We start from the raw sequence: 115,343 nt of genomic DNA on the forward strand, positions 1-115,343 counted from the left end.
GCAGCCAGAGCTGCCGCCCGAACCAAGAATACCTATTTGTCCAGTCAGTATCACCGCCTCGCTGCCAGACGGGGTGCCAACCGAGCCGCCGTAGCAGTTGCCCATAGCATCTTAACCATAGTCTACCATATTTTAAAACGTAAGCAGCCATATATTGAGCTTGGTCCATCTTATTATGAAGAACGCAAACGCGATACTGTTATCAAACAGTCCATCAAGAAACTCGAATCGCTTGGAGTCAAGGTCATTGTTGAATCAGTAGCCTAATTTCTCTTGGTTAACATATTATCCTTCTGCTATCCGGAACCGTGTTTTTAAAAAAGGTTAGCCCGGGTTAGTTTGTTATTGCCTTTTTCATGGCCATGTTGCTTTAATTTTCAGGATAGATTGAAAGAGCCTGGAGGACTTCCTTGCAGGCTATTTCTGTTTTTGGAGTTGCACCGGCGTGTTTGAATACCCGTTTTACCTGCTGCTATTTATTTATTAGGGCGGTTTTGCCAAGTACTGCAAAACCACTCCTTGCATTATGAAACATTTAGTTAACTGACTACGTCTTAATTCTGAATATCTTTTATTTGGAAGTTGGTCCATTTTAGGAAGGGTGGTTTGGAACGTTTATTTTTTGTTTTTTGCCTAAGCACAGAAAAGAAATATTTAAACTGCATTTTTTGGCCCTGATCACCGGTTCTCTGTTATAATAGTCATGTTGCTATAGAAATACAATGTTACAGGGGTGACTTATGGAAGATATTTTAAAAGCCTTGATACTTGGTACCATCCAGGGTTTAACTGAATTTTTGCCCGTAAGCAGTACCGGGCATTTGTTGTTGGGAAGAAAACTTTTAGGTTTGTCCGAAGCCGGGTTATTCCTTGATACCATGCTCCACCTGGGAACACTGCTGGCGGTGGTGGCGGTTTTTTGGCAGGATACTGTGAATATGATGAAACGACCTTTTAGCAGGCTTAGTCTGTTGATTATTGCGGGAACCATTCCTACTGCCGTCATCGGGCTTACCTTTGAAGACTTCTTTGAAAACATTTCTAAGACCGGTGTCACGGTGGGATGGGAGTTTTTGGCCACGGGGCTTATCCTCTGGGCAGCCGATAATATGAAGAAAAAAGGCAGAAAAAATATAGAGCAAATTTCCTTCAAAGATGCCTTTATCGTGGGCGCTTTGCAAGGGGCTGCCATCCTGCCCGCTATTTCCAGATCCGGCTTAACCATTGCCGGCGCTTTATTCCAGGGCATCAATAAACAAACCGCCGCCCGGTTTTCTTTCCTGCTATCATTGCCGGCCATTCTGGGAGCGGTGGTGCTGCAAAGCGCCAAACTGGTCGGCGGACAGGCGGAGTCTATCGGGGCTGTTCCCCTGCTGGTAGGAACAGTGGCGGCCGCCGTCGCCGGTTATGTGGCCGTAAAATGGATGCTGGCAATTCTCCAGCGGGGCTCCCTCAAGATCTTCTCCGTTTATGTATGGATCTTAGGAATCGGCGTCCTTGCTGCACAAATGCTTGGAAAGTTTTAATTAAGCGACCCCGGTATTTATACCGGGGTCACGGCTTTGTTTGCTAAAATGAGTTGTTAAAGTATTGGCTATTCCTTTCTGTTTCTCTCCAGCACTCTTTGCCACTCGTGCTTCTCCAGGAAACTTCCTTCAACATTGGACTCCATCTCTAAAAACATTTTATAGGGAACCGTAAAGGACAGGATATCTTTATCAACGCACTTTCTGGCGGAGATATCAAACATTCCCAGGACGGCCCGGGGCTTCTCCAATTCATCTTCCCGGTAGGGAATAATGCCAATGGTATGGCAGCCCGCACCAAAGGGAGCAATTACATTCAGGTTGGTTTCACGGTCATAGTTCGCCAGTACCACCAGTGCGGACAACTGGTCGGGGTTCACAAGGAAAGTGACTACTTTCGGGGTTTCGTTCTCTGCAAACTTTTCCAGGGGCTTAAAAACCACATACTCTGTGGGAACATCCACCATGGGCAGGCAGGCAATAAATTTCCTCGCTATTTCGGGGCTTTTCAGATAACCTTCGCCGTGTTCAAGGGCGGGCATGTTCCGAACAATGTTTTGACCAATATCGCTGCTGCAGAACTCCTTATTACCGGTGGATAAGAAATACTCAATACCGCCCGGAAAATTAACATACAGGTTGCCAAAACCCAGCCCGGTGCCTCCTCCGATACACCCGTAGGTTTTCCGGTCAAAGACAACGGTTTTCCCTTTGGCAGCCGCACTCATCATGGCTGCCACGCAACCCCACCGGCCTTCTTTAAATTGCAGCGCTTCTTCCGGCCTTTCATTGGTTAGTTGTACGCCAACAGGGTGATACTTCATTTCAATGGCCTTTGCAATTTTACTTTCCATGGTAACCCTCCCTTTCACTCTATTAGGACCTATTGTTTTGTCAAAATATTTCTACAACAAACAAATTATCCCTGCCTCCTTCTCTTTCACCACCCTTTTTTGTGACCCCTGGATGTGGAAATTATTTCACCGGATATCTGCTTTGACAGTGAGAAAAATACAAACTGCAGAAAAATACGAGAGGTGAGAAGATATGGTCATGCAGATGCGTTCACTGTTAAAACATATCATGGACGACCGGGGATTATCCCTTCAACAGGTGGCGAAGGATATTGATTATGACGTCAACGCTGTAGAAGAACTGTACTACGATGAGATGGAATGCTACCCCAGGGAATTGGTGGCCAAGTTATGCACGTACCTTGGCGTGACGGTTGCTGATTTGTTTGGGCTGGAAGGCGAGTAAAGGCTGGCGGTTGTCCCGCCAGCCTTTACAAATTTTGCATGTTTTATAGCCTTTCATTTTATGCCTCGGCCTTCTTGGCCTGTTTGCTCATGGTAATCCCCAGACCCTGGCACAGGTAGTAGATGGCGAAGCCGTACCACAATGTGTAGAGTAAATAGAATACCAGCATAAAGGTCATAACACCTTTGTTGTTCTTCACATACTCGATCTCGACACCGTAATAATTATAGGAAGGTTCGATAACCTTTTTCTGCAGTCCCTGGATAGCTGCAGATTCCTTGAAATTCTCCTGCTTGTCCAGCGCTTTGGTGATTTGTTTGGTAGAATTGTACCAGTTATAAATAGCTTCCCTGGCTTCCAGGCCGTATCTCTCTTTTACAATGTCCCCCCGGTTGTTGAACAGGTCCATGCTGTCTCTGGAAATAACGGCCATAATCTTCCCCAGGTCTCCTTTTACTGTGAGAGCCTCTTTATCCACTTTCACCTGAACACCATCAATCTTTTCATACTGGGAAGCCCAGTTGGCTGCCTCTTCCCCGCTCTTTGCCTTTATGACCACATCAATCACGGTCCCCTGCCACTTTTCGGTTTTTTTGACTTCCCCCTCAACAATGGCCATGGCGGAACCCTTGGAGATGGAGTTAAACATATCATCGGCAAATTCAAGGCCGTTTCTGCCATTACCAAAGGATGGGCTCATCATATAAAAATAAATACCGAGAAAAGAAATCATCATAATAATTCCCAAGTAAAAGGCTTTACGATCTCTTATCATTAATGACTCACTCCTTTTGAAGCCGTAGGAGAGGCTGTTTCAGCACGCAAGGTAGGAATTCCCCTGATGAATGCGATGATAATCCAACCTGCAAAGATGAATACCAATCCAAAAAAGATCCATGTGCCGATGGTAGCCAGCAGGGTCGAAATGCTGGAACTCATGGAGATATAACCCATTTGTACCATCTTCTCAGGCAGTGCAAACAGTCTGTTTACAAAACCCGCCAAAATGGCCACGGCGTAAAAACCGCGGATGTAGATGCCGGGAACCACTTTGGTGGTGGCTGCACCGATTTGAATGCCCAACAGGGAGCCCACCAACATGCCCATGGCCAGGGTGTAGAAGATGTAACCGTAAATGGCATACTGGGCAATAGAGCTGTATCCGGCAGTAAAGATAATCTGCAGAATATCAGTCCCTACGGTAGTAAAGGAAGAGACACCCAGACCGTAAACAAACATCGGGAAGGTCAGGAAGCCGCCTCCTACCCCCATGATAGCGGCGGCAAAACCTACAATCATACCACAAAAGGCCACAAACCAGCCGGAAATTTTACGGCCACCGGGAGTAACGTCCTCGTCAAATTTAATCATAGGAGCAAGATTTACACTTTGCAATTTTTGTGCCAGGGGAGTCAAACCGACAGGTCCCCCGTGAGCATCTCCACTTTTGGCGCTCCCTCTGGTTTTAATAAAGTCATACATGGAGTAAAAGCCAAGAAAGCCCAGCATAAAAACGTAGACTGCGCTGATCACGAAATCACTCAACACAGGATTGGCATTAAACAAGGCTCTGTTCAGGCTGCCGCCGGCGGTTACGCCAACGCCGGAACCTACCAAAAAGGCGATGGCCAGGGGAACATTCACGTTACCAAGTTTTTTGTGTATTACCGTTCCCATAATGGCTTTAGCAAATATGTGAAACTGGTCAGTTCCTACTGCCAGGATCCCTTTCACACCAAGGCTCATCAGTGCAGGGGTAATAATAAAACCACCGCCGGCACCAATGCATCCGGTTATCAAACCTGCGCATATACCAACAAACATTGAACCGTAAAACATGGTGGGTGAATAGTGGGATGGCCCAAAGGCATTTTTGCCGCCGATAAAACCTGGTAAATCTGCAGCATGTCCGATAGCCGGTATAATTAAAGGAAGCATCATAATGGCCAAAATGAATAAATGTTTTCTATTACGAATAATGTTGTTGGACATCTCCAGTTCCCATTTTGCGTGCGCCCTGGATGCGCTCATCAGGGCTTCATAAATTCCCCTCATTCGGGTAACCCCCTTCTCTAACTGTTTTTTAATAAGGTGCTTCAGGTCAAATAAAATGATTCTACCCTATTTTTGATCTAAAAGTAAAAGGCGCTTGTCATTTATATCTCTCATATACACAACTGTAAGTATTCCCCGCTTTTCACCTCCTGCGCAGACTTGTTTTTATCCTCCTGAAGCTCTTTTGCTTTATTTTGATTTTGGGATTGCACCTGGACCACTTCAAAATACCCTGTATCCTGCCGGTTCTTCACACCATCTTGCATCTTTCTGGCGATTAAATAGGTTGTGACCAAAAGCGTAAATAAAAACGCTTTTTATCTTTTCAAAGGTACTGTATCAAAGACACTCTTTTATTACAAACATTTTTTCAATACAATGGTCTATGAAATAATTGTCTTGTGCGGTTGTATTTGTGAAAACCCATAAAAGCATAGGAAATATAGTTCTTCGACAATGTTTTTTGTCACTCAGCTTTGCCACCGCCTGGCCTCTCAAATCCCTTAATTTTTTCACAATTGAACCTTTTGGTTCATTTTTATGGCAAAGTATTGACAACATTTCATTTATCGCTTTGGTGTTACCTTTGATTACAATGAAAAATAAAACGGTATGAATGGCCTCTACCGGAACCAGGCTGCACTCTAAAAAAGTAGCCCCTGCCCGGCAACCGGGTAGGGGCCTGCACTGGATTTTTTGTAATATTCCTTGCCATTCCTCTGACTGAACCATTCATAGGAACCGGTGAACAAGCAGCTAGCCTTGTACTTTCTCTATGATATCCCGTGCCACGGCCACCCCGCAGGCGCCTGCCTGGGCCAGCCCCCGGGTAATCCCCGCCCCGTCGCCACCGGCATATAAACCTGCTATTTCGGTTTCGAACTTATTCGTTAGCTTCGGTCGGGCCGAGTAAAATTTGGCCTCTACCCCGTAGAGCAGGGTGTGTTCCGAGGCAATACCCGGCGTGACTTTATCCAGGGCTTCAATCATCTCCATGATACTTTTCATGGTGTTGTAGGGAAGCACCAGACTCAGATCTCCCGGTTCGGCCTCTTTCAGGGTGGGTTCAACAAAGCCCACCCGAATGCGCTTGTGGGTAGACCGGCATCCCTTCTTAAGATCGCCGTATCGCTGGACCAGTACACTGCCGTTGGACAAATCGTTGGCCAACCGGGAGATGGATTTGGCATATTCAATGGGCTTATTAAAGGGATAAGAGAACTTGTGCGACACCAGCAGGGCAAAATTGGTATTGTTGCTACCAAGATTTTTGTCCTTGTAGGCGTGGCCGTTGGCCAGCATGACACCGCTGTGATTTTCAATAACCACATACCCGGACGGGTTGCTGCAGAAGGTCCTTACCGTAGTGCCAACGGATGTCCGGAAAATGAATTTGCCTTCGTACAAATGCTCGTTGATCTCTTCCATAATGGCATTGAGGGTCTCAACCCGCACTCCGACATCCACCTGGTTGGAATCCATCTCCAACCCGCGCTTTTTCAGCACGCCGGAGAGCCATTCGGAGCCGTCCCGGCCGGGAACAACGACAACCTTTTTGGCAAAATATTCTTCTCCCGTCTTTGTAACAATACCGTTAATAAAGTGTCTGCCACCCTCTGTGGTGGTAAGCAGGTCTTCCACCTCTGTTTCAAACAACATATCAACGCGATTTTTTAAGAACTCGTAGATGCTTTTGAGAATTTCAAGGTTTTGTTCGGTTCCCAGATGCCGCACCTGTGCCCGCAATAACTTCAGGCCTGCACCCAGACCGCGCCTTTCAATGTCTTTAACGGCCGGTGTGGAGGGGTCGGTGGCTGCCGAAACAGCACCGTGCTTGATATTAATACCGTCAACATATTTGATTAACTCCAGCACCTCGGAAGGAGGCAGGTAATCGGTGAGCCATCCCCCGAATTCCGTGGTTATATTAAACTTTCCGTCTGAATAAGCCCCTGCCCCGCCAAAGCCGTTGGTGATGGAGCAGGCAGGCAGGCAGCCGGCATATTCCTTCTTTTGTGTGGGGGGCGGGCATTTGACAATGGTCTTTTGCAAAATGGGACAAACGCGCTTGTAAATATTTCTTCCCTTTTCTATTAATAAAACTTTTATGTGAGGCGCTTTGTCTGCCAGTTCGTAGCAGGTGAATATACCTGCCGGCCCGGCGCCCACCACAATAACATCATAATGTTTCATGCCTTGCACCTCCTGGCAATTATGCAAACAGATTTATTATGAACCATACAGACATTTTTTTCAATGGAAAATAGTTGGGTTTGGGTCAGAATGTCTTTTCCCTTTAAAAAATATTGTTGTAGTGACAACATTTGTGCTACAATATAGAAAATTAATATTTTGTTCTCGGGTTGAAACGATGGGTCGTTGTCAACGGACTTTTGACTATCAGGGGGGGTAGTCAGCTTTAAGGCTGACTACCCCCTTTCGCTTTATCGCTTTTTTCCTCCTCCGCCAAGTTGAAAATAATTGAACTTCACTGGTTAAATTCGAGTTGCCAGCTGGAATTTTATTAGTGAGATAAAAGCATGGGTGGGCTAAATACGAAGTTTCCCTTGGTATTTAATTGACTGGCGTATGTTAGACATTTGTGTGTCTTGGGGCGCTGGTTTATTTTATCTGGTTGAAAACGGGGGTGGTTTCATACAGTTGTTATTTTCCCTGCATGTTCGCACCTTTTTATAAACCTCTGATAATATTAAAGGAGGGATGTCCTCTGGGTGTATCAAAAGTACTCAAGACCCCGGAAAAACGCAGGAAAAAAAATCATGCTGCGAATTTACGGCTTATTGTAAAAATGCTTAAAAAACATAGCCCGCAGGGTGGCGTTACCCTCCAACAAATGGCAGAAGCCTGTGGTGTCAGTGAGCGAAACATTTATCGTTATCTCCAGGAATTAAAGCAATTGGGTATAGAGATCGAACGCCATAAACCTTCCCAGCCCGGTAAACCGGGGTGTTGCTATTATAAAATCAAGATGCAGCAGGAAAATGAATTTGCGTCTGAAATATTGCAGCTGGTATTTTTATCCCAAGCCTTGCAGGACTGCTATAAACTCCAAAAGAACATTTTATCGGTGAAACAGTTTGTCCTGTGCTGCCTGGCCAACCGCTACGGCCTTAATCTGCCTGTAACATGCTTGAAGAACATCTATATGGGGCAAGCCGCAGATTAAAGCAAACCCGTCAGAACCCGGCCCATAAGGGAGAAATTGCCAGCCAGGAAAAGTAAATATCATCAGTTGGATAAAAAAACCGGAAACTATACTGAAGCGGGAAGAAGCAAAAGAAGTCTCTTAAATAGATTATATCCGGCAAGAGCACCCTGGAGGCAGGGTGCTCTTGCATTTCTTCATAAATGCTCCTACAATAAGTTTATTCATTAAAGTTGAGGTAGTGGGTATGAAGACAGATCAACACACTGAAATCATAAAAGGAATTGCCTTTGCCACCGGCGCCTATATAATGTGGGGGATTTTGCCGATCTACTGGAAGCTTGTGCAGAGCGTGCCGTCCCCGGAGGTGCTGGCGCACCGAATTGTTTGGTCTTTTCTATTGATGATTGTCATTTTGCTTGTCACAGGTAAATTGAGGACTTTTGGCGGCGAACTCTGTGAAATTATGGCCACACCCAAAAAGTCTTTTGGCGTTCTCATGGCTTCCTCCTTGATTACCATCAACTGGTTTATTTATATCTGGGCCGTTAACAGCAATCGCGTCATCGAAACCAGTCTGGGGTATTATATTAATCCTTTGGTAAGTATCTTGTTAGGCATCCTTGTATTAAAGGAAAAGTTGTCCTTTTGGCAGATGATTTCCTTTTTACTTGCCATGCTCGGTGTGTTAAACATGACCCTCCACTTTGGCGCTGTCCCTTGGGCTGCCCTGGCATTGGCAGTAAGCTTTGGTTTATACGGTTTGTTTAAGAAAATGGTGGGGCTGGGAGCCATCACAAGCATTACAATCGAGACCCTGATCATTTCTCCCTTTGCCCTATTGTATTTAATCTATCTTGAGAAATCCGGCAACAGCGCCTTTGGCTCCGGCTCCCCTGGCATTGCAGTACTTTTAATAGGAGCCGGTATTGTTACGGCCGTGCCGCTAATTTTATTTTCTGAGGGCGCCAACCGCTTGCCGTTGACGATTATCGGGTTCTTACAATATATCGCCCCGACCATGGCGCTGCTGCTGGGGGTTTTCCTGTACCATGAACCCTTTACAAAGGTTCATCTGGTCTCCTTCGCTTTTATCTGGGCGGCTTTATTGATTTTTTCGCTGGCCAAAACCAGGTCTTTTGCCCAACTGGAATCCCTGTTACTAAAAAAAGCAGCTCTGAAGAAAAGAGAACCCGCCTAGGTTTCTCTTATTTGATACAGTCACAAAAAAACCGCCCGGTGGCGGCTTCGAAGCAATTTGTTTATTCTTGTATCATCAAACATTTACTCCGGCTGGTTTCTGTCGACAGCCATGATCAAAAACGGCATGCCAAGAATATAAAGACACATTACTAATCCTGCGTCCATGTCATCACCTCCTTGCCGACAGGCCTAAGGTTTCCGGGACTTTCGTTGTATTCTACTTCGCGAATTAAACGACTTTCCCTTCCGGTTTAAGCTTGGGAACAAAAATAACTAACCAGCAAATTGTATTTTAAACGGAGGGCAAAAGCCCGGGAAGATATCTAAATTGATATCGTTCCGGGCTTACTTTCTTATTGGTGCCCGACATGGTAAAAGGAGCGGCTTGGCGATAAAAGTCACAGGGAAAGAGTGACATATGTTACAGTCCGCTACCCCAAGATTATTTATAATACGAATTAATCAATACAAAATATACAGAATATAAGGAGGTCTACCATGAAACGCAAAGTTATTCAAATAGATCAGGACAAATGCATCGGCTGCGGTCTTTGTGCCAATGCCTGCATGCAGGGAGCCATTCAGGTCATTAACGGCAAAGCAACACTGGTATCTGAGTCCTACTGTGACGGTCTAGGCATGTGCCTGCCCCAGTGCCCCATGGATGCAATCCAATTGGTCGAAAAGGAAGCAGCCGCCTTTAATACGGCAAGATCCAACATCAAACTTAAATCTGCTGTTTCAACCGGACCGGCCTGCGGCTGCCCGTCGGCACAAACCAGAGTGATTGAGCAAAAGGACGAAGGACAAGCGCCCCTAGGCAGCCAGCCTTCTAATCTGCGCCAGTGGCCCATTCAACTGCACTTGCTGAATCCTGCTGCCCCTTACTTCCAGAATGCCAATTTGCTGCTCTGTGCCGATTGTGTCATGGCGGCCTATGGAGATTTTCAGGAGAAATTGCTGAAAAACCGTACCATTGCCATCGCCTGCCCCAAGCTGGATAACATTCAAGGATATGTAGAGAAACTGGCACAAATTTTATCGCTGAATAATATAAAAACCATTGTGGTGGCTCGCATGGAAGTGCCCTGCTGCGGCGGCATCACCGGTATCTTAAAGCAAGCCCTGCAGATGTCCGGCAAAGAGATCCCCGTTCGGGAAGTCATTATTTCCGTAGACGGTAAAGTAAAATAGGATCCTGAATAAGAAGAGGCTGTCTCAAACATTTGAGGCGGCCTCCCTTTTTGTAATCACCGGGTTGATTATTTAAGCGTAAAATTTTTCCTAATGGGAGTATCCTTCCGGCCGGAACGTTAATATCATACTGTAAAGTAAAATAGGTGCAATCATGCCCGGCAGAAACCCAGCCCATTGCCCGCTAACGGCAGCAGCACGCCAAAGAACCTAATATTTGACGTTTGTGAATCTGTTATAGAAAGGATTAAAAGGACCGGACGGCCTGTGCCCGGTCCTTTCCGTTTATATAGCTGACATACGCCAAACTGCCCTGGCTTCCCACAATTTCACATAATTTCTTGATAATTGTACCGCATTCTTACTGTAGATTATAAGCGTGGTCAATTAAAAAGTTTAGGGGGTATGTATCGTGAATAATTGGAAGACAAAAGTTTTATCAACCGCCTTAGCCCTGTCCGTCCTAGTACCTGCCGCTTCCTATGCTGCTGATGAGACTACGGCATTAAAGGTCTTTTCCCAAAAGGGCTTTTCCCATCATCAGCGCATAAATTCAGAAAACCGTCAGAGTTTAGACACCAAAATGTTGGATTTAATTAGCAAGTACACGCCGGACAGCCTGCAGGACTGGAAAAACGCCTTGGCCGAACGAGAACAATTAATGGCTAAATTAAAAGATAAAGCACCCAACCACAAGCAAAAAACTCAACTGTCCGATGAGGTAAAAGCAAAAGTTAATGTTATCCGTCGGGATTTAAAGGACGGCAAAATCACTAAAGAGCAGGCTCAGGAACAGTTGAAAGCCCTGGGTTTACAAAATTTTAAGGATAAAAAGAAGGCTGCTTTTGAAAACAGCCTGATGGGTCAGTTCATGCAAGCTGTTAAAGACAACGATGAAGCTAAAATCAAAGAACTGTTGCCACAACTTTTACAACAGTTAAAAGATAAAAACCAAGAATTGTCTGCCAGAGTTTCCGAAGCAAAATAAGTATTGATGATAAACCAGACTCCCTTTTTGCAGGGAGTCTGGTTCAACTTAGTGTAAGCTTAGTTTTCTTTGGTATAATAAAACAGAACAAACTGAGAGGGGTGAAGTTATGTTTCGTATTTTTCTTGTGGAGGATGAGAAAAACCTCAATGAAATCTTAACCTCCTACTTGGAAAAGGAAGGCTGGGAAATTCGCCCCTTTACTGAGGGAAAATCTGCCCTGGAGGCAATAAAAGAGCAGCCTCACCTGTGGATACTGGACATTATGCTCCCGGATATAGACGGTTATCAACTGCTGCGCCGGATTAAAGAAGAAACCCCCGGTGTTCCGGTGATCTTTATTTCCGCCCGAGATGCTGATATTGATCGTATTATTGGTTTGGAAATGGGCAGTGATGATTATCTGGCCAAACCATTTTTGCCTCGAGAACTGGTAATTCGTGTGCAGCGTGTACTGGAACGGGTATATCCAAATGCCAAATCTAAAAATTTAATGATTGATCTGAGTCCCTATGTACTGGATGAAGCTAAGCGAGAAATTCGCAAGGGTCAGGAAATAATCAATCTGACCTCAAAGGAATATGATCTGGCCTTATTATTTGCTAAACACAAAGGACAGGCCCTGTCCCGGGATCAAATTATTAATCAGGTATGGGGCGAGGATTATGTAGGCACTGACCGCTCCGTAGATGACTTGGTTCGTCGGTTAAGAAAAAAAGTACCGGATCTTCGCATTGAAACTATTTATGGCTTTGGTTACAGGATGATCTCCCAATGAAGAATCTATCACTGACCGTAAAAATCTGGCTGGCCATGTCCCTGGTTAGTCTTTTATTATATATGGTTGTATTTCTTCTGATGCCGACCTTCTTACATAATTTCTTTACGGACACATTAATGGAACCACATGGTCCTCCACCTCCCAAAAACATTGCCAAGGAACCCTTTAACTCATCATTAAACTTCAGGGACTTATATATACGCAACTTTATTATATTGGAGGATGGTACTACTCTTCCTGCCAGCGCTCAGCAGGTATTTCCGGCATCCCTGATACAAGAAATACGGAAAAATGCGGTATCCCAGCAATCCGCCAGGCAAATGTATGAGAGCCAAAGTAACGGAATTCACATTCGTTATTCCATTCGTAAGGAACTTGCCTACGGCCACCCCCTTTATCAGGTGACCTTCTTACGAAAGTCAGAGGAAGACCGCTTTGTCAGGACTTTTTTATTTAATATACTGCCTTATACATCCATAGCCTTAATTATCAGCTGGTTTGCTTCTCTTTTATTTGTACGTTACTTAACCCGTCCCCTGGTGCAAATGCAGCAGCATGTTAAGCGCATTGCCAGCCGGAATTGGCATGAACCCCTGATTGTCAAACGAGGTGACGAAATAGGCAAATTAGCCGGTTCCATTGAAAGCATGAGGCAGCAGCTGGTTCTTCAGGATGAAGCACAGCAGTCCATGCTCCAGAATATCTCCCATGAATTAAAGACCCCGGTTATGGTTATTCGCAGTTATGCCCAGGCTATGCAGGATGGGGTGTACCCGAAGGGGGACCTGGCCGGGAGCATTCAGGTTATTAAAGAGGAAGGTGAACGTCTGGAAAAACTGGTTAAACAACTGCTGTATTTAACCCGGTTAGATTACCTGGCCACCAGAAGCCCGGTTTACAACGATGTGCCGTTAAACAAGCTAATAGAGAATATTGCTCAGCGTTTAACCCCTCAACGTCCTGAGATAAACTGGCGGTTGGAATTACAGCAGGTTTCCCTTGAAGGAGATGAAGATACCCTGAGGGTTATGATTGAAAACCTGCTGGATAACCACCTGCGTTATGCCCTCTCAAAAATTGAGGTGGCTCTTGCTATAGACCGTGAAAAAAAGAAAATCACCGTCACAATCTGGAATGACGGCTCAAAAATCGAATCCCTTGTACTAGACCAAATCCAACAACCTTTCCAAAAAGGTCGCAATGGTAAATTTGGCCTGGGATTAGCCATCGTACAGCGTATTGTAAAGCTTTATCACGGTCAATTTACGATCAACAATGAAAGAAACGGTGTAGCTTCCACTGTTCATATTCCTTTAAAGTAAAAAAAGCCTTCTACCGGATTGCTTTTACCGGCAGAAGGCTTTTTCTGTACCACTAAATATTTATCTCAGGGTTAGGCTTCAAAGCAGCCTTCGTGAGGCCTCTTCTTTTTCTCCACTTTGTTTTGTAATCGTCAAAGATGGTATATACCACCGGAATGACAAACAAAGTAAATATAGTTGATGTCAGGAGACCGCCAATCAGTACCCAGGCCATGCCACTGCGGTTTTCTGCACCTTCTGTTATGGACAGCGCTGTAGGCAGCATACCTGCTACCATGGTAATGGTTGTCATTAAAATGGGCTTTAACCTTGTACTGGCCGCTTCTATCAGGGCCTCTTTAAGGGTTCTGCCCCGCTCCATTAATGTATGGGTGTAATCAATTAACAGCGTGCCGTTTTTGGCCACCAAACCATCCAGCATGATAATCCCGATCAGGGTAAATACGTTGATATTATTTTTCGTTAGGGCCAGAGCCGTTAAGGCCCCCACAATACCCAGAGGCAGAGAGAGCATTCTGATAAAAGGTGTGCTGAAGGACTCGTATAGCATAACCAATACCATGTATACCAGAATTACCGAAAGGACTAAAGCAGAGGCCAATTCTGAGAAACTTTCTCTCATACTCTGGTCCTGACCGCTGAATTTAATAGAATAGCCGGTAGGCAACTGTAATTTGGCCAGTTCCTTTCTTATATCGCCCATAACATCACCCAGGGGACGATCTTTTACACCGGCAGTTACGGTAATCACCCTCTGTTTGTCCTCCCGCCGTATACTTTTCGGCCCGCTGCCATACTCCAGGGTTGCTACCTGCCCCAGTGCGACAGATGTACCATTGCCGGTCACCAGCAGGTTTTCCAGGTTACTGATGTCCTGGGTGTCGGAGTCCGCCATCTTGACAGTAATATCCACTTCTTTATCTCCATCTCGGAATACCCCGGCGCTTTCGCCGTTAATGGCCGCCCGGGCGGTATTAGCCACATCCTGTACAGAAACCCCGTAGTAGGCAGCCCTACTGTGGTCCACCTTAATCTGAACTTCCGGCTGTCCCAGGCTCCAGTCAGTCCTGGCGTCGGTGGCGCCCTTCACCTTTGCTACGATATCCCTCACCTGGTTGGCTAATTCGTTAGTTTTTTCCGGGTCATTACCTGCTACCAGAATGCGGACGGCTGAACCACCTCCGCCACCCCTTGAATCGGACTCTGATACAAAGACCCTGGCGTCCTTCATGGTCAAACCATACTTGCGTATTTCATCTGCTATCTCAGAAGTGGCTTTTTGCCGTTGATCCTTGGGGCGTAATTGTACCTCAATCCGCCCGGTATTGGCTCCATTGGCGGAATCCCTGCCGCCGCCACCGCCAACCATTGTGTTAAAATACTGAACATCCGGCACTTGACCGATATATTGTTCTAATCGATGAAGGGTCTCATTGGTTTTCTCCAGGGGAGTACCCACAGGCAGTTCCACCGACACCGTCAGCCCGCCCTCATCTGTTTTGGGCATAAATTCAGTCCCCACTAATTTCAATGGAATAAGGGAAAGACTAAGGAAAAATGCCAGGGCGGAAAATGTCAACACCTTTTTTCTATGGTTAAGGGACCAGTGCAACATAACCAGGTACTTATCTTTAACCTTCTGCCCCAGAGGAATGGTGTATTGCCAGAGTATGTTAAAGATGGATCTCCTGGTTGGCTTTGCTGCCCCTTCCTCCTCACCTTCTTTATACAAGCGGGAGGCCAGCATGGGGGTTAGAGTAAAGGAAATAAACAAAGAAAACAGAGTTGCAAAGACGATAGTTAAACCAAACTGGCGGAAAAATTGCCCTATCATACCGTTCATAAAGGCCAGGGGAGCAAATACCACCACGTCTGACAAAGTAATGGCAACGGCCGCCATACCAATTTCACGACGTCCCTCAATGGCTGCCTGCCAGGGCGTTTTGCCCATTCTCATATGGCGGTGTATATTTTCCAAAACCACAATGGAGTCATCCACCAGGATACCGATACAGAGGGCCAATCCCATGAGGGACATCATGTTAAAGGTGAAACCGCAGAAATACATCATCATAACCGTAGCCATTAAAGAGGTGGGAATGGCCAACAGGACGATAAAGGAAGCCCGCCATTGTCTTAAGAAGATAAATAAAACCAAACTGGTGGTTATGATCCCTTCAAGGATATTGCTCCGGGTACCGTTAACGGATCTTTGCACAAAGTCAGAGTTATCCCGTGAAATTTTTAAGTGCAAACCCGCCGGCAGCTGCTGTTGGATGGATGCCAACTCTTGTTTTACGGCATTACCCACTGCCACCATACTGGCATCACTTTGTTTGTAAACCTGGATACCAACCGCGTTTTGACCGTTTACTCTGCTGTGAACCCGCACCTCTTGATAGCCGTCGGTAACGGCAGCAATGGCCTTAAGGGGAACTGAATAGCCGCCGGCAGTGGGTATTTGAATTTCTTCAATCTCTTGGACACTGCGGAATTCCCCCAGCACCCGTACATTGTACTCCGCTTCCGGCCGATCCATTCGTCCACTGGGATCGTTCAGGTTTTCCGCCCTTAACCGGTTGACTACCTGGTTAATGGAAAGGCCATAGCCTTCCAGCTTACTCCTGTCTATCTCGATCCTGATTTCCCGCTGCTGCCCGCCAAAAATGCTGACCTCCGACACCCCGGCAACCCTTTGCAGGCGCTCTTTGATGACATCATTGGCCAGATCATAAAGCTCTGTCCGGGAATCATCGCCACTTAAAGCCAACATCATGACCGGTGAAGCATTCATGTCCCGTTTGATCACAACCGGGTCATCCGCTCCGTCCGGCAAACGCCGCCGCAGAGCGTCCATCTTTTTCTGCACATCTATAGCCGCCTGGTCAGCATCGGCAGACAATTCAAACTCCAGGTTAATATTGGCCGATCCTGCAGACGAGGTTGAGGTAATGGTCTTCAGCTGACTCAGGGAGGAAACAGCATCCTCTATCGGCTTAACAATCTGGGTTTCAATCTCTTCCGCCCCCGCCCCCGGGTAGGATACCGAAATGGAAACAAAGGGCGTATTAATGGCGGGATAAAGTTCCACTCCAATATGCCGGTAGGTATATAAACCCAGTATCACAAAGACAAGGATCACCATTGTCATCATCTTGGGCCGCTTAACAGATAGTTCTGTTATGTGCATCGCTATTGCTCCTCCCCTTTACCCCGAGGATTCTTCTGCGATCCCCCCTGGTTTGACTGGGGATTTACCTTCATACCGTCTTTCAAGTTGTCCAGGTTGTCAATAATTACTTGTTCGCCCTTACTGAGACCAGAAATGACAGCTATATTTTGACCATCGGCAGCTCCTGTTTGCACCTGTCTTTCTTTAACCACTCCGTGATCAAGGACAAAGACCTTACTCTTGCCATCCTGGCTTACAACTGCCTGCCGGGGAATTAAAAGAGATTTTTCTAATTCACGCTCCCAAAGCACTTCGGCAAACATGCCGGGTTTTAGTTTATGGTCCTTGTTGTCTAACTCTATTTTTATCGGATAGGCCTTAAGCTTGGGGTCCGCTGCCAGAGCAATATTGGTAACAACCCCTGTAAAGGGATTTTGTGATACGGCACTTACTTTGACAGCCACCTTTTGCCCTTCAGCAAACTTATTGACCTGCTGTTCATTGACGTTAACCAACACCACCACTTTGTCCAGGTTACTGATTGAAAAAATGGGGCCGGAGGAACCGGCCAGTTCTCCAACATTAATATTTCTGGCTGTTACAACACCGCTGATAGGAGATTTAATAATTGTGTCGTTATAGCGGGCCTGGCTTTGTGCTAGGGCAGCTTGAGCGGACTTAAGTGCCGCTGCTGCCTTTCTGTAGGCGCCCTCATAATTCTCCTCGAAATCCCACTGGGATATTGCTTCCGATTGCTTTAGTTCTTTGCCACGCTGATATTTACTTAAACTTAAATCATATGTAACCTTTGCGGTTTCCAGGTTTGCCTCGGCAGCAGCCACTGCTGCCTTCAGGTCCTCTGCCTCCAGGGTCATGAGAGTTTGTCCGGCACTTACACGACTGCCCACATCAACTAACAAACTGGCAACCTTAGCGGAGGTCTTGGCCACAACATCTGCAGAGTTTAATGCCTCCAGAGTTCCTGATAGAGTCATTTTTTCTCTTAAGTTTCCCTCCACAACCTGGGCCACCTTGACAGCCCCGGCTCCTCTGCCGCCCCTAACACCTTGGGCTTTGTCTTGTTCCTGTGGATTTTTCGAGCAACCGGCCATAGCAATTGATAAAATAACCATCAATGCGGTCACTAAGATAATGTGTTTTTTCATTTGAAAGCCCTCTCCCTAAACATAAATAATGTTTATGGATTAATTTTAAAATAAAAAATATATTTCATGGTAAAAAAGATTATGTAAAATTGTGAAAGGCTTTGGACTCCATCATATATTTGATGAAAGCAAGGATCAATGAAAAAACACCCCGCCAATTGTGGGGTGCCTTTACACTATTTTTCGTCTGCGCCTTCAAAGGTGTTTATCACTTCGCTGGCCTGTTTTTTGAGAATTTGATTTGCTATTTCGATGAGTTCGATAATTTCCGGGTGTTTGATACTGTAGATGACCCGCAGACCTTCCTTTCTACTCTGGAGGATACCCTGCTTTTTCATCACCGACAGGTGCTGAGAGGTATTGGCCTGCTCCACATTAAGCTGTGCAAAGATATCACACACACAATGCTCTCCATCACTTAGTAAATCCAAAATACGGATGCGGGTGGGATGGGAAAGGGCTTTAAATAAATCAGCTTTTAGTTGGGCAATTTTTTCTTGCATCACTTCACCGCCTATTTGATTCTAATATTATTATATAACATTTGCTGCTTTAATACCAGTCGGCAGTTCGATGGAAAGAAAAATCCGGGTCATAAAAAAGACACCGGTTGTTACGCCAAAACAACCGGTACATAAGCGTTACTGTAATAAAGACCAGTGGCTTTCCGGTTTTGGGGAAAACTTTTGCTTTGCCATGAAGTACAGGCTTAAATTGTTCCTTCTTAGAACACTAGGCGTTCCAATTTAGATTATTGAACTAAAAGACGCATATGTTATAATATTCTTAACTTTTTATGCAAGTCTGGTTAGGAGCGTGCGCAGATGAAGAAAATCAATGTCCATTCCAAAACCAACCTCACCGGCGGAACCAAAATCCGGCTGGCTGAATACCGCAGCCTTTTTCCGGCGGAGAAGGCCGACGAGGCGCTGTTATTGTCCACCAAGGATGGTTATAAAATTATTCCCCTGCGACGGGATATAAAAAAACTGTATATTGAAGTTACTACCCTGTGCAATTTTGACTGCACCACCTGTATCCGCAACTCTTGGCAGGATGACATGGGGAAAATGGAGTGGACTACCTTTGAACGACTGCTGGCCCAGATGAAGGAACTGCCTGAACTGGAGACAGTGCATTTCGGCGGCTTTGGCGAACCCATGAGCCACCCCCGCATTTTTGATATGCTCCGGGCGGTGAAGGATCTTGGTCTGCGGGTGGAGATGATTACCAACGGTTCCTTTTTAACCGCAGAAAATATTGACCGCTTGATTAACTTGCCGCTGGATACAGTCTTTGTCTCGCTGGACGGGCCCGATGAAGAGGCGTATCATCAAATCCGCCAGGCAGACTTTGTGCCGGTGTTGGACAACATTAAAGCCCTGAACGCCGCCAAAAAGGCTGCTAAGAGCAAACTGCCGGAGCTGGGCATTGAGTTTGTGGCCATGAAGAAAAACTTCCACAAACTGCCCAAGCTGATCCGCCTATCATTGGAATTAGAGGCGCGCCAGGTGATCGTTACCAACATATTACCTTATAATGAAGAAATGAAAGATGAAATTCTCTACGACTTGGATGATACCCGGTTAGACCACGGCAAGGACACCATCTTGGTAAATGTGCTGGCCAAGATGCCCTATATGAAAATCCGCACCGATCGCCAGTGCAAATTTGTGGAAGACAATGCCGCCACCGTTACCTACCGGGGCGAGGTGGCCCCCTGTTATGCCCTGATGCACGCCTACCATTGTTACATTTATGGCCGCAAAAAGGAAATTTATCCCTTTTACCTGGGCAATGTAAACGAAAGCACCCTAGGCGAGATTTGGACAGACCCGGCCTACGTCAATTTCCGCAGCAAGCTGAAAGATTTTAAATTCCCCTCCTGCACCGACTGCAAATATGTAGACGGCTGCTCCTATACCGATACCAACGAATCGGATTGCTGGGGCAACAACCCCTCCTGCGCCGAGTGTCTGTGGTCGAGGCGGCTGATTGCTTGCCCTTAACAGATCGTCAGCAGCAAAAAAGGAACACCTTTCTGTGAAAAGGGTTCCTTTTTTTGCCGTTATAGCAGGATGTTAAACAAATAGCCAATAATAATGATACCAATGCCGGTAACCACCACAAAAGCGGCAATTAAGCGAAGTTTAATCACCCTGCGCAGAATAATCTATTTTTCTTCTTCAATCATCTTTTTAATATCGGCTTTGTTCGGCAGCCGACCAGACACTTTGACCTTACCATTAATCACGAGGCCAGGCGTAAGCATCACGCCATACTGCACGATCTGTGCAATGTCCTCCACCTTCTCTACATTGGCGGATACATTCATTTCTGCCAACACTTCACGCACCAGCTTATCCAGTTCTTTGCACTTCTGACAGCCGGTTCCCAACACTTTAATTTCCAATGATTTCAGCCCCCTTTAAATTATACACCTTAACATTAATTGATAATATAAATATTTAGTAATATAATAACATTTTGTTCTTATATTTGGCAATCATTATTCTTTCCTTTTTCTAAATTATAACCATCTGGTTAGGATGCAAGAGAAAGAACCGGTGATAATTGGTGGTGTTGAACATGCAAGCACGAAATTAACTTTATTTAAAATTATTATCTCAGGTTATCATGAAGACAATTAATATAAAAATTATTCATAGAAAATATAAAGGACAATCATTTAAAAATAGATAATCTTACCAAGAAATCGGGCAGGAGTCCGGCTTAATATCGACTTCTTTCCTCCCTGTCCAAGAAGTGAGGTGATTTATTGAAAGAGGATCGTTTTACGGTTTATTGATAGCGTTACAAAGGAGGTTAGAAGCAGCTACTAAATAACTATTTAAATCTGCTAAAAAAGCAATAAAACAGGAGGTGAAAAAACCTGTTTCTTGCGGTTTCACAGTTGTAATTAATCATAAAGACTGCTAGAGTAATGATGTAAATATTTCCATGTCGCAAAGACACGCTGTGAAAGTCGGGCATGGAATACTATCAATCCAGGTGAAGGTAACACCTTCTCCGGGCAGTACGTTTGCTTTAGGCAGCGGCGGGGAACCCTGCGGGGTGATCCACCCGGAACATAAGCGAGAGCTTATGGCCTAGCAGTTGAATCCTGTGATGCTGCCTCTCGTTAGTCGGCGGGAGAGAAAGCTAAATAAATCTGGATTACCCTGTATAAATCAGATATGTTTAGTTTTCAGAAACCAGGAGATCCCTATGCAAAAACACGCGTTAATCATTCTAAGCGGGCTAACCTTGGGGGCGTTGGCCGTTTTTCTTGTCCTAATGGGCAATCCGGGGAATTACGGCGTTTGTATTGCCTGTATGTTGCGGGATATCACCGGCGCCCTGGGACTACACCGGGCACCGGTTGTCCAATACCTGCGACCGGAAATAATCGGCCTTAGTCTTGGCGCCACCCTTACGGCCCTGGCAACCAGAGAATTTCGGACCACCGGCGGCTCCAGCCCCCTGATTAGATTTTCGCTGGGTTTTGTAGGAATGATTGGTATGCTGGTGTTTCTTGGTTGTCCCGTACGTACCGTTTTACGCCTGGCAGGTGGCGATTTGAATGCCGGTGTCGGCTTGGTTGGCCTGATTATCGGTATAGTTACAGGCACCATGTTCCTAAAGAAAGGTTTTTCTCTGGGCCGGGCCACGAAAATATCGCCGGCCAACGGTATTATTTTTCCTCTTTTCATACTTGGTTTGTTGGCAGCAGCCCTAATAACTCCTTCCTTCATTTTTGCCAGTAAAACCGGCCCCGGTTCTCTGCATGCACCCCTGTTCCTGTCCCTGGGGGCAGGCGCAGTCATCGGGGTATTGGCACAGCGTTCCAGACTGTGCATGGCCGGCGGCATCCGGGATGCCATCTTCTTTAAAGACTATCACTTATTGTATGGCTTTCTGGCTGTTTTCATCGCTGCCCTGGCTGGCAACTTGCTGGTTGGCACCTTTAAACTTGGCTTTGTCGGCCAGCCACTGGCACATACGGACGGCCTGTGGAATTTTCTTGGAATGTTACTGGCGGGTCTGACAGCGGTTCTTTTGGGGGGATGCCCCTTGCGGCAATTGGTGGCTGCCTCCGAAGGCAACACTGATGCAGCTGTTACGGTGCTTGGTTTAATTGCCGGTGCAGCCTTTGCCCACAACTTTGGTCTGGCAGCAGGTCCGAAGGGCGTTCCTCCGGCAGGCCAGGTTGCAGTTATCCTCGGTCTTTTATTTACCCTAGGCATGGGGATTGCTGTCTGTAAGTTTAAGGTTGGGGGTGAAGTGAAAAATGAAAAGAGTCGTGGATGCCAGGGGACTGTCGTGTCCTGAACCGGTGCTCCTGACCAGGCAGGCTCTGCAGGAACAGGGTATTAAGGAGATTACGGTACTGGTGGATAACAAAGTGGCTGTGGAAAATGTGACCCGGACAGCAGAAAGCCTGGGCTGCCAGGTTCTGGTGACTGAACAGAACAGCGACTTCATCCTGACACTGAGAATGAACTAATTAAAAGCCCGGTTGCCCGGGCTTTAAGTTTTAATAAGGAATCAGTCCGCAGTCCTCCAGGAGTTGCCGCCCTCTATGGCTTAACATCAAATCCAGGAAATCCTTTGCCACAGCCGGGTTTTCAGCGTTTTTCGGGATCGCGATGGCAAATTCTATGGGCGCGCCGGAAATAGTTATCATCTCCCCGGAATTTTTACCCTGCAAACTCACGGTGGCCTGGCTGTAATAGTCCTCATAGGTGGGGTTGGACAGGTTGATTTTTTCCGGCAGGGTCAGGTATCTCAGGCCAAACTGATTGGCCACGCAGAGATATACAAAGGCATAGTTCAGCTTACCCACCAGCACATCAGAGGCCAGGTCGTAGGATTTGGGATAAATCAAATCCCCCCGGCACCTTTGGTCCAACTGTCCAAAGAGACCGGGCCGACCGTAATACTGCTCGGCCAGTTGCCACACCATCAGGGTACGGTAACCGCAGGGGTCCAGGTTTTCATTGGAACGGCCAAAGGTAACCTCATCCTTCAGTAAAATATCAAACCAATTCTGAGCCGTAATTTCCCCGCTACCCCTGGAAAACTCATGATAGGCCAGCACGATTTGGTCGTTGGCGAATATGAAGTATCTGTCCACATACTCTGGCCCCAGCAGTTCCTCAAAGAGCATGGGGTCGGCCAAGGCCAGAATATCCACCACCTTACCCTCCCGCACCTGTCTGGCACAGGCCCGTGAGCCGTGGGATTCCAGCTGAATGTCCAGCTCCGGCCGGGCTTCCTGCAACAGTTTGGCACACTCCACCACCGGTTTGCGCAGGGCGCCGGCGTGTAAGATTTTTAATGTCAGTTGGTTACTCACTCCCCTTCACCTCCCGCTGGTACTGCTCTAAAAATGCTTGCATCCTAGCCACCTTGTCGGTAATTAACTGCACACAATAGTCCAACGCCCGGTAACCTTCCGGGCTTAGTTGGTAAGCCCGGCGGGCCGGACCGGTGTGCTCGGTTTCCCACTGGGAAATGACCAGACCGTCTTCTTCCATGCGGCGCAGGTTGCGGTATATGGTGGCTGGATCTGCTTCAATTTCCGAGAAGCCCGATCCGTTAACCTTTTGGATTAATTCGTAGCCGTGAGCGGGCTTATGGGCCAGAAAGTAAAGCAGGGCCGGTACCAGCATTTTATCGATACGACCGGCAATATAGGCAAAGGCTGGGTTTTGCACTTCTTCCTTCACAGGTCTCACCTCGAATTCCTTCTACGAGAACTTCTTCCTCCGTCACATAAAACCTGCTACCCCAAAGAAAGGAAATCCCTCCCGCCAGTATACCGGCAGTTGGGATGGGGCAGCAGTTTACTATTCACTACCGGAAGAAATACTGTCCGATATAGTTAAAGGCCAGGAAAAGAATGAGACTGGTGAGGATCATCTTGATTATTTTATCCGGCAGAAACTTTTGAATACGGGCGCCCACATAAGTTCCCAACAGGCCGCCGATACCGTAGATACCGCCAATTAGACCCATCACCAAGTAAGGGGCCAGGCCATGCGGCCCTCTTTGATGTAACGGTAGAGACCGCCGGGGATGGCTACGATGTTGTAAATTAAGTTGGTAGGGCCAACCAAGGGGCTGGTGTAGTGCAGCACACTCACCTGGAAGGGAAGCAAGAGAAAAGCCCCGGACACCCCGGCAGAAGCCGTCAAAGAAGATACCAGAAATGCCACCAACGGTGGAATAAAGGGTAATACATCGACACCAGAAACGGGAAAATGCATAAACTTTCTCCTTTCAAATACCGCTCTAAAGTTAACCGGTTGGATAATAGTCGCTCCATTTATAAGTGCGCTGTGCATATAGTGTTACATTAATAATATGTATAATAAAAAAATATGTCAAGTTATAATAGTTTTGGTATAAAAAAATCCGGGTCCCTCCCTAGACCCGAAACATACTACATTTGTTTGCCGATTTATGGATAACTCCTAGCTGCCGTTTAATACCACTCCCGCTTCTGCTAACTCTAAAGAACGTTGAGCTAAGTACGGAGTCATCATAATTGTTTTCAGCGTCATCCTCACTATCTGATGCAGACGCTATTTTATTATACTGTGTTTCCATGTCTTCCTCGATTTGCTCCATTTTGGCTTTGATTGCTGCGGCCCCCTCCGAATCGCCGCTTGCAAGGAGCTATTTATTTTTTCCTTGACTGCATCTTTAACGTCCTCACCGATAAAGTAATGCCGGTAACGGTAAGGATAATCATACCGATGGCTACTATGTCAAGTAATATAGAAACATCTGTATTGCCTATTCTCCCGGCATGAAGATTCTTTACAAAGTGCATTAAACTGTTTCCCTGGTTACCTGGTTTCACATTTGGCCCTCCATTAAATTCTCCTCTGAATTCTCCTCTCTCTGAAATCTCAACCATTTTTGCTTTTGATTCCCCTTGTTGCTCCAACGGCGGCTTTTTCATACCCATAAGCCACGGTTCTGTCATTAGGAGCCCCGTAACTGCTTCTATCAATATCAGAACAGAGGTTATTAAACCGATCCACAAGTGTAATTGACGATAAATTCTCATTTTTTTACCTCCAACGTAATAAAATTTGTGATCTTCCTACTTCCCACCGGTTTAACTTTCTTTGCCATGACGGCAGTGCCAATGCCAGGCTGAGGAAATGATTTGATGGATATCCCTGAACTGAGGCTGCCAGCCCAGCTCCCGTTTAATTTTTTCAGCAGAGGCCACCAGTACTGCCGGATCACCGGCGCGGCGCGGCGCTTCCACCACCCTGATAAGCTTCCCGGTTACTTTTTGGGCAGTTTTAATAATATCTCTAACAGAAAAACCGCTGCCGTTCCCCAAATTGTATACCGTTGATTTTCCTCCGGAAACCAGACTTTGCAGGGCGAGAATATGTGCGTTGGCCAGATCGTTTACATGGATATAATCACGAATGCAAGTACCGTCAGGTGTAGGGTAGTCCGTGCCAAAAATTTTCACCTCCGGTAAAAGACCGAGAGCTGTCTTTAGTGCCAGAGGAATCAGGTGTGTTTCCGGGTTGTGATCTTCCCCGATGTCTCCGGCTTCATCCGCCCCGGCTGCATTAAAATAACGCAGGGAGATATAGTTCAGCCCGTAGGCTTGGCTAAACCACTTTAGCATTTCCTCAACTGCCAGTTTGGTTGCCCCGTACGGGTTGGTTGGCTTTGTACAATGGTCTTCGGAAATGGGAATCTCCCCTGGTTCACCATATACTGCCGCAGTAGATGAAAAGATCAGCTTGTTGACTCCGTTCTCCAGCATCGTTTGTATTAAATTCAAGGTGCCTGCTACATTGTTCCGGTAGTAAAGGTCCGGCCGCTTTACCGATTCGCCAACAATACTAAAAGCCGCAAAATGCATAACTGCATCGATTCGATTCTGATCAAACACTTGTTGTAAAGCCCTTTTGTTCATGATGTCCGCCTTTACAAAGGGAGTATTGCCAATGGCAGATAAATGGCCGTTGACCAGGTTATCAAGCACCAGCACCTCGTATCCCCTGTTTTGAAGTTGCCTCACCACATGACTGCCTATATAACCCGCCCCACCGCAAACTAAGATATTCATATGAACTGCCTTGCGAATTTTCATTGGGATCACCTTGCGTAAGAAAATTTTTCATCTTTAAACACCCAATACTTGCTGCCGATATAATTCACAACAAGGGACATTCCCGTAGCGATTGTTTTGCAGATAAACATATTTAAGCTAAAGTTATGGTTTACAACAAAAAGAGTGATGGAGGTCACCGAGAGGGCCAGAGCGTTGACCGTAACAAATTTCAAGAGCTCCGCTCTGTTCGGTACATTTTTCTTTTGAAAAGTCCAATATTTGTTAAGGAGATAACTGTTTATCATCCCACAGCAGTAAGATATCACCTGGACCGCCAGGTAATAATCAGGAAACCGGTGGTACAGCAGAAAAAACACAAGATAATCAATGAGCGTATTTGACAGACCCACCAGGGAAAAAAGAACCAGGGAGCGAGCGTTTTGTTTGATTGCATGGTCGCTGCTAGTCATGGGATTCTCCTTCCCGGCTAAAGCCGATTGTGCTGTCAATAATATAGAGCGGTCTGTCTTTGGTCTCATCGTAAATGCGGCCGATATACTCGCCGATGATCCCTAGTATGGTTAAGATGATGCCGTTAAAAAACAAACTGGTTGCCAAGATGGATGTCCAGCCAGGCACGGTATAGGGTGTAAAGAGTTTTTCAAAGACGACAAAGAGTAAATAGAGAAAGCTAAGGGACGAAAATAAAAGCCCCAGGTAGGTTGCCAGTTTGAGCGGCTTGTGAGAAAAAGCGGTCATCGCATCCAAAGATAATTTAATCATTTTGCGCAGCGGATATTTGGTCTCGCCGGCAAAACGTTCCTCCCGTACATATTCAACGGCCGTTTGGCGAAAACCGACCCAACTGACAAGCCCCCGAACAAAGCGGTTCTTCTCTTTAATATTTCTCATAACGTTGCAGACCTTGCGATCAATCAATCGGAAATCGCCGGTGTCGACCGGGATATCAACATCCGTTATGGACCTTAATAACCGGTAAAACATGGCCGCCGTCCATTTTTTAAAGAGGGTTTCTCCCTTGCGTTCTTTTCGTGTGGCGTAAACAACATCATAACCTTCCTGCCACTTCTCGATCATTTGCAAAATGATCTCGGGCGGGTCCTGCAGGTCCGCATCGATGACCACAACGGCCTGCCCCAGGGCGTTGTCCATACCTGCACTGATGGCAACCTGGTGCCCAAAGTTTCTGGAGAAATTAATAAGTTTTACATTGGTATCTTGTTGGCAAATTTGGCTGAGAATTTGAGCTGTTTTATCCTTGCTGCCGTCATTCACAAACAATAATTCGTATGGCCGGCCTGTTGTGTCCATCACTTTCTTTAATCTCTCATAAGTGACTGCAATAACTTCTTCCTCATTAAAAACCGGCACCACAATGGAATAGGCTACTTCAGAGCTCATAGAATCAACCCCTTAGCCTTTAAATAACAGGCTTATATTTGATACTTCCAAGCCTTAATAATTGATTTTGTATAAAGTCCTATCGTTCCTCATTCCCATCGGATCACTTTGGGCAGAGTTCGCTTGCCACTCTTCTTTGGGAACCTCCGTGCTGTTGGCACGAATCCACTCCAGCACTTCACTGTTGCCTCTGCCGCCTCTGCCGTCGAAACCAGATGAAGGGATCAAGAAATATTTTACTTCTTTGTTCGCCACCAACTTTTTTAATTTGTCAACCGTCAGAATAGGGTCGGAGCCCGAAAAGCCGCCCATGGCCATGACAGCTTTACCGGTTGCAATGATATAAGGCGCGGCGGTATGGGAATCGGTGGTGGCAAAAAGGTAAGTTTCCCCTGTGTTGTTCCTGGTCAGATATGCAAGTAATTTTGTATTAATACCGGAGTTCGGCCCGCCCCCCATATGCTGTCTTTGGCTGAAACCTTGTTGACTTTGGCCATCTGGTTGATTTGGTCCCCCATGTTGAACCGGTCCGGCCTGCGGCAGCATACTGTTGCCGCCATACAAAAGCGGGGTAGTGGCCCAGTATAATGGCGCCGCCAGCAATACCAGCAGGCCGGCCATGGCGGCCATCGAAGACAACTTCTGTTTCTTTGCGGCAAAGAACAATATAAGGGATAACCCGACGCCTGCTGCTCCGATGCCGATGGACCACCCCGTGCCAATTTGCTTTTGAAAGGGCTGCAGAACATACAGTTCAAAAGCTGTTGTAGCCAGCAGACCGGATGGCAGCAGCCACATTTGCCAGCCTTCTTTGTTACTGTACCGGTTCCAAAGCTCCACCCAACCGGCTCCTGCCAGCGCCGCAATGGGTGGGGCCAGCATGATCAAATAATAGTGATGGAAGAAAGCTGCTGTACTGAAGAATGCCATCGCCGGGAGCAACCAGGCCAGCCAGAATAAGGTCTCATTTTGTTTATCAGTAAGCGGCGTTCTGCGGCCAATGCCTGCCAGCAAGCCGACGCAGGCGAAGGCTACAAAGGGCAGCAACCAGCTGGCTTGCCCGGAAAGTTCGGTTTGAAACAGACGCAGCGGACCTGCCTGACCGGTACCGAACATGCCTCTGCCCCCTTGTCCTGGCGGGCCGCCGTCGCCGGGCATTGGCCCCGGTCTGCCATGACCGTCCGGACCGAAGCCTGCCGGCCTGTTGTTACCGTCCTGCGGTATTTGCGGCGGGTTCGGCATGTTGTTGCCGTCCTGCCGCATTTGCGGTTGGTTCGGCGCTGCGCCAGGACCCATGCCCTCCCTGTTCATTCCCGTAAGGCGGGATATCCCGTTATAGCCCAGGGCCAGCTCCAATACAGAGTTCCTTTGACTGCTTCCGATATAGGGTCGATTTTCCTGGGGGATCGAATCGACCACCACCGCCCAGGACAGGGACACACCGACCATGATAACGGTTGCCGCCGCCAGGACAGCCAGTTTCTTTTTCCACCCGCTCTTAAAGGCAAGCAGGTAAAATAAGCAAAAAGCCGGTACAACCATGTAAGCTTGCAGCATCTTCATGTTAAAGCCGACACCGATCATGGCAAAGGCGCCAAGAACCCAGGACAGCTTCTGATCACGAACCCCCCGGAACAACATCCAGGTGGCCAGGAGTAGCGTAAATACCAATAAGCTGTCAATATTATTGGTACGGCTCACCGCTACGGCAATGGGTGTACATGCCATAACCAGGCTGGCCAGCCGGGCAGCTGTTCTACCGAAAGTTGGCTTCACCAGGCGATACATCAGCAAAACGGAACCGACGCCGGCCAAAGCCTGCGGGAGTATTACGCTCCAGCCGTGAACTCCGAAAATATAGGCAAATATGGTCTGGATCCAAAACGCCACCGGTGGTTTATCCACCGTTACATAGCCGGCCGGATCAAAGGAAGCGAAGAAAAAATTGTGCCAGTTCTGCAGCATACTGGTTACGGCTGAAGTATAATAGGCGTTGGCATATTGATCATGCCAGATGTTGAAAATATTCAAGAAAGCAGCCAGTAAAGCAATGCATATCAGGATCATATCGAAACGTTGGCCTTGTTTTGGTCTCATGGTCAGGTTCCCCTTTCATGCAGTGTTTCATTTGTCACTGTGAACAACTCCCCGTAATGTCCGATCCTTTTACCCTTACCATAGTAACCTCTCTGGCTGAATTGTCCCTTAACGGTAACTGAACATTCATTGAGTATTTGCTGAAGATATGCTGAAAAAGGATTACATAAGCACAAAAACGGCATTCACACACAGGTAAACTGTGTACGAATGCCGTCATTAGCGACCGTACAGATTAAGATATTTAAAAAATCAGCTTATGCCGGGAGCCAGACATGAAATGTACATCCTTCTCCCTCTTTACTTTCAACGCTAATGGTTCCTCCATGGGCGTCTACAATGGATTTAGTAATGGATAAGCCTAAACCGGCCCCGCCATATCTGCGCGTCCGGGAGGTATCGATACGGTAAAAGCGATCAAAGACGCGGGGTAGATGGCTTTCGCTGATCCCTGGTCCGTTATCTTGAACGGACAATGCCACACCACTTTTCTTTTTAGATAATGAAATCCGGATATGGCCTTTTTCAGGGTCGGTATGCTGCACCGCATTATGAAACAAATTTAAAATCACCTGTTTCATTTTATCCGCATCATATTTGCATTTCATGTTTGGTTCGATCCGTAAGTCAAGCCTTCTATTGCCGGCCAAAAGACGAAGCTGCGGCTCCATTTCCCGGATAACAGCATCCAGCAGACCTTCTGTAAGCTCAAGGCGAGGTGTGCGGTCCAGTTTGGCCAGGAGAAGAAGATCATGTACCAATTTATTGAGACGCTCCGATTCACCGTACATGCTTGTTAACGCTTTATACAGTTGATCCGGTTGATTGGCCGCACCGCGGAGCAGTACTTCCAAAAATCCGTGAATGGAGGTTAACGGCGTACGAAGTTCGTGCGAGGCGTCTGCTATAAAACGACGCATCTGCTCCTTGGTCTCCCTCTCTGCCGCAAAGGAGGCTTCCAGCCTCTCCAGCATTCCGTTAAAGGATTCCGCCAAACGATCGATCTCCATCTGTCCTTGCCGGGTTGGGAAACGCTTCGTTAAATTACCTGCATCGATTTGTTCCGCAATATCTACCATATTAAATAAGGGAACCAATGTCCTTTTGATTATCGGTGAAAAGCCAAGCAAACCAATCAGCATGGCAATGAGGGAAAGGAATAAAAAAGTGAGCAACTGACGAATAAGCAGTTCCTTGAGCGGGCTTGTCAAAGTACTTACCTGAACGACGCCAAGGGCCTGTCCGTGGTCAAAAACCGGCTGCAAAACCAGTAATTGTTCCGCTCCCCCGGCGTCAATTATTTTGTAGTGCGGCCCCGGTTTTTTCTTCCATACATCCACATGCTCCGGCCTATCCAATCTCGGTGGTTCTGTGCTGCCGGTTCCATTTTCTTCAGCGCCGTCATTTCTTGGCAGTTCATGCTCGGGTTTTTTCTTTAATATATCCAAATACTCCTGGGTATCCAATCTAGGAGGCTTTATACTGCCGGGCCCGTTCGACAATACGAAATAGTTGCCCTCTACATCTATAAATGCCAAACCTGCCTCGGGAATAAAAAAACGCGGTGGGCGCACAGGGTCATTTTCCGGGCTTATGCCGGGATACTCCCAAACAAAGCGAGGAATGGACATGATCTGGCTCTGCAGGCTGGCAGCTTTATTTCGGTAAATTACCTCCTGCATAAAAACATATTGCAACAGGCCAATAAGCACAAGTAAAACGGCAAGGATTAACAGTGATCGGAATAACAGTTGAGATCGAAGGGAGTTAGGAGTAAAAAAAGATTTAATGCCGGCGCTTTTCTTTTGGTTCATGGTAAATCAACCCGGTATCCTGATCCACGCAAGGTTCGTATTAGCTGATGGTCTTTGTCATGTAATTTATCCCGCAGCGATCTTATATATACCTCAACAATATTTTCCTCTCCTGCAAAATCATAGCCCCACACTTTATCCAAAATCATGGTTTTACTTAACACCAACCCGTGATTAAGAACTAAGAATTTCAGGAGTTCATACTCTGTGGGAGACAGCTCCAAAACCCGGTTTTCATACCGGATTTCTTTGCGGCGGTCATCAATATGAAACGGCCCAATCACGACTTCGCCAAATAAGTGTGGAAATTGATTTCGGATCCTGGCATAGATCCTGGCGAGGAGTTCCTCAAAACTAAAGGGTTTTACCATGTAATCATCAGCGCCGAGATTAAGACCCTTCACCCGATCATCCACTTCGTCTCTGGCCGTCAGCATGATCACAGCCACATTATCCATTTTTTTGATCATGCGGCACACTTCAAAACCGTCCATACCGGGCATCATAACATCCAGAATAACGACATGGGGCTGGAATTGCTTCAATATTGTAATGGCTGTCATGCCGTCCTGGGCGGTCTGTACTTCAAAGCCCTCATTTTGCAGACCCAGCTCTAAAAATTGCAGTATATTCGGTTCATCGTCCACTAATAATATTTTGATTCCCTTTAATTGTTGCATTTCTCGACCTACCACCTTATTGGGGGCCCTTCCTCCGATGGAGGCGTTTCCCGTTCAATACGCTTATATTATCCGGGATATAACTGAAACAGGGCTGAATGAAAACTGAAAGTTTGTTGAATATCTCTTGTTTCTATAATATGTGACAATCTCCTCTTATAAATTGTCTCACTTGTATTATAAACAGAAAAAGCCCCGGACAAAGCCGGGACCATGACACCCCCATTATCCTTTAATAGGAGGCTGTTGAGGTTTAGGCATTTTTTGACGGAATTGCTCCATAGTCATGCCGTGTTCAGTTACAATCTGATCCAATTTTTTGCCTGATTGTAGTTCAGACTTCAGCGCGTCAGGAGTGATACCAAGGGCACCGGCAGCGTCGTTAAGGAAATTTGTGTCTTGTGTAATGTCGCCTCTACCATGCCGGGGGCCGCCCATACCAAATCCAAACCCAAACCCTTTCTGTGCGAGAATCTCATCTGCCTGGGTCTGCGTCATCTTGCCTTGCTGTACGGCTTCTTGAACCATTTGCTTTTTCGTGGCTTCAAGGGCTGCTGTCACTTGATCCTCACTAACACCCAGGTTTTTTGCGAAATCACTTATAAACTCCTGATAAAATTGATCTCTGGACTGGTCCGGCGTACTTTGTGTGTTTGCATCTGCAAACGCAACCCCGGCAACAGACCCGGCTAAGAGCATTCCACCAATGGCAAGACTAGAAATCTTTTTCCCTAATTTTAACATTCTCAACACCTCTCCTTTTTGTTAGTAAATTTAACCTCTGTAATTAATCTTAGATTAAAAAGTTGAAAATAGCCTGAAGGCTTCCTGAACGCTCCCTTAAATCCCCCTTAATATTTCCTTAATATCTTGTAGATAGGCATTCAGTAAAAACGGCATTCATACACAAAAAATGCATGAAGCTTTGCAGGATTGTTGACGGTATTATTCTGAACGGGGCAGAACACCGGAGATATAAACACAGGGATTTAGTTTCCTTAGAGAATATTCTTAAAAACTGCGGTATGTATCGTAGGAAATTGATCATTACCGATACGGTATTTAGTATGGACGGTTACCTAGCCCCCCTTAAAGAAATAGTCCAACTGAAAGAGCAATATGGAGCCCTGTTGATGGTGGATGAGGCCCATGGAGGTGGTGTTTTTGGTTCTTCAGGAAGGGATTTGGCAGAAGCAGCCGGAGTATCGGAAGCTATAGATATTAACATGGGTACCCTCAGTAAGGCCTTTGGCGGAGCCGGGGCTTATGTAGCGGGTAGTCGGGTGCTCATTGATTATTTAAGAAATATAAGCAGGACTTTGATTTATACTACGCCCTGCCCCCTGCAGTTATTGCGGCCTTCTGTAATTTTTTTGTCCGGATGGGCTTTGGGGCCGGGAGTTTGGTTTTTACAGGAAAAGTATTTTTCTGCAGATAGGGCTATCATGGTCAGCTACCACTCAGGGGTTGAGGAAGCTTCCAGGGATTGCCAAGGACCATCTTTATATGGGCTTAATGCCTTAAAAGCAATAAACCGGGAAACCGAAGACCCGGTGGTATTAACAGGATGGTCTTTGGGGGCTTTGGTTGCTACCATTCTTAAGTAAGGCAGAGGTTTTCAATGAAATAGTTAAGAGGTGGCTTGATGACCTTCATTGAAACCTGCGGATTTGCCAAGTGGACAGTTGAGGAGCAGCTTTTAAAAGATTATCACGCGTCAGCTAGGGAATTACTGGTTGGAATCAAAAAAATCGGTGCCCAAAGTCATTGTTTTAGTGCCCGGGGTTTTTGCCTAAAGGGAGGAGATATTTTTAAATTGGCTGTTTTTTTAAATTCCCGGTATCGTGAGGGAAAAGGGGTTTATATACTTATCAGGTTCTATACGAATTTGCCCAGAAGAGTCGGCAAACTAATTGAGAAGTTTACATCTAGACAACACATGCCGCTAATCAGCACCACCAGAAGGATGAAATTTGGCTAATGGTAACTTCCTTAATGGATTTACCTTCTTTACTAGTGAGCATAGAAGATGATTTTAAAAGTGAACGGGGCGGAGTTCGGCTACCGCCCCATGCTGAACGGGATAAAGTTTTAGGTTTAAGTGGGATGACATTACCATTAACGATAAGAAGAGGTTGCCCGTCTTCGAACAAGAACTTCCTACAGTCTGGCATTAGGGCTTGATGTAGGCATAACCTTGAGTTTGTTTTCTGACGATTTCCGTTATGCCAGCCGGCACAACTGTTATAAAGTCTGGGAGGTTTTCCTCGACGATAGAATGACTTTTGAGAGCGTTCCGACAGACTACAAAGTTTACTCCCGCCTCCGATAACTTTTTCATTTGGTCCAACAACGATCCATTACCTATCCCACAGCTTGCCTTCTGACCGCCATCTTCCGCCAAGAGACACCTATTCCCCAAAACAGAAACCGCCTCGCCGTTGGCCAATACTTCGATGTCGGCACTGCCTTGTCCAACATCATTCAAAAAATTAGTGATGTTCACGAGAACCATTTGCCATCTGGTAGATTCGTTAACGTGGAACAGGACTTTTAAAGTATTCATTCTAACACCTTCAATCGTTATCGTTAAATTTAATAACAAGAAGACAATTAGCAAATTGGCGTTACCTTAAAAGGACACGGATCTACTTCTGTTCTTCTTGCCACTGCAGTTGCATGTAATTATACATGTCAAGGTACTTTTTACTACTGGCGCTGCTTCCGACTGAAATAGCCTAAGCCTAAAAAATTTGGTTAAATAAGTAATTTAAAAAGGCTCCATTATTTTCCGTAAACTTATGTTATACAATTATACTGACTTAACTTGACCTGGTCAAGAGGAACCGACTCAAAAGTGTGATCTGCAAAACTCTCAGGTGTGAAACCTCTGTCTTTAAAAGTACAAAATAACAAAAATTAAAGAGTACCCCACTGTTCCCTAGCGGTTGCTTCTCAAGCAGGACATTGGCCAGGTCAAGGCAGCGGAAGAAGCGAACCGTCTTACCTTCCATACATGCCCTGATCCCCAGGGCAATGGCCAGGTGGGTCTTGCCTTTATGGAAAGCTTCGCATAATAGCAAGACTCATTTAGCCACTGCCCTTGGCCTTGCTGCCTGTCAGCAAGGCCGTAGGGTGAGATTTTATCAAACCGCCCGATGGGTGGAGGAATTGGTGACAGCCCGTGAAGAACACCGCCTTCTAAAGCTAGAAAAGGAGTGGATGCGGGACGAACTAGTAATATTAGATGAACTTGGCTATATCCCATTTAGTAAAACCGGAGCCGAATTATTATTTCAGTTTTGTTCCACCAGGCATGAACTGGGCAGTATCATTGTTACAACCAACCTGGACTTTGAAAAGTGGACAGGACTATTCTTTCTTTTGGCTTCAATAGAATCTCATTTAGTTCTCCCACCGTCTTACAAAACCCGGATTAAATTATTCTCTATGCAAACACTGTATAATAAATCTTTGACCTGACCATTTTCAAAACCAACCCGAAAGGTGCCCTTACCCCTGTTGATGGAAATAACTTTACCTACCCCAAATTTCTTGTGATCGATAAATACCCCTGCGGCAAGTTGCTTATCCCCTTGAACACCCTCTGTCTTAAGGTCTGGCTGAAGAATTTGCCTGACTTCCTTAACAAAGCGTGATTCATCTACCTTCGCCTGCTGATACTCTTCTACAGTTAATAAAGACAACTCTTGGATCGCTCTGGTCATTCCCACATAGAATAATCTTCGTTCCTCTTCCAAACTGTCCTCGTTGCCCTTTTTGAGACTTTCTGCCCCTGGGATTACCCCTTCCACCAAATCAATCAGGTATACCCTTTTAAACTCCAACCCTTTAGCGGAATGCATAGTGGTGAGCGTTACGGCGTTACTGTCTTGATTATATTTTGAGTCACCCATTAGCTTCTCCAGTTCTTTTAAACGGAAGGCAAACTCTTGGTGAGTTTCTAAACCGACGGCAATATACTCCAGCGTGGCTAATATACCTTTAACATTGTCGAAGGAGTATCCTAAATTATTGCATATCCTTTCTGCACTTTCTTCATACTTTAATTTTTTCCTAATAAAGCGGATGGCCTGGTGGGGAGAAAGTTTGTTTAACTGGTTAAAATACTTCTGTAGTCTTAAGAACCCCTGTGCTTTTTTGCTGGCGTCCCCATAAATCTTTGCCAGGTTAACAAAACTAGAGACATCCGCATCCGCCCTTTTTAAAAGCTCTAGATCATTTTTAGAGATAAAGGGGTTCAGTTTGGTGTGAATCTTCTCTAATACGGCAATATTTTTATCGTTATAGGAAAAGCGCAGATAGTTTAATACATCCTCAACCACCCAATGAGCAAAAAAACGATTCTTGAAATCCCTGAGGTAGAAGGGAATACCGTGTTTGTCCAGTTTATTAATGAGACCAATGGCCGAAGCGTTATTGCGATAGATGATGGCAACGGATGATAGATCATCTGTCCTGGCTAATTGCTGAACAAGATAATCCCATTGCTCTTGCTCAGTTTTGAACTTGCTGATTTGTATGGGCTTGTTTTTGGTATTATGGGTAAACATATCTTTTTCATAACGCTTTTTATTGGCCTTGATGAACTGGTTTGTTATCTTAACAATATCTTCTGATGACCGAAAATTTTCTGTCATGGCTATAATTTTCGCATTGGGATAGGTTTTCTTAAACTCCAGCAGATATTGCGGTGCCGCTCCACGGAACCCATAAATAGCCTGATCCTCATCGCCCACAACAAATAAATTGCACTGAGGTTTGGCTATTTTTTCAATAATTTTGTGCTGAATCAAAGATGTATCCTGGCTCTCGTCCGTCAAAATGTACCGATATTGTTTTTGATAGAAATTTAAGATTCCCGGTTCCCTTTCTAAAATATCATGGGCCAGGGTCAGCATGTCATCAAAATCTAATAGGATGGTTGGCGCATAACTTTTTCTCTTGTATTCTTCATAGGAGAGATAAATTTCTTTAAAATGATTTATTTTAAAATCTATCGTTTCCAGATTCTCCACTGGTATCATGGTATTTTTTACATAACCAATGGCATTGGCCAATTCTTCCAGCTTTTCTTCGGATACAACGGTTGCATTATGCTTTTGGTAGAGACTTTTTAAAACCGCACCTTTACTAGTGACCCCTTGTTCATTTTCAATGAGCTTATACGGCCGCCCCTGGCGCCGCAAATAATCCGTAACCACCTGAAAGGCAAAACTATGGATGGTGGAAAAGCGAACCGGCTGAGAAATCACCCGGCCAAACAGGTTTTGGAACCTGGTTTCCATATCCCTGGCTGATGCCCTACTGAAGGTAAGGGACAGAATCTGATGGGGGTTAATTTTGTGTTCTAAGATTAGATAAGCGATGTGTAAATTTAAGACAGTGGTTTTACCCGCCCCAGGTGTGGCTAAGAGAAGTAACGGGCCTTCTTTATGGAGCACGGCCTCCCGCTGGCTCCTATTTAAAACAATTCCGGTCTCTTTTTTTACCCATGCTAGAAAAGGATGCTCTGAAGCCGGGGATCGTTTTGCATAATCCACTGTCCGAAACACCTCTTACAAAATGATAAAAATCTAACACCTTTCAATATTATAGTTAAAATGCCACGATTAAAACAGTGGCATAACGACTCGCCAGGCATACTTCTTTATATTTCCACACTTTGCAGTTTCTCGTAAACTTTAGGTAGCATAAGTTCTATCAGGGCATTGGCAAATTGTTCATCATCGAGTATTTTCATAAAGAATTTTTCATTCTGGCTCATCCTATCCACCACTTTACCCATAAATGACTTTTGAAAAGCATAGCGGAAATCCATGGGGGTTTTGGCCGCAAAATCGGTGGTAACTTTTCCCGTTTCCAAAAGAAACCGGAAAAAGGCCCTCAGGGAGCAGATATTTTGTTCCACGGTTTTGTAGGTATATCCTGCCAGGGTTTTGATTTAGTTGTTGATATAGTCAATAGTCATCCCATTACAGGATGTAATGCTCTGCGCTGTTAGGTAATCCATGAACGCTGATGACTGTTTGCCATAGTGGTTTTTTGTTACCGAAAAACAAATTTCGACAAGAAATGAATCATTTTTATGTTAAGATTTTTGATAAAAATAGAATTAAGACTTTAGAGTGAGGAGTTAACTTTTGAATCAATTAATTAATCTTATTTACCAAACACAAAATGAAAACTGGGCCGGTCAGGCTAAGCATGCTTTTGAAGAGCTGTTTGGAGCCAATGGAGGACGTTATCCCGATAAGGCAAGAAAAGTTGTAACTCTTCGCGCCCCGGAATTTAAGGGGGGATCAGGTGTTCCGTTTGCAGCACTGATTCATCCTTCAAACCCCGATTCCGGTGCGTATGGTGGTATGAGTTTTGTTATTTTTCCCGTACCGGATGCCCCTAGTCTGATTGCCATGGTTATAGGAACCCAGGGGCTAAGCCCTGATGAGGAGATCCTTGGACGACCCGGTCATGGAAGAAAGGTGGCCGCCATTTGCAACTGGCTTAATAAAAAATATGGTAATGGAAAAATGGTTGCCTGGGCCAAGCAGGACCCGGTAAGGATAGATTTGGATATCCCTGACAATATTAAGAGACTGTTTCCAGAGTACCAGTCCATTTTTGAACGTTATGGTAGGGTGTTATATGGTATCTTTGTACCAAACGGTGATACTAAAGCCACAACTAGCGCACTGAAAGCGTTTATGGATTTAATGTTTGAGGAACGTGGTATCTACCCATTGAAATCTTTTGCTAGTGAATGGGAAGAGATACGTTCGGAATATTTTTCTCATTTAATGCCTGACATTTCGCTTGAAAAAGTACAGGAGATACTTCAAGAACGGCGGTTTGTTGTATTACAAGGGCCGCCAGGAACAGGCAAAACAAGATTGGCCCTACAGATTTTAAATAATACTTATAAAGGAAAGGGGAAATCCATACAATTTCATCCCAATACGACATATGAGAACTTTATTGGAGGACTTGCCCCGGAGAAAACAACCGATGGGATGGGATTTAGATTTACTCCTCAAATGGGTCACTTAATGACTGCAGCGAAGGAAGCAATAGAAAATCCAAATGAGCCCTATTTACTCCATATAGATGAAATTAACAGGGCTGATCTGGCTAAGGTTCTCGGAGAAGCAATTTTCCTCCTAGAATATCAGTCGAATGAAAAAAGACAATTAGAATTACCATATAATTTTGGAAAACCCTTTGGTAATACATTTTGGTTGCCGGATAACTTACATATCATAGGTACTATGAACAGTGCGGATCGAAGTATTGCTATTGTGGATGTGGCGGTGCGGAGGCGTTTTGCCTTCGTAAAGCTGTGGCCGCAGATGGAAGTAGTACAGCATATAGCTGGGCCATTGATGCAAAAGGCGTTTATGGAATTGGTAAGCATTTTTGTTGAACACGCAGGTGAAGACGCGTTGGCCCTTGTTCCAGGACATTCGTATTTTTTACAAAAGGACGATAATAAAGCACCGCAACAACTAAGGGTAAATCTTGCCCCCCTGTTAGAAGAATATTTGAGCCAAGGATATGTTGCTGGTTTTTCTGACCATATCCGAGCTTACCTTCAGTGGATAGAGAGTCTGTAGGAGAGTAAGTTAGATGAATCGTCGTAGAATCTTTGTCAAAGCACCTCTACTACCGATTAAACCCGGAGAATCTCCTTGCTTAGAGGTTGTTGATTCTTCTACTATCCGTCTCCCGGCTGATTTTTTATTAAAAGGCCAAAAACCTAGAGATCCTCAACCGCAGGTGGCACGTTTAGGTAATCAATTCATCCAGCAAAATCGTGGCATTTTAGGGAATTTTGGAATTACTGCAAACATTCATTATGACGGGAGTTCCGTTGATCTGATCTTAAATACGGGCACAAGGATAGGAGCATTTCCGCTTTTATCTCCCACTTCAGGGAAGCCAGATTACGGGATTATTATTAAACCACGTTTTGATTGGTCGGGTATTGGCCCTATGTTATGTAAAATGGGTTGGAAAGTAACACCTTTTCCCCTACAACTACCTTTAATCCCACATTCAGATAGAAAAATACCTCCGTGGGTGTTATCAACAACAATCCTCCTGCGCATCAAAGAAATGCTGGATAGGCTTGAAAGGAGATTTGACTTTACCGAATCAGACCTACCTGCGCCTCGTGGAAGTATTAAGTGGCCACAATATTTTACCAATCTGGCTCATGCACACTTTTTACAAGTTCCCTGTAGGTACCCCGACCTAAGGGATGATAATAATTTAAAAGCGGCGATCCATTTTACTTTACGAAAACAGCTAGCTAGTCTGGAAACTCAGAGAGCCGCAGGATATTTTGTTCTTCAACTGATTGATCTATGCCATTCTTTACTTAAACGAGTATCTAGTGTGACACCTAAAAGACCTAATTCATTGAATTTTAGTGCGTGGCAACGGGGAAACCTTCAAACAAGGGTTTTTAGGGATGGATTACAGGCAATGGAGTGGACTATAGATGATAGAGGGCTTGCAGGGCTTGGAGATTTACAAGGACTGCCCTGGATTCTGTCGATGGAAGAATTTTTTGAGGCTTGGGTAGAAACTGTTGCAGGGGAGCTTACCAAAAGAATAGGAGGTATTCTACGGGTTGGTCGCAAAAGAGAAACAGTCGCACCGCTTGTATGGAATCCTTCTTATGTTGGTTCCCAAAAATATTTATTGCCAGATTTAGTCCTCGAACGGGCAGCCTCAGATGGGAATGGAATAGAAACCATTATTTTTGACGCGAAGTATAAAGGTCACTGGGAAGATTTAAATGTAAACCGGTGGGGTAATTTGGATGAAGAATTGAGAGAGCGTCACCGAGCAGATCTACTTCAGGTATTAGCTTATTCCACACTATCAGACGCCAACAGAATCATTAGTTGCTTAGTATACCCCTGCAGGAAACAAACATGGCAATCCTTGAGAAAAAGAGGAATGGTTTATCACCATGCTTCTCTTAATGCAGGAAAAAGAAACATAATATTGGTCCTAACAGCTATCCCGATGGAAGCCAAAATGGAAGAAGTTATTGAAACTTTAGCTGCAGCCGTCGCATAGGTTAGATTCAGGATATAGCCAATTCTTCATCAAAGCAGTAAAAATCCCGGGGTTTCATCGTGCTTGGCTGAGATAAACCGCTTGGAGCGCATTGGATCCAGTGAGCGAACTAGGTGACGTACCAGAGTGGATTTTCCGCATAAACCTGTCTTCTCCATACTTCCCCCCGTAGTGACCTTTCATTGCTAGGCCTTAGAAGATAATTTACGCCCTTTTTAAAGGAGAGAATTTAGGATGAAATTTATTTTTTGTATAGAGTCCGATTGGGAAGGAACCCATGTTGCAATGTACTAAAGGTATTTATCCTACTAAGGTAAAGTACATATACAGAACTGCAAACACAGTTGCTGAATTTAAATATTGTCTTAAAAAGTTGAAACAGATAAACAAAGCTAATGATGACTTTTGTGTACTATTTTTATGTGGTCATGGTGAACCAGGTAAGATACATTTTGGTGAAGACTCATTAAGTTTGGAACAACTCGCAGAGGCTTCAATGCAAATTAAAGAAAACCTATTTTCCGGGCATCTAATTCATTTTGATTCATGCTCGGTCGTTAAAGGTACTGAGAACCGCATCAAAAAATTTATGAAGCTTACCGGTGCATCATATGTGACCGGATTTAGAGATGATGTCGATTTCATTGAATCACTTGCCTTTGAGATGATTTTTATTGATTTCTTAAGTAATCATAAGAATATTGAGGAGGCCATAAAAGATTTTTCAGCAGTACACTCTTCACTCTGTGAAAAGCTGAAATTTAGGATAATTAGCAGTCTTTAATAAAAAACGACGTTGGTTATAAAAGCCATTAGTAAATTGGCTTAGAATTGCACCCCAAGTTCGAAAATTTAACCATATAGACCCACATGCCGCTGACGCGGCACCAGCAGAAGGATGAAAAATTATATTTTCAGGATAGTTCCCAAACCAAAAAGAAGCCACCCCGTCTAATTGGGGTGACTATTTGGGGTAGCATACTATCATTTGTAAAGGGACTAACTGTCATTTGTTGTTACATATAAAAGTATTTTTTATATGTAACGTTTTATTTCTTACTCCACCGTCACACTCTTCGCCAAATTCCTCGGTTTATCAACATCACAACCACGATACACGGCCATATAATACGCCAGCAGTTGCAGCGGAATTACCGTCAGAATCGGTGCCAGGACCTGGTGGGTCTTGGGGATATACAGCACCTGGTCGGCTACTTTTTCCACTTCGGTGTGGCCTGCCATGGCCAGGGCAATGACGGAAGCGTCTCTGGCTTTGACTTCTTTGATGTTGCTGACCATTTTTTCAAACAGGCTCTGCTGGGTGGCCAGGGCAATGACCGGGATGTTTTCCACGATCAAGGCCAGGGTGCCGTGTTTGAGTTCGCCGGCGGCGTAGGCTTCGGCGTGGATATAGGAGATCTCCTTCAGTTTCAGAGAACCTTCCAAAGCTACGGCATAGTCCAGGCCGCGGCCGATAAAAAAGGTGTCTTCAGCTTTGTGGTACTGCTTGGCGAATTCTTTAATGGGCTCCACGTTGTCCAGGACTTCCTGGGCTTTGGCGTAGATGGACTTCAGTTCACCCAGGATTTCTTTGATGTTGCCGGCGGCCAGGGTGTTGCGTTCCTGGGCCAGGTAGAGGGCCAGCAGGTACATGGCCACCAGCTGGGTGGTGTAGGCCTTGGTGGAGGCCACAGAGATTTCCGGGCCGGCCCAGGTATAAATGATGTCGTCGGCTTCCCGGGCCACCGAGCTGGCGATGACGTTGGTGACGGCCACCACCCGGGCGCCGCGGCGGCGGGCTTCCCGCAGGGCTGCCAGGGTGTCGGCGGTTTCGCCGGATTGGCTGACAACCACCACCAGGGTGTCTTTATCTATAATGGGGTCGCGGTAGCGGAATTCGGAAGCAATATCCACTTCCACGGGAAGCCGCACCAGCTGCTCGATGACGTATTTACCCACCAGGCCTGCGTGATAAGCGGTGCCGCAAGCGGTAATCATGATTCTTTTGATCCCCTTGATTTGTTCGGGGGTCATTTTAATTTCATCCAAAATGACTTTGTCGCCGGCATGGGAAATGCGGCCTTTGAGGGTGTCCCGGAGGGCCCGGGGCTGCTCGTGGATTTCCTTCAGCATGAAGTGATCGTAGCCGCCCTTTTCCGCTTCTTCGGCATCCCAGGTGACTTCAAAGATTTCTTTCTCAACCACTTGGCCGGTGACATCCCGGATGATGACCTGGTCCGCTTTCAATTCCACCACATCCCCGTCATTGAGCAGGTAGCACCGGCGGGTGTGTTTGAGCAGGGCCGGGATGTCCGAGGCCAGCAGGTTTTCGCCCTGGCCCAGGCCCACCACCAGAGGCATATCCTGGCGTACGGCCACAATACGTCCCGGCTGGTCCACCGAGATGGCCATGATGGCATAGGAACCTTCCAGGTGGGAAACGGTCTTTTGCACTGCTTCAACCAAATCCCCTTTGTAGAAATACTCGATTAAATGCGGGATCACTTCGGTGTCGGTCTCGGATTTAAAGACATGGCCCATGGAAGAAAGCCATTCCCGCAGCTGCAGGTAGTTTTCGATAATCCCGTTGTGTACCACGGCGATTTTACCGTCGTTGGATGTATGGGGGTGTGCGTTGATATCACTGGGACGGCCGTGGGTGGCCCAGCGGGTATGCCCGATGCCGATGGTGGCATGCAGTTCCCTGCCGCTCAAAGCCTTTTCCAGTTCGGCCAAGCGACCCACTTTCTTTTCTACCTTTAAGCCGTCCTGGTCTAGGACCGCCACGCCGGATGAATCATACCCTCTATATTCAAGTTTCTTTAATCCTTCCAGGATGATAGGTGTTGCGGGTCTGCTGCCCACATAGCCCACTACGCCGCACATAGATGTCGACCTCCTTAAAATAGTCATGCCGCGGCCATACCGGCCACGGCTTCTTTGTTTATTGTGTAATTTGCCCCGGTAAAGGCAATACCATACCAGGGCGTGAACACTTCCAAAATGCCGCCTGTTGGTCACCTGTAGTCTTTGGCCCGGGAGTTGCCTCCCGGATTTGTTCTACGCTGCGGCCGTGACCGGGCCGGAGGGCATCCGCCGAATACATCGATACTCCCTCTCCTCGTCAACCCTGAAGGGCCAGGGTTCTGGCGCTTGTTTTTTTATTTAGTTTTCCTGCCGTTGCACGCCGGTATCACCTCCCTTGTTCGCTCGCTAGGCGTGTATGAGGGCTACTAAGTTTATATTATGTGGGCAGCAGTTAAATGCTGCCCACAATTTCTGCCATTTTGTCGACGATGGCTTGGAGTTCCTCCATGTCCTTGCCTTCCACCATGATGCGCACCAGGGGTTCGGTGCCCGAAGGGCGGACCAGAATGCGTCCCTGACCGGCCAGGTCCCGCTCAAAACGGCGGATGGCTTCGGTGATGATGGGGCTGTTCATGACAGCTGTTTTATCCTGCACCCTGACATTTTTTAGAATCTGGGGGTATTTTTCCATCTGCCCCGCCAGTTGGGCCAGGGGTTTGCCGGTTTCTTTCACCACTGAAAGCAGCTGCAATGCTGTTATTATACCATCACCGGTGGTGTTGTGTTCAAGAAAAATGATATGGCCGGATTGTTCGCCGCCAAAACGGGTGCCGGTCTCCAGCAGTTTTTCCAGCACATAGCGGTCGCCCACTTTGGTTTCCACCACGTTGATATCGCTTTTTTCCAGGGCCTTGTGCAGGCCCAGGTTGCTCATAACGGTGACCACCACGGTGTTCTTGCGCAGCTTGCCCCTGGCCTTTAAGTGCTTGGCGCAGAGTACCATGATCTGGTCACCGTCCACCAGGTTGCCAGCATGATCTACGGCCAGCACCCGGTCGGCGTCCCCGTCGTGGGCCAGGCCCAGGTCTGCGCCCTGTTTAACAACCTCTGCCATTAAGGCCTCCGGGTGGGTTGAACCGCAGTTGTCGTTAATGTTGACCCCGTCGGGCAGGTGGAAGATGGGAATGACTTCCGCTCCCAGTTCGGACAATACCCGGGGCGCTACCCGGTAGGCTGCCCCGTTGGCGCAGTCCACCACCACTTTCAGACCCTGCAGGTCGGTGGAAATGGTGCCTTTGACATACTCCACATACTGGTCCAGAGCATTTTCCACCATGTACATGCGGCCCAGGTCCCCGCCGGTGGGTTTCGGCAGGTGGGCCTCCGGATCTGTAGCCAGTTTTTCAATTTGGGCTTCCAGTTCGTCCGGCAGCTTGTAACCGCTGGGGCCGAAGAATTTAATACCGTTATCCGCAACGGGGTTGTGGGAGGCGGAAATCACCACCCCGGCTCCCGCTCCTAACTTTCTGGTTAAATAGGCAATGGCCGGCGTGGGCAACACGCCTACTTTGTAGACATCCACCCCTACGGAACAAATACCGGCCGCCAAGGCCGCTTCCAGCATATCGCCGGAAATTCGGGTATCCCGGCCAATGATAACTTTCCGGGGATGGCCCTGTCTGGTTAAGACATGAGCCCCTGCCCGCCCCAACCGGAAGGCCAGCTCGGCGGTCAGTTCTGTATTGGCCACCCCGCGCACTCCGTCGGTGCCAAATAGTTTCGCCATTATACGTTTATTTCCCCCTTATCCTACAAGGAAGCTCTTGATAAATCAAAGCTATTATATAACCGACAAGTTTTGTATGTCAATTTTTTAACATAGTATGAACCGGACCGGCCCTTTGATTTTGTCCACCCCGGCGAAAATGCACAGGCCCGGCATCGGTCTGTCGGAGCCGGAAATCGCTCTCAGGGCTGTTTATTGGGCTCCGTCGGACTGGGATTCTCCTGGGGCTTTTCCGGCGGTTCCTGGGTAGGCGGTTGTTTGGGCTTCACCTGGAACGCCAGCTCTACTTTACCCGGCACGATATCCACCACGCCTTCGGGCAGCAGCAGCCGTGCTTCCTTTAACACATCACCGGAAATTCCGTCGATGCGGATGGTTTCGGTACTGATGCTTTCCAGATTCCTTAACACTTCAACCGGCGCATAGACCTGTACCGTGGCCGGCTGGGGGATTACCCGCAGCACCTGGTAGGAATCCGCCGGGCTGCCTGTATAGCGGGGTACCACCGGTAATGTCCGGGAAGGCAGGGCGCGGGTGACAGGCACCAGCACTTTTACCCGGTCCGGGGAAGCGGTGACTCCCGCAGGCAGGGGGATCATCAGCAGCTGCTCGATATTCTGGTTGGTCCCTGTAATATCAACGGTTAGCTCCAGTTTTTTCAAATCTTTGAGAATGCGGGCCGGACCCCGGACCAGGACAGCCGTGGGCTGCACCACCGGTTCCAGTGCGGTATGGCCGCTCAACGGTTCTCCTTTCACCACTGCGGTGACCGGAAGCTGTTTTTGGATGACCCTTTCCACCGTGATAGTAACCCGGGAGGGGTTTACCTGCACCACCTGCAGACCGCTGGGGGCGGTGACTTGAACAGGCCGGGTGGTTTCACCCTCTGTGATATAACTTAAATCTACAATGGCCTGGAAATCTGCCGGCCTGATACCGGACAGCTGGGCGGTTTTCCCCTGCACCCGCACGGTGACACTTTTCGGCAGGCCATTTAAGGTTAAGCCCTGGGGCAGTTCTCCCCGGGTCTCCAAGGTTACTCTGAATTCCTGCTCCTTAACGGGGTTTTGCGCGTTATTGACATATACCCACAGCAAAACGGCCAGCAGTACCGAGAGCAGCATCATGGAGTTGTTGCTCCATTTCAGCCGGATCATTGCTCGTTCCTCCTAAATACCCCGCTCAATGAACCGTAATGTTTTTGCTCCAGGGCATCGTTTAATTTTTGTTTCAGGGTGGATTCGTCCAGCATACGGTCAATGGCCCCGTCCATGGCCAGGGAAATGGCGCCGGTTTCTTCGGAAACAATGACGGCCACCGCGTCGGAAACCTCGGAAACCCCGATGCCGGCCCGGTGCCGGGTGCCCAGTTCCTTGCTCAAGTAGGGGTTTTCCGACAGGGGCAGGAAACAGGCGGCGGCGGTTACCCGGTCGCCCCGGATGATGACGGCCCCGTCATGGAGGGGGGTGTTGGGAATGAAAATATTGACCAGAAATTCGGCGGAGACAATACCGTCAATTTTAACCCCGGAGTCGATGTATTCTTCCAGACCGGTCACTCTTTCGATGATGATGAGGGCGCCCATTTTATTCTTGGTCAGCACCTGAACCGCCCGCACCACCTCATTAATCATACGGCTCCTGTCGGCTTCTTTAAGGGTGTTGACAGTCCTGGTAAAAAATTTCCCCCGTCCCAGGGTTTCCAGCGCCCGCCGCAGTTCGGGCTGAAACACAATGGGCAGCGCCACCACCAGGGCAGTCATGACCTGTTGGAGCAGCCAGTTGATGGTATACAGGTGCAGCCAACTGCTGGCGGTGGTGGCCACCAAAAGAACCACCAGCCCCTTAATAAGCTGCACCGCCCGGGTTCCCTGAATAATTCGCATAAAGCGGTAAAAAACAAAGCTTACCAGCAAAATGTCCAAAATGCTGGTGAAATTTAATATGTCAAGGTTCAGCGCCTTGAGTTGTTCCAGCAACCGGCACTCCCCCCATTCTCAGATATTCGTAGTATTTCTCAAAAAGACGCACCAATCCACTGATGTTTTTTTCGATACCAAATTACATTTAACCTTCTAATTATTATAAGGAATATTTTCACTTTTGGCAGGGAGAAAAATAAGATTGGGTCCGAAGTCCCAATCTTATTTAGCGGGCAGATAGGCTTTTCCTTCATTATTAAACTGTGTGCCAAAGGGTTTGGACAGTGACTGCAGCCGGAGGTAAAGACAAAGTTACCCGTATATGATTGCCCGGCCGGGGCAGACTAATATTTTCCAGGCAATTTGAGCCAAAAAAGAAGAAGACCCGGAAAAAATCTTCCGGATCTTCTTTGTTCTGACATTATATCTTTTGTTCTTTCAGCAGTCCGTAGGCCATACTGTCTGCCAGGGCCTGCCAGCTGGCTTCAATGATGTTGGTGGAAACGCCCACCGTTCCCCATGTCTTTTTGCCGTTGCCGGTTTCAATTAAGACGCGGACCATGGCTTCGGTGCCGGCTTTTTCTTGCAGTACCCGAACTTTGTAATCCAGCAGCCTGAGGCCCGCCACTTCTGGAAAAAAGGTTTCCAGCGCCTTGCGCAGGGCATTGTCCAGAGCATTCACCGGGCCGTTTCCTTCGGCGGCAGTGTGTACAATTTCTTCTCCTACTTTTAATTTGATAACAGCTTCCGAGTGGATGGGCTGCTCTTCCCTCATCTCCAGGATAAGCCGCATGCTTTGCAGTTGGAAGGGTTCCCGGTAACCGTTCAGGGCTTTTCTCAGCATCAGTTCCAGGGAGCCCTCGGCCGCCTCAAACTGGTAGCCGCGGTGCTCCAAATTTTTCAGCTGTTCCAGCACCTGCCGGCCCTCGGGGCTGTTCTTGTCTAAATGAAGTTCCTTGTATTTATACAGGATGTTGGAAATCCCCGCCAGCTCGGACATCAACACCCGCCGGGTATTGCCCACCAACGCCGGGTCCAGGTGTTCATAGGTACCCGGTTCCTTTATGAGGGCGCTGACATGGATGCCTCCCTTGTGGGCAAAGGCGCTCTCTCCCACATAGGGTTGGTTGGCCACGGGGTTCAAATTGGCCAGTTCGTATACATAGCGGGAGAGCTCCGTCAGGTAGACCAGGTTTTCCCGGGGAATGGTGGGGCAGCCCAGTTTAAAGGTGAGGTTTGGGATGACGGAGCAGAGATTGGCGTTGCCGCACCGCTCTCCCAGCCCGTTGACGGTACCCTGCACCTGGGTTGCCCCGGCCTGCACGGCCATCAGGGAATTGGCCACCGCCATTTCCCCGTCATTGTGGGCATGGATACCCAGTTCCACCCCGGGCAGTTCTTCCCTTACCCGGGTTACGGCCTGAAAGACCTCCAGGGGCAGGCTCCCCCCGTTGGTATCGCAGAGGATTACTGCATCGGCGCCGCCCTGCACCGCCGCCTTCAGGACCTCCAGGGCATAACCGGCATTGGCTTTGTAGCCGTCAAAGAAATGCTCCCCGTCGAAAAACACCGTGAGGCCGTGGTCCTTGAGATAAGCCACAGATTCCCGCACCATACGCAAATTCTCTTCCAGAGTGGTGTTTAACGCCCGGGTCACATGAAAGTCCCATGCTTTGCCGAAAATGGTGGCTACTTTGACGCCTGCTTCCAGCAGGCGGTTCAGGTTGACATCCCGGGACGGTTCCACGCCGGGACGGCAGGTGCTGCCAAAGGCGGCAATCACCGCGTGTTTCAGGGTGTATTGTTGGATGCGGTTGAAGAATTCCATGTCTTTAGGATTGGAACCGGGCCAGCCCCCTTCAATATAATGGAAGCCCATTTCATCCAACCGCAGGGCAATTTTAATTTTATCCTCGGCCGAGAGGCTGACCCCCTCCCCCTGGGTGCCGTCCCGCAGGGTGGTATCGTAGATTTTGATCGTTGGTGCTAAATTCCCAATGTGAACCACCTCATTCATGCTATGGGGTTTTTCTTACGTGGTGTATATCGTGCGTTTAGTATCATAACCACATCAAAGAAACTTCAGCCCAAAGCATTAATAATCGCTTCCGTCATTTCCACCGTACCCAGGCGGTTTTTACCGGGCTGCATGATGTCGCCGGTGCGGCAGCCTTGCTGCAGCACTCTGTCCACGGCCTGCTCGATGGCAGTTGCTTCGGCTTCCAGGCCGAAGGAGATGCGCAGCATCATGGCGGCGGACAGGATGGTGGCAATGGGGTTGGCCAGGTTCTGGCCGGCGATGTCCGGCGCGGAACCATGGATGGGCTCGTAAAGGGCCACTTCGCCGCCCAGGCTGGCCGAGGGCAGCATACCGATGGAGCCGGTGAGCTGGGAAGCCAGGTCGGTTAGGATGTCGCCGAACATATTCTCGGTCACCAGCACGTCAAACTGTTTGGGATTGCGCACCAGCTGCATGGCGCAGTTATCCACGTACATGTGGCTCAGTTCCACATCCGGGTATTCTCCGGCCAGGCTTTCCACCACCTCCCGCCACAGGCGGGAGCTTTCCAATACGTTGGCTTTATCTACGGACGTCAATTTTTTGTTTCTTTTGCGGGCCATTTCAAAGCCCAGCCGGGCCACCCGTTCCACCTCGGCGGTGGTGTACTCCAGGGTCTCCACCGCTTTCTGTCCCCCGCCGGGCAGGTCTTCCCGGCGCTTTTCCCCAAAGTACAGCCCGCCGGTTAACTCCCGTATAATCAAGATATTCAGTCCGGACACCAGTTCTTCCTTCAGGGTGGAGGCATCGGCCAGGGCGGGATTTACCACCGCCGGGCGCAAGTTGGCATAGAGGCCCAGCTTTTTGCGCAGGGGCAGTAGGGCTCCCCGCTCGGGACGCAGTTCAGGCTCCAGGTTATCCCACTTGGGTCCGCCCACCGCCCCCAGCAAAATGGCATCGCTGTTGCGGCAGACCGCCAAAGTTTCTTCCGGCAGCGGGTGGCCGGTGGCGTCGTAAGCCGCTCCTCCGATCATGGCTGTCTGAAATTGAAACTCCCGATTGAATTTTTCCGCCACGGCCTGCAGGACCCTGACCGCCTGGGGGACAATTTCCGGCCCGATGCCGTCACCGGGCAATAGCGCGATTTTATACACCTTGCTTCACCCGTCCTTTTACATAGTTGATGAGTCCGCCGGCCTCAATGATTTGCCGCATGAAATCCGGGATAGGCGCCGCCTGGTACTTTTTGCCGGTGGTAAGATTGGTGATGGCGCCGGTGGCGGCGTCAACGGTGATAGTATCCCCTTCCTTCAGTTCGTCGATGATCTCGGGACATTCAAAAATGGGCAAGCCAATATTAAAGGCATTGCGGTAAAAAATACGGGCAAAGGATTTGGCCACCACGCAGGACACCCCGGCGGCCTTAATGGCAATGGGAGCATGTTCCCGGGAACTGCCGCAGCCGAAATTCTTGGCTGCCACGATGATGTCGCCGGGCTGTACCCTGGAAGCAAACCGGGGATCGGCATCCTCCATGCAGTGCCGGGCCAGTTCCGCCGGGTCGGAGCTGTTCAGATAGCGGGCGGCGATGATTAGATCGGTATCCACGTCGTTGCCGAACTTCCAGACTTTTCCCTGCAGCTTCATTTACAGCACCTCCTCGGGATGGGAAATACGGCCGGTCACGGCGCTGGCCGCGGTGACCGCCGGGTTGGCCAGGTACACTTCGCTCTCGGCATGGCCCATACGGCCCACAAAGTTACGGTTGGTGGTGGCGATGCAGCGCTCCCCTTTGGCCAGGATGCCCATGTGGCCGCCCAAGCAAGGGCCGCAGGTGGGTGTGCTGATAACCGCTCCGGCATCCAGGAAGATTTCAAATAAGCCTTCCCGCATGGCCTGGCGGTAAATTTCCTGGGTGCCGGGGATGATAATCAACCTGACTCGCTTGTTGACTTTTTTCCCTTTGAGGACCTCGGCAGCCAGGCGCAGATCTTCCATACGCCCGTTGGTGCAGGAGCCGATGACGGCCTGGTCGATGTCCACCCTGCCGGCTTCACTGACCGGACGGGCATTTTCGGGCAGATGGGGGAAGGCCACCTGGGGTTCGATCTTGGTTACGTCAAATTCGTAAACTTCCGCATAGCTGGCGTCCGGGTCGCTGGTATAGAAGGTGTAGGGACGTTTGGTCCTGCCTTCCACATACTGCCGGGTGATTTCATCGGGTTCGATAATGCCGTTTTTGCCCCCGGCTTCAATGGCCATGTTGCACATGGTAAAGCGGCCGTCCATGGAGAGCTGGCGGATGGCTTCGCCGCAGAACTCCATGGCACGGTACAGGGCGCCGTCCACACCGATTTTGCCGATGGTGTAGAGGATGAGGTCCTTGCCGCCCACCCATTTGTTTAACCGGCCGTTATAAATAAATTTCATGGATTCCGGCACTTTAAACCAGGTTTCTCCCAAGGCCATGGCAGCGGCCAGGTCGGTGCTGCCCACGCCGGTGGCAAAGGCCCCTAGGGCGCCGTAGGTGCAGGTGTGGGAGTCCGCCCCGATGACGACGTCACCGGGTCCCACCAGCCCCTGCTCGGGCAGCAGGCAGTGCTCGATACCCATGCGGCCCACTTCAAAATAGTTGGTCAGTTCCTGGCAGTGGGCGAAGTCCCGCACCAGCTTTGCCTGTTCCGCAGATTTGATGTCCTTGTTGGGGGTGAAATGGTCGGGCACCAGGGCCACTCTTTCTTTATCCCAAACCCTCTCCAGGCCGATCTTTTGAAATTCTTTGATGGCCACCGGCGCCGTAATGTCGTTGGCCAACACCAGGTCTACCCTGGCGTTGATCAGTTCCCCGGGTTTTACGCTGTCTTTCCCTGCTGCCGCAGCCAGTATCTTTTCTGTAATTGTCATTGGCACGGTACTTCACCTCTCTTAATTAGCTGTCAGCCTTCAGCCCTCGGCCGTCGGCCTGTATTGTATAAGTACAAACCTTTTACCACTTGCAAACCTACTATTTTGTTCATCACTCTGAATTAAAAGGTAACCCCAAAGGCTGATGGCCGATGGCTGACGGCTGATGGCCAAACAAACCATGCCGGCCTGCCTTTGAAGCAGATACTTCCCTACCGCCTCAACCCCTATCATAGATCAACTTATTCACCGCATTTACATAGGCCCTGGCGGAGGCTTCCAGGATATCGGTGCTGACGCCCCGGCCGGTGTAAATTTTTTCCCGCCCGTTGCACTTGAGCTTCACGGTGACGTCACCCAGGGCGTCTTTGCCGCCGGTGATGGCATTGATGGTATAGTTGACCAGGGTGCAGGAGAGGCCGGTAATTTTGTCCACAGCTTTATAGATGGCGTCCACCGGACCGTCGCCGCAGGCGGCGTCTTCTTTCCGCTCATCGCCCACCCGCAGCCCCACGGTGGCGGTGGGCACCACGGTAGTGCCGCTGGAGATGTGGAAATATTCCAGCGTATAGGTGTCCGGAATGTGCCGGATTTCGTCATCCACTATGGCCTGCAGGTCTTCATCGGTAATTTCCTTCTTTTTGTCCGCCAGGGATTTGAATCTGGCAAAGGCCAGGTTCAGTTCATCATCGGTCAAGTTGTAACCCAGCTCGGCCAGGCGGTCCCGGAAGGCATGGCGGCCGGAATGTTTGCCCAGCACCAGGTTGCTGGCGGCAATGCCAACCATCTCAGGGTTCATAATTTCGTAGGTAGTTCGCTCCTTCAGCACACCGTCCTGGTGGATGCCGGACTCGTGGGCAAAGGCGTTCTTGCCCACCACCGCCTTGTTGGGCTGCACCGGCATACCGGTTAATGAACTGACCAACCGGCTGGTCCGGTAAATTTCCCGGGTGTTAAACCCGGTGGTAAGGCCGTAACGGTCCTTGCGGGTGTACAGGCCCATGACCACCTCTTCCAGGGCGGCGTTGCCGGCCCTTTCCCCGATGCCGTTAATGGTGCCTTCCACCTGACGGGCGCCGGCGCCCACGGCGGCCAGGGAGTTGGCCACCGCCAGACCCAGGTCGTCATGGCAGTGCACGCTGACAATGACCTTTTCAATGCCGGGCGTCCTTTCCATGACCTGCTTGATAAACAGGGCGAACTCCTCGGGCATGGCATAGCCCACGGTGTCCGGTATGTTGATAACCGTGGCCCCGGCTTTAATGACTTCGCCGAAGACCCGGGCCAGATAGTCCACATCGGAGCGGGAGGCGTCCTCGGCGGAAAACTCCACATCCGAGGTGTATTTTTTAGCGTGTTTCACTGCTGCCACCGCCGCCTCCACCACCTGGTCCCGGTCCTTGCGCAATTTGTATTTCAGGTGAATGTCAGAGGTGGCTATGAAGGTATGAATACGGGCCTGCTCGGCGTCCCGCAGGGCTTCCCAGGCGCTGTCGATGTCCTTGAAGTTGGCACGGGCCAGACCTGCCACGGTGACGCCCCGCACCTCCCTGGCCACTGCCTGAACAGCGGCAAAATCGCCGGGAGAGGTAATGGGGAAACCAGCTTCAATAATGTCCACGCCCAAGCGCGTAAGTTGCCTGGCAATTTGCAGTTTCTCATTAATATTTAAACTGACGCCCGGGGACTGCTCGCCGTCCCGCAGGGTGGTATCAAAGATGTAAACCCGGTTGCTCAATCCATTCCCTCCCGTCAAATCTATTCATAGTCCAAAGCGTCGCAGATATCGGCGCCTGCCAGCACCATTGGCATCACATTCTCATCGGGGTCGATGGCACAATCCACCAGCACCGGCCCCTGGTCACTGAAAGCTTCGGTCAGGGCAGTCTGCAATTCTTGATCGGTACGGACGGTGAAACCCTTAAAGCCATAGACCCGGGCCAGGGCCGCAAAGTCCGGCACGAAGGTGAAGTCCACCGCCATGTACCGCTTGTCGCAGTAAAACTCCTGCAGTTGCCGCACCATCCCCAGCCGCCTGTTATTTAACACGAAGATTTTCAACGGCAGGCTTTGTTCCGCAGCGGTGGCCAGTTCATTGAGGGTCATTTGAAAACTGCCGTCACCGGTTACCAGCACCACCGTTTCGTCGGGTCTGCCGAACTGGGCGCCGATGGCGCCGGGCAACCCGAATCCCATGCAGCCCAGACCGCCGGAGGTGACAAATTTCCGGGGATATTTAAAGGCAAAGTGCTGGGCCACCCACATCTGGTGCTGGCCCACATCGGTGGCCACGATGACGTCACCGCCGGTGTGACGGTAAATTTCTTCTATTATATATTGCGGTTTCAGATACTCGCCCCCCGGCCGGTACCTGGGAGCAAATTCATGCTTCCAGTAACCCACGGTGTTAATCCAGGTGGTGTTTTGTTTTTTGTCCAACCGCACCAGCAGGGCCTCCAGGACCTTTTTGGTGTCGCCCACGATGGGTAGGTGGGATATCACGTTTTTACTGATTTCCGCCGGGTCGATGTCCACATGGATGACCCGGGCACGAGGAGCAAACCCGGCCACTCTGCCGGTGACCCGGTCGTCAAAGCGGGCGCCCAGGGTAATCAACAGGTCGCACTCGGTAACCGCCAGGTTGGCAGCTTTGTTGCCGTGCAGCCCCAGCATGCCTAGGAACAGGGGGTGGTCGCCGGGAAAGGCGCCCAGCCCCATCAGGGTGGAGACCACCGGGGCATCGATGGTTTCTGCCAGCCACACCAGTTCTTCCGAGGCGTTGGCGTTCACCACACCGCCGCCTATGTAAATGACCGGCCGCTGGGCCTGCATGATGAGTTTGGCTGCCTGGTTGATTTGGGCCCCGTGCCCCTTGACGGTGGGTTTGTATCCCATTAGTTTAACATCGTCGGGATATTTGAACTGGATAGGGGTCATGGCGATGTCCTTGGGCAGGTCGATCAACACCGGTCCCGGCCTGCCTGTACGGGCGATATGAAAGGCCCGCTTGACAATCATGGGCAGCATTTTGGGGTCTTTCACCAGGTAGTTATGTTTGGTAATGGGCATGGTGATACCGGTGATATCTACCTCTTGAAAGGCATCGGTCCCTACCTGAACGGTGGGAACCTGCCCGGTAATGGCCACCAGCGGAATAGAATCCATGTAGGCGTTGGCCAGGCCGGTTACCAGGTTGGTGGCGCCGGGACCGGAGGTGGCCATACAGACCCCCACCCTGCCGGTGGTCCGGGCGTAACCGCTGGCCGCATGGGCCGCCCCCTGCTCGTGCCGGGTAAGAATATGCTTGATCTTGCTGTCTTTCAGGGCATCGTACACAGGGAGGATGGCACCACCGGGATAACCAAAGATTAACTCCACACCCTCCATCTCCAGGCAGCGAACCAACGCTTCGGCACAGGTAATTTCCAAAGCATATCCCTCCCGTTTTGGTCGTTAGTCGTTAGTCGTTAGTCGTCGGTCGTCAGTAAAACCATTGGTCATACCGGAAGACCGACAGCCGCCAGCTAACACCTTTATATTTTTATTCCTGACGTCAGACATCCGACGACCGACGTCTACTTCTTGAGCCAAGGCATCATTTTGCGAAGTTCGGCGCCAACCTTTTCAATGGGGTGCTCCTGTTCCATTTTGCGGATGGCATGGAACTGCGGCCCTTTGACCTGGTTTTCCAGCATCCAGTTGCGGGCGAAGGTGCCGTCCTGGATTTCCGCCAGCACCCGTCTCATTTCCTGCCGGGTTTCTTCGGTGATGATGCGGGGACCTACCATATAGTCGCCGTATTCAGCGGTATTGCTGACGGAGTATCTCATGCGGGAAAGGCCTCCCTCATAGATGAGGTCCACAATTAATTTCAGCTCGTGCAGACACTCGAAGTAAGCCATTTCAGGGGCATAGCCCGCTTCCACCAGGGTTTCGAAACCGGCCTTGATGAGTTCACTGACACCGCCGCACAGGACCGCCTGCTCGCCAAAGAGGTCGGTCTCGGTTTCTTCCTTAAAGGTGGTCTCGAAAACACCGGCTTTGGTGCAGCCGATCCCCTTGGCATAGGCCAGGGCAAGGTCTTTAGCTTTACCGGTGTAGTCCTGGTAAACGGCCACCAGTCCGGGTACACCCTTGCCTTCAACATACATGCGCCTTACCAAATGGCCGGGGCTCTTGGGGGCCACCAGAAAGACATCCACATGCTTGGGCGGTACAATTTGGCCAAAGTGGATATTGAAACCGTGGGAGAACATCAGAGCCTTGCCTTCGGTCAGGTAGGGCTCGATTTCTTCGGCATAGACCCGTCCCTGGATTTCATCGGGGAGCAGGACCTGAATTACATCAGCCCTGGCGCAGGCTTCGGGTACAATGGCCACTTCCAGACCGTCGGCTTCGGCCCTAGCCCAGCGGGGGCTGTCTTTGCGCAGGCCCACCACCACATCCAAACCGCTATCTCGAAGGCTTTGGGCCTGGGCATGGCCCTGACTGCCGTAACCCAGCACGGCAATCTTTTTGCCTTTCAGGTACTCCAAATTTGCATCTGCATCGTAATAAATTCTTACCATGTTTAGTCCTCCTCTTTTGTCCTGTTAATATTGGTATATTTGGCGCCCCGCAGCATGGCTACTTTGCCGGTGCGCACCAATTCTTTGATCCCAAAGGGGCGGAGCGCCTCTTCAAAGGCATTGATTTTTTCCTGATTGCCGGTGCACTCGAGGGTCAGGTTCTTGTGGCCGTAATCTACGATATTGGCCCGGAAAATTTGGGCAATTTGCATGATTTCCCCCCTGCTGCCGGCATCGGTGTTGACCTTGATGAGAACCAGTTCCCTGTCCACATGGGGGGATGAGGTAATATCACTGATTTTGATCACATCCACCAGCTTGTGCAATTGTTTGCTGACCTGCTCCAGCACCCGCTCATCCCCCTCCACCACGATGGTCATGCGGGAGATGGCCGGGTTGTCGGTGCGGCCCACGGCCAGGCTGTCGATGTTGTATCCCCTCCGGCTGAAGAGGCCGGCCACCCGAGCCAGAACCCCCGGGCTGTTTTCCACTAATACCGCCAGTGTGTGGTACATCACGACACCCCTTTCTACCCTAACATTTCATTCAGCGCCTTACCCGGCGGCACAAAGGGTAAGACGTTTTCTTCTCTCTCAATGACAAAGTCCATTAATACCGGTTTTCTTGACTGTATTGCCGCCTGCAGGACTTCTGCAACTTCCTCTTTGCGGGTTGCCTGGTAGCCTTCGGCGCCATAGGCCTCGGCCAGTTTGACAAAGTCCGGGTTCTTTATCTCCGTATGTGAATAGCGGCGGTTGTAGAACATCTCCTGCCACTGGCGAACCATGCCCAGGTAACCGTTATTCATGATGGCAACGTTGACCGGCAAGTCATAATCCACGGCGGTGGCCAGCTCCTGGATGTTCATTTGAATGCTGCCGTCCCCGGCAATGTCAAAGACCGTTTCTGCCGGGCAGGCCACCTGCACGCCGATGGCGGCGGGAAAACCGTAACCCATGGTGCCCAGCCCGCCGGAAGAGATAAAGGAACGGGGCCGGGTGTAGGTGTAATAGTGAGCCGCCCACATCTGGTGCTGGCCCACTTCGGTGGTGATGCGGGCCCGCCCGCCGGTCTGCCGGTAGATTTCACGGATGACGTGCTGGGGCTTCAGATTACCGCCGTTTTCATCGAATTCAAGGGGGTATTCCTTTTTCCAGGCGGCAATTTTATCCTGCCAGGCAGACTGCAGTCTTGCTTCTATGCGCTCCAACAACTGGTTGAGCACTGTCTTGACATCCCCGGCGATGGGAATATCTACCCGAACATTCTTCCCCAGCTCCGCCGGGTCTATGTCGATATGAATAATTTTGGCGTCGGGGGCAAAGGATTCCACCTTGCCGGTGACCCTGTCATCAAAACGCACCCCGACGGCAATCAGCAGGTCGCACTCGCAAATGGCATAGTTGGCGTACTTGGAGCCGTGCATGCCCAGCATGCCCAGGGCCAGCGGGTGATCGCCGGGGAATCCTCCCAACCCCATCAGGGTGGTGGCCACCGGGGCCAACAGGGTCTCGGACAGTTTCCTCAGTTCCTCATGGGCGCCGGCGCTGATAATGCCGCCTCCGGCATAGATGACCGGGCGCTGACTTTCGGCGATGGCCTTGAGGGCCTGATTGACCAGTTCCTCCCGGGCTTTGCGGGGCGGATTGTAACCGGGCAGGTTCAGGTAGCCGTTGCGGTAATAGTCCATTTCCCCGGAGGAAACATCTCTGGGAACGTCAATCAGGACCGGGCCGGGGCGGCCGGTGCTGGCGATGTAAAAGGCCTCTTTGACAATCCGTCCCAGGTCCCGGATATCTTTTACGATATAGTTGTGCTTGGTGATGGGAAGGGTGATGCCGGTGATGTCCACCTCTTGAAAGGAATCCCGGCCCAGCATGAACGTCGGGACCTGACCGGTGATGGCCACCAGGGGCACCGAATCCATGTAGGCGTTGGCAATCCCCGTCACCAGGTTGGTGGCCCCGGGACCGGAGGTGGCCAGGCAAACCCCCACCCTACCGGAAGCACGGGCATACCCATCGGCGGCATGGACCGCACCCTGCTCGTGACGGGTCAAAATGTGGCGAATATCTGCATCATAAAGGGCGTCGTAGATGGGGAGCGCCTGCCCGCCCGGGTATCCGAAAATGGTCTCGACACCCATTTCTTTTAAGCTGTCTATTAAAATCTCCGCTCCGGTCATTTTCATCTGTAAAACCTCCAGTTATGCTAATACTGCATTTCTTTGGGGGCTATTGGCTTTTGGCCTTTGAGGTATTTCTTTTGGGTCCTGTCATTTGACCCTTTGGCCAGACCCTTAAGGCTAACAACTGGACCCCATATCTCTACCCCAAAGGCTAGCTAAGCACTGCTCCTTTTCCGGCGGAAGATACCTGTTTGGCGTAGCGGGCCAGGTATCCCGTGGTGACTTTGGGTACGGGAGGCTGCCAGGCGGCCAGGCGCCGGTTGATTTCCGCCTGGTCCAGCTTGACCTCCAGCCGGTAGTTGGGGATATCAATCTCCACAATGTCCCCGTCCTGAAGGACGGCGATAAGACCCCCTTCCGCTGCTTCCGGGGAAATATGTCCGATGGAAGCCCCCCTGGATGCGCCGGAAAAACGCCCGTCGGTTAAGAGGGCCACTTCTTTGTCCAGCCCCATCCCCGCCAGTACCGAGGTAGGCGCCAGCATTTCCCGCATGCCCGGACCGCCTTTGGGGCCCTCGTAGCGAATTACCACCACGTCACCGGGTTTAATTTGGCCTCCCATGATGGCTGCAATGGCAGCCTCTTCCCCGTCGAACACTCTGGCCGGGCCGGTATGTTGCAGCATTTCCGGCGCCACGGCCGCTCTCTTCACCACCGCTCCGTCCGGCGCCAGATTGCCGCGCAGGATGGCCAGCCCGCCGGTGGAACTGTAGGGTTCTTTGACACTGCGGATGACGTTGCGATCTTTGATTTTGGCCTGTTCCAACAATTGGCCAACTGTCAAGCCACTGACAGTTTTAATGTTTGGATTAATCAGACCATTGACGTACAGTTCTTTCATCACCGCTTGGATGCCGCCGGCTGCGTAAAGGTCCTGTATATGGTACTGCCCGGCCGGGCTCAGCTTGCACAGGTGCGGCGTTTTCTCACTGATTTCGTTGATTAAATCCAGGTTTAGCTCAATACCCGCTTCACGGGCGATAGCGGGCAGGTGCAGTACCGTATTGGTGGAACAGCCCAGGGCCATATCCACGGCCAACCCGTTGCGGAAGTTCTCCATCGTTAAAATATCCCTGGGTCTTAGATTTTCTTGGACCAGGGCCACTGCCCTCATGCCGGCCGCTTTGGCCAGCCTGCGTCTGGCGGCGGTGACCGCTGGAACGGTGCCGTTGCCCGGCAGGGCCATGCCCAGCGCTTCGGTCAAGCAGTTCATGCTGTTGGCGGTAAACATGCCGGCACAGGAACCGCAGCCGGGGCAGGCATTGTCTTCCAGTTCAGCCAGTTCCTCACGGGTCATGCGGCCTACCTGCACAGCCCCCACCGCCTCAAACATTTGCGTTACCGAAACATCCTGGTCCCGAAATTTACCTGCCAGCATGGGGCCGCCGCTGACCACAATAGTCGGGATGTTCAAACGAGCGGCAGCCATCAGCATACCGGGAACCACCTTGTCACAGTTGGGGATCAGGACCAACCCGTCGAAGGGGTGAGCCTGGGCCATAATTTCAATGGAATCGGCAATGATCTCCCGGCTGGCCAGGGAGTAGCGCATGCCGGGGTGCCCCATGGCAATGCCGTCGCAGACGGCAATGGCCGGAAATTCCACCGGCGTCCCGCCGGCCATGCGAACGCCTGCCTTGACGGCCTCGGCGATATCTTTCAAGTGTATATGTCCGGGAACAATCTCGTTAAAGGAGTTCACAACCCCGATCATGGGTCGGGATAATTCTTCATCCAGCAGTCCCAGCGCTTTAAACAAACTGCGGTGCGGCGCCCTCTCCAGCCCTTTTTTCATTGCATCGCTGCGCATAGCTTTACCTCCCGATTATGAGTATACAAAAAACCTCTCGTTCCCCGGCATCAATGCCAGGGACGAGAGGTTTATCCTTCCGCGGTACCACCCTGATTGCTCTTAGCAAGAGCCACTCATGCACAAAATACATACATACCCTGTGCCTTTTGATAACGGGTTCTGAAAACCCGGCCCCAATTACTCGTGTGGATCACACTTTCACGAGGGCAGCTCCCGGGTGAGACCAGACTGTCAGTGGCGCCGGCTTCCACCCAACCCGGCTCTCTGTGGCCCTGTTCAGACTGTTGTCCCGATCATGGCTGTTTTCTGTACCTTACTAAATAAATTACTAGTAAGTATAGTAGTTTCGCCAAGTACTGTCAAGAAGTTCTGTGTTATGATCGGGTTAAATTATTCAGGGGCTGCAACAAAAAACCCCTCGTTCCCGGCAACATGCCAGGGACGAGAGGTAATCCTTCCGCGGTACCACCCTGATTGCTCAACAAAGAGCCGCTTTTGCACAGCATACAGACGTATTTGTGCGGTTTGATAACGGGTGCCAAACCCGGCCCAACCTACTTGCGTGATGCTTTCGGAAAGGCAGCTCCGGGGTGATGTAGGCAATCTGTCATGTGGCGCCGGCTTCCACCTGCCCCGGCTCTCTGTGGCCCTGTATCAGATGCCCGGTCCCCTTCAACGCTGTTTTGGATATGTTACTATTAAGTATAATTTTTTAGTCAACCACTGTCAAGAATTAGATAGATGAATTTTGTTCTTCTTTAGTATTTTGAACATTAGGTACTTCCGCCACCTGCCATCCTCCCTATGCGATTCCGTTTTTAAAGAAACAAGCCTTTTTTAAGTTTTTTGTGCAAAAGTTTTACCCCGGTAAACCCGGGGTAAATTGTTTTTTCTATATTTGCTGCAGCATGTTTCTGGCGTTGGCAATGGATTGTTGGACAGCCTCGGGGGCCGGGCCGCCTTTGACCTTTCTGGCGGCGGCGCAGTGCTCTACCCCGATGGCGGCATAAATGTCCCGGTCAAAGACCGGGGACAATTGCCGGTATTCCTCCAGGGTCAGTTCTTCCAGGGTTTTGCCCTGCTGCAGGCAATAAAACACAGCTTTTCCCACAATTTCGTGGGCTTCCCGGAAGGGCACACCCTTTTTGGCCAGGTAATCAGCCACATCGGTGGCGTTGGTGAAACCGCCCCGGGCCGCCCTGGCCATGTTGTCCTTGCGGACTGTCATGGTGGCAATCATGGGACGGAAGACCATCAGGCAGCCTTTGACGGTATCGACGGCATCAAAGAGCGCCTCTTTATCCTCCTGCATATCTTTGTTATAGGCCAGGGGCAGCCCCTTGAGCATGGTTAACAGACCCATTAAATCGCCGTACACCCGGCCGGTTTTGCCCCGGATCAGTTCAGCCACGTCCGGGTTCTTTTTCTGGGGCATAATGCTGGAGCCTGTGCTGTAGGCGTCGTCCAGTTCAATAAAAGCGAATTCGCCGGTGGACCAGAGAATAATCTCTTCACAGAAACGGCTGAGATGCATCATAATCAGCGATGCTGCGGCACAAAACTCCACGGCAAAATCCCGGTCGCTGACAGCGTCCAGGCTGTTCTCACTGACGGCGGCAAACCCCAGCAGTTCCGCGGTATATTCCCGGTCCAGCGGGAAGGTTGTGCCGGCCAGCGCCCCGGCCCCCAGGGGCATGACATCAGTGCGCTTGTAACAGTCTGCCAGCCTGTCCATATCCCGGAGAAACATTTGCACATAGGCCATCAGATGGTGGGCAAGGGTAATGGGCTGGGCCCGCTGCATGTGGGTATAGCCCGGCATCACGGTATGCAGGTGCTGTTCTGCCAGGTCCAGCAGTGTTTCTATTAATTCTTTCAGCTGGGCGCGGATTTCAGTAATTTCATCTTTGAGGTACATGCGGATGTCCACTGCCACCTGGTCATTGCGGCTGCGGGCAGTATGCAGTTTCTTTCCTACGGCGCCGATTTTGGCCGTCAGCAACTTCTCTACATTCATGTGGATATCTTCCGCAGCAATATCAAACTCCACTTGGCCGCTTTCGATCTCGCCTAGGATTTCCTTGAGACCTTCTACAATCTGCCTGGCTTCCTCGGGGGAGATGATTCCCACCTTGCCCAGCATGGTGGCATGGGCAATGCTGCCCCGGATATCCTGCTTGTACAGTCTCTGGTCAAAAGAAATGGAGGAATGAAAGTCCTCCACCAGACGATCGGTTGTTTTCTGGAAGCGGCCGCCCCAGAGCTTCATAGAGACTTCCCCTTTCATGCTTGATCCTTCACCAGTAAGTCTATCCATTCGCTGTTGGTTGTTGGCTGTTGGTTTTGGCCCGGGTATTTCTTAGGGGTCTAGCTTTTGGCCGATGGCTAATGGCTTATCTAAGTCCTGCCTTCTTTTCCATCAAGGCCCGTACTTTCAGGGGCAGGCCGAAGAGGTTGATAAAGCCTGCGGCGTCGGCCTGGTTGTAGACTTCGTCCCGGCCAAAGGTAGACAGTTCTTCGTCATAGAGAGAGTAGGGCGAGGTGGTACCGGCAGGCATAATATTGCCTTTATACAGTTTCAGTTTAACAGTGCCGGTGACGGTGCGCTGGGTACTGTCTACAAAGGCATCCAGGGCTTCCCGCAGGGGAGAAAACCACACGCCGTCATAAACCAGTTCGGCATAGCGCAGGGCAACTTGTTCTTTATAATGCAGGGTGGCCCGGTCGAGGGTCAGCAGTTCCAATTCATGGTGGGCGTACACCAGGATGGTGCCGCCGGGGGTTTCATAAACGCCGCGGGACTTCATGCCCACCAGGCGGTTTTCCACCATGTCCACGATACCGATGCCGTTGGCCCCGCCGATGGCGTTCAGCTTTTCCAGCAGGCTGACTCCATCCATCCGCTGGCCGTTTAATGATACAGGAATCCCCTTCTCAAAACCGATTTCCACATAGGTGGGCCGGTCCGGCGCCTTTTCCGGAGGCACGGTCAGCATCAGCATATCGTAGGAAGCAGCATTGGCGGGACTTTCCAGTTCGCCGCCTTCGTGGCTGATGTGCCAAATGTTGCGGTCCCGGCTGTAGATGCTCTTCTTGGTCACCGGTACGGGGATCCCCCTGGCTTCGGCATAGTCAATGGCATCTTCCCGGGAACGGATGTCCCACTCCCGCCAGGGAGCGATGACTTTCAAATGGGGGGCCAAGGCCTTAACACCCAGTTCAAAGCGTACCTGGTCGTTACCCTTGCCGGTGGCGCCGTGGGCCACCGCCACCGCCCCTTCTTTCTCGGCGATTTCCACCAGTTTCTTGGCGATCAACGGCCGGGCAAAGGAGGTGCCCAGCAGGTATTTTCCTTCATAAATGGCTCCGGCCTTTAAAGTAGGCCATATGTACTCCTCCACAAATTCCTTGCGCAGGTCTTCGATGTAGATTTTGCTGGCGCCGCTCCGTATGGCCTTTTCTTCCAGGGGGGCCAGTTCCTCTCCCTGGCCCAGATCGGCGGTCATGGCAATGACTTCATAGCCGTAGTTTTCTTTCAGCCAGGCAATAATAACGGAGGTGTCCAGCCCCCCGGAGTAGGCCAGTACAACTTTTGGCATGGTTGTTAGCTCCTTCCTGTGAATAAATATTCGTTTACTATTATAACATAAACAAAGTATTACTATTTGTGAACATATGCAATGTTGAGAAAGTTTGGGCCGGTTCTTGACAATAAAAGGAATAAAGGTAATAATGAAAGGGAAAGTTAACTGAAAATGCCGGTGCGGCCTCACCAAACCTGGGGCTTAATAATCCGTAAGCTATTGGCGTGGCTTACGGATCTTACTTATTTCACCGCAAGGCCGATGACTGCCACAACCAGAGTTAAAAGAAGGAGTAGAGCTGTGATCATTTGGAGTACCTCTGATGTTGTGACCACTCGCCCCACCCCCTTTCACCCAGGCGGTGAGGCTTTTCACTTTCAGCTAACATTTCCCATCAGTATTTTACCATATATTGCATAATAAACAATATTTATTCGTAAATAGGAAAATTTCTGAAGAAGGCGTCTTGAAAACCTGTTTAAAAAACCAGGTTCTAAGACGCCTTCTTTCTTTAGAGGAAAGGTTTGGAATGGCAGTGTCTACTTAGTTTTACATCAACAGCGCCATGACAGCCTTCTGGGCATGCAGGCGGTTTTCCGCCTCGTCCCAGACCACCGAGTGGGGCCCGTCAATAATCTCTGCAGTGACTTCCTCGCCCCGGTGGGCCGGCAGGCAGTGCAGGAAGATGAAATCGCTTTTGGCATGGGCGCACAGGGCTTCATTCACCTGGTACGAAGCAAAGACCTTTTCCCGTTCCTTCTGCTCCGCTTCCTGACCCATGCTGGCCCAAACATCGGTGACGATGACATCCGCGTCCTTAACCGCCTCCACCGGGTCGGTCACCACTTCGATTTTGGCGCCGGTGGCCTGGGCATCCTGTTTGGCCAGTTCCACCACCCAGGACCTAGGCCGGTAGCCCTCCGGGGAAGCCACGCTGATATCCATGCCTACCTTGGCGCAGCCATACAACAGCGAATGGGCGATATTGTTACCGTCCCCCACATAAGCCAGCTTCAGGCCCGCCAGCTTCCCTTTGTGTTCTTTAATGGTCAGCAGGTCCGCCAGGATCTGGCAGGGGTGGGTCAGGTCGGTGAGCCCGTTGATAACCGGAACATCGGCATATTGGGCCAGTTCCTCCACCTCGCTCTGGTCAAAGGTGCGGATCATGATGCCGTCCACCATGCGGGACAATACCCTGGCGGTATCCGCCACCGATTCCCCCCGCCCCATCTGGATGTCCTTGGGGCTTAAGAATAAAGCGTAACCGCCCAACTGGTACATGCCCACCTCAAAGCTCACTCTGGTACGAGTGGAACTCTTTTGAAAGATCATGGCCAGGGTTTTTCCCTGCAGATAGGGATGAGGGATGCCGGCCCTTTGCAGGCCTTTCAGCCGGGCGGCCTCCTCCAGAATCAGGTTGACTTCTTCCGTCGTCAAATCATGCAGGGTCAGTAAATCCCTGCCCTTTAGACTTTTCTTCAGTTCTTCCATCTATGGCATCCTCTCCGGGCATTAACCTGCGTTTTGGGCAGGCCTTTTTTCATTGAGAAATTCGGTAAAGCGATCCAGGGAGACCGGCGCCACCGGGTCGCCCTGCAACAGTTCGTGCAGCACACCGGCCATGGCCCTGGCGGTATCCAGGGAAGTTAAGCAGGGTACCTTATACTCCGCTGCCAGACGGCGCAGGCGGAAGCCGGGTCGCCCGGGCACCTTGCCCCGGGTGGGGGTATTGATCACCATTTGGACACCGCCGGAGCGCACCAGGGCCAAGGGATCTTCGGTGCCCACCACCGGCAGCCCGGCGGAGGCCAGGGCGGCAGCGGTATTCATGGTGGCGTACAGCTTAAAGCCCAGGTTGGCGTACTGGCGGGCCACCGCCACGGCCTCCAGCTTATCCCGGTCCGCCACCGAGAAAAGGACGGCACCGCTTTTGGCCACCTTCATTCCGGCGGAGACAATGGCCTTGTAGAAGGCATGGGAGAAGGATTTGTCAACCCCCATCACCTCGCCGGTGGATTTCATTTCCGGTCCCAGGGAGGTTTCCACCAGCCCCAGTTTTTCAAAGGAGAATACCGGCGCCTTGACAGTAATATGATCGGACACCGGACCCAGTCCGGGGAGGTAGCCCAGGTCCGCCAGGCTTTTACCCAGCATGCAGCGGGTGGCGGTTTGTACCATGGGAACCCCGGTGACCTTGGAGAGAACCGGTACGGTCCGGGAAGCCCGGGGGTTCACTTCCAGCACAAAGACCTCGCCGTCGCCCACCACGTATTGAATATTCATCAGCCCGCAGATCTTTAAGGCCCTGCCGATGCGCAGGGTATAGTCCACCACCTGCTCCATTTCCCTCTGGCTCAGGCTCTGGGGAGGATAGACGGCAATGCTGTCCCCGGAGTGAACCCCCGCCCGCTCGATGTGTTCCATAATGCCGGGGATAAAGATATTCTGGCCGTCACCGATGGCGTCCACTTCCACCTCTTTGCCCCGGACGTATTTGTCCACCAGCACCGGGTGCCTGGGGGACACTTGTACCGCGCTGGACATGTATTTCAGCAGCTGGTCGTCATTGTAGACAATCTCCATGGCCCGGCCGCCCAGCACGTAGGAGGGGCGCACCAGCACCGGAAAGCCCAGGTCTGCCGCAATTTGCCGGGCTTGCTCCACAGTGGTGGCGGTTTTCCCCTCGGTCTGGGGGATGCCCAGGCTTTTTAGAAGTTTTTCAAATTTCTCCCGGTCTTCGGCGGCGTCAATGCCCTCCACCGGGGTACCCAGGATGTTCACGCCCAGTTCCGCCAGGTCGCCGGCTAGGTTGATGGCGGTCTGCCCGCCAAACTGGACAATGACACCCAGAGGCTTCTCTTTATCAATGATGTTCATGACGTCTTCCACCGTCAAGGGCTCGAAATACAACTTGTCGGCGGTATCAAAGTCGGTGGAAACGGTCTCGGGGTTGTTGTTGATAATAATGGCCTCAATGTTTTCCTTCTGCAGGCCCCAGACCGAGTGCACCGAGCAGTAGTCAAATTCCACGCCCTGCCCGATGCGGATGGGGCCGGAGCCCAGCACAACCACTTTGGGCCGCCCGGACACTGCCACCTCATCCTCGGCATCATAGGTGGAATAGTAATAGGGTGTGGAGGCTTCAAACTCGGCGGCACAGGTGTCCACCACCTTGTAGGTGGGCAAAATACCGTATTGCTTGCGCAGTTCACGGATCTCTTTCATAGATTTGCCGCACAGGCGCCCGATGTGGGCATCGGAGAAGCCGCAGACTTTGGCCCGGCGCAGCAGTTCTTGATCGGGAGGGCCGCCGGCGTTCCGGATTTGCTGTTCCAGCACCACCAGGTCCTTGATCTTTTCCAGGAACCAGTAGTCGATGCCGGTCAGCTGCTGAACTTCCTTCAGGGTCCAGTAGCGGCGGAAGGCCTCGGCCACCACAAACAACCGCTCGTCATCCGGCCGGTTCAGTTTGCTTTCCAGCTCCATCTCGGTCCAACTGGCGCTGCCTTTGATTTGCAGGCTGTCCACGCCGATCTCCAGGGAACGCACCGCCTTCATCAAAGCCCCTTCAAAGGTACGGTCAATGGCCATGACCTCGCCGGTGGCCTTCATCTGGGTGCCCAGGGTCCGGTCGCCGCTGGCGAACTTGTCAAAGGGCCAGCGGGGAATTTTAACCACCACGTAATCCAGGGTGGGTTCAAAGCAGGCCGTGGTCTTGCCTGTAACCGGGTTGGTAATTTCATCAAGATTCAGCCCAATGGCAATTTTGGCTGCCAATTTGGCGATGGGGTAGCCGGTGGCCTTGGAGGCCAGGGCCGAGGAACGGCTAACCCGGGGGTTTACCTCGATAACGATATAGTTCATGCTGTGGGGGTCCAGGGCAAACTGCACGTTGCAGCCCCCGGCCACCTTGAGGGCCCGGATGATCTTCAGGGCGGCACTGCGCAGCATTTGATATTCCCGGTCGGACAGGGTCTGGGAGGGCGCCACCACGATGCTGTCCCCGGTATGCACCCCCACCGGGTCAATGTTTTCCATGTTGCAGATGGTAATGCAGTTGTCCGCATTGTCCCGCATCACTTCATATTCGATTTCTTTCCAGCCGGCCACACTGCGCTCCAGCAGCACCTGGTTGATCATGCTCATCCTGAGGCCCCGGTGGCAGATGGCGGTCAATTCCTTCTCATCCTTGGCGATGCCGCCGCCGGTGCCCCCCAGGGTATAAGCCGGGCGGACAATGAGCGGGTAGCCGATCTTGTTGGCAAATTCAATACATTCCTCCACCGTGCTGGCGATGGTGCTTTCCGGGATGGGCTCCCCGATTTCCAGCATGGTGGCCCGGAAAAGCTCCCGGTCTTCGGCCTTTTTAATGGTTTCCAGAGAGGTGCCCAGCAGTTCCACGCCGTACTTTTCCAGGATGCCGCGCTCAGCCAGTTCCACCGCCATATTTAGACCGGTCTGGCCGCCTAGGGTGGGCAAAATGCCGTCCGGCCGTTCTTTCGCAATAATTTTTTCAATGCTTTCCCAGGTTAAAGGTTCGATGTATACAACATCGGCAATATCACTGTCGGTCATAATGGTGGCCGGGTTGGAATTAACCAGCACCACTTTGATGCCCTCTTCCCGCAGCGCTTTGCAAGCCTGGGTTCCGGCATAGTCAAACTCCGCCGCCTGGCCGATGATGATGGGACCGGAACCGATTACCAGTACCGTTTTGATGTCCTTCCGTTTGGGCATCGTGTACCTCCTACAATACATTCTTCATTGCTTGATCCAGGATTGTCATTGCCTGGTCCACTTCTTCCCTGGTGACGATCAAAGGCGGCAGGAATCGCAACACATTGCCGTTGGTGCAGTTGATGAGCAGTCCCTGCTCCTGGCAGCGGGCGACGATGTCCTTGCCTTCTATGGCCAGCTCCATCCCCAGCATCAGACCTGCTCCCCGGACTTCTTTAACACAGGAATATTTCTGCGCCAGGGCATTTAAACGGTTTCTGAAGTATTCGCCCGTCCTCTGGGCATTTTCCAGCAGCCCATCTTGTAAAATAGCTTCCATGGCCGCTAGGGCAGCGGTGCAGGCCAGGGGGTTGCCCCCAAAGGTGCTGGCGTGATCGCCCGGTTGGAAGGCCCTTGCCACATGGTCCTTGGCCAGCATGGCCCCGATGGGGAAGCCGCCGCCCAGGGCCTTGGCCAGGGTAATGATATCCGGCTCCACTTGATAGTGCTGGTAGGCCAAAAATTTGCCGGTACGCCCAAGGCCGCACTGGACTTCGTCAAAAATGAGGAGCAGCCCCTTTTCCTGGCATAACTCCGCCACGCCCGCCAGGTATTCCGGCCGGGCCGGAATAACGCCCCCTTCGCCCTGCACCGGTTCCAGCATCACCGCGCAGGTGTGAGGGCCAATGCTTTGCTCCAGGGCTGCCAAATCGTTGTAGGGTACATATTTGAAGCCCTGGGGCAGGGGATCAAACCCCTTTTGATATTTGGTCTGGCCGGTGGCAGTGACAGCCGCCAGGGTACGGCCATGGAAGGAATTGGTGGCAGTAATAATCTCATACTTATCCGGGCCGAGGTTTAATTTGGCATACTTGCGGGCCAGTTTAATGGCCCCCTCGTTGGCTTCGGCGCCGCTGTTGCAGAAAAAGACCTTCCCGGCACAGGAATTTTCCACCAGTATTTTAGCCAGTTTTACCTGGGGCTCAATCCAGTAGAGGTTTGAGCAGTGCAGCAAGGTCCTGGCCTGCCGGCAGACGGCCTCCGCTACCTTGGGGTGAGCGTGCCCTAAGGAATTCACCGCCAGCCCCCCCACAAAATCTAAATACCGCTTGCCATCGGCGTCCCAAACCCAGCACCCTTCCCCTTTAACAAGAGCCATGGGTAACCGCCCATATGTATTCATCACATACTGTTGACCCATGGCCAATATCTCTTGGTTATTCATTCTTTCCCACCTCTAACCTCTCACATCTCACTTCTCACTTAACAACCATGGTGCCGATCCCTTTGTCCGTGAATACCTCCAGCAGAATGGAGTGGGGCACTCGCCCATCCAGAATGTGGGTGGTGGCAACCCCGCCTTTGATGGCGTTGATGCAGCATTCCACCTTGGGGATCATGCCCCCCTGGATAACACCCCGCTCAATCAGCGACGGGATTTCCTCCACCTTGATGGTGGACAGCAGGGAATTTTTATCGTTACGGTCCTCCAGGATTCCTTCTACGTCGGTTAAAATAATTAGTTTATCTGCCTGCAGGGCGGTAGCCATGGCGCCGGCCACCGTATCCGCGTTAATGTTATAGCTCTCTCCTGCGGGGCCGCTGCCCACCGGTGAAACCACCGGAATGTAGCCCTCTTTAATCACCGTCTCTACCAGCTGCGGATTAATTTGGGCCACTTCTCCCACGAAGCCGATGTCCTGCTGGCCGCTGCCCAGCTTTTTGTTAGCAATGATTAAATTGGCGTCCTTGCCCGACAGGCCCACGCCCCGGCCCCCCAGCCGGTTAATCAGGGCCACGATTTCTTTGTTCAGCTTACCCAGCACCATCTCCACCACCTCCATGGTGGGAGAGTCGGTGACCCGCAGGCCGCTGACAAACTGAGATTCTATGCCGAGCCTTTTCAGCATGCCGGTGATTTCCGGGCCGCCCCCGTGCACCACCACCGGGTTAATGCCCACAAACTTCATTAATACCAGATCGGTCATAACGGCCTGCTTCAGCTCGCTGTTGATCATGGCATGACCGCCGTATTTTATGACAACGGTTTTCCCGTAGAATTTTTTGATGTAAGGCAGGGCTTCAACCAGGATACCGGCCTTTTCTAGTGCAGTTAGCATGGTTTTATAGATTCTCCCTCATAGTTCTTATATTTCAACATGTTGTTGTCTGGCACTTTGCCGACGGCCTTCAGCTTTTTTGTTTTTAGCAGAGGGCTGAGAGCTGATGGCTGACGGCTAATTATGTCCGATAACTCCCGTTGATCCTCACATAATCATAGGTCAGGTCACAACCCCAGGCCGTTGCGGAATAGGCGCCGGATTTTAAATCAACAAAGACCGTTACCGGGTCCTGGTTTAGCATTTCGGTGGCTCGTTCCTCATCGAACTCTACCGCTCCGCCGTTTCTGGCCACCTGGACGTCACCGATAAAAATATCGGCCCGGGTGGGATCAAAAGTAGCGCCGGAATAACCCAGGGCACAAAGGATGCGCCCCCAGTTGGCGTCTTTGCCGAACACCGCAGCTTTAAACAGGTTGGATCCCACCACCGAGCGGGCCGCCAGCCGGGCATCCTGTTTGGTGGGAGCGCCGGTCACGTTTACTTCAATGAGCCGGGTGGCGCCCTCGCCGTCCCGGGCAATCATTTTAGCCAGAGCAGTGCATACTTCCAGCAGTCCTTCATAAAAAAGGCGGTAATCTTCGGTATCCGTCTTGATCTCCGGGTTGCCCGCCTGGCCGTTGGCCAGCGCCAGCACCATATCATTGGTGCTGGTATCCCCGTCCACTGTGATCATATTAAAGGAACGGTCCACCGCTTTCTTGAGGGCGGTCTGCAGCGCCTCACTGCCAATAGCGGCGTCGGTGGTAATAAAGCACAACATGGTGGCCATGTTGGGGTGAATCATGCCGGACCCTTTGGCCATACCGCCGATGGTAACAACGCTCCTTTTTATATGGACCTGCACCGCATATTCTTTGGGCACCAGGTCTGTGGTCATAATGGCCCGGGAGGCCAAGGTGTGGTTTTCTTTGCTTAAGGAAGCCGCCGCTTTGGGCGCTGCGGCTGCGATTTTTTCCACCGGCAGCGGCACACCGATGACCCCGGTGGAGGCCACCAGCACCTCCTCTTCGGAAATCCCCAGGGATGAAGCTGCGGCGCGGGCCATAGCTGCGGCATCCGTCAGACCCCTTTCCCCGGTGCAGGCGTTGGCGTTGCCGGCGTTGATGATCACCGCCCGGGCGGTCCCCGCAGCAACTCTCCGGCGGGTCAGTTCCAGGGGGGCTGCTTTGACCAGGTTGGTGGTATAAACACCTGCCGCACTGGCGGGCGCTTCGGAATAAATCAGGGCCAGGTCAAGTTTACCGTCCTTTTTCAGCCCTGCGGGCACCCCGCTGGCGGAAAAACCCCTGGCGGCGGTAACCCCGCCGGGGATTTGTCTATAAGCTCCTGCTTCTGTCATGGCTTTCCTTCCTCTCTACGGATACATTCCTGCAAAATTCAACCCGGTGTCCTCCGGTAACCCGAACATAACATTCAGGTTCTGTACTGCCTGCCCAGCGGCGCCCTTTAGCAGATTATCAATGGCGGACAGGACAATCACCCGTCCGGTCCTGGGATCCACCGTGACGGACAAATCGCAGTGGTTGGAGCCTGCCACAGCCTTGGTTGACGGATACATCCCCACCGGCAGCACTCTGATAAACCGTTCCCCGTGGTAAAACCGGCGGTATAAATCCGTAAGCTCCTCGGCGCTCATGTCTGTGGTCAGCTTTGCATATATAGTGCTTAAAATGCCCCGGACCATGGGTGTCAAATGAGGGGTGAAGTTCACAATGACCGGCACACCCGCCAATTCCGATAGCTCCTGCTCAATTTCCGGCGTGTGACGGTGGGTTGCCACCCCGTAGGCCTGGAAGTTTTCAGTGGTCTCGGAAAAATGAGTTTTCAGGCTTAATCCCCTGCCAGCGCCGGAAACACCGGATTTGGAGTCGATAATAATGGTTTCCGTGTCAATTAATTTGTTAGCAAGCAGAGGAGCCAAACCCAAAATGGCGCCGGTGGGATAACAGCCGGGATTGGCCACAATGACGCTGCCCTTAATTTCATCCCGGTGCAGTTCCGGCAGTCCGTAAACCGCTGAGGCCACCAGAACCGAAGCGGTATGCTCTGTCTTATACCAGGACTGATAGACATCCACATCTTTTAAACGGAAATCCGCACCCAGGTCAATGAGCCTTCTGCCGCGGCGCATCACCTCATGCCCGATGGGCATGGCATGGCCGTGGGGAAGGGCGGTAAAAATCACATCACAGCGGGAAACCAGCTCGGGTATATTTAATTCTTCCAGGGTTTTGTCCACCATGCCGTATAAATGGGGGAAAACCTCCCACATGTTTTTGCCGGCATAGGTTTGCGAGGTTAGAACAGTTATCTCCACCTCTGGGTGACCGGCCAGCAGGCGCACCAATTCAGCCCCCGCATAGCCCGTTGCCCCCACCACTCCTACCTTGATCATCACGGCACCTCCGGGTTTATGCATAAATATTTGTATATTTAGTATCTTTATTCATAAAAACAAGGGTCTAATATTTATAATTATACATGTTAATGAATAAAATACAACGATAAATTTTTACAGTTTGATGGCTATGGCTTGTCCGCACTCCCGGCAAGCCTGTCCGTCCAGTCCCACCACCTCGGTTTGATAGCCGCCCCTTTTAATGAGCAGTTTATTGCACTGGGGACAATAGGTGTTCTGGCCGGTGGGATCCCCCAGGTTGCCCAGGAAGACGTAATTTAGCTTTTCCCTGGCAATCTCGTAGGCCCGGTGCATGGTTGCCGCCGGGGTCGGCGGCAGGTCAAACTTGTAGTTGGGGAAGTAACGGGAAAAGTGAAGGGGTATGTCAGGGTCCATACCCGCGATCCAGTTCACCAGTTCCTTGATTTCTGCGGGCGAGTCATTGAGGCCGGGGACCAGCAGGGTGGTAATCTCCACATGGCACTGCTGCCGGGCAATTTCTACCGTTCGGAGCACCGGTTCCAGGTGTCCCGCGCAGTTCTCTTTGTAATAATGATCCGTGAATCCCTTGACATCAATGTTCATGGCATCGATACAGGGCAGCAGTTTCTTCAAGGGTTCTTCCCGCACATAACCGTTAGTTACCAGCACATTTTGCAGACCGGCTGCCCGGGCCAAACGGGCGGTATCATAAACATATTCGTACCACATAAAGGGTTCAGAATAGGTATAGGCGATGCCCACACAGGGCAGCCCCTTGTCCCTCTGTTCCAGGGCCAGGTCCACCGCCTCTTTGGGCGGCAGCTTCAAGGTATTGGGGTCGCCATGGGCAATCTGCCAGTTCTGACAAAAACCACAGCGCAGGTTGCAGCCCACGGTTCCCAGGGAAAGAACCAGGCTGCCGGGATAAAAGTGGTAAAGGGGTTTCTTTTCCATAGGGTCAAGGGCACAGGAGGAAACTTTGCTGTAGTTTAAGGTATATAAAACATCTTCCTTGTTTTCCCTGACCCGGCAAAACCCCCTGTGCCCGTCCCGGATACCGCAGCCCTTGGGACAAAGTTCGCAGAAAACCAACCCGTTGTCCTTCTTGTGCCAAAACATTGCTTCATGCATTTGTACCACTCCAATGGTCAACCTATCTATACCTAATTACCTCAAACCTCTCCAGCTGTACCTCCTCATCCGGCCCTATACCCGCCTTTTGCTTTGCTATTTCCACCTGCTGCCGGGGTGTGTCAATTCCCTCCAGGTCCGGCAGCAGTAGGCCGCTCCTGCTGCCCCGCCGCACAATCACCCCGTATTTTTTTACATCCAGTTGATCGATGCTGTGGATGGGTTCCGGGGGCATCAATACGTCCACCGAAACCGACAGTTCATCCAGTTCGTCCAGGCGGATGGGGTAAAAACGGGGGTCCCGGGTACCGGCGCTGACGGCGTTGTAAGCCACCTCCTGCACCACATTCTTCCGGGTGGGCGCGGTGGTGCCGATACAGCCCCTTAATTGGCCGTTCTTTTTAAAGGAAACAAATGTACCGGCGGCGCCGGTAAACTCCGGCGGCACATGATAGCTGTCCGGGTCTTTCCATTGCCCTCTGAGATAGCTCTCCAAACTCTGCCGGGCCACCTGAACCAGGTAACTTTCCTGGCTTCGCAATTCTGCCAGGATTTTTTTACGGTCCTCCTGCAGCTTCTTCAGCAGTTCTCTGCCCGGTTCACTGCCGGTGGGTACCAGGGAGGCCACCATATAGCCAACCCCAAAGGGCCCTTCATAGGACAGCACTTCACTGTTGACAGCGTTCCCGTCCAAAGCTCCCAACATCATGGTGATGGGGCGCAGGCCGCATTCGCCGGCTCTCTCACACAAATCTTCTTCCAGGTTGATTAAGCCCGGCACATCCAGGTTTTTGATCAGGGACACCATGGCCTGGTCGAACTCCTTCCCCCTGGGATCATAGCCCGCCGGTGCATCCGGTGTCAGGCGGTGGGATAAGTCGCCGCTGGCGATCACCGCCACCCTGGTTTCCGCAGCCCGGGCAGCCCGCTGCACGGCAACGCCAAAGGCATACAGTTTTTCCGGAGCAAAGACACCCATGGAACAGGGGACCAGGGGCAAGTCAACCCCCGCCTGCCGAAGATAATACAGGGGAACGGTAAAACCGTGATCCAGGCTCAAGTCCACCCCTACCCGGCCCGCCACTTTTTGATCGATCTCAACCACAGGCAGGCCAAGGTCTGCCGCCTGCCAGCCAATTTCACTTCCCAGTTCCTTATCGTACCGGCAGGTAAAAGCCACCTGTGCCGCCCCGAAGCGCCCCAGGTCTCCTTTGGACTCCGGCAGCCCGTTGATGGCAATGGCATCCCCGAAGACCGGCGCATGGGGGGAAATCATGACCAGCGAAGCAGCGCCACTTTCTTTGACCCGTCTCCCTAATTCCAGCATGGCCTCCCGGGTGGCCAAAATTTTATCGGCCTCGGCGCCTCCCACTTCCGGCACGGCGATGGGCGGGTGAGGCATGATGCCACAGAATACCACTGTCATATTGGATCCCTCCGAACCTGTGAATATTAAAAATGACTAGCGGGCTTTCTTCCGTATTCTAACTAAAATGCCTGTTTTTTATGTGATGCCCGTAAAGATAAAGCAAATAGCCAACGCCTCCATAAACATTACCTCGCTTTTTACTTCTGGTAGGCAGGGGAAAATCCTGCCGATCTGTCAAGGGTGGAAGGAACAAATTTGCCCTTGTCGAACGTATAATTTTAACGGGGGTGGTTTGATGATTGACAAAGTAATGTCCGCCCTGTTCAAAGCCACTGATAACATGCGGGTAACACCCGGAAAACAAGTGGATAAAATCCAGCCAAAACCCTTTGCGCTGGCACAAAACCTGGCTGCCGAAACCGCCAGAGAGTCCGTTAAAACCAGCCGCCCCGCCGGCCCTGCCAGAGCAACGGAACCTGTAACAGTCCCCGATCGGCAGGATCAGTTGACCTATGTGCCGCTGCCCTGGCGCACCCCGCTCTACGAAGATGCAAAATTTTATTGGCGGCTGAAAGATTTTTCTGCCCAAACCGGGGCAAACGGAGAAGCCAGGGTCATCTTCAGTATCAACACCGATACCTTGGGATTATTATGGTTTACGTTGACCACCCGGCCCGGCAAGTTCCTGTCTGTGCAGTGTATCGCCGAAACCCAGACCGTAGTGGAAGTCTTTCGGGCCGGTGCCATGGATTTACAGCAGGAATTGACGGAGCTGGGCTATGAAAACGTGATTGTTTCCTGCCGGATGCAGTCGGGCATACGCAGCATCGCCGATATTGACCCCGCTTTTGCCTCGGAGGAAACCAGCGTCTTATTGGATGTGAAGATATGAATATGAAAGCAAAAAGGGAAAGGGTGGCGGCAGCCCTGCGTTACCGTCACGGCCAGGACAACGCCCCCACCGTTGTGGCCGTTGGTAAAGGGGATATGGCCAGCGCCATTGAGAAACTCGCCCGGGAAAATAACATTCCCCTTTACCGGGATGAAACCCTTGCCCATACCCTGGTTGAGCTGGGGCTGGGCGTGGAAATTCCCCGGGAGCTTTATGAGGCAGTGGCCAGGGTCCTGGTGCACGTGGCTGCTTTGGATCATAAGCTGACGAAATAGTATGAATTTCTTTGTCTCGCAAAGAACCGACCCCTTTGAGGTCGGTTCTTTGTTCAGGTTAACAGATTTGATTTATCGAACAGGCAGAACCTCCAGCGGTCTTTCCGCAGCAATTTTTCCCAGGGCATGGAGGGCAAAGTCTACTTCTTCAGGTTTGTTAAAATAAGAAAAACTAAACCGCACCAGTTTTTCCTCAAAGGTACCCAGGGTGCGGTGGGCATCCGGGGCGCAGTGCAGTCCGGCCCGGCAGGCGATATTATATTCTTTATCCAGCAGGTTCCCCACTTGGCCGGCTTTATAGCCGTCAATGCGGAAGGAGACCACCGGCACCCGCTTTTCCATATCCTCAGGTCCGTAAATATGCAGTCCTTTAATCTGGGCCGCCCCCTCCAGGAACCGCCTGGTCAACCTCAGTTCGTGTTCTCTGATTTTGGCCAACCCAACTTTGCGCAGGAACTTGACCCCCGCGCCCAGACCGGCAATGCCCACCGCATTTAAGGTGCCGCTTTCATACTTTTCCGGCAGCATGTCGGGTTGCGCAGGCGTTTCGGAACCGCTGCCGGTGCCCCCTTCCCGCAGAGTCCTTAACTGCACATCCTCTCGAATGTAAAGACCCCCGGTACCCTGTGGACCCAGCAGGCTTTTGTGTCCCGGGAAGGTCAAAATGCTGATGTTTAATTTTTTTACGTCAATATCCAGCAACCCCGCTGTCTGGGCCGCATCCACCACAAAGTGGATCCGGTGCCTGGCGGCAATGCGTCCCACCTCTTCCACCGGCATAACGGTTCCGGTAACGTTGGAGGCATGGGTCATAACAATGGCCCTGGTATTGGCCCGGATGGCCTTTTCAATCTCATTGACATCAATATTCCCCTGGTTGTCGCACTGCACTTTGGTTACTTGCACCCCGTAAAATTCCAGGGTATAGAGGGGTCGGGTCACTGAATTGTGTTCCATGGAGCTGGTAATGACATGATCGCCGGAACGTAACAAGCCCTTAATGGCCAGGTTTAAACTGTCTGTGGCATTTAAGGTGAAAATGATGCGTTGATGGTCCCCTACGTTAAAAAGGTCAGCTAAAAGCTGCCTCGTTTCGTCAACAATTCGATTTGCCTCAACGGTTTGTTTATGACCTGCTCGCCCGGGGCTGGCTCCCACTTCTCTGATAAATTGTTCCATTGCCTGCCAGACTTCCGGCGGCTTGGGCCAGGAAGTGGCAGCGGAATCAAAATAAATCAAACTTCTCGCCCCCTCAAAAATTCTGCTTTTGTTAATGTTCCATACTATGCAAAACATTATTCACCGGTGACTGTTAACGGCATTTGTTAGAACCAGGAGAAAATCACCCGGCAGAACAAAAGCGCCTGTCCAGCCGGGTGATTGATTTACGGTGCAGGTATATAGTTGCCTGGTTGCCGCCGAAAAGTTTGAAGGACTTCTTTTTCTTTAATGCCGGGATCTTCTTTTCCGTTTTCTTTCCCCTCATAATATTTTATAATCCCGGCAGCAATGCTCCAGGCCACTTTGCTCTGGTATAAAGGGTCCTGCAGCAATTTATCTTCTTTGGGGTTGGTGATAAAACCGATTTCTACAATGGCTGCCGGCATTTTGGTGGTTCTTGTGACATAGTAGTCCACTTGCTTGGCCTTTCGCTTGGTATTGCCTAAAATGACCGTCATTTCCTTCTGAATGCATTCGGCCAGAATCTTGCTTTCCGGTGAATGGGGCTGGGAGAAAACCTGGGCTCCGTGTTCCTGCGGGCTGGTGAACCCATTGCAGTGAATGCTGATGAACAAGTCGGCATTCCTTTCATTGGCCGTCTCGGCCCGCCGGGATAAATCCTGCCTTTTTTTGTTTCCCGGGGTTGAAGCGTCACTTAAATCCATATCGGTGTCCCGGGTCAAGATCACTGCTGCTCCCATTTCACCCAGGAGGGTAGCCAGTCGTTTGGCCACCTCCAGGTTGATCTCCTTCTCGGGCACCCCGCTGACGCCGATTTTCCCCGGGTCTCTTCCCCCGTGCCCCGGGTCCACCACAATCACCTTGTTGGTCAGAACATAAGATAAGGCAGCAATGTGCTGTTCTTCTCGTTTAATTATAGCCATCTTATAAAATTGGACCGACAGCACCAGCAAGGCCATACACCCAATGATGTACCTTTTCTTTATTTTAACTGCCCTGATCATGGCCAAAACCTACCACTCCTTTTATCAGTACAAGTCTTCTAAAGGAATGGTATGCTCGGTTTTTGGTAAATAGAAGCAGAACCAGCATAAAAAGCCAGTCCGGTGGCGCCCGTCCGGTTGTGTAATTGTAAGGGCCGGAGTAATTTCAAGAGTATAATAAAAAGGAAGGCATTTGCCTTCCTTTCGTATCTGGTAGATTAACGTTTGGAGAATTGAGGCGCACGGCGGGCCTTCTTGAGACCGTACTTACGGCGTTCTTTCATCCGCGGGTCGCGGGTCAGGAAGCCGGCACGTTTTAATACGGGACGCAGGTTGGGGTCGGCCTGCACCAGAGCACGGGCAATACCATGTCTGACAGCGCCTGCCTGGCCGCTGACGCCGCCGCCTGCTACTTTGGCAATTACGTCAAAACGGCCGGTGGTGTTGGTCAGCTCCAGGGGCTGGCGAACAACCATGTCCAGCGTTTTGCGTCCGAAATACTCTAATACTTGTTTGTTATTTACAACAACCTTGCCTTCGCCGGGTACCAGGTAAACCCTGGCCACTGCGTTCTTACGCCGGCCGGTTCCGTAAAATTGTACTTGAGCCACAATATATCCTCCTTCCGGTAAAGACTCTAATGATTAAAAGTTCCACACTTCCGGCTTTTGAGCCTGATGGGGATGCTCGCTGCCAGCATAAACCTTCAGCTTCTTACGCTGTTGTTCGCCTAAACGGGTATGGGGCAGCATGCCTTTAACGGCCTTTTCCACAATCAGCTCCGGACGTTTATCCAGCATGGTGCGGTAGGAGAACTGTTTCAAACCGCCGGGATAACCACTGTGCCGGGTGTACATTTTTTGATCCAGTTTTTTACCGGTAAGGATTACCTTATCAGCATTGATTATAATTACATGGTCACCGGTATCTACGTGGGGAGTGTACATGGGAGTGTGCTTACCACGTAAAATACGAGCAGCTTCTGCAGCTACACGACCAAGGGCCTTTCCTGCAGCATCTATGACATACCACTTGCGCTGTATTTCAGCTGGCTTGGCCATGAATGTTGTCTTCATTGTCCGTATACCCTCCTTACTGCACTGGGCCAAATTACGACAACGGGGCGGGAATCGCAACTGGCCACACATAATAGTATTTTAATCGATTAAAAATAGAGTGTCAAGTGTATGAACATGACTTGGTGGTATTTCTTTAGCCATCAGCCATCAGCCATCAGCCATCAGCCATCAGCCATCAGCCATCAGCCATCAGCCAATTTTGGGGCATTGTTAAACTTTTGTCAAGTGCTGTCTATGTTATCATCTTATTTAGTAATAAAATCTGCTGCGTGGTTACGGCGGTTCCTCCATGGTTAGCTGTCCCTTATCTGCCCAGGAGGGTATTTTTTTCAGGTCAGACGACCAGGACTCCAACTGCATATCTGTTGAACCCGGTTGCAGGTATTTTTATACAAATTAATCTATCTACCTAAGAGAAAAAAAGAGAGCGCCACTGTGAAAAGAGCGCTATTCAATATTTCAATTTTTAATTAATTATAATCTGTTCTATTTTCTTAATTTTTTCCATAAAAAGTGTAAAAATTCTACAAAATTGATATGATACAGTTCTAAAATACTTCTAATAATTTTCATGATCAGCAGATATAAGACTATAAGGAATAGAAATTTCAAAATATAATCCATGACCCATCCTTAATAGTTTACGGAATAAAGGTTTTGTCAAACCTTGTATAACCAGATGCAGGGATTTCTTTTGTCAAAATTCCATAGCCATTTACATCAATATAATATCCTACAGTATAATCATAGTCAAGTTGTAAACAGGGATTGGCCTACATCATTTGTTTCTGCTCTTTCTATTTTATAAGTACCCATCGCCTCAACCGGTAGTAAAATATCATAAGGAACATCCTTTAAAGCACTGGAACGGAGCTATATTCGCCGTGTTTACTCATTCTTAACACCGTCCTTAAATCCACTTACTTCAATGTAACCTTCTTTTATTAATCTTGCTTTTATAAAACCTTTTTCCCTATGGAGCAATATTTTTATTGTTCCCTCAGGCTTAGCAAAGCTATGTTTTTAACTTTCATTTCTTCAAAATAACGTAGGTGTATTACCTGTCTCATAATAGGATCGAGAGACTGTATAGCATCATTAACAGCTGTTACTGTTACAGTTTCCTGGGAATCAATTATATATTCTGGAATATCATCAAAGGATTCGATCATTGATATAGAAGTTTCCAAACTAACATCTCTATTACAGGCTATCTTTTTTGAAAAAATATTCTAGATACCTTAGTCCCAGTTATGTATGTGTGTTCTAATTTATCGGGTACAGAGAATTTATTAGTTTTGCACGAATCACGAATAAAGACTCAACTGTCAGATATTAGCTGATTGTTGGGCCTTTACCCAGACCCCTTAGGAATAATCGAAAACCTAATACTCCACTTCCATCAAACACAAGCCCTGGGGTGGAACAGTGGTGCCGGCCCTGGTGCGGTCCCGGGCAGCTATGATATGGGACATTTCCGAAGGCGGTATTTTACCCATACCAATGTCCAGCAGGGTACCGGTGATAATGCGTACCATATTGTAAAGAAAGCCGTTTCCTCTCAGGTAAAGGTGAATTAACGGCGGCTCGCTGAGGATGTCCGCCCGGTAAATGGTTCTCACAGTGTCTTTCACCGGGGTACCCTGGGCCTGAAAACTTTTGAAATCATGGGTGCCCACCAGGTAGGCGGCACCTTCCTGCATGGCCCTGACATCCAGCAGCCTTGGTTCATGGTAACAGTACAGGCGGTGCAGGGGTGACATAACCCGGTGATTATAAATAGAGTAGCGGTAAGTTTTGGCAGTGGCGGAAAACCGGGCATGAAAATCCAGCGGTACTTCCTCAGCTTTCATCACTTTGATATCGTCCGGCAACAGGGCGTTCATAGCCAGGTGAATCTTACTGGTGGGAACCGGCCAGCAGTGGCTGCGAAAATTAATCACCTGCCCCCAGGCGTGTACGCCAGCATCGGTACGGCCGGCCCCAATAACCTGAATGGGCGCTTTGGCAATTTTACTGAGGGTGCTTTCTAATACCTCCTGGATGGTTGCCAACCCAGTCCCCCGTTGCTCCTGAAAGCCGTGGTAGTTTGTCCCGTCGTAAGCCACTGTTAACTTTATATTTTTCATATCTGCCTATCACACCCAATCTCCCAGTTCGAACTTCGAACCTCGCATCTCGAATTTCGAAACTATGCCCAGCGGTCCGCCGCCACGACGATGGTCAAAGCAATTAAAACTGTTAATACAATAATATCCACCGGACGGTATTTAAACTGCTTGAGCCGTGTCCGCCCGGTATCCCCCCTGTAACCGCGGGCTTCCATAGCCATAGCCAGTTCATCGGCTCTCCTTATTGAACCTGCCAGTAACGGTACTAACAACGCCACCGAAGCCCTCAGTCGCTGGTTCAGGTTGCCGGTGCTGACAGAGCCCCCCCGGGCTTGTTGGGCCTTCATAACCGCTTCGGCTTCCTCTAAAAGTGTGGGTACAAAGCGCAAGGCAATGGTCATCATCATGGCCAGCTCGTGGGCTGGCACGCCGAATTTTTTTAAAGGCTGCAGCAGTTTCTCTAGGGCAGCAGTCAGGTTCATGGGCGTGGTGGTCATGGTTAATAACATGGTGGACAAAATGAGTAAACTCAGTCGGTAAGAAAGCTTCATCCCCAGGATGAAACCTTCCCGGCTGACACTTAGCATTCCCCACTGCCACAATTTTTCCCCCGGATATGTCAGGGACTGGATGGCCAGGCCTATCAACAAAATGGCCCACAGCGGTTTTAAGCCCCGCCAGTAAGTCCCCGGTGGGATTCCTGCCAGCAGCAGGGCCAGCAGCACCGGGATCCCTGACATTATAAAACCGGCTGTACCGTCGGCCAGCAGTACCATGATCATCACCAGTGGCAGCGCCAGAATTTTCGCCCTAGGGTCCATCCGGTGGAGTAGTGACGCTCCGGGGTAATACTGGCCCAATGTGATGTTGGAGAAGAGGGACATTGGTAGCTGCTACATACCTCCTGCAGTTGTTGTATTAGACTAGGTAGTGGTTGCTATTCTAAGAAGCTTATGCCATCAGCCATCAGCCATCAGCCATCAGCCATCAGCCATCAGCCATCAGCCATCAGCCATCAGCCATCAGCCAATTGTATGCCATTGGTTAACCTGCTGTCAAGGGTCATTCTTTGTCAGTGTATCAGCAAAATCCAATAACGCTGAAGGCTGACGGCTGACAGCTGGACCCTTAAGCCCTACCCTTAAGCAACCTCGCCACTTCCTGTTCCGCTTCCGGCAGGGTGGTCATGTTCCGTACCGGCAGGCCTTTTGCTTGCAGGGACGTCGCCAGCTGGGCGGCAAAGGGAACGAATAAGCCAATACTCTCCAGTTCCTTACAGCGGGCAAAGATTTCCTTTGGGGTTCCCCCCATGGCAATCCTGCCGCGGTATAATACGGTGACAGTGTCCGCCCGGTGGGCCACTTCCTCCATGTCGTGGGTGACCAGTACCAGCGTAACCTGCTTTTTCCGGCAGAGGTTGGAAAATAAGTCCATCAACTGCCGCTTTCCCCGGGGGTCCAGTCCGGCCGTCGGCTCATCCAACAGTAATACTTCCGGCTCCATGGCAAGGATGCCTGCTATGGCGGCCCTTCGCTTTTGTCCCCCGCTCAGTTTGAAGGGGGACAGGCAGTAAACCTCTTCGTCCAGGTTTACGGCTTCCAGCGCTGCTTTAACGCGCCGCCGCACCTCGTCTTCGCTGAGGCCCATGTTCCTGGGGCCGTAGGCTATATCATTAAACACGGTGTCTTCAAACAGCTGCCGTTCCGGGTATTGAAAGATGATTCCTACCTGCCGCCAAAGACCGTCTCTGTTCTTTTTATGACGCAAGTCCTTGCCGCAAACGGAAACCCGGCCCTCTGCCTCAATCAGCCCGGCCATCACCTGCAGCAAGGTCGATTTGCCGGACCCCTGGGGGCCTATAATGGCTCTATATTCCCCTTTTTCCACAGCCATGCTGATACCCCGCAGCGCATGCCGTTGTATAGGGGTGCCCGGCGCATAGGATACATAAAGGTTTTTTATATCTATGATTCCTGGCATAAATACTCAACCCAATCCGCCACATGGTACAGGTCTTGCGGAACAACCAGTCCCTTTCCCCTTATTCTGCGGGCCAATTCAGCTGCCGGGGGAATCTCAAGCCCGATCTCTTGCAGCCATGCAACCCGGGAAAAACATTCCCGGGGGGGCCCCATGAAGGCTGCTTTTCCCTGCACTAAGACGACAATTCGGTCTGCTGTGATGGCTTCGGTCATATCATGGGTTACTAAGACCACTGTTTTGCCGGACTGTTTTAAGCGGTTCAGCTCCGATATAACTTCCCGACGCCCGGCAGGGTCCAGCATAGACGTAGGTTCATCCAAAACCAGCGCCTGTGGCTCAATGGCTAAGACGGACGCGATGGCCACCCGCTGTTTTTGCCCTCCGGACAGGCGGTGAGGCGGAAAATTCAGAAGTTCGTCCAACTGCATACGGGCGCTGATTTCCCTGATGCGCTTCATCATTTCCTCCGGGGGAAAACCCAGGTTTTCCATGCCGAAGGCCAGTTCTTCTTCCACCGTCGCCGCCACCAACTGGTTGTCCGGGTTTTGAAACACCATGCCAACTTTTTTTCTGACCTGCCACAGGGAAGTATCATCGGCGGTATTCAACCCGTCCACCAGCACTTGACCGCAGGACGGCGCCAGCAGACCATTCATAAGCCTGGCTAGGGTAGACTTGCCTGACCCGTTGGGGCCGAGCAAAACAAGCATTTCCCCGGCATGCACATCCAGATTGATGTTGTCCAACACAATCCGGTTGTTAGTCCCGGGGTAACTGTAGGAAACCCCTTGCAGACAGATTACTTTTTTTCTATTAGATACTCTCATAAATCACCTTTGTCTTACTGCCTAAAAGATACAAACCACCAGAAAACCCCGGAGTCTGCGCACAGCGCTCTTCCCCGGGGTCTTTCCTCTTTCCTTCAGGCAAGGCGAAACGGAAACCGCACATCCCGGGGTTTCCGCCGATTCTTACGCCATCATAATTATACCAGTTCCAGCAGCACCATTTCTGCTGCGTCACCCCGGCGATAACCTACCTTTACGATACGGGTATAGCCACCCTGGCGGTCAGCGTATTTCGGGGCGATAGAATCAAACAATTTTCTTACTACATCTTCTTCATAGATATATTCCAAGCACTGGCGGCGAGCAGCCAGGTCGCCTCTTTTGGCAACAGTAACCAGCTTCTCAGCAATGCTGCGTACGTCTTTAGCCCTGGGTTCGGTGGTCTGAATCCGCTCATCCCGGAATAAAGAGGTAACGAGGTTCCTCAGCATTGCTTTGCGGTGGCCGGTGGTTAAACCAAATCTGCGATAACCCACAAGTCGTCCCTCCCTTACTCGTCGTCTTGCCTTAACGACAGGCCTAATTCGCGTAATTTATTTACCACTTCTTCCAGCGACTTCTTACCAAGGTTGCGCACCTTCATCATGTCCTCTTCATTGCGCTGGATCAGTTCTTCGACGGTGTTGATACCAGCCCGTTTCAGGCAGTTGTAGGAGCGAACAGACAGATCCAGTTCTTCAATGGTCATTTCCATGATCTTGTCCTTTTGCTCCTCTTCTTTTTCCACCATAATTTCAACATCATTGACCGTCTCAGTTAAACCTATAAACAGCCGTAAATGCTCGCTTAAAATTTTGGCAGAAAGGCTGGTGGCCTCGTCCGGTCGGATACTGCCGTTGGTCCAGACCTCAAGAGTGAGCTTGTCGTAGTCTGTGATCTGGCCTACACGGGTGTTCTCCACTGTGTAGTTCACCTTGCGTACCGGCGTATAAATTGAGTCGACGGGAATAACCCCAATGATGTGCTCACCCTTTTTATTCTTCTCTGCAGAAACATATCCCCGGCCTTTGTTTACAGTAATCTCCATAAACAGGCGGCCGCCGGTATCCAGGGTTGCTAAATGTAAATCGGGATTTAGAATTTCCACGTCGGCGTCATGAATAATATCGCCGGCAGTGACGGGACCTTCGGTTTGGGCTTCTACCCGAAGAACTTTTTCCTCGTCGGCACCGTGAATCTTAAGGCAAAGATTTTTCAGGTTCAGGATAATATCGGTAACATCTTCCCGCACACCCGGAACTGTGCTGAATTCGTGCAATACTCCTTCAATTTTTACGGATGTCACAGCAGCTCCAGGCAAGGAGGAAAGTAGAATCCGGCGGAGGGAGTTGCCCAGGGTAATCCCGTAGCCACGCTCCAGCGGTTCTACTACAAATTTACCGTACGTATTATCCTCACTCTGTTCCACAATCTCAATCTTTGGCTTTTCAATCTCCAACAATTCGGTAACCCTCCTTTGGCCGGACCGGAACTAACATATAGCCGACCAATTACCTGGAATACAATTCGACGATCAGATGTTCTTCAACCGGAACGTCGATTTGATCCCGGCTCGGTAATGCAACGACTCTGCCCTTTGCTTCCTGACCGTCATACTCCAACCATGCCGGAGGAGTACGGTCAGCAGCTCTCTCCATTAATTCCTTGATGCGCGGAGAAGCTTTGCTCTTTTCACGAACAGCAATCTCATCCCCCACCCGAACCTGGTAGGATGGGATATTTACTTTTTTGCCATTGACAGTAAAGTGCCCGTGACGGACCAGCTGACGTGCTTCTACACGGGAAGAACCCAGACCCAGGCGGTACACTACGTTATCTAAGCGGCGCTCTAACAGGCGCAGCAGGTTTTCACCTGTAATGCCGGGTTGGCGTTCTGCCTTCTCGAAGTAGTTGCGGAAAGGCTTTTCCAGTACACCATAGATACGGCGCGCCTTTTGCTTGGCACGTAATTGAATACCATACTCGGAAATCTTTTTACGACCCTGGCCGTGTTGTCCGGGAGCATAGCTACGACGGTCTACAGCACATTTACCGGTGTAGCAACGGTCTCCCTTTAAGTACAGTTTCAGGCCTTCACGCCGGCACAAGCGGCATTGTGGACCAGTGTATCTTGCCATGTAAACTCACGCACCTCCCTTTTACACTCTCCGGCGCTTAGGCGGCCGGCAGCCATTATGCGGAATGGGTGTTACATCTTTAATTACGCTCACTTCTAAGCCAGCGGCTTGCAGCGAACGAATGGCAGCCTCACGCCCGGAACCGGGTCCTTTAACGTTTACTTCCACTTCTTTCAGACCGTGTTCCATTGCGTCTTTGGCAGCGGCTTCGGCAGCCATTTGGGCGGCAAAGGGAGTGCTTTTACGAGAACCCTTGAAACCAACCTGACCGGCGCTGGACCAGCCCAAGGTGTTGCCTTTCATGTCAGTGATGGTAACGATGGTATTGTTAAAGGTGGACTTGATATGAGCCACACCCTGCTCAACATTTTTCTTTTCTTTACGCTTCGTTCTTAATTGGCGACGAGCCATGCTTGTTCATTACCCCCTCTCCCGTTACTTCTTCCTACGTACGCCAACGGTCTTCTTGGGACCCTTACGGGTACGAGCATTGGTTTTTGTACGCTGGCCGCGAACAGGCAGTCCACGCCGGTGTCTGAGGCCCCGGTAGCAACCAATTTCAATCAGACGCTTGATGTTGAGGGCAACTTCCCGGCGGAGGTCACCTTCAACCTTAAGGTTTTTATCAATATAATCACGCAGTTTGTTAACTTCTTCTTCAGTCAAATCTTTGATTCTGGTGTCCGGGTTAACACCGGTTTGTGCCAGAATTTTTTCAGCGGTGGGCTTACCGATACCGTAAATATAGGTAAGTCCGATTACTGCCCTTTTATCCTTCGGCAGGTCCACCCCGGCAATACGTGCCATATTACTAATACACCTCCCGTGTTACCCTTGCTTTTGCTTATGCTTGGGATTTTCGCAGATAACCATTACCTTACCTTCACGGCGGATGATCTTGCATTTCTCACAAATCGGCTTGACCGATGGTCTCACTTTCATAATGTAACCCTCCTTTGGGGGGATCTTTTACTTGAAGCGGTAAACGATGCGACCCCGGGTTAAGTCATAGGGAGACAATTCCACCGTAACCCTGTCGCCAGGCAGTATTCGGATGAAGTTCATGCGAATCTTTCCGGATACATGGGCCAGGACTTTATGTCCGTTCTGAAGCTCCACCCGAAACATGGCGTTCGGGAGCGGCTCTAACACCTTGCCTTCAACTTCTATGACATCATTTTTTGACATTGCTCTTTACCCAACCTCCTTACCCTTTGAGTAAAGGTTCCTCCTGGAGTTTCTTCAACAGTTCAGCCAGTTCTGACATTATTTCTGCATTTGTTACCTTGCTCCGGGATGCCAGCTTTGCTCCGATACTCTCGGAAACCAGCGGCCAGACTTTGATATGCTTGGGGTTCTTTTTTTTCGGTTTTTCGATCCCTCTGTATTCACCGTCAGTAACCAATACAAAACCATCCTCAGACTGATGCAAAACCAGGTAGTACCTTCCTGCGTCACGCCCCTGGGTCGAACTTACCAGTTGCCCGGGCCTCACTTCACCAACCAAACCTTGCACCTCCAACACCTCTCCGTGTCCCTGGCCACTTAAAGTTTTGTTAGAATTTCTGGTGTATCATCGGTTATGGCTATTGTGTGTTCAAAGTGGGCCGACAACTTACCGTCCAGTGTAACAACCGTCCAGTTATCCGGCAGCGTGCGAACCTCAAAGGTGCCCAAGTTTACCATTGGTTCAATGGCTAACGTCATGCCTTTTTTAAGCCGGGGCCCCCGGCCAGGAGGTCCAAAATTGGGTATCTGAGGGTCTTCATGCATTTTGGCTCCGATACCATGCCCTACATAGTCCCGAACAACTGACATACCGTGTTTCTCCACCCATTGTTGAATGGCGTGGGAAACATCTGTAAGGCGGTTTCCCTCCACTGCTTGAGCAATGCCGGCGTACAACGATTCCTCGGTGACCTTTAGCAACTCCTGGGCTTCGTGGCTGATGGTGCCAACCGGAAAGGTAATGGCGCTGTCACCGACATAACCATTTATTACCGCACCACAATCAATGCTAATAATATCCCCATTTTCCAGTTTTCTTAAACCAGGGATGCCGTGCACCACTTCTTCATTCACCGAGGTGCACAGGGTGGCCGGGAATCCGCCGTACCCTTTAAAAGCCGGCCTGGCTCCTTTGCTGATAATAAAATCTTCGGCTTTTAAATCAAGTTCCTTGGTGGTGACACCGGGCTTTACCATGTCCTTAATTTCTGCAAAGGTTTGTGCCACCACCCGACCGGCATCCCGCATGTAGTTCAGTTCTCGTTCGTTCTTGATTGTAATCATCTGAATCCACCCGCTACTTCAGGAAACCCTGGTAACTCCGCATCAGCAGGTGAGATTCAATCTGCTTCATCGTATCTAAAGCAACACCCACCACGATCAAGAGAGCAGTGCCGCCAAAGTATACGTTGGGAATACGGGTTAAGGCCAGTATGATGTTGGGCAGGATGGCGATTAATGCCAGAAACACAGCTCCGGCCAGGGTAATCCTGCTCATAATTCTACTGATATATTCGGCAGTAGAACGTCCGGGACGCAGTCCGGGAATAAAGCCACCATACTTTTTAATGTTTTCTGCCATGTCCAGAGGGTTCATAATGACTGCAGTGTAGAAATATGTGAAACCGATGATCAACATGGCATAGATGATGCTGTTTAAAACCCCGCCCCAGGCAAACCACTTTAAGTACCAGTCTGCCACAGCATTACCGGCAAACCAGGAAGCAATTTGACCCGGGAACATTAAAAGTGAAGAGGCAAAGATAATAGGAATTACACCGGCCTGGTTCACTTTTAACGGCAGGTGGGAAGTCTGACCGCCGTATACGCGACGACCTACAACCCGCTTGGCATACTGCACAGGGATCCGGCGCTGGCCTTCCTGTACAGCAACTACGGCAGCTATGACCAGCGCACCGATAACCACCAGTGCCAGAACACTCAGGATATTGACGGTGCCAGCTTTCAGGTACTGGCCGATGCTGACAATGGCTGCCGGTATCCTGGAGACAATACCCGCAAAGATCAGCAGGGAAATACCGTTGCCAATACCTTTCTCAGTGATCTGTTCGCCAATCCACATCAACAATACAGTACCGGCCGTAAAGGTGATGGCTACCAGCAGGTAGTTAAAAACGGTGGGGTGAACCAGCGCACCCTTCAGGGCCACGGACATACCGATGGCCTGAATAAAAGCCAGCACGGCGGTGAAGTAACGGGTGTACTGGGTAATCTTCTTGCGCCCCTCTTCCCCTTCTTTGGCCAATCTCTCCAGGTGAGGAATGACCACCGTCAGGAGCTGCATGATGATGGAGGCGTTAATGTAGGGAGTGATACTCATGGCAAAAATACTTGCCCTTTTGAATGCACCCCCGGAGATGACATCAAAGAAACCAAGCAGTTGGCCCTTGGTTAATAAATCCGCAAAGGCGTCCGGGTTAATACCGGGCACCGGGATATGTGCGCCCACCCGGAACAGAAACAGCATCGCCAGAGTAAAAAGCAGCTTGCTCCGCAGTTCGTCCAGTTTGAACGCAGTTTTCAGGCTGTTTAACACCCTTAGATCACCTCGGCTTTTCCGCCAGCAGCGGCAATCTTCTCAGCAGCCGACTTACTAAAGGCGTGCACTTTCACGGTTAAAGCTTTTTCCAGGTTACCGTCGCCCAGAATCTTTACACCGTCGCCGATCTTCTTAATTACACCTGCTTCTAATAATTTTTCGGGAGTTACTTCAGTGCCGGGTTCGAACACATTCAGAGCATCCACGTTAATGGCAGTAATCTTCTTCTTGAAAATATTGGTGAAGCCCCTCTTAGGGAACCGGCGCTGTAAAGGCATTTGACCGCCTTCAAAACCGGGGCGTACACCGCCGCCTGATCTTGCTTTTTGACCCTTATGACCTCTGCCGGCAGTTTTACCTAAACCGGAGCCGATACCCTGCCCCTTACGGGTTGCCTTTTTTCTTGCTCCGGGGGCCGGTCTTAATTCATGGAGATTCAACCGGTACACCTCCTTTAGGCTTCCTCAACCTTAACCAGGTGAGCCACTTTATTGATCATTCCCCTGATGACGGGAGAATCCGTTTTTTCCACTACACTATTGGTCTTACCTAAGCCAAGGGCGCGGACAACTTTCCGCTGTGCCTCAGGCCTGCCGATAAGACTGCGAACCAGTGTAATTTTCAGCTTGGCCATTGTCCGTCCCCCTAACCTAACAATTCTTCCACGGTCTTACCACGTAACCGGGCCACTTCCTCGGGAGTCTTAAGTTGCTTAAGACCTTCCATGGTGGCGTTAACCATGTTATTGGCATTGTTGGAGCCTAGGGACTTGGTTAAGATATCCCGTACTCCGGCCAGTTCCAGGATCGCACGCACAGGACCGCCGGCGATAACACCGGTACCTTTAGCAGCAGGCTTCATTAAAACCTTTCCTGCGCCAAAACGACCCAGCACCTCATGGGTAATGGTGGTTCCGTTTAAGGGCACTTTAATCAGGTTTTTCTTGGCATCTTCAACTCCCTTGCGAATCGCTTCGGGAACTTCAGCAGCTTTTCCTAAACCGGCGCCTACGTGGCCGTTGCCATCGCCGACAACCACCAGAGCAGAGAAGCTAAAACGCCGACCACCCTTTACAACCTTGGCAACACGGTTTATATACACAACCTTTTCGGTTAGTTCCAATTTGCTGGCGTCAATTCTTGCCATGAGTCGTTGCTTCCCTCCTTTGTCTCAAGACTAGAAGTCCAACCCTGCTTCTCTGGCGCCTTCTGCCAGAGCTTTTACACGACCGTGGTAGATGTAGCCTGCACGGTCAAATACAACTTTTTTGATTCCTTTTTCCAGGGCTTTTTTACCGATTAAATTACCAACAGCTTTAGCAGCCTCAACGTTGCCGCCGTTTTTCAGTTGACCCTTTAATTCCGGCGATAGGGTTGAAGCAGCAACCACGGTCACGCCAGTTTCATCGTTGATGAGTTGGGCATAGATATTGTTCAGGCTGCGGAACACATTAAGACGAGGTCTTTCCGCTGTGCCCACAATCTTATTCCGTACTCTGCGACGACGCTTTGCACGTATCGCTTTACGGTCAGTTTTGGTAAGCAACCGAGTTCAACTCCTTCCCTATTTCTTACCTTTACCGCCGGCTTTACCGGCCTTGCGGCGGATGACTTCGCCTTCGTATTTGATACCCTTGCCTTTGTACGGTTCGGGCTCGCGCACGGCACGAATATTGGCTGCCAATTGGCCCACTGCTTGTTTGTCGGCTCCTTTGACAGAAATTTTCGTGGGAGCCGGCACTTCGATCTCGATTCCTGCCGGGGGTTCAATTTCAACCGGGTGAGAATAACCGACGGTCAATACCAGCTTATTCCCTTGTTTGGCAGCACGGTAACCAACGCCGACCAGTTCCAGATTGCGCTGGAAGCCTTTGGTCACACCTTCCACCATATTGCTTAACAGGGTGCGGGTTAAACCATGCAGAGCCCGGTGGTTTTTCGCATCACTGGGGCGTTCAACCACCAGATTGCCTTCTTCCAGTTTAATAATCATATCCCGGTGGACTTCCCGTTCCAGTTGACCTTTGGGACCTTTTACTTTGACTACGTTCCCATCAATCTGAATGTCAACCCCCTGCGGTACCGGAATGGGTTTTTTACCAATCCTGGACATCTATCACACCTCCTGTTACGAACGCTACCAGACGTAGCAAACAACCTCGCCGCCCAGACCGGCCTGACGCGCTTGTTTGTCGGTCATGATTCCTTGTGATGTAGAGACGATTGCGATACCCAGTCCGCCCAATACTTTGGGGATCTGGTCTTTCTTGGCGTACACCCGCAGCCCGGGTTTGGAAATTCTCTTCAAACCGGTGATCACGCGCTGCTTGTTGTTGCCATATTTTAGATAAATTCTGATGATACCTTGTTTACCATCATCTATGGTTTCGTAATCTTTGATGTAGCCCTCTTGCTTTAGGATTTCAGCAATAGCCTTTTTAACGTTGGAGGCCGGGGCTTCTACTTTATCATGGTAAACAGTGTTAGCATTGCGAATTCTTGTTAGGAAATCCGCAATGGGATCAGTCATGACCATGTGATGCAACCTCCTTCCTGATTACCAGCTGGCTTTCTTGACTCCAGGAATCTCTCCACGATAGGAAAGTTCACGGAAGCAGATACGGCAAACGCCAAACTTTCTCATATAGCCGTGGGGCCGACCACACAGTTTGCAACGATTATGGGCACGCACTGCGAATTTCGGTGGTCTTTTTGATTTTTCGATCATAGATTTTTTGGCCATCGAATACCCTCCTTTACCGGAAGTTAGCTAGCTTTAACAAAGGGCATGCCCATCAGTCTCAGCAGCTCTCTGGCTTCTTCATCGGTCTTGGCGGTGGTTACGAAGGTAATGTCCATACCGCGCACTTTGTCAATTTTATCGTATTCAATTTCCGGGAAGATGAGCTGTTCCTTCAGGCCCAGGGTGTAGTTACCACGACCGTCAAAGGATTTATCTGATACTCCACGGAAGTCTCTTACCCGGGGCAGTGCAATGTTAAACAGCTTATCAACAAATTCGTACATCCGCTCACCACGCAGGGTTACCTTGGCGCCAATGGTCATACCTGCACGGAGTTTAAAGGCAGCAATGGACTTCTTGGCTTTGGTGGTGATGGGGCGTTGTCCGGTAATAGCCATCAGGTCGCCAACGGCTGCGTCTACGGCTTTACTGTTTTGAATAGCTTCGCCCAAACCAATATTTATAACAACTTTTTCTACTTTAGGTACCTGCATTATATTTTTGTAACCGAACTTTTGCATTAAGGCCGGTACAACTTCTTTCAGGTATTTTTCCTTTAGCCTTGCCACGTGTTCTCCTCCTTTCCGGCGCTCAAGTTAGCTGAGTGTTTCCCCGCAATGCTTGCAAACCCGTTCTTTATTGCCGTTGTCCAGTATTTTCTTCTTGATTCTGGTGGGTTTGTTGCATTTGGAGCAATACAGCATAACGTTAGAGCTATGGATGGGGGCCTCTTTTTCCACAATGCCTCCTTGAGGCATCTGGGGAGTGGCCTTCCGGTGACGCTTTACAATGTTTACGCCTTCAACGATCACACGGCTTTGGGCCGGTTCTACGGATATTACTTTACCCTTTTTGCCGGCATCTTTACCGGTGATGACAAGAACAGTATCGCCCTTGCGAACGTGAACTTTCGGCATGTAGTACATACACCTCCTGTTTGAGGTGAGAGGTGGGAAGATAGAGGTTGGATCGATTTTCTCTCCTACCACTCTTACCTCTTGCTTGGTCCGACTAGATAACTTCAGGTGCAAGTGAAACGATTTTCATAAAGTCCTTTTCACGCAGCTCCCGGGCCACAGGTCCAAAGATACGTGTACCCCTGGGGGTTTTATCGTCTTTAATGATGACAGCTGCGTTCTCATCGAACTTGATGTAGGAACCGTCCGGACGGCGAACTTCCTTGTTGGTACGTACAACTACGCACTTAACCACATCACCTTTTTTAACAACGCCGCCGGGTGTAGCTTCTTTAACGGAAGCAATGATGATATCGCCAACGCTTGCATAACGACGCAGGGATCCGCCCAGCACACGGATGCACATCAATTTACGGGCCCCCGTGTTATCAGCAGCTTTCAAGATGGTTTGCACTTGAATCATGGAATAAACCTCCCTTCGTACCCGGTATCAGCCAGAACCTTACAGTTGTTCGGCCCGTTCCAGGATTTCAATCACACGCCAGCGCTTTTCCTTGGACAGCGGGCGGGTTTCCATGATACGAACAGTATCGCCGATACGGCAGCTGTTTTCTTCATCATGGGCTTTAAATTTCTTAGTCTTACGAATGGTGCGGTTATACAGTGGGTGGCGAACACGATCCTCTACTGCTACAACAACAGTTTTATCCATTTTATCGCTGACCACTTTACCCTGGCGAACTTTACGCATATTACGCCCTTGCTCCACCATCGTACCTCCTTCCTGGTCGATGACAATTTACCGGATTTACTGGCTTAGCGAATGCCCAGTCTTCTCTCGGTCTGAATGGTTTTCAAACGGGCAATTTTCCGTTTGCACTCTTTAATTTTCATGGGGTTATCCAATTGTCCGGTTGCCAATTGAAATCTTAATTTAAAGAGTTCGTCTTTGGAGTCATCTATCTTCTTAGCCAATTCGGCATCAGTAAGATCTCTGATTTCCTTAGCTTTCATTGGCTTCACCTACTTCCCCACGTTTTACAAACTTGCACTTAACGGGCAATTTATGCATGGCCAGGCGCATAGCTTCGCGGGCAGTTGCTTCGGGAACGCCGGCAACTTCAAACATAATACGGCCTGGCTTGACAATAGCCACCCAGTGTTCCGGCGCACCTTTACCGGAACCCATACGAGTTTCAGCCGGTTTCTGGGTGATCGGCTTATCCGGGAAGATGCGAATCCATACTTTACCACCACGTTTAATATAACGGGTCATGGCAATACGAGCAGCTTCGATTTGACGGTTCGTGATCCAACCTGCCTCCAGGGCCTGGATTCCGTATTCGCCGAAGCTTACTTCTCTACCGCCTTTCGTAACACCGCCGTTACCACGGGGACGGTGCTGCTTGCGGTACTTAACCCTTTTCGGAATAAGCATCGGTTACTCGCCTCCTTGACCGGCTGCGGTTTTCTTCGCTTCCGGTAAAACTTCTCCTTTGTAGATCCATACTTTTACGCCAATTTTACCGTAGGTAGTATTGGCTTCGGCAAATCCATAGTCAATGTCTGCACGCAGGGTGTGGAGGGGTACTTTGCCTTCGCTGTACCATTCGGTACGGGCGATTTCCGCTCCGGCCAGACGGCCGCTGCAGGCAATCTTTATACCCTTGGCGCCCAGCCTTAAAGCACGCTGTACAGTTTGTTTCATAGCACGGCGGAAAGCCACGCGCTTTTCCAACTGGGCAGCAATGTTCTCAGCCACCAGTTGAGCGTCTGTTTCCGGCGTCTTGATCTCTACGATATTCACATGAACTTGCTTACCGGTCATTTTTTCCAGCTCTTTTCTCAGAGCTTCTACTTCCGCACCGCCGCGACCGATCACAATACCCGGCTTGGCAGTGTGAATGGAGACCTTGACCCGGTTGGCAGCCCGTTCAATTTGAGTTTTGGCAATACCGGCCTGGTAAAGCTTGCGCTTGATATACTCACGAATTTTTACGTCTTCGATCAGCAAATTGGAGTAATTGCGTTTATCAGCAAACCATTTACCTTCCCAGTCTTTGATTATGCCAATACGCAAACCCTTGGGGTTAACCTTCTGGCCCACGCAATTATCCCTCCTTTTTGTCCGAAACCACTACGGTAATGTGGCTGGTTCTTCTTTTAATGATATCCGCACGGCCCATGGCTCTGGGCATTACACGCTTCAGGCTGGGTCCCTGATCTACGTAAATTTTAGATATTACCAATTCATCTTTATCCATATCATAGTTGTGTTCCGCGTTAGCAGCAGCAGATTTGACTACCTTGGTCACAGCAGCGGCAGCTTTGTTAGGGGTATAGCGCAAGATTGCTAAAGCCTCGTTTAACTTTTTACCCCGAATCAAATCTACTACCATGCGGGCTTTACGCGGGGATACGCGGATAAATTTGGCGACTGCTCTCGCTTCCATCGTTTAGCCCCCTCTTGTGGTTACTTAAGCGCAGTGGAACGCTCGGTATGAGCACCGTGTCCCCTGTAGGTGCGGGTAGGTGCAAATTCACCTAATTTGTGTCCGACCATATCTTCAGTGATATATACCGGGATATGTTTACGGCCATCATATACGGCGATGGTGTGGCCGATCATCTGCGGAAAGATGGTGGAACGGCGGGACCAGGTCTTGATAACCTTCTTTTCGCCCTTCTCATTCATCTGCTCAACTTTTTTTAACAGGTGATCGTCAATAAACGGTCCTTTTTTAAGAGAACGAGCCATTATGAACCTCCTTCCGGATCATGTTCATGTTCCATACTCACGGGGCCGGGTGTATTGCAGCCCCTGTTGTTTTACTTACTGCGGCGTTTGACGATCAGGCGATCGCTCTTCTTCTTGCCACGGGTCTTAACACCCATTGCAGGTTTACCCCAGGGAGTAGAGGGTTGACGACCGATTGGGTTACGTCCTTCACCACCACCGTGGGGGTGATCAACGGGGTTCATAACTTTACCGCGAACAGTGGGCCTGATGCCCATGTGACGGGCCCGACCGGCTTTACCGATGGTAATGTTTTCGTGTTCCAGGTTCCCTACCTGACCAACGGTGGCCCGGCAGTCCTGCAGCACCAGACGCATTTCGCCGGAAGGCAGACGCAGGTTGGCATACTTCCCTTCCTTGGCCATCAACTGGGCAGCAGCGCCGGCGGAACGAACCATTTGAGCGCCGGCTCCGGGATACAGTTCAACGTTGTGGACCATGGTACCAACGGGAATGTTGCGTAACGGCAAGCAGTTACCGACTTTAATGTCTGCGTTGGGACCGGATTCAACGGTCATACCCACTTCCAGTCCTACAGGAGCGATAATATAACGTTTTTCGCCGTCCACGTAATGCAGCAGGGCAATACGGGCGGAACGGTTGGGATCATATTCAATGGCTGCAACTTTGGCAGGGATGCCGTCCTTGTTGCGTTTGAAATCAATAATGCGGTACATCCGCTTGTGGCCACCACCCTGGTGCCGAACGGTGATCCGGCCCTGGGCGTTGCGTCCTCCGGTCTTCTTTAGAGGCTCCAGCAGAGATTTTTCAGGTTCGGTCTTGGTGATCTCGCTAAAGTCGGAGACGGTAACAAACCGGCGGCCAGGTGAGGTAGGTTTATAATTTTTTACTGCCACCTGGGCTTCCCTCCTTACAGTCCTTCAAAGATCTCGATCTTGTCGCCTTCTCTCAAGGTAACAATGGCTTTTTTGCGTTCAGGGGTTCTGCCGGTGAATTGGCGCACACGCTTGAGTTTGCCTTTCACCCGCATGGTGTTAACCTTTTCTACCTTGACCTTGAAGATTTCCTCAACAGCCTTTTTGATTTCGGTTTTGTTAGCATTCAGATCAACAATAAATGTATACTTGTTATCGGCTAATAAACCGGTACTTTTTTCGGTAACCACCGGCTTGATGAGGATGTCGCGCGGATTTTTCATTACGCCAGCACCTCCTCGATCTTAGCGACGGCGTCCTTGGTGATAACCAGTTTGGTATATTTTAACAGGTCATATACGTTAACGCCTTCAGCTTTTAAGGGTTTAACACCCTCGATGTTGCGAGCGGACTTTTCAACGTTGACATCACGCTCGGCAGTTACAACCAGCGCCTTTTTAGCGTTCAGGTTGTTCAGGATGCGGACCATTTCTTTGGTTTTGGGAGCTTCCAGGGTAAGAGTATCCAGCACGATAATATTGTCGCTCTTCACCTTGCTGGAAAGGGCCGACTTAAGGGCCAGGCGACGCACTTTCTTGGGCAAAGAATAGGAGTAATCGCGGGGATGGGGTCCGAAGACGATACCACCCTTGCGCCAGATGGGAGATCTGGTGGAGCCTGCTCTTGCGCGGCCGGTGCCCTTTTGACGCCAGGGTTTGCGTCCGCCGCCCCTAACCTCCGCTCTGGTTTTGGTGTCATGAGTACCTTGACGTTGGTTGGCAAGCTGCATGGTTACGGCATCATGCAGGACAGACTCGTGGGGCTCAATGCCGAACACTTCGTCCTTCAGCTCCACTTCGCCCACCTGTTCGCCGTTAACGTTATATAAAGCTACTTTAGGCATTGGATTCACAGTCCTCCTTTCGCTGCGCCACCGCTACTTGGCCTTGACGCTGTTTTTAATCAGTAACAGGCCGCCCCTTGGGCCGGGTACTGCACCTTTAATGGCAAGTAAGTTGCGTTCGGCATCCACTTTGACGACTTCCAGGTTTTGTACGGTTACCCGTTCAACACCATAGTGTCCGGGAAGCTTTCTGCCTTTAAAGGTTCGAGCAGGGCCTTTGGCTGCGGAGGAACCGGGCCGACGGTGATACTTGGAGCCATGGGCCATGGGTCCGCGGTGGAAGTTGTGACGTTTGATGCCACCGGCAAAACCGCGTCCTTTGGAAGTTCCTACAACGTCCACCTTTTCGCCTTCGGCAAAGATGTCCGCTTTGATTTCTTGACCGACTTGATATTCATCGAGGTTTTCTACCTTGATTTCCCGTAAGAAACGCACCGGGCGAACGCCTGCCTTGGCCAGATGACCCTTCATGGGTTTATTAATTAAGTTTTCGCGTTTCTCGCCAAAGCCCAACTGAATGGCGCTGTAACCGTCATTCTCGGGAGTTTTCTTTTGTACGACCAAGCAGGGGCCGGCTTCCACAACGGTTACCGGAATGGCAACGCCTGCTTCATTAAAGATTTGGGTCATGCCCACTTTTTTGCCAAGAATACCCTTTGGCATGGCAAAACACCTCCTGTTATAGTCAGAGGTTAGAAGCCCGTGGGTCCCCCCAGGGCTTCTAACATACACTCTCGGGGTCAATCTACAGCTTTATTTCAATATCCACGCCGGCAGGCAGGTCCAGGCGCATCAGAGCATCAACAGTCTTCGGGGTGGGCTCCAGGATATCGATTAAACGCTTATGCACACGCATTTCAAACTGTTCCCGGGAGTCTTTATTTACGTGGGGGGAACGCAAAATGGTGTAAACGCTTCTTTCGGTAGGCAGGGGTACAGGACCTGCCACCTGCGCACCGGTCCGCTTGGCGGTTTCAACAATTTTGCCGGCGGACTGGTCAAGCATTTGATGATCAAAGGCCTTCAGTCTGATTCTGATCTTTTGGTTTTTCATGGTCTTATTCTCCCTTCGTCCGATTGTGCGGACTGCTCCGTGAAAATTACCTCAGGGTGCGAGCAACCTTCCACTTCATCGCTAGTCTAACTCGAAGTTCGGCCTTCGTTCCAGGCGGTCCCCGGGACTGCTTTTACGAACGGCCAACTTCGCATCTTAAACCTGAAATTTATTCGCGGATAGCGGTTACAACACCGGCGCCAACGGTACGGCCGCCTTCACGGATAGCAAAACGCAATCCTTCTTCGATGGCGATGGGGGTGATCAGGTCAACCTTCATCTTGATGTTGTCGCCGGGCATTACCATTTCTACGCCTTCAGGCAGTTGTACTACACCGGTTACGTCGGTGGTCCGGAAGTAGAACTGGGGACGATAGCCGTTGAAGAACGGGGTGTGACGTCCGCCTTCTTCTTTGGTCAGTACGTACACTTCTGCTTCGTACTTGGTGTGGGGCTTGATGCTGCCGGGCTTCGCCAGTACCTGACCACGCTCGATTTCTTTGCGGTCCACGCCGCGCAGCAGGCAACCAATGTTGTCGCCGGCCTGGGCAAAGTCTAACAGCTTGCGGAACATTTCCACACCGGTTACAACGGTCTTACGAGGCTTGTCGTTCAGACCTACAATCTCTACTTCGTCCTGTACTTTAACGGTACCACGCTCTACACGACCGGTAGCAACGGTACCGCGGCCAGTGATGGAGAACACGTCTTCTACGGGCATCAGGAACGGCTTATCTACATCACGCTCGGGAGTGGGAATGTAGGAGTCCACAGCGTCCATCAGTTCCCAGATCTTGCCGCACCATTCGCACTCGCGCTTGCCGCAGCCGCACTCCAGGGCTTTCAGGCCGGAACCGGCAATAATGGGAGTGTCATCGCCGGGGAATTCATAGGAGTTCAGCAGTTCGCGCACTTCCATGTCCACCAGCTCGAGCAGTTCGGGGTCGTCAACCATGTCAGCTTTGTTCAGGAAAACAACGATGTAAGGTACGCCTACCTGGCGGGACAGCAGGATGTGCTCACGGGTCTGGGGCATCGGGCCGTCGGCAGCGGATACAACCAGGATGGCGCCGTCCATTTGAGCAGCCCCGGTGATCATGTTTTTAACATAGTCAGCGTGACCCGGGCAGTCAACGTGGGCATAGTGACGGTTGGCGGTTTCGTATTCTACGTGGGCGGTGTTAATGGTGATACCGCGCTCACGCTCTTCGGGAGCGTTGTCAATTTCGTCGTAACGCTTAACTTGAGCGCCGCCGACGGTAGACAGAACTACAGTAATAGCAGCGGTCAGAGTGGTTTTACCGTGGTCAACGTGACCGATGGTACCAATGTTTACGTGGGGTTTGGTACGTTCGAATTTAGCCTTCGCCATGAGTTAAATTCTCCTCCTCCATTATTCAGGAATTTAGCCAGAGATTCTTTCATCTCTAAAGTTATTTCCAGAATTAAGCATAGTTTATACCTATTAACTGAAAATCCATTGCTAGATTCGATAAGAAATGCAAAAATCCTTCTTTTTTCAGACATTTCTTTTTGGTCATTGGCTACCAAAGACAAAGAACCTATCCTACAGGACAGGTTCTTTGTCTTTGGTAGCGGTGACTGGATTCGAACCAGTGACACCACGGGTATGAACCGTGTGCTCTGACCAACTGAGCTACACCGCCATATGAAATTGGAGCTGCTAACCGGGATTGAACCGGTGACCTTATCCTTACCAAGGATACGCTCTACCTACTGAGCTATAGCAGCATTTGGTTGCGGGAGAGGGACTTGAACCCTCGACCTTCGGGTTATGAGCCCGACGAGCTACCAACTGCTCTATCCCGCGTCAACATTTTATATTATATCACAGACGATGCATGTAAAGCAAGACATTTTGTCTGGCCAAAAATTACTGCAGTTATCGTCTGTGCTATAATCTGGTGGAGGGAGAAGGATTCGAACCTTCGAAGGCGTTCGCCGGCAGATTTACAGTCTGCTCCCTTTGGCCACTCGGGAATCCCTCCGAATTTTATTGGAGCCGACGATGGGACTCGAACCCGCAACCTGCTGATTACAAGTCAGCTGCTCTACCAATTGAGCTACGTCGGCATCGAACATTGATTATAATAGCAGATGTAGCACCCGGTGTCAACACCCGCGGCCATGTATTGTTTGGTAATATTAGCGATTTTTAACTCAAAAATTTTTTAACCTTAAATAAAGGTAAAACGCATTACCATGTAGTATTTATCTCTATAAAACCAGTTGACCGGTTAACTAGGCTTCCCGTTTTTCCAGGTATCTTTCCAGCTTGCGTTTCACCCTTTGCAGGGCATTGTCAATGGATTTAACATGCCGGTTTAAATCTTCGGCAATTTCCTGGTAGGACTTTCCTTCCAGGTAAGACATAAGAACCTTCCATTCCAGAGAACTTAATATTTCACCCATTTTCTCTTCGATATCATCAAATTCCTCCCGGCTGATGATGAGTTCCTCGGGGTCGGTAATTTTAGACCCAGAAATCACATCCAGCAGGGTACGGTCTGAATCTTCATCATAAATAGGTTTATTTAATGATACATAAGAGTTTAGCGGTATATGCTTTTGTCTGGTTGCTGTTTTGATGGCCGTAATAATCTGCCTGGTGATGCACAGTTCAGCAAAGGCACGAAAAGAAGAAAGTTTGTCCATGCGAAAGTCGCGAATGGCTTTATAAAGTCCGATCATGCCCTCCTGAATGATATCTTCTCTGTCGGCTCCGATAAGGAAATATGAGCGGGCTTTTGCACGCACAAAGTTTTTATATTTATTAATCAAGTACTCCAGCGCTGCGTCGTCGCCCTCACGCGCAAACTCAACGACATCCTCATCTACCATAATCTGATATCCGCCGGAAACTTCTCTTTGTGCATTTGAACTCAAAACTATCGCCCCCGCTTTCTTGTCTCTAGGAAACCACCAAACAGTCAGAAAAGCATGACTACGCTGTACCTTTCAGGCACACCTTCAGTGTTGTGTCCAGGAGTCTGTACACCCGTGGTTACGAGGAACCCGGTAGCTACAAGCCCCCCGCAAGGGTACGCTTTTCTTTTACCTGTTAATTGCAAAAGACGTAAAGTCTTACCATGGCACCCGGGGTCTGATTCACCCATCCGCGAAAGCAGCTAAACAATTAACTGCTTAAGTTACATGACTAATTATAGCCTATGTTAAAAAGGCTCGTCAAGGCAAAATAAAGCCAAGCCTTGCGGACTTTAGTTCTTGCTGCGTCGCCATTTTTCCAGTATTTTTCGGATATCCTCGGGCAGCTTGTCTTCCAAATACCCCTCGGTGGGATTGGGTTTGTTAAACTCCTCTTCCCGCCGCCGGTTGACCTTCATCACCTGCCCCCTGAACTCCTTCGGCGTTAAACGGTAGGCCCCCCGGCCAAAGATAATCCGTTGTTCATCCCAGTCGGAAGTCACGACGTAGACAGTTCCCTGTTTTCCTAGGTCCCCAACAATCCTTTCAATTAACGAGTCAGCGGTTTCTCCTTCCTGGGTATAAAACACTTCTATGCCATGAACCATTTCGCGGTGTTCTATCCCTCGTTTAACAAGGTGGGCGTCAAATACCACCTTGACCGAACCCCCGTCAAAACCGGCAAAGTTGGCCAGGATGTGAATGAGCTTGTCCCTGCAGTGGTCCAGTCCGCTGTCGATCATACCCTCAAATTCCGGCCAGGCATGAATGATGTTATACCCGTCCACCACATAAAATTCCTGCATGGACCAACCCTACCCTCTCTGGCGTACCACCTCATATATCAATAATGCAGCTGCCACCGAGGCATTGAGTGATCCAACGTGACCCGCCATCGGCAAACGAACCAGCATATCACATCGCTCTTTGATCAGCCTGCCAATGCCCTTTCCTTCACCGCCAATAACCAGCAGCAGCGGACCGGTCAGTTTTGCCTCCCAATAAACTTCGGGGCCCTCCATATCCGCCCCCACAACCCATATCCCCCTGTCTTTTAACTGTCGGATGGTTTGATCCAGGTTGGTTACCCGGGCCACCGGAACATATTCCACCGCACCCGCCGAGGCTTTGGCCACAGTGGAGGTCAAGGCTACAGACCTTCTCTGGGGTATGATGACGCCATGGGCGCCGGCGGCATCCACCGTACGAAGAATAGCCCCCAGGTTATGGGGATCGTTAATTTCGTCCAGCATCACGATGAAGGGATCTTCTCCCCTAGCGCCGGCAATCTCTAAAATGTCTTCCACTTCCACATATTCTTTGGCAGCAGCATAAGCAACTATTCCCTGGTGGGGGATTCCCGGGTTTAATTTGTCCAGGTTGGTTCGTTCAACCATCTGTACCGGAACATTTTTCTCCCTGGCCAAGTTCATGATCTCGGACAAGGGGCCGGCACCTGTTCCCTTTGCTACTATGATTTTATTTATGGGACGTCCTGCACGAAGGGCCTCCCTTACCGGATTTCTTCCGGCAATGATTTCACTCACAAGATTCCCTCCCATGGTGCTTAGACTAAATTAGATTCGTTGCAACAACCACTTCAGCCACAAAGTTAAAATCAGCCCACCCAGTGCCGATAATATTCCCAGGAATAACAATCTTTTACGGCGGGAAAGCACTCCAATGACTCCCAAAGTCAGAGCAATACCCCACAGTGCAAGGATTATAAAAGGGAGTGTTTTCATATCTTTTCCCCTATCTCATCAAATTTATTAAAGCGGACAAGCACCACCACAACGCTCGCAACCTTTGGTTCTTTGGCCGAAAATACATGTACTATGTTCCCCTCTGTATTTTGCAATCTCCAGATCAACCGCATCGTCTTTAAGTATATGAATATCAATAATATGCGCAGCAATGCGAGCTGCTTTGACTGCCTCTATGGTAGATTCTATAGTTGGTGTTCCTCCTGTATGTTCTTCACGAGTAACAGCAGCAAGTATATGCGCACATCCTTCAAGACCGAGCAATGTTGCGCCAATGGCGGCAGACACATGGTCCATTCCAATTGCAATATCTGTAGGAATTGGTCCAAGAGGCATCACAGGAAAATTACCCTCTCGCAGTATGGAAGCTATTTTTTTAATATCTTCTGGCCTTGCATGGCCCGGGGATTCAATAATAACCCCAACACCATCCTTTGCAATCTTTTTAGCTAAATCTAGCTGAAATCTAATTTCTTTTTGTTGAGCCTCGTCATTGGAGTCAAAAATATTTGCCGAACGAAAAGTCGTCCCAATACTTATTACCGTCCCGTATTTTTTAGCCGCAGATATTAATTCCGGTAATATAGTTAAATAAACATTATCTTGCTTCCACCCTTTGATTGCGGCATCCTGAAGAACAATCCCTCCGCCACGAGAGGTACAAGGTACCAAACGTTTTTGAGACAGTTCAAAAAGCTCTTTTGTTGGGGTTGGGTGGATGGTTATGATTCCTACACCCTGTTCCATTTGTTCTAGGCAAATATCAAGAAGTTCATCTGAGGAGATTCCCCTGTTCCCAAATCTTACTACATAAACCGGAACAGTCGCAGCAATACAACCAGTCTCCATAATAATCTGTAACCATAAGGGTTTTTTATTTCTTAATCTTATTATACTCAAGTCGCTTATTATATCTGGACCATCTAACATGGAGCTTAATAATTCAATTTTTCGTAATTGTAACTTATAACAATCCTCGTTATTTGCTCCTATTAAGGCTGCCACTAAGGTTTTTCTCTTTCTACCCGCCTCGATCCACCCATTTTTAAATCTCAGTTTAACTATAGATGTATCCTTTATCGATGTAGAATTTTTTCTATACATGAAATAACATCCTCAGTTTTAACACAAAAACGTTTTGCCTTTTCAAAATAATCCTTATCAACTTGTTCCAAAAAGTCCGATATTTCCCGGTCCCCAAGAATTTGTTTCATAAATTCAGTCTCTTTTTGTGCTACCGGAATTATTTTGCATTTAAATGCTCTGGCAATTTCAAACTCTACAGAAGTACCAATCCCCCCGTCAAATACAACCACTACTTGGGTGGCATTAAAAAGCTTGGCCCTCAATCTTTTTAACTCTGGGATTAACTTCGGATTATCTGAAAAATCAGGGTTAGCTGCATAAGGATTAGGGAAAGTGTGGAGTCGTTCAGTAATGTCCATTTTCCGTTCTATACATTCTTCTGTAAATGACGCCACAACATCGCTCCCTATCCCAGAAGATTGACCACTGTGTAATACTATATTTTTTATATTTGCAAGACGTTTACCAATCTCCCGTGCCATCGGGTCACTCACTTTATGTGACCCCGTACAATAAACTGTATTACCACGAGATTTACTACTAACTTCAAATAAAACCTCTTTTAATTCATCGTAATGATCAATTAATACACAATTTATACCAAAACGCCTTAAGTCTTTACACCAAAGAAGCTGTCTTTTTTCTTCTTCTTTATTTTTTTTATTTCCTTTAATCCTGTCCAAGACCATAAAGTGTTCTTGAGTTGCTCTTTGACAAAGACGTCTAGCTTCCACCATAATGTTTCTTAAATTAGGATCTCTGTAACTATATCCAATAAATAAAAATGATTTGGTAGATAAATCGTTTTCTAATCTTTTTGCAGTAGCTGGTCGATTTACCAGAAAGTCTTCATAGTCTTCTTGAGTTATAACTAATTCGTTCTGAGGTGAACTACTAATGCAACCGTGCATTTTAATGAGTTCAATTTGATGCTTTAAGACTGGTCGTGAAATAGCACCATCATTATTCTTAACGACCAAATCAAAATTTCTAAACGCCTTTTCGAGAAGTGTGTCATAATTTGTGGTCCAAATGGTTGATATTCTAGTAAGAGTGAGTGCCTGATGGTATATATTTAGGGCGTATTCTTTATTTAAACAACGAATAATTTCATTAATTAGCGGTCCTCTATTTCCTGCATATAAGTTAACTATATATTGAGCAATCAAGGGTAGCTCGTCATCTCTTTTAATTTGTATGCCCAAATTTTCAGAAAAAGGTTGAAGTAACCCATACCAATCTACACCACAGGACTCCTTTGATATTCCGCTTCCAACAAAGATTGCACCACGGTTTTCATATAAAGCTTTTGAAAACCTATTTATTAAATACTTCTTATCACAAATCACATGTTCCCTCCTCCTATAATGGTTTTAGAACCACCGGACAACCAAAATTCCAGTTCGGGAACTATGTGGGATGGTCCGGATGGTTAGGGAACCGGTTCCCCCCCCCAGCTTTATGGTGATGGGTTCTCGCAGCAGCTCATTCCTTGCCCCGCAAAGGCTTACCTGGACCAGATTCCATCTGGTGAACATAACAAAGGGAGAAAACGTTTATTGCGGCCTTTTTTAGCTTTTGATGCCCAAAAATTTCCATTTTTTCGCAAAACAGGGGCTTGAAATTTTACCGCTGGGCTAATTTAGCATAACCTAAAACTTAACATTTTTTAATAATCTTAACGCCTCATTTTTGGTTATTATTTTCCCTTTACAGTCTTGATGCTGTAACTCATTCTCAGGGCAATATCCAAGGTTAACGCAATTGGGGCCAGCATTTACAAAAAGCTCCGGAGCTGTGTTCTTGCAAATATGTAACATTTTATTGGCTAAGTCTCTAATTTCTGTTTGTGCTTTTTTGCAACAACGAATACTAAACCAGTCGTTCAAAGCATGAGCATTCATGCCAATTAAAGCTTTAAATTCTGTAGCCTGTGGCTTAAGATATCTTAGTTCTTCTTCCTGAAACCCTTGCCGAACCCCCATCTCATACCACAGTTCTAACAATTCTAATATCTCGTCTACCCCAACTGAATAAGCAACCTCCTTTTCCTCTGAGGACAAATAATTCCGCAAAGGAGTTCCGTCACTTAAAGTCAGAGAATCTATTGGTATTTTATATATTATCCTGTTGTCTTCAATTCCTTTTGGTATGACTACGTCAAAGGATCTTTTTCCGCCCTTGTTTGTCCTACCAGTTTTAATCATATAAGAGGCTAACCTTTTACGAACCAATTGAACTTCTGTAACCCTAGCGTATCCTTCAATGCCAAAAAGAAAAAAATCAAACTCTAACGCTGCTTTATGTCCGCTATTTACAATTTTTAAAACTAATTCCTTGGAATAAGGTGAAGCAATAATCTCATCTAATGACCTTTCTGAACTGACAAACCTTGCAGCAATATCAGTATATACCCGGCCCCCGCCAGCAATTAACCGAACTTTACCTTCGCCTACATACTTTTTGTTCATCCGCTGCCTCACCCCAAAAAATTTAGTGTTACTGTAAGTAATAGATACTCTTTTAGTTACAACGTTAATTTGCAGAGTTCAAGTTTGAAACCGTCCCCGTTGAAAATTTCATTTCATAATAATCCTAGTTGTTGCCTGTTTTTGTTATTGCCCGTATCGCCAGGTCGACAATTTCCCTCACCCTGTCCTGTTTGCCCTGTAAGTACAGGTAGCCGAGCAGGGCCTCTAGGGCGGTGGCGTGGCGGTACTCCACGATATCGGCGCTCCTGGGGGGCGTGCCGGACTTGGCGTTGCGGCCCCGGCGGACAACCGCCATTTCTTCTTCGGAAAGTTTATCCTCCAGGGCGAAAAGCGCTTTCGCCTGGGCGCCGGCACGCACATACTTTACGGCTTCCCGGTGGAGACGGTTTACTTTAGTGAATCCTTGTCCCACCAGGAACTGCCGAATGGCCAGTTCATAAACGGCATCCCCTATATAGGCAAGGACCAAGCTGGGCAATTCTTCAGGTTTTTGATTTTTTGCCAATTTATCCATGTATTTTAACAAGTTACCCCTGCTTCTTCCACCGGACACCCTGGGGTGTGTCTTCCAAAATAATCCCCAGTTCCTTTAAACCGTCACGGATGGTGTCGGCGGTGGCCCAATCTTTTTTACTGCGGGCCTCCTGGCGGATCTTAATGATCAGCTGGATCAGTCCCTCGGTCAGTTTATCATCGGCGCCTGCAGCGTCAATCAACAACCTGCCGGTCATTTTGTCTTCCTTTAAAATACCCAGCACACAGTTAAAGTCTTTGACCAGGGCGTGTGCTTTATCCAGCAGTTTTTTCTCTTCCGAAGTCACTTTACCGCCCAGTTTGCCCACAAAGATATTGATTTCTTTAGCCAGTTCAAAGAACACCGAGATGGCTAGGGCGGTGTTAAAATCGTCCTCCATGGCCTTTTCAAATTCTAACCGGAGGGTCGCCAGTTTTTCCTCCAGGCCGTCGGCAACAGGTTTTTCTCTCTCTTCTTGATAAACGGGCAGTTCCATTGCCTCGTAAAGCAAGCGAAGGGCAGTTTTAATGCGGTCCAAACCTTTGCCCGCCATGACAAGCTTTTCATCATCAAAGTCCAGGGGGCTGCGGTAGTGGGTGGAAAGCAAATACCAGCGGACCACATCCGGGGGGAATTTGGCCAAAATCTCCCTGACTAAAAAGAAGTTCCCCAGGGACTTGGACATTTTTTCCTGGTTTACGGTAATAAAGCCGTTATGCATCCAGTAACGGGCAAAGGGCTCCCCGCAGGCTGCTTCGGATTGGGCAATTTCATTTTCGTGGTGAGGAAAGATCAAATCAAAACCCCCGCCGTGAATATCAAAGCCGCTACCTAAATACTTTTCAGCCATGGCGGAGCACTCGATGTGCCAGCCCGGGCGTCCCGGTCCCCAGGGGCTGTCCCAGCTGGGCTCGCCGGGCTTGGCTGCTTTCCACAGGGCAAAGTCCATGGGGTCCTTCTTTCTGGGATCCACCTCCACCCTGGCTCCGGCCTGCATGTCTTCCAGGCTCCGGCCCGATAGTTTACCGTAGGCAGGGAAGCTCCGAACAGCAAAATAAACGTCCCCGTCAACGGCGTAGGCATGGCCCTGCTGCTCCAGCTTCTTGATCAGGTCGATGATTTCCGGAATATGTTCAGATACTTTGGGATGTGTGTCCGCCCGCATAACATTCAGGGCATCTGCATCTGCAAAAAACTCCCTGATGTATTTTTGCGCCAACTCCAGCGGGTCCGTTTTTTCTTCCCTGGCCCGGTTAATAATTTTATCATCTACGTCTGTAAAGTTCTGAACAAAATTTACTTGATAGCCTTTATAAATAAAATACCTTCTGACGGTGTCAAAAAACACCAGCGGCCGGGCATTGCCAAGATGAATAAAGTTGTAAGTGGTGGGCCCGCAAACATACATGCTGACTTGTCCTTTGTCTCTGGGAACAAACTCTTCCTTTGTTTTAGTCAGGGTATTATAAATTTGCATTATTCTTTCTTTGCCCCCTCCGCTTGATCTCTTAACCTGCAGCATTCCTGCTCTAACTCTTTTACTTTCCGCTCAAGCCGGTCGATGGCTGACTGCATTTGACTCAACATATCAGCAACAGGGTCGGGCAATTGGTCATGGCGTAAATCCGGCACATAAGCGGACCCCACTTTTTGGCCGTCCCGGATGACGATTCTGCCGGGGACTCCCACCACAGTGCAGTTGGGCGGTACCGGTTTAAGGACCACCGAGCCGGCGCCAATCTTTACATTGTCACCCACCGTGAAGGACCCCAATACCTTTGCCCCGGAACTGATAACCACATTGTTGCCAATGGTGGGGTGACGTTTGCCCTTTTCTTTTCCGGTACCGCCAAGGGTGACCCCCTGGTAAATGGTCACATTATCGCCGATCTCGGCGGTTTCCCCGATAACCACCCCGGCCCCGTGGTCGATAAAAAGCCCTTCGCCGATCTTGGCTCCCGGGTGGATTTCAATGCCGGTAAGAAACCTGGAAATTTGGGAAATAAACCGAGCTGTTACAAAAAATTTCTTTTTATACAAGGCATGGGCCAACCGGTGAAACAGGATTGCATGCAGGCCCGGATAACATAATAATACCTCCAGGGTACTTTTGGCTGCCGGGTCACGTTCAAATACGGCGTTAATTTCTTTTTTTATCCTGCCAAACACGGGCTGAACCCCCTCTCACTACCCTGTTTCCTTGTTTTCGACATATTAGCTTTATGCGTACTTTTGAATTTCTGCAGACTTGTTTCCATAACCTGGCCATTGGCCGTTAGCCTTTGGCTTTATAGGGCCAAGAGCCAATGGCTGACGGTATCACTTTAAAACGGCACTTAATCTGGCAATGGTCCGCTCTTTACCTATAACAGGAATGATTTGATGCAGCTCGGGGCCGTGGGTTCTGCCGGTAATGGCAACCCGGAGGGGTTGGAAGATGAATTTGCCTTTGAGTCCGGTTTGTTTACCGATTGCTTTAATCAAACCTTTGACGGATTCCTCCGTTAACTCCGGCGCTTCCGAGAATAACTGGACGGCCGCCTTCATAACCACCGGCATCTGTTCCCAGGTCAGAACATCCCTGGCATCTTCCTCAACCACAGTCACCCGGTCCTGGAAAAAGATATCCACGTGCCGGGTGATTTCCTGCATATAAGAGATGTAGTTCCTGGCTATGGCCACCACCTGTTCCAGCCAGGCCAGTTTCTCTGCATCCGGTTCCTTGTCCAGGTAACCGGCGTCTATTAAATAAGGAATGGCCAGCCGGGTGAGCCTATCCACAGGACTCTGGCGAATGTAATGGCCGTTGAGCCAGTTCAGCTTGTCAATATCAAACACAGCGGGGTTCTTGGCCACCCGTTCCAAGGAAAACTGCTCTACAATCTCCTGCAGGCTGAAGATTTCCTGCTCGCCGCCCGGGGACCAGCCCAGTAAGGCTAAAAAGTTCACCAGGGCTTCGGGCAGATAGCCTAAATTTTGATATTGCTCAATGGAGGTGGCGCCATGGCGCTTACTCATTTTGGTACGGTCTTTGCCCAGAATTAACGAAATGTGGGCGAATTCCGGCTTCTGCCAGCCAAGGGCATCATAGATCAAGATTTGCCTGGGGGTGTTGGAGAGGTGTTCCTCCGCCCGGATCACGTGGGTGATGTTCATATCATGGTCGTCCACCACCACTGCAAAATTGTAGGTGGGAATGTTGTCTGATTTCATGATAATGAAATCACCGATGCCGTTGCTGTCAAACTCAACCAGGCCCCGTACACGGTCCTGGATGGTAATGATTTGGTCCTCGGGAACCCTGAAGCGGAGAACCGGCTTCCTGCCCTCGGCTTCCAATTTTGCTTTTTCCTCGTCACACAGGTTGCGGCAGCGCCCTAGGTAGCGGGGCAGTTCTCCCCTGGCCATCAGCGCTTCCCGCTCTGCCGCCAGTTCCTCTTCAGTGCAGTAACAATAATAAGCATGTCCGGTTTCCAGAAGCTTACGAGCCAGCTCCCGGTAGATTGCCAAACGTTCGGTTTGGCGATAGGGACCGTTGGGACCTCCCACTTCGATTCCTTCATCCCAATCGATACCCAACCAGCGCAGCGCATTTAATATATTTTCTTCAGATTCTCTGGAGGATCTTTCAAGATCGGTGTCTTCAATGCGAACCAAAAACTGACCGCCGTGATGGCGGGCAAACAGCCAGTTAAACAAAGCCGATCTGGCTCCCCCGATATGTAAAGGCCCCGTAGGACTCGGGGCAAAGCGAACCCTTACTGACAAAAAATTTCCTCCTCCATATTGAATTTTGGTTAAACCTCTCAGATGGATATTATACCATCTTTGTGTAAAGGCACACAACTTTTTACGCCTTTAGTACAATTTGTCGGTTTTTTTAATGTTCTCTTTTGGTTGTTGAACCGCATAAAATAATGAGGGGTTGTGAAATTTGTCTCAAATTTTGCAGGGAAATATCAAGTTGCAGAGAATTAATTTAATAATTATTCTTTATTTTTAGGAGGGAACAGTTGGGAAATGACCACTTTGAAAATGGCCGACTTGATTGACGAATACAATGAAATCAAGGGATCAATCAGCTTCCGGCCGGATTACAAGCGACTGGTGGATAAAAATTTGGACCAGGTGGTTTTTTGCGATAAAAGTGTGGGAAAGTCCCATTTTTCTCTGGTGCGCAACCAGGCCTTTGAGATTATTTTCACCCGCAAATTTGGTGACAAGGTGTACCAGTCCAGACTGGATCTTAATACCTACCAACCCCTTTACGATAACCGTCTGCTCTTAAACTGGGGGCCGGATTATTGTGAGATCCGCTGGGATTTTAACCCGGGCTGCTGTGATTTGGTGTTCTAGGTAAATAATTTTAGTCAAATGAAAGGCCCCTCCCGTATCGGAAGGGGCCTCGTACTTTGCGTATTCTTCCTTGCTACTTATTCTGAGCCTTGGCCCAGGAATCCTTAAGGGAAACAACACGGTTGAACACCAAGGAACCGTTCGTCGTATCCGGATCCACACAGAAATAGCCTTGTCTTAAAAACTGGTAGCGGCTTCCCGGCGCTGCTCCGGCCAGGCTGGGTTCCACCAGGGAAGACAGCACCTGCAGTGAGTTGGGATTGAGATTTTGTTTGAAATCGGTATCCTTGTCTTCCTCCGGATTGGCCTTGATAAAGAGATGCTCGTACAGCCGCACTTCCGCTTTGACCGCATGGTCCGCGGACACCCAGTGCAGGGTCCCTTTTACCTTGCGCGTTTCCGTAGACATGCCGCTTTTGGTGGCCGGGTCGTAGGTACAGCGCAGCTCGATGATTTCACCGGTTTGTTCGTCCTTGATCACTTGTTCGCATTTAATGATATAGGCGTGTTTCAACCTTACTTCCCGGCCGGGGGCCAAGCGGAAGAATTTTTTCGGCGGGTCTTCCATAAAATCTTCCTGTTCAATATAGACCACCCGGGAAAAGGGGATTTTCCGGGAGCCCAGTTCGGGGTTTTCCTGGTTGTATGCCGCATCCAGCCATTCCACCCGGCCTTCCGGATAGTTCTCGATGACCACCTTCAGGGGGCGAAGTACGGCCATGACCCGGGGGGCTTTAAAGTTTAAATCCTCCCGGATGCAGTGCTCCAGCATGGCGATATCCACGGTACTGACCGCCTTGGCCACGCCAATGCGCTCGCAGAAGTCCCGAATGGACTCCGGTGTATAACCACGCCTGCGCAGTCCGGAAATGGTTGGCATCCTTGGATCGTCCCAGCCCCTGACATGTCCTTCTTCCACCAGTTGCCGCAGCTTTCTCTTGCTCATGACGGTGTGGCTGAGATTGAGCCGGGCAAACTCAATTTGCTGCGGGCGGGACCGAAAGTTTCCCTCAACATTTTCAATCACCCAGTTGTACAGCGGGCGGTGATCCTCAAATTCACAAGTGCAAATGGAATGGGTAATCCCTTCGATGGCATCCGAGAGGGGATGGGCAAAGTCATACATGGGATAAATGCACCACTTGTCCCCTGTACGGTGATGGGTTGTCCTTTGAATCCGGTAGAGGACAGGATCCCGCATGTTCAGGTTGGGGGAAGCCATATCAATTTTAGCCCGCAGGACCCGGGAACCGTCTGGAAATTCGCCCGCTTTCATACGCTGGAACAAATCCAGGTTTTCTTCAACGGAACGATTGCGGTAGGGACTGTCCTTGCCGGGTTGGGTTAAAGTACCCCGGTATTCCCTAATTTCCTCTGCACTGAGGTCATCCACATAGGCTTTGCCTGCTTTGATCAGCTGCACGGCAAAATCGTATAACTGTTCAAAGTAGTCCGAGGCGTAAAACAACCGGTCGTCCCAATCATAACCAAGCCATTTCACATCCTCCTTTATG

Annotated in this window: 118 protein-coding genes, 5 tRNA genes, 2 pseudogenes and 1 other annotated feature (1 of these 126 running past the window's edge); of the genes and pseudogenes, 21 read left to right on the forward strand and 104 right to left on the reverse strand. The window is 49.7% G+C overall.

Features of this window, described 5'->3' with window-relative positions; translation table 11 throughout:
* Together BUB67_RS16710 and BUB67_RS05420 are read left to right on the forward strand one after the other, a co-directional pair.
* A pseudogene (locus tag BUB67_RS16710) lies at positions 1-267 on the forward strand (IS110 family transposase); the annotation flags it as partial.
* A gap of 473 nt (positions 268-740) precedes the next feature.
* Positions 741-1,526, forward strand: coding sequence for an undecaprenyl-diphosphate phosphatase (locus BUB67_RS05420; RefSeq protein WP_073236960.1), 786 nt, complete (start codon positions 741-743; stop codon positions 1,524-1,526).
* Between the two features lie 68 nt (positions 1,527-1,594).
* Here the strand turns inward: BUB67_RS05420 and BUB67_RS05425 are convergent, their stop codons facing one another.
* On the reverse strand, positions 1,595-2,380 hold the full coding sequence (locus BUB67_RS05425) for a DUF169 domain-containing protein (protein WP_073236963.1): 786 nt from the start codon (positions 2,378-2,380) through the stop codon (positions 1,595-1,597).
* Positions 2,381-2,579: 199 nt separating this feature from the next.
* Between BUB67_RS05425 and BUB67_RS05430 the strand changes: the two genes are divergently transcribed.
* Positions 2,580-2,786, forward strand: a complete 207-nt coding sequence (locus tag BUB67_RS05430; RefSeq protein ID WP_073237356.1) for a helix-turn-helix domain-containing protein — start codon at positions 2,580-2,582, stop codon at positions 2,784-2,786.
* A 58-nt stretch (positions 2,787-2,844) separates the two neighbouring features.
* Here the strand turns inward: BUB67_RS05430 and BUB67_RS05435 are convergent, their stop codons facing one another.
* From BUB67_RS05435 to BUB67_RS05450, 4 genes are all read right to left on the reverse strand, one after another.
* A complete protein-coding gene (locus BUB67_RS05435) occupies positions 2,845-3,561 on the reverse strand; it encodes a hypothetical protein (protein WP_073236966.1) in 717 nt (238 codons plus the stop codon).
* The gene (locus tag BUB67_RS05440) at positions 3,561-4,841 is read right to left on the reverse strand and encodes a sulfite exporter TauE/SafE family protein (RefSeq protein WP_073236969.1); all 1,281 of its coding nucleotides are present in this window, start codon (positions 4,839-4,841) and stop codon (positions 3,561-3,563) included. Before BUB67_RS05440 ends, BUB67_RS05435 begins: the two co-directional genes overlap by 1 nt.
* Positions 4,842-5,180: 339 nt before the next feature.
* Complete coding sequence (locus tag BUB67_RS05445; RefSeq protein ID WP_073236972.1) at positions 5,181-5,573, reverse strand: hypothetical protein; 393 nt, start codon at positions 5,571-5,573, stop codon at positions 5,181-5,183.
* A 24-nt stretch (positions 5,574-5,597) separates the two neighbouring features.
* Positions 5,598-7,034 carry an NAD(P)/FAD-dependent oxidoreductase gene (locus BUB67_RS05450; protein ID WP_073236976.1) on the reverse strand — a complete coding sequence of 479 codons (1,437 nt, stop codon included), beginning with the start codon at positions 7,032-7,034 and terminating at the stop codon, positions 5,598-5,600.
* 484 nt (positions 7,035-7,518) lie between these two features.
* On the opposite strand from BUB67_RS05450, the gene BUB67_RS05455 reads away from it, so the two are divergent.
* From BUB67_RS05455 to BUB67_RS05480, 6 genes are all read left to right on the forward strand, one after another.
* Entirely contained in the window at positions 7,519-8,028 is a 510-nt protein-coding gene (locus BUB67_RS05455) for a helix-turn-helix domain-containing protein (protein ID WP_073236979.1), read from the forward strand.
* A gap of 226 nt (positions 8,029-8,254) precedes the next feature.
* Complete coding sequence (rarD, locus tag BUB67_RS05460) at positions 8,255-9,208, forward strand: EamA family transporter RarD (protein WP_084127653.1); 954 nt, start codon at positions 8,255-8,257, stop codon at positions 9,206-9,208.
* Positions 9,209-9,708: 500 nt separating this feature from the next.
* Positions 9,709-10,404 (forward strand): ATP-binding protein, encoded by a 696-nt coding sequence (locus BUB67_RS05465; RefSeq protein WP_073236982.1) that lies wholly within the window; start codon positions 9,709-9,711, stop codon positions 10,402-10,404.
* Between the two features lie 412 nt (positions 10,405-10,816).
* Positions 10,817-11,392, forward strand: a complete 576-nt coding sequence (locus BUB67_RS05470; RefSeq protein WP_238456968.1) for a hypothetical protein — start codon at positions 10,817-10,819, stop codon at positions 11,390-11,392.
* 109 nt (positions 11,393-11,501) lie between these two features.
* Positions 11,502-12,170, forward strand: a complete 669-nt coding sequence (locus BUB67_RS05475) for a response regulator transcription factor (protein ID WP_073236988.1) — start codon at positions 11,502-11,504, stop codon at positions 12,168-12,170.
* Complete coding sequence (locus BUB67_RS05480; protein ID WP_073236990.1) at positions 12,167-13,495, forward strand: sensor histidine kinase; 1,329 nt, start codon at positions 12,167-12,169, stop codon at positions 13,493-13,495. Before BUB67_RS05475 ends, BUB67_RS05480 begins: the two co-directional genes overlap by 4 nt.
* 52 nt (positions 13,496-13,547) lie before the next feature.
* Here BUB67_RS05480 and BUB67_RS05485 read toward each other — a convergent pair whose 3' ends face one another.
* The 3 genes from BUB67_RS05485 to BUB67_RS05495 form a co-directional block, all read right to left on the reverse strand.
* A complete protein-coding gene (locus BUB67_RS05485; protein ID WP_073236993.1) occupies positions 13,548-16,685 on the reverse strand; it encodes an efflux RND transporter permease subunit in 3,138 nt (1,045 codons plus the stop codon).
* A 2-nt stretch (positions 16,686-16,687) separates the two neighbouring features.
* Complete coding sequence (locus BUB67_RS05490; protein WP_073236996.1) at positions 16,688-17,833, reverse strand: efflux RND transporter periplasmic adaptor subunit; 1,146 nt, start codon at positions 17,831-17,833, stop codon at positions 16,688-16,690.
* A gap of 176 nt (positions 17,834-18,009) precedes the next feature.
* Positions 18,010-18,336, reverse strand: a complete 327-nt coding sequence (locus BUB67_RS05495) for an ArsR/SmtB family transcription factor (protein ID WP_073237001.1) — start codon at positions 18,334-18,336, stop codon at positions 18,010-18,012.
* Positions 18,337-18,657: 321 nt separating this feature from the next.
* On the opposite strand from BUB67_RS05495, the gene BUB67_RS05500 reads away from it, so the two are divergent.
* Positions 18,658-19,842, forward strand: a complete 1,185-nt coding sequence (locus tag BUB67_RS05500; RefSeq protein ID WP_073237004.1) for a tungsten cofactor oxidoreductase radical SAM maturase — start codon at positions 18,658-18,660, stop codon at positions 19,840-19,842.
* Between the two features lie 164 nt (positions 19,843-20,006).
* Here BUB67_RS05500 and BUB67_RS05505 read toward each other — a convergent pair whose 3' ends face one another.
* Positions 20,007-20,246: a thioredoxin family protein gene (locus tag BUB67_RS05505; RefSeq protein WP_073237007.1), complete on the reverse strand. Its 240-nt coding sequence runs from the start codon at positions 20,244-20,246 to the stop codon at positions 20,007-20,009.
* Positions 20,247-21,061: 815 nt separating this feature from the next.
* Between BUB67_RS05505 and yedE the strand changes: the two genes are divergently transcribed.
* Complete coding sequence (yedE, locus tag BUB67_RS05510) at positions 21,062-22,165, forward strand: YedE family putative selenium transporter (RefSeq protein WP_073237009.1); 1,104 nt, start codon at positions 21,062-21,064, stop codon at positions 22,163-22,165.
* Positions 22,125-22,340, forward strand: coding sequence for a sulfurtransferase TusA family protein (locus BUB67_RS05515; RefSeq protein WP_073237011.1), 216 nt, complete (start codon positions 22,125-22,127; stop codon positions 22,338-22,340). Before yedE ends, BUB67_RS05515 begins: the two co-directional genes overlap by 41 nt.
* 30 nt (positions 22,341-22,370) lie before the next feature.
* Here the strand turns inward: BUB67_RS05515 and BUB67_RS05520 are convergent, their stop codons facing one another.
* From BUB67_RS05520 to BUB67_RS05575, 11 genes and pseudogenes are all read right to left on the reverse strand, one after another.
* The gene (locus tag BUB67_RS05520; RefSeq protein ID WP_073237013.1) at positions 22,371-23,192 is read right to left on the reverse strand and encodes an extracellular solute-binding protein; all 822 of its coding nucleotides are present in this window, start codon (positions 23,190-23,192) and stop codon (positions 22,371-22,373) included.
* Positions 23,185-23,574 (reverse strand): PadR family transcriptional regulator, encoded by a 390-nt coding sequence (locus BUB67_RS05525; RefSeq protein WP_238456969.1) that lies wholly within the window; start codon positions 23,572-23,574, stop codon positions 23,185-23,187. Before BUB67_RS05525 ends, BUB67_RS05520 begins: the two co-directional genes overlap by 8 nt.
* Positions 23,575-23,707: 133 nt before the next feature.
* Positions 23,708-24,105 (reverse strand): annotated as a pseudogene (locus BUB67_RS17320) (TSUP family transporter); the annotation flags it as partial.
* A gap of 416 nt (positions 24,106-24,521) precedes the next feature.
* A complete protein-coding gene (locus BUB67_RS05540; protein WP_073237024.1) occupies positions 24,522-24,914 on the reverse strand; it encodes a PepSY domain-containing protein in 393 nt (130 codons plus the stop codon).
* Between the two features lie 51 nt (positions 24,915-24,965).
* Entirely contained in the window at positions 24,966-25,946 is a 981-nt protein-coding gene (galE, locus tag BUB67_RS05545; protein WP_073237362.1) for a UDP-glucose 4-epimerase GalE, read from the reverse strand.
* A 29-nt stretch (positions 25,947-25,975) separates the two neighbouring features.
* Entirely contained in the window at positions 25,976-26,401 is a 426-nt protein-coding gene (locus tag BUB67_RS05550; RefSeq protein WP_073237027.1) for a GtrA family protein, read from the reverse strand.
* Positions 26,394-27,353 (reverse strand): glycosyltransferase family 2 protein, encoded by a 960-nt coding sequence (locus tag BUB67_RS05555; protein ID WP_073237030.1) that lies wholly within the window; start codon positions 27,351-27,353, stop codon positions 26,394-26,396. The genes BUB67_RS05550 and BUB67_RS05555 overlap by 8 nt, the downstream gene beginning before the upstream one ends.
* A 54-nt stretch (positions 27,354-27,407) precedes the next feature.
* Positions 27,408-29,450: an ArnT family glycosyltransferase gene (locus BUB67_RS05560; RefSeq protein WP_073237033.1), complete on the reverse strand. Its 2,043-nt coding sequence runs from the start codon at positions 29,448-29,450 to the stop codon at positions 27,408-27,410.
* A 257-nt stretch (positions 29,451-29,707) separates the two neighbouring features.
* The gene (locus BUB67_RS05565; protein WP_073237037.1) at positions 29,708-31,264 is read right to left on the reverse strand and encodes a sensor histidine kinase; all 1,557 of its coding nucleotides are present in this window, start codon (positions 31,262-31,264) and stop codon (positions 29,708-29,710) included.
* The gene (locus BUB67_RS05570; RefSeq protein ID WP_073237040.1) at positions 31,261-31,944 is read right to left on the reverse strand and encodes a response regulator transcription factor; all 684 of its coding nucleotides are present in this window, start codon (positions 31,942-31,944) and stop codon (positions 31,261-31,263) included. Before BUB67_RS05570 ends, BUB67_RS05565 begins: the two co-directional genes overlap by 4 nt.
* 225 nt (positions 31,945-32,169) lie before the next feature.
* Complete coding sequence (locus tag BUB67_RS05575) at positions 32,170-32,688, reverse strand: Fis family transcriptional regulator (RefSeq protein ID WP_073237044.1); 519 nt, start codon at positions 32,686-32,688, stop codon at positions 32,170-32,172.
* Positions 32,689-32,861: 173 nt separating this feature from the next.
* Between BUB67_RS05575 and BUB67_RS05580 the strand changes: the two genes are divergently transcribed.
* Both BUB67_RS05580 and BUB67_RS05585 read left to right on the forward strand, forming a co-directional pair.
* The gene (locus BUB67_RS05580; RefSeq protein ID WP_073237047.1) at positions 32,862-33,551 is read left to right on the forward strand and encodes an aminotransferase class I/II-fold pyridoxal phosphate-dependent enzyme; all 690 of its coding nucleotides are present in this window, start codon (positions 32,862-32,864) and stop codon (positions 33,549-33,551) included.
* Between the two features lie 38 nt (positions 33,552-33,589).
* Positions 33,590-33,925 carry a hypothetical protein gene (locus BUB67_RS05585; RefSeq protein ID WP_073237050.1) on the forward strand — a complete coding sequence of 112 codons (336 nt, stop codon included), beginning with the start codon at positions 33,590-33,592 and terminating at the stop codon, positions 33,923-33,925.
* A gap of 192 nt (positions 33,926-34,117) precedes the next feature.
* Here BUB67_RS05585 and BUB67_RS05590 read toward each other — a convergent pair whose 3' ends face one another.
* Both BUB67_RS05590 and BUB67_RS16845 read right to left on the reverse strand, forming a co-directional pair.
* Positions 34,118-34,510 carry a DsrE family protein gene (locus BUB67_RS05590; RefSeq protein WP_073237365.1) on the reverse strand — a complete coding sequence of 131 codons (393 nt, stop codon included), beginning with the start codon at positions 34,508-34,510 and terminating at the stop codon, positions 34,118-34,120.
* 256 nt (positions 34,511-34,766) lie between these two features.
* Entirely contained in the window at positions 34,767-35,027 is a 261-nt protein-coding gene (locus BUB67_RS16845) for an ATP-binding protein (protein ID WP_274377226.1), read from the reverse strand.
* Here BUB67_RS16845 and BUB67_RS17170 point away from each other — a divergent pair.
* Complete coding sequence (locus BUB67_RS17170; RefSeq protein ID WP_084127654.1) at positions 34,981-35,427, forward strand: ATP-binding protein; 447 nt, start codon at positions 34,981-34,983, stop codon at positions 35,425-35,427. The genes BUB67_RS16845 and BUB67_RS17170 overlap by 47 nt on opposite strands.
* Here BUB67_RS17170 and BUB67_RS05605 read toward each other — a convergent pair.
* Together BUB67_RS05605 and BUB67_RS05610 are read right to left on the reverse strand one after the other, a co-directional pair.
* On the reverse strand, positions 35,367-37,520 hold the full coding sequence (locus tag BUB67_RS05605; protein ID WP_084127651.1) for an ATP-dependent helicase: 2,154 nt from the start codon (positions 37,518-37,520) through the stop codon (positions 35,367-35,369). The genes BUB67_RS17170 and BUB67_RS05605 overlap by 61 nt on opposite strands.
* Positions 37,521-37,615: 95 nt before the next feature.
* A complete protein-coding gene (locus BUB67_RS05610) occupies positions 37,616-37,876 on the reverse strand; it encodes a hypothetical protein (protein WP_073237056.1) in 261 nt (86 codons plus the stop codon).
* A 232-nt stretch (positions 37,877-38,108) separates the two neighbouring features.
* Here BUB67_RS05610 and BUB67_RS05615 point away from each other — a divergent pair, with 232 nt between their 5' ends.
* The 3 genes from BUB67_RS05615 to BUB67_RS05625 all read left to right on the forward strand — a co-directional run bounded on the left by BUB67_RS05615 (position 38,109) and on the right by BUB67_RS05625 (position 41,836).
* Positions 38,109-39,575: an McrB family protein gene (locus BUB67_RS05615; RefSeq protein ID WP_073237059.1), complete on the forward strand. Its 1,467-nt coding sequence runs from the start codon at positions 38,109-38,111 to the stop codon at positions 39,573-39,575.
* A 13-nt stretch (positions 39,576-39,588) separates the two neighbouring features.
* Positions 39,589-41,052 (forward strand): 5-methylcytosine restriction system specificity protein McrC, encoded by a 1,464-nt coding sequence (locus BUB67_RS05620; protein ID WP_073237063.1) that lies wholly within the window; start codon positions 39,589-39,591, stop codon positions 41,050-41,052.
* A gap of 277 nt (positions 41,053-41,329) precedes the next feature.
* The gene (locus tag BUB67_RS05625; protein WP_073237066.1) at positions 41,330-41,836 is read left to right on the forward strand and encodes a DUF6642 family protein; all 507 of its coding nucleotides are present in this window, start codon (positions 41,330-41,332) and stop codon (positions 41,834-41,836) included.
* A 272-nt stretch (positions 41,837-42,108) separates the two neighbouring features.
* Here the strand turns inward: BUB67_RS05625 and glmS are convergent, their stop codons facing one another.
* From glmS to amrA, 24 genes are all read right to left on the reverse strand, one after another.
* Complete coding sequence (gene glmS, locus BUB67_RS05630) at positions 42,109-43,938, reverse strand: glutamine--fructose-6-phosphate transaminase (isomerizing) (protein ID WP_073237071.1); 1,830 nt, start codon at positions 43,936-43,938, stop codon at positions 42,109-42,111.
* A 373-nt stretch (positions 43,939-44,311) separates the two neighbouring features.
* Positions 44,312-45,646, reverse strand: a complete 1,335-nt coding sequence (gene glmM / locus BUB67_RS05635; RefSeq protein WP_073237075.1) for a phosphoglucosamine mutase — start codon at positions 45,644-45,646, stop codon at positions 44,312-44,314.
* A gap of 182 nt (positions 45,647-45,828) precedes the next feature.
* The gene (locus BUB67_RS05640) at positions 45,829-46,803 is read right to left on the reverse strand and encodes a CdaR family protein (RefSeq protein ID WP_073237079.1); all 975 of its coding nucleotides are present in this window, start codon (positions 46,801-46,803) and stop codon (positions 45,829-45,831) included.
* Positions 46,800-47,624, reverse strand: coding sequence for a diadenylate cyclase CdaA (gene cdaA, locus BUB67_RS05645; protein WP_073237082.1), 825 nt, complete (start codon positions 47,622-47,624; stop codon positions 46,800-46,802). The genes BUB67_RS05640 and cdaA overlap by 4 nt, the downstream gene beginning before the upstream one ends.
* 364 nt (positions 47,625-47,988) lie before the next feature.
* Positions 47,989-49,584, reverse strand: coding sequence for a citramalate synthase (gene cimA, locus BUB67_RS05650; RefSeq protein ID WP_073237087.1), 1,596 nt, complete (start codon positions 49,582-49,584; stop codon positions 47,989-47,991).
* A 65-nt stretch (positions 49,585-49,649) separates the two neighbouring features.
* A complete protein-coding gene (gene leuB / locus BUB67_RS05655; protein WP_073237090.1) occupies positions 49,650-50,720 on the reverse strand; it encodes a 3-isopropylmalate dehydrogenase in 1,071 nt (356 codons plus the stop codon).
* Positions 50,713-51,213 (reverse strand): 3-isopropylmalate dehydratase small subunit, encoded by a 501-nt coding sequence (gene leuD / locus BUB67_RS05660; RefSeq protein WP_073237095.1) that lies wholly within the window; start codon positions 51,211-51,213, stop codon positions 50,713-50,715. Before leuD ends, leuB begins: the two co-directional genes overlap by 8 nt.
* Positions 51,214-52,476 carry a 3-isopropylmalate dehydratase large subunit gene (leuC, locus tag BUB67_RS05665; protein ID WP_073237098.1) on the reverse strand — a complete coding sequence of 421 codons (1,263 nt, stop codon included), beginning with the start codon at positions 52,474-52,476 and terminating at the stop codon, positions 51,214-51,216.
* Positions 52,477-52,690: 214 nt separating this feature from the next.
* Positions 52,691-54,208, reverse strand: a complete 1,518-nt coding sequence (locus BUB67_RS05675; protein WP_073237104.1) for a 2-isopropylmalate synthase — start codon at positions 54,206-54,208, stop codon at positions 52,691-52,693.
* A gap of 20 nt (positions 54,209-54,228) precedes the next feature.
* The gene (ilvB, locus tag BUB67_RS05680) at positions 54,229-55,899 is read right to left on the reverse strand and encodes a biosynthetic-type acetolactate synthase large subunit (RefSeq protein WP_073237107.1); all 1,671 of its coding nucleotides are present in this window, start codon (positions 55,897-55,899) and stop codon (positions 54,229-54,231) included.
* Positions 55,900-56,045: 146 nt separating this feature from the next.
* Positions 56,046-57,038, reverse strand: a complete 993-nt coding sequence (ilvC, locus tag BUB67_RS05685; RefSeq protein WP_073237110.1) for a ketol-acid reductoisomerase — start codon at positions 57,036-57,038, stop codon at positions 56,046-56,048.
* A 2-nt stretch (positions 57,039-57,040) separates the two neighbouring features.
* The gene (gene ilvN / locus BUB67_RS05690; RefSeq protein ID WP_073237113.1) at positions 57,041-57,553 is read right to left on the reverse strand and encodes an acetolactate synthase small subunit; all 513 of its coding nucleotides are present in this window, start codon (positions 57,551-57,553) and stop codon (positions 57,041-57,043) included.
* Between the two features lie 14 nt (positions 57,554-57,567).
* Complete coding sequence (gene ilvB, locus BUB67_RS05695) at positions 57,568-59,229, reverse strand: biosynthetic-type acetolactate synthase large subunit (protein ID WP_073237117.1); 1,662 nt, start codon at positions 59,227-59,229, stop codon at positions 57,568-57,570.
* Positions 59,230-59,377: 148 nt separating this feature from the next.
* Entirely contained in the window at positions 59,378-61,036 is a 1,659-nt protein-coding gene (ilvD, locus tag BUB67_RS05700; RefSeq protein WP_073237120.1) for a dihydroxy-acid dehydratase, read from the reverse strand.
* Positions 61,037-61,091: 55 nt separating this feature from the next.
* Positions 61,092-61,345: a binding site (T-box leader), on the reverse strand.
* Between the two features lie 586 nt (positions 61,346-61,931).
* Positions 61,932-63,308, reverse strand: a complete 1,377-nt coding sequence (gene argH, locus BUB67_RS05705) for an argininosuccinate lyase (RefSeq protein ID WP_073237123.1) — start codon at positions 63,306-63,308, stop codon at positions 61,932-61,934.
* 124 nt (positions 63,309-63,432) lie between these two features.
* Positions 63,433-64,638: an argininosuccinate synthase gene (locus BUB67_RS05710; protein WP_073237126.1), complete on the reverse strand. Its 1,206-nt coding sequence runs from the start codon at positions 64,636-64,638 to the stop codon at positions 63,433-63,435.
* 534 nt (positions 64,639-65,172) lie between these two features.
* Positions 65,173-66,114 (reverse strand): ornithine carbamoyltransferase, encoded by a 942-nt coding sequence (argF, locus tag BUB67_RS05715; RefSeq protein ID WP_073237129.1) that lies wholly within the window; start codon positions 66,112-66,114, stop codon positions 65,173-65,175.
* Positions 66,115-66,135: 21 nt separating this feature from the next.
* Positions 66,136-69,360, reverse strand: coding sequence for a carbamoyl-phosphate synthase large subunit (gene carB, locus BUB67_RS05720; RefSeq protein WP_073237133.1), 3,225 nt, complete (start codon positions 69,358-69,360; stop codon positions 66,136-66,138).
* A gap of 10 nt (positions 69,361-69,370) precedes the next feature.
* Entirely contained in the window at positions 69,371-70,564 is a 1,194-nt protein-coding gene (locus BUB67_RS05725) for an acetylornithine transaminase (RefSeq protein ID WP_073237137.1), read from the reverse strand.
* A 34-nt stretch (positions 70,565-70,598) separates the two neighbouring features.
* Entirely contained in the window at positions 70,599-71,459 is an 861-nt protein-coding gene (argB, locus tag BUB67_RS05730) for an acetylglutamate kinase (protein ID WP_073237140.1), read from the reverse strand.
* Positions 71,460-71,580: 121 nt separating this feature from the next.
* Complete coding sequence (gene argJ / locus BUB67_RS05735; RefSeq protein WP_073237144.1) at positions 71,581-72,801, reverse strand: bifunctional glutamate N-acetyltransferase/amino-acid acetyltransferase ArgJ; 1,221 nt, start codon at positions 72,799-72,801, stop codon at positions 71,581-71,583.
* Between the two features lie 15 nt (positions 72,802-72,816).
* The gene (gene argC, locus BUB67_RS05740; protein WP_073237147.1) at positions 72,817-73,857 is read right to left on the reverse strand and encodes an N-acetyl-gamma-glutamyl-phosphate reductase; all 1,041 of its coding nucleotides are present in this window, start codon (positions 73,855-73,857) and stop codon (positions 72,817-72,819) included.
* A 117-nt stretch (positions 73,858-73,974) separates the two neighbouring features.
* Entirely contained in the window at positions 73,975-74,973 is a 999-nt protein-coding gene (amrS, locus tag BUB67_RS05745; RefSeq protein WP_073237150.1) for an AmmeMemoRadiSam system radical SAM enzyme, read from the reverse strand.
* Between the two features lie 22 nt (positions 74,974-74,995).
* Positions 74,996-76,399, reverse strand: coding sequence for an AmmeMemoRadiSam system protein A (gene amrA / locus BUB67_RS05750; protein WP_073237153.1), 1,404 nt, complete (start codon positions 76,397-76,399; stop codon positions 74,996-74,998).
* 238 nt (positions 76,400-76,637) lie between these two features.
* Between amrA and fliK the strand changes: the two genes are divergently transcribed.
* Both fliK and BUB67_RS05760 read left to right on the forward strand, forming a co-directional pair.
* Positions 76,638-77,234, forward strand: coding sequence for a flagellar hook-length control protein FliK (gene fliK / locus BUB67_RS05755; protein WP_073237157.1), 597 nt, complete (start codon positions 76,638-76,640; stop codon positions 77,232-77,234).
* Positions 77,235-77,236: 2 nt separating this feature from the next.
* Positions 77,237-77,509 carry an EscU/YscU/HrcU family type III secretion system export apparatus switch protein gene (locus BUB67_RS05760; RefSeq protein WP_073237369.1) on the forward strand — a complete coding sequence of 91 codons (273 nt, stop codon included), beginning with the start codon at positions 77,237-77,239 and terminating at the stop codon, positions 77,507-77,509.
* Between the two features lie 72 nt (positions 77,510-77,581).
* Here the strand turns inward: BUB67_RS05760 and BUB67_RS05765 are convergent, their stop codons facing one another.
* The 55 genes from BUB67_RS05765 to gltX all read right to left on the reverse strand — a co-directional run bounded on the left by BUB67_RS05765 (position 77,582) and on the right by gltX (position 113,241).
* Positions 77,582-78,748 (reverse strand): aminotransferase class V-fold PLP-dependent enzyme, encoded by a 1,167-nt coding sequence (locus tag BUB67_RS05765; RefSeq protein ID WP_073237160.1) that lies wholly within the window; start codon positions 78,746-78,748, stop codon positions 77,582-77,584.
* 146 nt (positions 78,749-78,894) lie between these two features.
* Positions 78,895-79,695, reverse strand: coding sequence for an N-acetylmuramoyl-L-alanine amidase family protein (locus BUB67_RS05770; RefSeq protein WP_073237372.1), 801 nt, complete (start codon positions 79,693-79,695; stop codon positions 78,895-78,897).
* 197 nt (positions 79,696-79,892) lie between these two features.
* Positions 79,893-80,285: a 30S ribosomal protein S9 gene (gene rpsI, locus BUB67_RS05775; protein WP_073237163.1), complete on the reverse strand. Its 393-nt coding sequence runs from the start codon at positions 80,283-80,285 to the stop codon at positions 79,893-79,895.
* Positions 80,286-80,318: 33 nt separating this feature from the next.
* The gene (gene rplM / locus BUB67_RS05780; protein WP_073237166.1) at positions 80,319-80,750 is read right to left on the reverse strand and encodes a 50S ribosomal protein L13; all 432 of its coding nucleotides are present in this window, start codon (positions 80,748-80,750) and stop codon (positions 80,319-80,321) included.
* 1,388 nt (positions 80,751-82,138) lie between these two features.
* Entirely contained in the window at positions 82,139-82,882 is a 744-nt protein-coding gene (gene truA, locus BUB67_RS05790) for a tRNA pseudouridine(38-40) synthase TruA (protein WP_073237172.1), read from the reverse strand.
* A 62-nt stretch (positions 82,883-82,944) separates the two neighbouring features.
* Entirely contained in the window at positions 82,945-83,748 is an 804-nt protein-coding gene (locus tag BUB67_RS05795; protein WP_073237175.1) for an energy-coupling factor transporter transmembrane component T family protein, read from the reverse strand.
* 244 nt (positions 83,749-83,992) lie between these two features.
* On the reverse strand, positions 83,993-84,844 hold the full coding sequence (locus BUB67_RS05800; RefSeq protein ID WP_073237178.1) for an energy-coupling factor transporter ATPase: 852 nt from the start codon (positions 84,842-84,844) through the stop codon (positions 83,993-83,995).
* On the reverse strand, positions 84,829-85,674 hold the full coding sequence (locus BUB67_RS05805) for an energy-coupling factor transporter ATPase (protein WP_073237181.1): 846 nt from the start codon (positions 85,672-85,674) through the stop codon (positions 84,829-84,831). Before BUB67_RS05805 ends, BUB67_RS05800 begins: the two co-directional genes overlap by 16 nt.
* Positions 85,675-85,832: 158 nt before the next feature.
* Complete coding sequence (rplQ, locus tag BUB67_RS05810; RefSeq protein WP_008410895.1) at positions 85,833-86,171, reverse strand: 50S ribosomal protein L17; 339 nt, start codon at positions 86,169-86,171, stop codon at positions 85,833-85,835.
* Positions 86,172-86,185: 14 nt separating this feature from the next.
* Positions 86,186-87,136 (reverse strand): DNA-directed RNA polymerase subunit alpha, encoded by a 951-nt coding sequence (locus BUB67_RS05815; protein WP_073237184.1) that lies wholly within the window; start codon positions 87,134-87,136, stop codon positions 86,186-86,188.
* A gap of 49 nt (positions 87,137-87,185) precedes the next feature.
* Positions 87,186-87,812: a 30S ribosomal protein S4 gene (rpsD, locus tag BUB67_RS05820; protein ID WP_073237187.1), complete on the reverse strand. Its 627-nt coding sequence runs from the start codon at positions 87,810-87,812 to the stop codon at positions 87,186-87,188.
* Positions 87,813-87,833: 21 nt separating this feature from the next.
* Positions 87,834-88,223, reverse strand: a complete 390-nt coding sequence (rpsK, locus tag BUB67_RS05825) for a 30S ribosomal protein S11 (RefSeq protein ID WP_073237191.1) — start codon at positions 88,221-88,223, stop codon at positions 87,834-87,836.
* Between the two features lie 24 nt (positions 88,224-88,247).
* The gene (gene rpsM, locus BUB67_RS05830) at positions 88,248-88,619 is read right to left on the reverse strand and encodes a 30S ribosomal protein S13 (protein WP_073237195.1); all 372 of its coding nucleotides are present in this window, start codon (positions 88,617-88,619) and stop codon (positions 88,248-88,250) included.
* A gap of 21 nt (positions 88,620-88,640) precedes the next feature.
* Entirely contained in the window at positions 88,641-88,754 is a 114-nt protein-coding gene (gene rpmJ / locus BUB67_RS05835; RefSeq protein ID WP_003544690.1) for a 50S ribosomal protein L36, read from the reverse strand.
* 27 nt (positions 88,755-88,781) lie between these two features.
* Positions 88,782-89,000, reverse strand: a complete 219-nt coding sequence (infA, locus tag BUB67_RS05840) for a translation initiation factor IF-1 (protein WP_003544696.1) — start codon at positions 88,998-89,000, stop codon at positions 88,782-88,784.
* 19 nt (positions 89,001-89,019) lie between these two features.
* Entirely contained in the window at positions 89,020-89,328 is a 309-nt protein-coding gene (locus BUB67_RS05845) for a KOW domain-containing RNA-binding protein (RefSeq protein ID WP_073237375.1), read from the reverse strand.
* Positions 89,329-89,357: 29 nt separating this feature from the next.
* The gene (gene map / locus BUB67_RS05850) at positions 89,358-90,104 is read right to left on the reverse strand and encodes a type I methionyl aminopeptidase (protein WP_073237198.1); all 747 of its coding nucleotides are present in this window, start codon (positions 90,102-90,104) and stop codon (positions 89,358-89,360) included.
* Between the two features lie 13 nt (positions 90,105-90,117).
* The gene (secY, locus tag BUB67_RS05855; protein WP_073237203.1) at positions 90,118-91,377 is read right to left on the reverse strand and encodes a preprotein translocase subunit SecY; all 1,260 of its coding nucleotides are present in this window, start codon (positions 91,375-91,377) and stop codon (positions 90,118-90,120) included.
* Positions 91,378-91,379: 2 nt separating this feature from the next.
* Positions 91,380-91,820 carry a 50S ribosomal protein L15 gene (rplO, locus tag BUB67_RS05860; RefSeq protein ID WP_073237207.1) on the reverse strand — a complete coding sequence of 147 codons (441 nt, stop codon included), beginning with the start codon at positions 91,818-91,820 and terminating at the stop codon, positions 91,380-91,382.
* A gap of 14 nt (positions 91,821-91,834) precedes the next feature.
* Positions 91,835-92,014 (reverse strand): 50S ribosomal protein L30, encoded by a 180-nt coding sequence (gene rpmD, locus BUB67_RS05865; RefSeq protein WP_073237209.1) that lies wholly within the window; start codon positions 92,012-92,014, stop codon positions 91,835-91,837.
* An 11-nt stretch (positions 92,015-92,025) separates the two neighbouring features.
* Entirely contained in the window at positions 92,026-92,526 is a 501-nt protein-coding gene (gene rpsE, locus BUB67_RS05870) for a 30S ribosomal protein S5 (RefSeq protein WP_073237212.1), read from the reverse strand.
* 30 nt (positions 92,527-92,556) lie between these two features.
* A complete protein-coding gene (rplR, locus tag BUB67_RS05875; RefSeq protein ID WP_073237217.1) occupies positions 92,557-92,925 on the reverse strand; it encodes a 50S ribosomal protein L18 in 369 nt (122 codons plus the stop codon).
* A gap of 18 nt (positions 92,926-92,943) precedes the next feature.
* A complete protein-coding gene (gene rplF, locus BUB67_RS05880) occupies positions 92,944-93,492 on the reverse strand; it encodes a 50S ribosomal protein L6 (protein WP_073237220.1) in 549 nt (182 codons plus the stop codon).
* Between the two features lie 24 nt (positions 93,493-93,516).
* Positions 93,517-93,915 carry a 30S ribosomal protein S8 gene (rpsH, locus tag BUB67_RS05885; protein ID WP_073237222.1) on the reverse strand — a complete coding sequence of 133 codons (399 nt, stop codon included), beginning with the start codon at positions 93,913-93,915 and terminating at the stop codon, positions 93,517-93,519.
* A 21-nt stretch (positions 93,916-93,936) separates the two neighbouring features.
* Positions 93,937-94,122 carry a type Z 30S ribosomal protein S14 gene (locus BUB67_RS05890; protein WP_073237225.1) on the reverse strand — a complete coding sequence of 62 codons (186 nt, stop codon included), beginning with the start codon at positions 94,120-94,122 and terminating at the stop codon, positions 93,937-93,939.
* 23 nt (positions 94,123-94,145) lie between these two features.
* Positions 94,146-94,691 carry a 50S ribosomal protein L5 gene (rplE, locus tag BUB67_RS05895; RefSeq protein WP_073237229.1) on the reverse strand — a complete coding sequence of 182 codons (546 nt, stop codon included), beginning with the start codon at positions 94,689-94,691 and terminating at the stop codon, positions 94,146-94,148.
* Between the two features lie 27 nt (positions 94,692-94,718).
* Positions 94,719-95,039, reverse strand: a complete 321-nt coding sequence (gene rplX, locus BUB67_RS05900) for a 50S ribosomal protein L24 (RefSeq protein WP_073237232.1) — start codon at positions 95,037-95,039, stop codon at positions 94,719-94,721.
* A gap of 94 nt (positions 95,040-95,133) precedes the next feature.
* Complete coding sequence (rplN, locus tag BUB67_RS05905) at positions 95,134-95,502, reverse strand: 50S ribosomal protein L14 (protein ID WP_008410868.1); 369 nt, start codon at positions 95,500-95,502, stop codon at positions 95,134-95,136.
* 39 nt (positions 95,503-95,541) lie between these two features.
* Complete coding sequence (gene rpsQ / locus BUB67_RS05910) at positions 95,542-95,811, reverse strand: 30S ribosomal protein S17 (protein WP_073237235.1); 270 nt, start codon at positions 95,809-95,811, stop codon at positions 95,542-95,544.
* A gap of 44 nt (positions 95,812-95,855) precedes the next feature.
* Positions 95,856-96,053, reverse strand: a complete 198-nt coding sequence (gene rpmC, locus BUB67_RS05915; RefSeq protein WP_073237238.1) for a 50S ribosomal protein L29 — start codon at positions 96,051-96,053, stop codon at positions 95,856-95,858.
* The gene (gene rplP / locus BUB67_RS05920; RefSeq protein ID WP_008410864.1) at positions 96,043-96,477 is read right to left on the reverse strand and encodes a 50S ribosomal protein L16; all 435 of its coding nucleotides are present in this window, start codon (positions 96,475-96,477) and stop codon (positions 96,043-96,045) included. The genes rpmC and rplP overlap by 11 nt, the downstream gene beginning before the upstream one ends.
* 3 nt (positions 96,478-96,480) lie before the next feature.
* Positions 96,481-97,146: a 30S ribosomal protein S3 gene (gene rpsC, locus BUB67_RS05925; protein WP_073237242.1), complete on the reverse strand. Its 666-nt coding sequence runs from the start codon at positions 97,144-97,146 to the stop codon at positions 96,481-96,483.
* Positions 97,147-97,150: 4 nt separating this feature from the next.
* Complete coding sequence (gene rplV, locus BUB67_RS05930) at positions 97,151-97,492, reverse strand: 50S ribosomal protein L22 (protein ID WP_073237245.1); 342 nt, start codon at positions 97,490-97,492, stop codon at positions 97,151-97,153.
* Between the two features lie 20 nt (positions 97,493-97,512).
* Positions 97,513-97,797, reverse strand: a complete 285-nt coding sequence (rpsS, locus tag BUB67_RS05935; protein ID WP_073237248.1) for a 30S ribosomal protein S19 — start codon at positions 97,795-97,797, stop codon at positions 97,513-97,515.
* Positions 97,798-97,868: 71 nt separating this feature from the next.
* On the reverse strand, positions 97,869-98,693 hold the full coding sequence (rplB, locus tag BUB67_RS05940) for a 50S ribosomal protein L2 (RefSeq protein ID WP_073237253.1): 825 nt from the start codon (positions 98,691-98,693) through the stop codon (positions 97,869-97,871).
* A 14-nt stretch (positions 98,694-98,707) separates the two neighbouring features.
* Positions 98,708-98,995: a 50S ribosomal protein L23 gene (gene rplW, locus BUB67_RS05945; RefSeq protein WP_073237256.1), complete on the reverse strand. Its 288-nt coding sequence runs from the start codon at positions 98,993-98,995 to the stop codon at positions 98,708-98,710.
* Positions 98,995-99,615, reverse strand: a complete 621-nt coding sequence (gene rplD, locus BUB67_RS05950) for a 50S ribosomal protein L4 (protein ID WP_073237259.1) — start codon at positions 99,613-99,615, stop codon at positions 98,995-98,997. Before rplD ends, rplW begins: the two co-directional genes overlap by 1 nt.
* A gap of 33 nt (positions 99,616-99,648) precedes the next feature.
* Positions 99,649-100,278, reverse strand: a complete 630-nt coding sequence (gene rplC / locus BUB67_RS05955; RefSeq protein WP_073237263.1) for a 50S ribosomal protein L3 — start codon at positions 100,276-100,278, stop codon at positions 99,649-99,651.
* Between the two features lie 82 nt (positions 100,279-100,360).
* Positions 100,361-100,669 (reverse strand): 30S ribosomal protein S10, encoded by a 309-nt coding sequence (gene rpsJ / locus BUB67_RS05960; protein WP_073237268.1) that lies wholly within the window; start codon positions 100,667-100,669, stop codon positions 100,361-100,363.
* A gap of 169 nt (positions 100,670-100,838) precedes the next feature.
* Complete coding sequence (tuf, locus tag BUB67_RS05965) at positions 100,839-102,041, reverse strand: elongation factor Tu (RefSeq protein WP_073237273.1); 1,203 nt, start codon at positions 102,039-102,041, stop codon at positions 100,839-100,841.
* A gap of 218 nt (positions 102,042-102,259) precedes the next feature.
* Positions 102,260-102,336: transfer RNA gene (locus BUB67_RS05970), tRNA-Met, on the reverse strand.
* A gap of 9 nt (positions 102,337-102,345) precedes the next feature.
* Positions 102,346-102,421, reverse strand: a tRNA-Thr gene (locus BUB67_RS05975).
* 3 nt (positions 102,422-102,424) lie between these two features.
* Positions 102,425-102,500, reverse strand: a tRNA-Met gene (locus tag BUB67_RS05980).
* Between the two features lie 92 nt (positions 102,501-102,592).
* Positions 102,593-102,678: transfer RNA gene (locus tag BUB67_RS05985), tRNA-Tyr, on the reverse strand.
* A gap of 9 nt (positions 102,679-102,687) precedes the next feature.
* Positions 102,688-102,763, reverse strand: a tRNA-Thr gene (locus BUB67_RS05990).
* 168 nt (positions 102,764-102,931) lie between these two features.
* On the reverse strand, positions 102,932-103,576 hold the full coding sequence (sigH, locus tag BUB67_RS05995) for an RNA polymerase sporulation sigma factor SigH (RefSeq protein ID WP_073237277.1): 645 nt from the start codon (positions 103,574-103,576) through the stop codon (positions 102,932-102,934).
* Positions 103,577-103,908: 332 nt separating this feature from the next.
* A complete protein-coding gene (locus BUB67_RS06000; protein WP_073237280.1) occupies positions 103,909-104,421 on the reverse strand; it encodes an NYN domain-containing protein in 513 nt (170 codons plus the stop codon).
* Between the two features lie 9 nt (positions 104,422-104,430).
* Positions 104,431-105,162, reverse strand: coding sequence for a 23S rRNA (guanosine(2251)-2'-O)-methyltransferase RlmB (gene rlmB / locus BUB67_RS06005; protein WP_238456972.1), 732 nt, complete (start codon positions 105,160-105,162; stop codon positions 104,431-104,433).
* 225 nt (positions 105,163-105,387) lie between these two features.
* Complete coding sequence (locus BUB67_RS06015) at positions 105,388-106,485, reverse strand: phosphomethylpyrimidine synthase ThiC (RefSeq protein ID WP_073237291.1); 1,098 nt, start codon at positions 106,483-106,485, stop codon at positions 105,388-105,390.
* Entirely contained in the window at positions 106,458-107,816 is a 1,359-nt protein-coding gene (locus BUB67_RS06020) for an SIR2 family protein (protein ID WP_143157012.1), read from the reverse strand. The genes BUB67_RS06015 and BUB67_RS06020 overlap by 28 nt, the downstream gene beginning before the upstream one ends.
* A 303-nt stretch (positions 107,817-108,119) precedes the next feature.
* Complete coding sequence (locus BUB67_RS06025; RefSeq protein WP_073237294.1) at positions 108,120-108,938, reverse strand: FAD-dependent thymidylate synthase; 819 nt, start codon at positions 108,936-108,938, stop codon at positions 108,120-108,122.
* 124 nt (positions 108,939-109,062) lie between these two features.
* Entirely contained in the window at positions 109,063-109,473 is a 411-nt protein-coding gene (locus tag BUB67_RS06030; RefSeq protein WP_073237381.1) for a Mini-ribonuclease 3, read from the reverse strand.
* A gap of 13 nt (positions 109,474-109,486) precedes the next feature.
* Positions 109,487-110,950, reverse strand: a complete 1,464-nt coding sequence (cysS, locus tag BUB67_RS06035) for a cysteine--tRNA ligase (protein WP_073237297.1) — start codon at positions 110,948-110,950, stop codon at positions 109,487-109,489.
* Positions 110,950-111,642, reverse strand: a complete 693-nt coding sequence (gene cysE / locus BUB67_RS06040) for a serine O-acetyltransferase (protein WP_073237300.1) — start codon at positions 111,640-111,642, stop codon at positions 110,950-110,952. The genes cysS and cysE overlap by 1 nt, the downstream gene beginning before the upstream one ends.
* A 150-nt stretch (positions 111,643-111,792) precedes the next feature.
* Positions 111,793-113,241 carry a glutamate--tRNA ligase gene (gltX, locus tag BUB67_RS06045; protein WP_073237303.1) on the reverse strand — a complete coding sequence of 483 codons (1,449 nt, stop codon included), beginning with the start codon at positions 113,239-113,241 and terminating at the stop codon, positions 111,793-111,795.
* Between the two features lie 252 nt (positions 113,242-113,493).
* Here gltX and BUB67_RS06050 point away from each other — a divergent pair, with 252 nt between their 5' ends.
* Positions 113,494-113,829, forward strand: a complete 336-nt coding sequence (locus tag BUB67_RS06050; protein ID WP_073237307.1) for a hypothetical protein — start codon at positions 113,494-113,496, stop codon at positions 113,827-113,829.
* Between the two features lie 73 nt (positions 113,830-113,902).
* On the opposite strand, the gene BUB67_RS06055 is transcribed toward BUB67_RS06050, so the two are convergent.
* Positions 113,903-115,343 carry the 3' portion of a glutamine--tRNA ligase/YqeY domain fusion protein gene (locus BUB67_RS06055; RefSeq protein WP_416358855.1) on the reverse strand. It continues 242 nt past the right edge of the window, so 1,441 of the gene's 1,683 nt are visible here — the last part of the coding sequence; its start codon lies beyond the right edge, outside the window; the stop codon is at positions 113,903-113,905.

This window comes from Desulforamulus putei DSM 12395 (assembly GCF_900129195.1).
In the GTDB taxonomy this organism is placed as follows: Bacteria; Bacillota; Desulfotomaculia; order Desulfotomaculales; family Desulfotomaculaceae; genus Desulfotomaculum; species Desulfotomaculum putei.

Bases quoted from the DNA above. Each gene is read 5' to 3' on its own strand.
- BUB67_RS05625 (WP_073237066.1), top strand. From the start codon at position 41,330: ATGTTGCAATGTACTAAAGGTATTTATCCTACTAAGGTAAAGTACATA.
- BUB67_RS05760 (WP_073237369.1), top strand. From the start codon at position 77,237: ATGAAAGCAAAAAGGGAAAGGGTGGCGGCAGCCCTGCGTTACCGTCAC.
- rpmJ (WP_003544690.1), bottom strand. From the start codon at position 88,754: ATGAAAGTGAGACCATCGGTCAAGCCGATTTGTGAGAAATGCAAGATC.
- BUB67_RS05725 (WP_073237137.1), bottom strand. From the start codon at position 70,564: ATGAATAACCAAGAGATATTGGCCATGGGTCAACAGTATGTGATGAAT.
- amrA (WP_073237153.1), bottom strand. From the start codon at position 76,399: ATGACAGTGGTATTCTGTGGCATCATGCCTCACCCGCCCATCGCCGTG.
- leuD (WP_073237095.1), bottom strand. From the start codon at position 51,213: ATGAAGCTGCAGGGAAAAGTCTGGAAGTTCGGCAACGACGTGGATACC.
- BUB67_RS05435 (WP_073236966.1), bottom strand. From the start codon at position 3,561: ATGATAAGAGATCGTAAAGCCTTTTACTTGGGAATTATTATGATGATT.
- BUB67_RS05770 (WP_073237372.1), bottom strand. From the start codon at position 79,695: ATGATCAGGGCAGTTAAAATAAAGAAAAGGTACATCATTGGGTGTATG.
- BUB67_RS05585 (WP_073237050.1), top strand. From the start codon at position 33,590: ATGACCTTCATTGAAACCTGCGGATTTGCCAAGTGGACAGTTGAGGAG.
- cimA (WP_073237087.1), bottom strand. From the start codon at position 49,584: ATGAATGAGGTGGTTCACATTGGGAATTTAGCACCAACGATCAAAATC.
- BUB67_RS06030 (WP_073237381.1), bottom strand. From the start codon at position 109,473: ATGGATAAATTGGCAAAAAATCAAAAACCTGAAGAATTGCCCAGCTTG.
- rplD (WP_073237259.1), bottom strand. From the start codon at position 99,615: ATGCCTAAAGTAGCTTTATATAACGTTAACGGCGAACAGGTGGGCGAA.
- rpsS (WP_073237248.1), bottom strand. From the start codon at position 97,797: ATGGCTCGTTCTCTTAAAAAAGGACCGTTTATTGACGATCACCTGTTA.
- rplV (WP_073237245.1), bottom strand. From the start codon at position 97,492: ATGGAAGCGAGAGCAGTCGCCAAATTTATCCGCGTATCCCCGCGTAAA.
- BUB67_RS05475 (WP_073236988.1), top strand. From the start codon at position 11,502: ATGTTTCGTATTTTTCTTGTGGAGGATGAGAAAAACCTCAATGAAATC.
- rplX (WP_073237232.1), bottom strand. From the start codon at position 95,039: ATGCCGAAAGTTCACGTTCGCAAGGGCGATACTGTTCTTGTCATCACC.
- BUB67_RS05515 (WP_073237011.1), top strand. From the start codon at position 22,125: ATGAAAAGAGTCGTGGATGCCAGGGGACTGTCGTGTCCTGAACCGGTG.
- BUB67_RS05795 (WP_073237175.1), bottom strand. From the start codon at position 83,748: ATGTCCCTCTTCTCCAACATCACATTGGGCCAGTATTACCCCGGAGCG.
- BUB67_RS06025 (WP_073237294.1), bottom strand. From the start codon at position 108,938: ATGAACAAAAAGTATGTAGGCGAAGGTAAAGTTCGGTTAATTGCTGGC.
- BUB67_RS05550 (WP_073237027.1), bottom strand. From the start codon at position 26,401: ATGACTAGCAGCGACCATGCAATCAAACAAAACGCTCGCTCCCTGGTT.
- rarD (WP_084127653.1), top strand. From the start codon at position 8,255: ATGAAGACAGATCAACACACTGAAATCATAAAAGGAATTGCCTTTGCC.
- BUB67_RS05540 (WP_073237024.1), bottom strand. From the start codon at position 24,914: ATGAGAATTTATCGTCAATTACACTTGTGGATCGGTTTAATAACCTCT.
- rpsJ (WP_073237268.1), bottom strand. From the start codon at position 100,669: ATGAAAAACCAAAAGATCAGAATCAGACTGAAGGCCTTTGATCATCAA.
- yedE (WP_073237009.1), top strand. From the start codon at position 21,062: ATGCAAAAACACGCGTTAATCATTCTAAGCGGGCTAACCTTGGGGGCG.
- BUB67_RS05555 (WP_073237030.1), bottom strand. From the start codon at position 27,353: ATGAGCTCTGAAGTAGCCTATTCCATTGTGGTGCCGGTTTTTAATGAG.
- map (WP_073237198.1), bottom strand. From the start codon at position 90,104: ATGATTACAATCAAGAACGAACGAGAACTGAACTACATGCGGGATGCC.
- argF (WP_073237129.1), bottom strand. From the start codon at position 66,114: ATGGAAGAACTGAAGAAAAGTCTAAAGGGCAGGGATTTACTGACCCTG.
- rpsH (WP_073237222.1), bottom strand. From the start codon at position 93,915: ATGGTCATGACTGATCCCATTGCGGATTTCCTAACAAGAATTCGCAAT.
- rplN (WP_008410868.1), bottom strand. From the start codon at position 95,502: ATGATTCAAGTGCAAACCATCTTGAAAGCTGCTGATAACACGGGGGCC.
- rplM (WP_073237166.1), bottom strand. From the start codon at position 80,750: ATGAAGACAACATTCATGGCCAAGCCAGCTGAAATACAGCGCAAGTGG.
- BUB67_RS05490 (WP_073236996.1), bottom strand. From the start codon at position 17,833: ATGAAAAAACACATTATCTTAGTGACCGCATTGATGGTTATTTTATCA.
- galE (WP_073237362.1), bottom strand. From the start codon at position 25,946: ATGAATATCTTAGTTTGCGGTGGGGCGGGTTATATAGGCAGTCATGTG.
- rplF (WP_073237220.1), bottom strand. From the start codon at position 93,492: ATGTCCAGGATTGGTAAAAAACCCATTCCGGTACCGCAGGGGGTTGAC.
- BUB67_RS05590 (WP_073237365.1), bottom strand. From the start codon at position 34,510: ATGAATACTTTAAAAGTCCTGTTCCACGTTAACGAATCTACCAGATGG.
- BUB67_RS06050 (WP_073237307.1), top strand. From the start codon at position 113,494: ATGACCACTTTGAAAATGGCCGACTTGATTGACGAATACAATGAAATC.
- BUB67_RS05495 (WP_073237001.1), bottom strand. From the start codon at position 18,336: ATGCAAGAAAAAATTGCCCAACTAAAAGCTGATTTATTTAAAGCCCTT.
- BUB67_RS05805 (WP_073237181.1), bottom strand. From the start codon at position 85,674: ATGAGAGTATCTAATAGAAAAAAAGTAATCTGTCTGCAAGGGGTTTCC.
- BUB67_RS05570 (WP_073237040.1), bottom strand. From the start codon at position 31,944: ATGCAACAATTAAAGGGAATCAAAATATTATTAGTGGACGATGAACCG.
- fliK (WP_073237157.1), top strand. From the start codon at position 76,638: ATGATTGACAAAGTAATGTCCGCCCTGTTCAAAGCCACTGATAACATG.
- carB (WP_073237133.1), bottom strand. From the start codon at position 69,360: ATGCCCAAACGGAAGGACATCAAAACGGTACTGGTAATCGGTTCCGGT.
- BUB67_RS05440 (WP_073236969.1), bottom strand. From the start codon at position 4,841: ATGAGGGGAATTTATGAAGCCCTGATGAGCGCATCCAGGGCGCACGCA.
- BUB67_RS05445 (WP_073236972.1), bottom strand. From the start codon at position 5,573: ATGGTTCAGTCAGAGGAATGGCAAGGAATATTACAAAAAATCCAGTGC.
- BUB67_RS05575 (WP_073237044.1), bottom strand. From the start codon at position 32,688: ATGTTAAAATTAGGGAAAAAGATTTCTAGTCTTGCCATTGGTGGAATG.
- rplP (WP_008410864.1), bottom strand. From the start codon at position 96,477: ATGCTTATTCCGAAAAGGGTTAAGTACCGCAAGCAGCACCGTCCCCGT.
- rpsM (WP_073237195.1), bottom strand. From the start codon at position 88,619: ATGGCACGTATTGCCGGGGTGGACCTGCCGAAGGATAAAAGGGCAGTA.
- rplW (WP_073237256.1), bottom strand. From the start codon at position 98,995: ATGAAAAATCCGCGCGACATCCTCATCAAGCCGGTGGTTACCGAAAAA.
- rpsE (WP_073237212.1), bottom strand. From the start codon at position 92,526: ATGGCAAGAATTGACGCCAGCAAATTGGAACTAACCGAAAAGGTTGTG.
- BUB67_RS05450 (WP_073236976.1), bottom strand. From the start codon at position 7,034: ATGAAACATTATGATGTTATTGTGGTGGGCGCCGGGCCGGCAGGTATA.
- amrS (WP_073237150.1), bottom strand. From the start codon at position 74,973: ATGCATGAAGCAATGTTTTGGCACAAGAAGGACAACGGGTTGGTTTTC.
- argB (WP_073237140.1), bottom strand. From the start codon at position 71,459: ATGCTAACTGCACTAGAAAAGGCCGGTATCCTGGTTGAAGCCCTGCCT.
- infA (WP_003544696.1), bottom strand. From the start codon at position 89,000: ATGTCAAAAAATGATGTCATAGAAGTTGAAGGCAAGGTGTTAGAGCCG.
- BUB67_RS05580 (WP_073237047.1), top strand. From the start codon at position 32,862: ATGAAGCTTTGCAGGATTGTTGACGGTATTATTCTGAACGGGGCAGAA.
- rpsQ (WP_073237235.1), bottom strand. From the start codon at position 95,811: ATGGTGGAGCAAGGGCGTAATATGCGTAAAGTTCGCCAGGGTAAAGTG.
- BUB67_RS05420 (WP_073236960.1), top strand. From the start codon at position 741: ATGGAAGATATTTTAAAAGCCTTGATACTTGGTACCATCCAGGGTTTA.
- argJ (WP_073237144.1), bottom strand. From the start codon at position 72,801: ATGACAGAAGCAGGAGCTTATAGACAAATCCCCGGCGGGGTTACCGCC.
- argH (WP_073237123.1), bottom strand. From the start codon at position 63,308: ATGAAGCTCTGGGGCGGCCGCTTCCAGAAAACAACCGATCGTCTGGTG.
- rplC (WP_073237263.1), bottom strand. From the start codon at position 100,278: ATGCCAAAGGGTATTCTTGGCAAAAAAGTGGGCATGACCCAAATCTTT.
- BUB67_RS06000 (WP_073237280.1), bottom strand. From the start codon at position 104,421: ATGCAGGAATTTTATGTGGTGGACGGGTATAACATCATTCATGCCTGG.
- BUB67_RS05710 (WP_073237126.1), bottom strand. From the start codon at position 64,638: ATGCCAAAAGTTGTACTGGCCTACTCCGGGGGGCTGGACACCTCCGTT.
- BUB67_RS05455 (WP_073236979.1), top strand. From the start codon at position 7,519: ATGTTCGCACCTTTTTATAAACCTCTGATAATATTAAAGGAGGGATGT.
- BUB67_RS17170 (WP_084127654.1), top strand. From the start codon at position 34,981: ATGGCCAGGTGGGTCTTGCCTTTATGGAAAGCTTCGCATAATAGCAAG.
- ilvD (WP_073237120.1), bottom strand. From the start codon at position 61,036: ATGCGCAGCGATGCAATGAAAAAAGGGCTGGAGAGGGCGCCGCACCGC.
- BUB67_RS05425 (WP_073236963.1), bottom strand. From the start codon at position 2,380: ATGGAAAGTAAAATTGCAAAGGCCATTGAAATGAAGTATCACCCTGTT.
- BUB67_RS05640 (WP_073237079.1), bottom strand. From the start codon at position 46,803: ATGATCCGGCTGAAATGGAGCAACAACTCCATGATGCTGCTCTCGGTA.
- BUB67_RS05620 (WP_073237063.1), top strand. From the start codon at position 39,589: ATGAATCGTCGTAGAATCTTTGTCAAAGCACCTCTACTACCGATTAAA.
- truA (WP_073237172.1), bottom strand. From the start codon at position 82,882: ATGAAAAATATAAAGTTAACAGTGGCTTACGACGGGACAAACTACCAC.
- cysS (WP_073237297.1), bottom strand. From the start codon at position 110,950: ATGCAAATTTATAATACCCTGACTAAAACAAAGGAAGAGTTTGTTCCC.
- BUB67_RS05565 (WP_073237037.1), bottom strand. From the start codon at position 31,264: ATGAACCAAAAGAAAAGCGCCGGCATTAAATCTTTTTTTACTCCTAAC.
- BUB67_RS05465 (WP_073236982.1), top strand. From the start codon at position 9,709: ATGAAACGCAAAGTTATTCAAATAGATCAGGACAAATGCATCGGCTGC.
- BUB67_RS05890 (WP_073237225.1), bottom strand. From the start codon at position 94,122: ATGGCCAAAAAATCTATGATCGAAAAATCAAAAAGACCACCGAAATTC.
- rpsK (WP_073237191.1), bottom strand. From the start codon at position 88,223: ATGGCTCGTCGCCAATTAAGAACGAAGCGTAAAGAAAAGAAAAATGTT.
- BUB67_RS05800 (WP_073237178.1), bottom strand. From the start codon at position 84,844: ATGCCAGGAATCATAGATATAAAAAACCTTTATGTATCCTATGCGCCG.
- BUB67_RS05485 (WP_073236993.1), bottom strand. From the start codon at position 16,685: ATGCACATAACAGAACTATCTGTTAAGCGGCCCAAGATGATGACAATG.
- ilvN (WP_073237113.1), bottom strand. From the start codon at position 57,553: ATGTACCACACACTGGCGGTATTAGTGGAAAACAGCCCGGGGGTTCTG.
- BUB67_RS06015 (WP_073237291.1), bottom strand. From the start codon at position 106,485: ATGTATAGAAAAAATTCTACATCGATAAAGGATACATCTATAGTTAAA.
- BUB67_RS05480 (WP_073236990.1), top strand. From the start codon at position 12,167: ATGAAGAATCTATCACTGACCGTAAAAATCTGGCTGGCCATGTCCCTG.
- BUB67_RS05430 (WP_073237356.1), top strand. From the start codon at position 2,580: ATGCAGATGCGTTCACTGTTAAAACATATCATGGACGACCGGGGATTA.
- ilvB (WP_073237117.1), bottom strand. From the start codon at position 59,229: ATGAAAATGACCGGAGCGGAGATTTTAATAGACAGCTTAAAAGAAATG.
- glmM (WP_073237075.1), bottom strand. From the start codon at position 45,646: ATGGCGAAACTATTTGGCACCGACGGAGTGCGCGGGGTGGCCAATACA.
- tuf (WP_073237273.1), bottom strand. From the start codon at position 102,041: ATGGCGAAGGCTAAATTCGAACGTACCAAACCCCACGTAAACATTGGT.
- ilvC (WP_073237110.1), bottom strand. From the start codon at position 57,038: ATGGTAAGAATTTATTACGATGCAGATGCAAATTTGGAGTACCTGAAA.
- rpsD (WP_073237187.1), bottom strand. From the start codon at position 87,812: ATGGCAAGATACACTGGTCCACAATGCCGCTTGTGCCGGCGTGAAGGC.
- BUB67_RS05500 (WP_073237004.1), top strand. From the start codon at position 18,658: ATGAAGAAAATCAATGTCCATTCCAAAACCAACCTCACCGGCGGAACC.
- BUB67_RS05560 (WP_073237033.1), bottom strand. From the start codon at position 29,450: ATGAGACCAAAACAAGGCCAACGTTTCGATATGATCCTGATATGCATT.
- rpmD (WP_073237209.1), bottom strand. From the start codon at position 92,014: ATGGCCAAGCTGAAAATTACACTGGTTCGCAGTCTTATCGGCAGGCCT.
- argC (WP_073237147.1), bottom strand. From the start codon at position 73,857: ATGATCAAGGTAGGAGTGGTGGGGGCAACGGGCTATGCGGGGGCTGAA.
- glmS (WP_073237071.1), bottom strand. From the start codon at position 43,938: ATGTGCGGCGTAGTGGGCTATGTGGGCAGCAGACCCGCAACACCTATC.
- rpmC (WP_073237238.1), bottom strand. From the start codon at position 96,053: ATGAAAGCTAAGGAAATCAGAGATCTTACTGATGCCGAATTGGCTAAG.